The sequence below is a fragment of the Streptomyces sp. NPDC048361 genome (assembly GCF_040651795.1).
Classification (GTDB): domain Bacteria; phylum Actinomycetota; class Actinomycetes; order Streptomycetales; family Streptomycetaceae; genus Streptomyces.
In genome coordinates this window covers 1-112976 of the sequence record NZ_JBEZKW010000014.1, presented here as the reverse complement: position 1 = coordinate 112976, position 112976 = coordinate 1, and the positions used below count along the sequence as shown (strand labels likewise).

General features: G+C 70.7%; 108 protein-coding genes, 4 tRNA genes and 1 pseudogene (1 of these 113 running past the window's edge). 36 read left to right on the top strand and 77 right to left on the bottom strand.

From position 1 onward, the window contains the following. The 6 genes from AB0D31_RS10925 to AB0D31_RS10900 form a co-directional block, all read right to left on the bottom strand. Positions 1-152, bottom strand: the 5' portion of a protein-coding gene (locus AB0D31_RS10925; RefSeq protein WP_362720034.1) for a DUF1396 domain-containing protein. It extends 748 nt beyond the left edge of the window; the window shows 152 of its 900 coding nt (coding positions 1-152); it begins with the start codon at positions 150-152; its stop codon lies off the left edge, out of view. 192 nt (positions 153-344) lie between these two features. Continuing rightward, positions 345-1067 carry a 50S ribosomal protein L1 gene (gene rplA, locus AB0D31_RS10920; RefSeq protein WP_362720031.1) on the bottom strand — a complete coding sequence of 241 codons (723 nt, stop codon included), beginning with the start codon at positions 1065-1067 and terminating at the stop codon, positions 345-347. An 89-nt stretch (positions 1068-1156) separates the two neighbouring features. Next, positions 1157-1591, bottom strand: coding sequence for a 50S ribosomal protein L11 (gene rplK, locus AB0D31_RS10915; protein WP_267055802.1), 435 nt, complete (start codon positions 1589-1591; stop codon positions 1157-1159). A gap of 187 nt (positions 1592-1778) precedes the next feature. Further along, on the bottom strand, positions 1779-2792 hold the full coding sequence (nusG, locus tag AB0D31_RS10910; protein WP_362720028.1) for a transcription termination/antitermination protein NusG: 1014 nt from the start codon (positions 2790-2792) through the stop codon (positions 1779-1781). Positions 2793-2868: 76 nt separating this feature from the next. Beyond that, positions 2869-3165, bottom strand: coding sequence for a preprotein translocase subunit SecE (gene secE / locus AB0D31_RS10905; protein WP_053731183.1), 297 nt, complete (start codon positions 3163-3165; stop codon positions 2869-2871). Positions 3166-3271: 106 nt separating this feature from the next. After that, a tRNA-Trp gene (locus tag AB0D31_RS10900) sits at positions 3272-3344 on the bottom strand. Positions 3345-3604: 260 nt separating this feature from the next. Here AB0D31_RS10900 and AB0D31_RS10895 point away from each other — a divergent pair. Together AB0D31_RS10895 and AB0D31_RS10890 are read left to right on the top strand one after the other, a co-directional pair. Continuing rightward, positions 3605-4843, top strand: a complete 1239-nt coding sequence (locus AB0D31_RS10895) for a pyridoxal phosphate-dependent aminotransferase (RefSeq protein ID WP_362720024.1) — start codon at positions 3605-3607, stop codon at positions 4841-4843. A gap of 161 nt (positions 4844-5004) precedes the next feature. Beyond that, entirely contained in the window at positions 5005-6024 is a 1020-nt protein-coding gene (locus AB0D31_RS10890) for an adenosine deaminase (protein WP_362720021.1), read from the top strand. Positions 6025-6068: 44 nt separating this feature from the next. On the opposite strand, the gene AB0D31_RS10885 is transcribed toward AB0D31_RS10890, so the two are convergent. Next, entirely contained in the window at positions 6069-6713 is a 645-nt protein-coding gene (locus AB0D31_RS10885; RefSeq protein WP_362720018.1) for a TetR/AcrR family transcriptional regulator, read from the bottom strand. 89 nt (positions 6714-6802) lie between these two features. On the opposite strand from AB0D31_RS10885, the gene AB0D31_RS10880 reads away from it, so the two are divergent. Next, positions 6803-7435: an NAD(P)H-binding protein gene (locus AB0D31_RS10880; protein WP_362720016.1), complete on the top strand. Its 633-nt coding sequence runs from the start codon at positions 6803-6805 to the stop codon at positions 7433-7435. 126 nt (positions 7436-7561) lie between these two features. On the opposite strand, the gene AB0D31_RS10875 is transcribed toward AB0D31_RS10880, so the two are convergent. The 8 genes from AB0D31_RS10875 to AB0D31_RS10840 all read right to left on the bottom strand — a co-directional run bounded on the left by AB0D31_RS10875 (position 7562) and on the right by AB0D31_RS10840 (position 12807). Further along, entirely contained in the window at positions 7562-8626 is a 1065-nt protein-coding gene (locus AB0D31_RS10875) for a UDP-N-acetylmuramate dehydrogenase (RefSeq protein WP_362720100.1), read from the bottom strand. A gap of 481 nt (positions 8627-9107) precedes the next feature. After that, positions 9108-10493, bottom strand: a complete 1386-nt coding sequence (locus AB0D31_RS10870) for a DHA2 family efflux MFS transporter permease subunit (protein ID WP_362720013.1) — start codon at positions 10491-10493, stop codon at positions 9108-9110. A 202-nt stretch (positions 10494-10695) separates the two neighbouring features. After that, positions 10696-11256 carry a TetR/AcrR family transcriptional regulator gene (locus tag AB0D31_RS10865; protein WP_362720011.1) on the bottom strand — a complete coding sequence of 187 codons (561 nt, stop codon included), beginning with the start codon at positions 11254-11256 and terminating at the stop codon, positions 10696-10698. An 81-nt stretch (positions 11257-11337) separates the two neighbouring features. After that, the gene (locus tag AB0D31_RS10860; RefSeq protein WP_362720008.1) at positions 11338-11772 is read right to left on the bottom strand and encodes a MaoC family dehydratase; all 435 of its coding nucleotides are present in this window, start codon (positions 11770-11772) and stop codon (positions 11338-11340) included. Between the two features lies 1 nt (position 11773). Next, on the bottom strand, positions 11774-12226 hold the full coding sequence (locus AB0D31_RS10855) for a MaoC family dehydratase N-terminal domain-containing protein (RefSeq protein WP_362720006.1): 453 nt from the start codon (positions 12224-12226) through the stop codon (positions 11774-11776). Between the two features lie 138 nt (positions 12227-12364). Further along, positions 12365-12529: a 50S ribosomal protein L33 gene (gene rpmG, locus AB0D31_RS10850; protein ID WP_003956487.1), complete on the bottom strand. Its 165-nt coding sequence runs from the start codon at positions 12527-12529 to the stop codon at positions 12365-12367. Between the two features lie 88 nt (positions 12530-12617). After that, a tRNA-Met gene (locus tag AB0D31_RS10845) sits at positions 12618-12690 on the bottom strand. 44 nt (positions 12691-12734) lie between these two features. Further along, positions 12735-12807: transfer RNA gene (locus tag AB0D31_RS10840), tRNA-Thr, on the bottom strand. Positions 12808-13038: 231 nt separating this feature from the next. Here AB0D31_RS10840 and AB0D31_RS10835 point away from each other — a divergent pair. Both AB0D31_RS10835 and AB0D31_RS10830 read left to right on the top strand, forming a co-directional pair. Beyond that, the gene (locus AB0D31_RS10835; RefSeq protein WP_362720004.1) at positions 13039-14310 is read left to right on the top strand and encodes an amidohydrolase family protein; all 1272 of its coding nucleotides are present in this window, start codon (positions 13039-13041) and stop codon (positions 14308-14310) included. A gap of 45 nt (positions 14311-14355) precedes the next feature. Continuing rightward, complete coding sequence (locus AB0D31_RS10830) at positions 14356-15012, top strand: SDR family oxidoreductase (protein WP_362720001.1); 657 nt, start codon at positions 14356-14358, stop codon at positions 15010-15012. 82 nt (positions 15013-15094) lie between these two features. Here AB0D31_RS10830 and AB0D31_RS10825 read toward each other — a convergent pair. Continuing rightward, positions 15095-15176 (bottom strand) — tRNA-Tyr (locus AB0D31_RS10825). Between the two features lie 226 nt (positions 15177-15402). On the opposite strand from AB0D31_RS10825, the gene AB0D31_RS10820 reads away from it, so the two are divergent. The 3 genes from AB0D31_RS10820 (at position 15403) to AB0D31_RS10810 (ending at position 17178) form a co-directional block, all read left to right on the top strand. Next, positions 15403-15891: a YajQ family cyclic di-GMP-binding protein gene (locus AB0D31_RS10820; protein WP_267055789.1), complete on the top strand. Its 489-nt coding sequence runs from the start codon at positions 15403-15405 to the stop codon at positions 15889-15891. A 109-nt stretch (positions 15892-16000) separates the two neighbouring features. Beyond that, a complete protein-coding gene (locus tag AB0D31_RS10815; RefSeq protein ID WP_362719998.1) occupies positions 16001-16510 on the top strand; it encodes a methylated-DNA--[protein]-cysteine S-methyltransferase in 510 nt (169 codons plus the stop codon). After that, on the top strand, positions 16507-17178 hold the full coding sequence (locus AB0D31_RS10810) for an alpha-ketoglutarate-dependent dioxygenase AlkB (protein WP_362719995.1): 672 nt from the start codon (positions 16507-16509) through the stop codon (positions 17176-17178). Before AB0D31_RS10815 ends, AB0D31_RS10810 begins: the two co-directional genes overlap by 4 nt. A 29-nt stretch (positions 17179-17207) precedes the next feature. Here the strand turns inward: AB0D31_RS10810 and AB0D31_RS10805 are convergent, their stop codons facing one another. The 14 genes from AB0D31_RS10805 to ndhC form a co-directional block, all read right to left on the bottom strand. Then, positions 17208-17477: a GlsB/YeaQ/YmgE family stress response membrane protein gene (locus tag AB0D31_RS10805; protein WP_362719992.1), complete on the bottom strand. Its 270-nt coding sequence runs from the start codon at positions 17475-17477 to the stop codon at positions 17208-17210. 247 nt (positions 17478-17724) lie between these two features. Beyond that, on the bottom strand, positions 17725-18117 hold the full coding sequence (locus AB0D31_RS10800; protein WP_362719989.1) for a YccF domain-containing protein: 393 nt from the start codon (positions 18115-18117) through the stop codon (positions 17725-17727). Continuing rightward, positions 18114-18977 (bottom strand): zinc metalloprotease HtpX, encoded by an 864-nt coding sequence (htpX, locus tag AB0D31_RS10795; protein WP_362719987.1) that lies wholly within the window; start codon positions 18975-18977, stop codon positions 18114-18116. The genes AB0D31_RS10800 and htpX overlap by 4 nt, the downstream gene beginning before the upstream one ends. 146 nt (positions 18978-19123) lie before the next feature. Beyond that, positions 19124-19588: an MscL family protein gene (locus tag AB0D31_RS10790; protein ID WP_362719985.1), complete on the bottom strand. Its 465-nt coding sequence runs from the start codon at positions 19586-19588 to the stop codon at positions 19124-19126. Positions 19589-19722: 134 nt separating this feature from the next. Further along, positions 19723-21258 carry an NADH-quinone oxidoreductase subunit N gene (locus AB0D31_RS10785; protein WP_362719983.1) on the bottom strand — a complete coding sequence of 512 codons (1536 nt, stop codon included), beginning with the start codon at positions 21256-21258 and terminating at the stop codon, positions 19723-19725. Then, complete coding sequence (locus tag AB0D31_RS10780; RefSeq protein WP_362719982.1) at positions 21255-22853, bottom strand: NADH-quinone oxidoreductase subunit M; 1599 nt, start codon at positions 22851-22853, stop codon at positions 21255-21257. Before AB0D31_RS10780 ends, AB0D31_RS10785 begins: the two co-directional genes overlap by 4 nt. 3 nt (positions 22854-22856) lie before the next feature. Then, positions 22857-24857, bottom strand: a complete 2001-nt coding sequence (locus AB0D31_RS10775; protein ID WP_362719979.1) for an NADH-quinone oxidoreductase subunit L — start codon at positions 24855-24857, stop codon at positions 22857-22859. Beyond that, positions 24854-25246, bottom strand: coding sequence for an NADH-quinone oxidoreductase subunit NuoK (nuoK, locus tag AB0D31_RS10770; protein WP_362719976.1), 393 nt, complete (start codon positions 25244-25246; stop codon positions 24854-24856). The genes AB0D31_RS10775 and nuoK (AB0D31_RS10770) overlap by 4 nt, the downstream gene beginning before the upstream one ends. Continuing rightward, positions 25246-25854 carry an NADH-quinone oxidoreductase subunit J gene (locus tag AB0D31_RS10765; RefSeq protein ID WP_362719973.1) on the bottom strand — a complete coding sequence of 203 codons (609 nt, stop codon included), beginning with the start codon at positions 25852-25854 and terminating at the stop codon, positions 25246-25248. Before AB0D31_RS10765 ends, nuoK (AB0D31_RS10770) begins: the two co-directional genes overlap by 1 nt. Next, entirely contained in the window at positions 25851-26531 is a 681-nt protein-coding gene (locus tag AB0D31_RS10760; protein WP_362719970.1) for an NADH-quinone oxidoreductase subunit I, read from the bottom strand. Before AB0D31_RS10760 ends, AB0D31_RS10765 begins: the two co-directional genes overlap by 4 nt. Beyond that, the gene (locus AB0D31_RS10755) at positions 26531-27499 is read right to left on the bottom strand and encodes a complex I subunit 1 family protein (protein WP_362719967.1); all 969 of its coding nucleotides are present in this window, start codon (positions 27497-27499) and stop codon (positions 26531-26533) included. Before AB0D31_RS10755 ends, AB0D31_RS10760 begins: the two co-directional genes overlap by 1 nt. Then, on the bottom strand, positions 27492-28889 hold the full coding sequence (locus tag AB0D31_RS10750) for an NADH-quinone oxidoreductase subunit C (RefSeq protein ID WP_362719965.1): 1398 nt from the start codon (positions 28887-28889) through the stop codon (positions 27492-27494). Before AB0D31_RS10750 ends, AB0D31_RS10755 begins: the two co-directional genes overlap by 8 nt. Further along, complete coding sequence (locus AB0D31_RS10745; RefSeq protein WP_362719962.1) at positions 28886-29527, bottom strand: NADH-quinone oxidoreductase subunit B family protein; 642 nt, start codon at positions 29525-29527, stop codon at positions 28886-28888. The genes AB0D31_RS10750 and AB0D31_RS10745 overlap by 4 nt, the downstream gene beginning before the upstream one ends. Continuing rightward, positions 29518-29925: an NADH-quinone oxidoreductase subunit A gene (ndhC, locus tag AB0D31_RS10740; protein WP_362719959.1), complete on the bottom strand. Its 408-nt coding sequence runs from the start codon at positions 29923-29925 to the stop codon at positions 29518-29520. The genes AB0D31_RS10745 and ndhC overlap by 10 nt, the downstream gene beginning before the upstream one ends. A 200-nt stretch (positions 29926-30125) precedes the next feature. Here ndhC and AB0D31_RS10735 point away from each other — a divergent pair, with 200 nt between their 5' ends. The 5 genes from AB0D31_RS10735 (at position 30126) to AB0D31_RS10715 (ending at position 37290) form a co-directional block, all read left to right on the top strand. Further along, positions 30126-31349: a sensor domain-containing protein gene (locus tag AB0D31_RS10735; RefSeq protein WP_362719957.1), complete on the top strand. Its 1224-nt coding sequence runs from the start codon at positions 30126-30128 to the stop codon at positions 31347-31349. Between the two features lie 377 nt (positions 31350-31726). Continuing rightward, the gene (locus AB0D31_RS10730; protein ID WP_362720097.1) at positions 31727-33052 is read left to right on the top strand and encodes a sensor domain-containing protein; all 1326 of its coding nucleotides are present in this window, start codon (positions 31727-31729) and stop codon (positions 33050-33052) included. Positions 33053-33306: 254 nt separating this feature from the next. Continuing rightward, on the top strand, positions 33307-33966 hold the full coding sequence (locus AB0D31_RS10725; RefSeq protein WP_323177927.1) for a response regulator transcription factor: 660 nt from the start codon (positions 33307-33309) through the stop codon (positions 33964-33966). Between the two features lie 329 nt (positions 33967-34295). Next, the gene (locus tag AB0D31_RS10720) at positions 34296-36233 is read left to right on the top strand and encodes a 2-oxoacid:acceptor oxidoreductase subunit alpha (RefSeq protein ID WP_362719954.1); all 1938 of its coding nucleotides are present in this window, start codon (positions 34296-34298) and stop codon (positions 36231-36233) included. Further along, positions 36226-37290, top strand: a complete 1065-nt coding sequence (locus tag AB0D31_RS10715) for a 2-oxoacid:ferredoxin oxidoreductase subunit beta (protein WP_362719951.1) — start codon at positions 36226-36228, stop codon at positions 37288-37290. The genes AB0D31_RS10720 and AB0D31_RS10715 overlap by 8 nt, the downstream gene beginning before the upstream one ends. A 75-nt stretch (positions 37291-37365) precedes the next feature. Here AB0D31_RS10715 and AB0D31_RS10710 read toward each other — a convergent pair whose 3' ends face one another. Next, positions 37366-37767 carry a helix-turn-helix domain-containing protein gene (locus AB0D31_RS10710; protein ID WP_362720094.1) on the bottom strand — a complete coding sequence of 134 codons (402 nt, stop codon included), beginning with the start codon at positions 37765-37767 and terminating at the stop codon, positions 37366-37368. Positions 37768-37905: 138 nt separating this feature from the next. On the opposite strand from AB0D31_RS10710, the gene AB0D31_RS10705 reads away from it, so the two are divergent. The 4 genes from AB0D31_RS10705 to AB0D31_RS10690 all read left to right on the top strand — a co-directional run bounded on the left by AB0D31_RS10705 (position 37906) and on the right by AB0D31_RS10690 (position 42678). Continuing rightward, the gene (locus tag AB0D31_RS10705; RefSeq protein ID WP_362719948.1) at positions 37906-38763 is read left to right on the top strand and encodes an SDR family oxidoreductase; all 858 of its coding nucleotides are present in this window, start codon (positions 37906-37908) and stop codon (positions 38761-38763) included. 180 nt (positions 38764-38943) lie between these two features. Beyond that, entirely contained in the window at positions 38944-39963 is a 1020-nt protein-coding gene (gene rarD / locus AB0D31_RS10700) for an EamA family transporter RarD (protein WP_362719945.1), read from the top strand. Positions 39964-40253: 290 nt separating this feature from the next. Further along, positions 40254-41933 carry an ABC-F family ATP-binding cassette domain-containing protein gene (locus tag AB0D31_RS10695; RefSeq protein WP_362719942.1) on the top strand — a complete coding sequence of 560 codons (1680 nt, stop codon included), beginning with the start codon at positions 40254-40256 and terminating at the stop codon, positions 41931-41933. Positions 41934-42099: 166 nt separating this feature from the next. Continuing rightward, complete coding sequence (locus tag AB0D31_RS10690; protein WP_362719939.1) at positions 42100-42678, top strand: NAD(P)H-dependent oxidoreductase; 579 nt, start codon at positions 42100-42102, stop codon at positions 42676-42678. Here AB0D31_RS10690 and AB0D31_RS10685 read toward each other — a convergent pair. From AB0D31_RS10685 to AB0D31_RS10670, 4 genes are all read right to left on the bottom strand, one after another. Next, positions 42644-43249 (bottom strand): TetR/AcrR family transcriptional regulator, encoded by a 606-nt coding sequence (locus tag AB0D31_RS10685; RefSeq protein WP_362719936.1) that lies wholly within the window; start codon positions 43247-43249, stop codon positions 42644-42646. The two genes, AB0D31_RS10690 and AB0D31_RS10685, sit on opposite strands and share 35 nt — an antisense overlap. 144 nt (positions 43250-43393) lie before the next feature. Further along, positions 43394-44299 carry an ABC transporter permease gene (locus AB0D31_RS10680; RefSeq protein ID WP_362719934.1) on the bottom strand — a complete coding sequence of 302 codons (906 nt, stop codon included), beginning with the start codon at positions 44297-44299 and terminating at the stop codon, positions 43394-43396. Beyond that, positions 44286-45269, bottom strand: a complete 984-nt coding sequence (locus AB0D31_RS10675) for an ABC transporter ATP-binding protein (RefSeq protein ID WP_362719931.1) — start codon at positions 45267-45269, stop codon at positions 44286-44288. The genes AB0D31_RS10680 and AB0D31_RS10675 overlap by 14 nt, the downstream gene beginning before the upstream one ends. Before the next feature lie 96 nt (positions 45270-45365). Beyond that, positions 45366-46622 (bottom strand): DUF2092 domain-containing protein, encoded by a 1257-nt coding sequence (locus AB0D31_RS10670; protein ID WP_362719928.1) that lies wholly within the window; start codon positions 46620-46622, stop codon positions 45366-45368. Positions 46623-46939: 317 nt separating this feature from the next. On the opposite strand from AB0D31_RS10670, the gene AB0D31_RS10665 reads away from it, so the two are divergent. Then, positions 46940-47494 carry a hypothetical protein gene (locus AB0D31_RS10665; RefSeq protein ID WP_362719925.1) on the top strand — a complete coding sequence of 185 codons (555 nt, stop codon included), beginning with the start codon at positions 46940-46942 and terminating at the stop codon, positions 47492-47494. A gap of 8 nt (positions 47495-47502) precedes the next feature. Here AB0D31_RS10665 and AB0D31_RS10660 read toward each other — a convergent pair whose 3' ends face one another. Continuing rightward, positions 47503-48513 carry a polyprenyl synthetase family protein gene (locus tag AB0D31_RS10660; protein WP_362719922.1) on the bottom strand — a complete coding sequence of 337 codons (1011 nt, stop codon included), beginning with the start codon at positions 48511-48513 and terminating at the stop codon, positions 47503-47505. A 178-nt stretch (positions 48514-48691) separates the two neighbouring features. Here AB0D31_RS10660 and AB0D31_RS10655 point away from each other — a divergent pair, with 178 nt between their 5' ends. After that, positions 48692-50203 (top strand): peptide MFS transporter, encoded by a 1512-nt coding sequence (locus AB0D31_RS10655; protein WP_362719919.1) that lies wholly within the window; start codon positions 48692-48694, stop codon positions 50201-50203. 38 nt (positions 50204-50241) lie between these two features. Continuing rightward, positions 50242-52242 carry a CocE/NonD family hydrolase gene (locus tag AB0D31_RS10650; protein WP_362719916.1) on the top strand — a complete coding sequence of 667 codons (2001 nt, stop codon included), beginning with the start codon at positions 50242-50244 and terminating at the stop codon, positions 52240-52242. Between the two features lie 155 nt (positions 52243-52397). On the opposite strand, the gene AB0D31_RS10645 is transcribed toward AB0D31_RS10650, so the two are convergent. Together AB0D31_RS10645 and AB0D31_RS10640 are read right to left on the bottom strand one after the other, a co-directional pair. Further along, positions 52398-53612 (bottom strand): FAD-dependent oxidoreductase, encoded by a 1215-nt coding sequence (locus AB0D31_RS10645; protein ID WP_362719913.1) that lies wholly within the window; start codon positions 53610-53612, stop codon positions 52398-52400. Positions 53613-53697: 85 nt separating this feature from the next. Next, entirely contained in the window at positions 53698-54924 is a 1227-nt protein-coding gene (locus AB0D31_RS10640) for an ATP-grasp domain-containing protein (protein ID WP_362720092.1), read from the bottom strand. 219 nt (positions 54925-55143) lie between these two features. On the opposite strand from AB0D31_RS10640, the gene fahA reads away from it, so the two are divergent. Beyond that, positions 55144-56370: a fumarylacetoacetase gene (gene fahA / locus AB0D31_RS10635; protein WP_362719910.1), complete on the top strand. Its 1227-nt coding sequence runs from the start codon at positions 55144-55146 to the stop codon at positions 56368-56370. 138 nt (positions 56371-56508) lie between these two features. Here the strand turns inward: fahA and recQ are convergent, their stop codons facing one another. The 15 genes from recQ to AB0D31_RS10560 all read right to left on the bottom strand — a co-directional run bounded on the left by recQ (position 56509) and on the right by AB0D31_RS10560 (position 74912). Further along, positions 56509-58368: a DNA helicase RecQ gene (gene recQ / locus AB0D31_RS10630; RefSeq protein ID WP_362719907.1), complete on the bottom strand. Its 1860-nt coding sequence runs from the start codon at positions 58366-58368 to the stop codon at positions 56509-56511. Positions 58369-58666: 298 nt separating this feature from the next. Then, positions 58667-60319: an NADH-quinone oxidoreductase subunit NuoN gene (gene nuoN / locus AB0D31_RS10625; protein WP_362719905.1), complete on the bottom strand. Its 1653-nt coding sequence runs from the start codon at positions 60317-60319 to the stop codon at positions 58667-58669. After that, complete coding sequence (locus AB0D31_RS10620) at positions 60316-61887, bottom strand: NADH-quinone oxidoreductase subunit M (RefSeq protein WP_362719902.1); 1572 nt, start codon at positions 61885-61887, stop codon at positions 60316-60318. The genes nuoN and AB0D31_RS10620 overlap by 4 nt, the downstream gene beginning before the upstream one ends. A 4-nt stretch (positions 61888-61891) precedes the next feature. Next, positions 61892-63847, bottom strand: a complete 1956-nt coding sequence (gene nuoL / locus AB0D31_RS10615; protein ID WP_362719899.1) for an NADH-quinone oxidoreductase subunit L — start codon at positions 63845-63847, stop codon at positions 61892-61894. A 15-nt stretch (positions 63848-63862) separates the two neighbouring features. After that, complete coding sequence (gene nuoK, locus AB0D31_RS10610) at positions 63863-64162, bottom strand: NADH-quinone oxidoreductase subunit NuoK (protein WP_100578793.1); 300 nt, start codon at positions 64160-64162, stop codon at positions 63863-63865. Continuing rightward, positions 64159-65058 (bottom strand): NADH-quinone oxidoreductase subunit J, encoded by a 900-nt coding sequence (locus AB0D31_RS10605; protein WP_362719896.1) that lies wholly within the window; start codon positions 65056-65058, stop codon positions 64159-64161. The genes nuoK (AB0D31_RS10610) and AB0D31_RS10605 overlap by 4 nt, the downstream gene beginning before the upstream one ends. Beyond that, positions 65055-65741, bottom strand: coding sequence for an NADH-quinone oxidoreductase subunit NuoI (nuoI, locus tag AB0D31_RS10600; protein WP_362720089.1), 687 nt, complete (start codon positions 65739-65741; stop codon positions 65055-65057). Before nuoI ends, AB0D31_RS10605 begins: the two co-directional genes overlap by 4 nt. 43 nt (positions 65742-65784) lie before the next feature. After that, entirely contained in the window at positions 65785-67146 is a 1362-nt protein-coding gene (gene nuoH / locus AB0D31_RS10595; protein ID WP_362719894.1) for an NADH-quinone oxidoreductase subunit NuoH, read from the bottom strand. A 2-nt stretch (positions 67147-67148) separates the two neighbouring features. Beyond that, a complete protein-coding gene (locus AB0D31_RS10590) occupies positions 67149-69674 on the bottom strand; it encodes an NADH-quinone oxidoreductase subunit G (RefSeq protein ID WP_362719892.1) in 2526 nt (841 codons plus the stop codon). Further along, positions 69671-71032 carry an NADH-quinone oxidoreductase subunit NuoF gene (nuoF, locus tag AB0D31_RS10585; protein WP_362719889.1) on the bottom strand — a complete coding sequence of 454 codons (1362 nt, stop codon included), beginning with the start codon at positions 71030-71032 and terminating at the stop codon, positions 69671-69673. Before nuoF ends, AB0D31_RS10590 begins: the two co-directional genes overlap by 4 nt. Then, positions 71032-71859 carry an NADH-quinone oxidoreductase subunit NuoE gene (gene nuoE, locus AB0D31_RS10580; RefSeq protein WP_362720086.1) on the bottom strand — a complete coding sequence of 276 codons (828 nt, stop codon included), beginning with the start codon at positions 71857-71859 and terminating at the stop codon, positions 71032-71034. The genes nuoF and nuoE overlap by 1 nt, the downstream gene beginning before the upstream one ends. Positions 71860-71876: 17 nt before the next feature. Then, complete coding sequence (locus AB0D31_RS10575) at positions 71877-73262, bottom strand: NADH-quinone oxidoreductase subunit D (protein ID WP_362719886.1); 1386 nt, start codon at positions 73260-73262, stop codon at positions 71877-71879. Next, a complete protein-coding gene (locus AB0D31_RS10570; RefSeq protein WP_362719883.1) occupies positions 73262-73984 on the bottom strand; it encodes an NADH-quinone oxidoreductase subunit C in 723 nt (240 codons plus the stop codon). The genes AB0D31_RS10575 and AB0D31_RS10570 overlap by 1 nt, the downstream gene beginning before the upstream one ends. Then, a complete protein-coding gene (locus AB0D31_RS10565) occupies positions 73981-74535 on the bottom strand; it encodes an NADH-quinone oxidoreductase subunit B (protein WP_120721971.1) in 555 nt (184 codons plus the stop codon). The genes AB0D31_RS10570 and AB0D31_RS10565 overlap by 4 nt, the downstream gene beginning before the upstream one ends. A 17-nt stretch (positions 74536-74552) precedes the next feature. Continuing rightward, a complete protein-coding gene (locus AB0D31_RS10560; RefSeq protein ID WP_030494815.1) occupies positions 74553-74912 on the bottom strand; it encodes an NADH-quinone oxidoreductase subunit A in 360 nt (119 codons plus the stop codon). A 723-nt stretch (positions 74913-75635) separates the two neighbouring features. Here AB0D31_RS10560 and AB0D31_RS10555 point away from each other — a divergent pair. The 3 genes from AB0D31_RS10555 to AB0D31_RS10545 all read left to right on the top strand — a co-directional run bounded on the left by AB0D31_RS10555 (position 75636) and on the right by AB0D31_RS10545 (position 77912). After that, positions 75636-76463, top strand: coding sequence for a C40 family peptidase (locus AB0D31_RS10555; RefSeq protein ID WP_362719880.1), 828 nt, complete (start codon positions 75636-75638; stop codon positions 76461-76463). Between the two features lie 146 nt (positions 76464-76609). Continuing rightward, positions 76610-77152 (top strand): hypothetical protein, encoded by a 543-nt coding sequence (locus tag AB0D31_RS10550; RefSeq protein WP_362719877.1) that lies wholly within the window; start codon positions 76610-76612, stop codon positions 77150-77152. Between the two features lie 187 nt (positions 77153-77339). After that, the gene (locus AB0D31_RS10545) at positions 77340-77912 is read left to right on the top strand and encodes a dihydrofolate reductase family protein (protein ID WP_362719874.1); all 573 of its coding nucleotides are present in this window, start codon (positions 77340-77342) and stop codon (positions 77910-77912) included. An 18-nt stretch (positions 77913-77930) separates the two neighbouring features. Here the strand turns inward: AB0D31_RS10545 and AB0D31_RS10540 are convergent, their stop codons facing one another. Both AB0D31_RS10540 and AB0D31_RS10535 read right to left on the bottom strand, forming a co-directional pair. Continuing rightward, positions 77931-78194 carry a hypothetical protein gene (locus AB0D31_RS10540; protein ID WP_362719871.1) on the bottom strand — a complete coding sequence of 88 codons (264 nt, stop codon included), beginning with the start codon at positions 78192-78194 and terminating at the stop codon, positions 77931-77933. A gap of 43 nt (positions 78195-78237) precedes the next feature. Continuing rightward, a complete protein-coding gene (locus tag AB0D31_RS10535; protein WP_362719869.1) occupies positions 78238-78699 on the bottom strand; it encodes an ATP-binding protein in 462 nt (153 codons plus the stop codon). A 245-nt stretch (positions 78700-78944) separates the two neighbouring features. Here AB0D31_RS10535 and AB0D31_RS10530 point away from each other — a divergent pair, with 245 nt between their 5' ends. The 3 genes from AB0D31_RS10530 to AB0D31_RS10520 all read left to right on the top strand — a co-directional run bounded on the left by AB0D31_RS10530 (position 78945) and on the right by AB0D31_RS10520 (position 80759). Further along, a complete protein-coding gene (locus tag AB0D31_RS10530; protein WP_362719866.1) occupies positions 78945-79799 on the top strand; it encodes a helix-turn-helix transcriptional regulator in 855 nt (284 codons plus the stop codon). 11 nt (positions 79800-79810) lie between these two features. After that, on the top strand, positions 79811-80020 hold the full coding sequence (locus tag AB0D31_RS10525) for a DUF397 domain-containing protein (protein ID WP_362719863.1): 210 nt from the start codon (positions 79811-79813) through the stop codon (positions 80018-80020). 283 nt (positions 80021-80303) lie between these two features. Then, positions 80304-80759 (top strand): hypothetical protein, encoded by a 456-nt coding sequence (locus AB0D31_RS10520; RefSeq protein WP_362719860.1) that lies wholly within the window; start codon positions 80304-80306, stop codon positions 80757-80759. On the opposite strand, the gene AB0D31_RS10515 is transcribed toward AB0D31_RS10520, so the two are convergent. After that, positions 80725-82008: a geranylgeranyl reductase family protein gene (locus AB0D31_RS10515; RefSeq protein WP_362719857.1), complete on the bottom strand. Its 1284-nt coding sequence runs from the start codon at positions 82006-82008 to the stop codon at positions 80725-80727. The genes AB0D31_RS10520 and AB0D31_RS10515 overlap by 35 nt on opposite strands. Before the next feature lie 101 nt (positions 82009-82109). Here AB0D31_RS10515 and AB0D31_RS10510 point away from each other — a divergent pair, with 101 nt between their 5' ends. Beyond that, positions 82110-82655 (top strand): GNAT family N-acetyltransferase, encoded by a 546-nt coding sequence (locus AB0D31_RS10510; protein ID WP_362719854.1) that lies wholly within the window; start codon positions 82110-82112, stop codon positions 82653-82655. 21 nt (positions 82656-82676) lie between these two features. Here AB0D31_RS10510 and AB0D31_RS10505 read toward each other — a convergent pair whose 3' ends face one another. Further along, the gene (locus AB0D31_RS10505) at positions 82677-83369 is read right to left on the bottom strand and encodes a demethylmenaquinone methyltransferase (RefSeq protein ID WP_362719851.1); all 693 of its coding nucleotides are present in this window, start codon (positions 83367-83369) and stop codon (positions 82677-82679) included. Positions 83370-83536: 167 nt separating this feature from the next. Between AB0D31_RS10505 and AB0D31_RS10500 the strand changes: the two genes are divergently transcribed. Beyond that, positions 83537-84556: a chitinase gene (locus tag AB0D31_RS10500; protein WP_362719848.1), complete on the top strand. Its 1020-nt coding sequence runs from the start codon at positions 83537-83539 to the stop codon at positions 84554-84556. A 338-nt stretch (positions 84557-84894) separates the two neighbouring features. Here the strand turns inward: AB0D31_RS10500 and AB0D31_RS10495 are convergent, their stop codons facing one another. The 4 genes from AB0D31_RS10495 to AB0D31_RS10480 form a co-directional block, all read right to left on the bottom strand. Beyond that, positions 84895-85533 carry a hypothetical protein gene (locus tag AB0D31_RS10495; RefSeq protein WP_362719845.1) on the bottom strand — a complete coding sequence of 213 codons (639 nt, stop codon included), beginning with the start codon at positions 85531-85533 and terminating at the stop codon, positions 84895-84897. Between the two features lie 15 nt (positions 85534-85548). Then, positions 85549-86748, bottom strand: coding sequence for a cyclic dehypoxanthinyl futalosine synthase (gene mqnC / locus AB0D31_RS10490; protein WP_362719842.1), 1200 nt, complete (start codon positions 86746-86748; stop codon positions 85549-85551). Between the two features lie 186 nt (positions 86749-86934). After that, positions 86935-87672, bottom strand: a complete 738-nt coding sequence (locus AB0D31_RS10485) for an A24 family peptidase (RefSeq protein WP_362719839.1) — start codon at positions 87670-87672, stop codon at positions 86935-86937. Positions 87673-87937: 265 nt separating this feature from the next. Beyond that, a complete protein-coding gene (locus tag AB0D31_RS10480; RefSeq protein WP_362720084.1) occupies positions 87938-89779 on the bottom strand; it encodes a serine/threonine-protein kinase in 1842 nt (613 codons plus the stop codon). Between the two features lie 227 nt (positions 89780-90006). On the opposite strand from AB0D31_RS10480, the gene AB0D31_RS10475 reads away from it, so the two are divergent. Then, complete coding sequence (locus AB0D31_RS10475) at positions 90007-91065, top strand: alpha/beta hydrolase-fold protein (RefSeq protein WP_362719836.1); 1059 nt, start codon at positions 90007-90009, stop codon at positions 91063-91065. A 20-nt stretch (positions 91066-91085) separates the two neighbouring features. On the opposite strand, the gene AB0D31_RS10470 is transcribed toward AB0D31_RS10475, so the two are convergent. Continuing rightward, on the bottom strand, positions 91086-91952 hold the full coding sequence (locus tag AB0D31_RS10470) for a menaquinone biosynthesis protein (RefSeq protein ID WP_362719833.1): 867 nt from the start codon (positions 91950-91952) through the stop codon (positions 91086-91088). Between the two features lie 270 nt (positions 91953-92222). On the opposite strand from AB0D31_RS10470, the gene AB0D31_RS10465 reads away from it, so the two are divergent. Further along, the gene (locus AB0D31_RS10465; RefSeq protein ID WP_003967102.1) at positions 92223-92426 is read left to right on the top strand and encodes a cold-shock protein; all 204 of its coding nucleotides are present in this window, start codon (positions 92223-92225) and stop codon (positions 92424-92426) included. A 456-nt stretch (positions 92427-92882) separates the two neighbouring features. Here AB0D31_RS10465 and AB0D31_RS10460 read toward each other — a convergent pair whose 3' ends face one another. Continuing rightward, on the bottom strand, positions 92883-94637 hold the full coding sequence (locus tag AB0D31_RS10460) for an AMP-dependent synthetase/ligase (RefSeq protein WP_362719831.1): 1755 nt from the start codon (positions 94635-94637) through the stop codon (positions 92883-92885). A gap of 93 nt (positions 94638-94730) precedes the next feature. On the opposite strand from AB0D31_RS10460, the gene AB0D31_RS10455 reads away from it, so the two are divergent. From AB0D31_RS10455 to AB0D31_RS10445, 3 genes are all read left to right on the top strand, one after another. Further along, positions 94731-95738 (top strand): AraC family transcriptional regulator, encoded by a 1008-nt coding sequence (locus tag AB0D31_RS10455; RefSeq protein ID WP_362719828.1) that lies wholly within the window; start codon positions 94731-94733, stop codon positions 95736-95738. Between the two features lie 258 nt (positions 95739-95996). After that, positions 95997-97148, top strand: a complete 1152-nt coding sequence (locus AB0D31_RS10450) for a lipase family protein (protein ID WP_362719825.1) — start codon at positions 95997-95999, stop codon at positions 97146-97148. Between the two features lie 330 nt (positions 97149-97478). Next, the gene (locus AB0D31_RS10445; protein WP_362719822.1) at positions 97479-97709 is read left to right on the top strand and encodes a hypothetical protein; all 231 of its coding nucleotides are present in this window, start codon (positions 97479-97481) and stop codon (positions 97707-97709) included. Between the two features lie 31 nt (positions 97710-97740). Here the strand turns inward: AB0D31_RS10445 and AB0D31_RS10440 are convergent, their stop codons facing one another. The 11 genes and pseudogenes from AB0D31_RS10440 to AB0D31_RS10390 all read right to left on the bottom strand — a co-directional run bounded on the left by AB0D31_RS10440 (position 97741) and on the right by AB0D31_RS10390 (position 108987). Then, the gene (locus AB0D31_RS10440; RefSeq protein ID WP_362719819.1) at positions 97741-98829 is read right to left on the bottom strand and encodes an NDP-sugar synthase; all 1089 of its coding nucleotides are present in this window, start codon (positions 98827-98829) and stop codon (positions 97741-97743) included. A gap of 78 nt (positions 98830-98907) precedes the next feature. After that, complete coding sequence (locus AB0D31_RS10435) at positions 98908-100155, bottom strand: hypothetical protein (protein WP_362719816.1); 1248 nt, start codon at positions 100153-100155, stop codon at positions 98908-98910. Positions 100156-100186: 31 nt separating this feature from the next. Continuing rightward, positions 100187-101638 (bottom strand): glycosyltransferase family 2 protein, encoded by a 1452-nt coding sequence (locus tag AB0D31_RS10430; RefSeq protein WP_362719813.1) that lies wholly within the window; start codon positions 101636-101638, stop codon positions 100187-100189. Positions 101639-101680: 42 nt separating this feature from the next. After that, the gene (locus tag AB0D31_RS10425; RefSeq protein WP_362719810.1) at positions 101681-102484 is read right to left on the bottom strand and encodes a hypothetical protein; all 804 of its coding nucleotides are present in this window, start codon (positions 102482-102484) and stop codon (positions 101681-101683) included. A 164-nt stretch (positions 102485-102648) separates the two neighbouring features. After that, positions 102649-104025: a glycosyl hydrolase gene (locus AB0D31_RS10420; protein ID WP_362719807.1), complete on the bottom strand. Its 1377-nt coding sequence runs from the start codon at positions 104023-104025 to the stop codon at positions 102649-102651. A gap of 198 nt (positions 104026-104223) precedes the next feature. Then, a pseudogene (locus AB0D31_RS10415) lies at positions 104224-104414 on the bottom strand (helix-turn-helix transcriptional regulator); the annotation flags it as partial. Between the two features lie 155 nt (positions 104415-104569). Then, on the bottom strand, positions 104570-105928 hold the full coding sequence (locus AB0D31_RS10410; protein WP_362719804.1) for a dicarboxylate/amino acid:cation symporter: 1359 nt from the start codon (positions 105926-105928) through the stop codon (positions 104570-104572). A 440-nt stretch (positions 105929-106368) separates the two neighbouring features. Next, a complete protein-coding gene (locus AB0D31_RS10405; protein WP_362719801.1) occupies positions 106369-106665 on the bottom strand; it encodes a DUF4229 domain-containing protein in 297 nt (98 codons plus the stop codon). Positions 106666-106768: 103 nt separating this feature from the next. Next, positions 106769-107293: a GNAT family N-acetyltransferase gene (locus AB0D31_RS10400; protein WP_362719798.1), complete on the bottom strand. Its 525-nt coding sequence runs from the start codon at positions 107291-107293 to the stop codon at positions 106769-106771. A gap of 25 nt (positions 107294-107318) precedes the next feature. Next, the gene (mqnE, locus tag AB0D31_RS10395; protein ID WP_362719795.1) at positions 107319-108482 is read right to left on the bottom strand and encodes an aminofutalosine synthase MqnE; all 1164 of its coding nucleotides are present in this window, start codon (positions 108480-108482) and stop codon (positions 107319-107321) included. Between the two features lie 55 nt (positions 108483-108537). Next, positions 108538-108987, bottom strand: a complete 450-nt coding sequence (locus AB0D31_RS10390; RefSeq protein ID WP_100578735.1) for an Lrp/AsnC family transcriptional regulator — start codon at positions 108985-108987, stop codon at positions 108538-108540. Positions 108988-109129: 142 nt separating this feature from the next. On the opposite strand from AB0D31_RS10390, the gene AB0D31_RS10385 reads away from it, so the two are divergent. Further along, the gene (locus tag AB0D31_RS10385; protein WP_267057076.1) at positions 109130-109252 is read left to right on the top strand and encodes a hypothetical protein; all 123 of its coding nucleotides are present in this window, start codon (positions 109130-109132) and stop codon (positions 109250-109252) included. Here AB0D31_RS10385 and AB0D31_RS10380 read toward each other — a convergent pair. The 3 genes from AB0D31_RS10380 to AB0D31_RS10370 are packed head-to-tail and all read right to left on the bottom strand — an operon-like array spanning position 109249 to position 112380. Beyond that, complete coding sequence (locus AB0D31_RS10380) at positions 109249-109974, bottom strand: UbiX family flavin prenyltransferase (protein ID WP_362719792.1); 726 nt, start codon at positions 109972-109974, stop codon at positions 109249-109251. The two genes, AB0D31_RS10385 and AB0D31_RS10380, sit on opposite strands and share 4 nt — an antisense overlap. Positions 109975-110020: 46 nt before the next feature. Then, a complete protein-coding gene (mqnP, locus tag AB0D31_RS10375) occupies positions 110021-110923 on the bottom strand; it encodes a menaquinone biosynthesis prenyltransferase MqnP (RefSeq protein WP_362719789.1) in 903 nt (300 codons plus the stop codon). Beyond that, a complete protein-coding gene (locus AB0D31_RS10370; protein WP_362719786.1) occupies positions 110923-112380 on the bottom strand; it encodes a menaquinone biosynthesis decarboxylase in 1458 nt (485 codons plus the stop codon). The genes mqnP and AB0D31_RS10370 overlap by 1 nt, the downstream gene beginning before the upstream one ends. Positions 112381-112468: 88 nt before the next feature. Here AB0D31_RS10370 and AB0D31_RS10365 point away from each other — a divergent pair, with 88 nt between their 5' ends. Continuing rightward, entirely contained in the window at positions 112469-112747 is a 279-nt protein-coding gene (locus AB0D31_RS10365; RefSeq protein ID WP_362719783.1) for a PLD nuclease N-terminal domain-containing protein, read from the top strand. The last annotated feature ends 229 nt before the right edge of the window (positions 112748-112976 follow it).

Below are 112976 nucleotides of genomic sequence, written 5' to 3'. Positions count from 1 at the left end.
GTCGCCTCGGCGGGCTTCCCGGCCGCCTGGTCCTTGGCGCCCTCGACGGACTTGCTCGCGGCCGGCTTGTCGCCGCCGGAACAGGCCGCGAGCCCGGTGACCAGAACACCGGCCAGCACGGCGGCAGCGGCGTTGCGGTGGATGTGACGCATGTGGATCCCCCCAGGATCTGCTGGTGCCGCATATCGTAATGATTCGGCAAACTTCGCAGATCGTAACCGCTGCCGCTGGTAAGAGCACACGAAAAAACCGGCCCCCGCCCCTCCGAAGAGGTGCGGGGGCCGGCTTCAGTGCGCGGCGTACGTCTTGGTACGCGAACCCGCGACTACCGGTGATCCGAGGGATCAGACGGCGGCCGGGTCCTCCTCGACGAGGAGGTTGCGGGTGCGGTTCTGGTCCAGGGTGATACCGGGGCCCATCGTGGTGGTGAGGGTCGCCTTCTTGATGTACCGGCCCTTGGCGGCGGACGGCTTCAGACGGAGGATCTCCTCCAGAGCCGCACCGTAGTTCTCCACCAGCTTGGTGTCGTCGAAGGACACCTTGCCGATGATGAAGTGCAGGTTCGAGTGCTTGTCGACGCGGAACTCGATCTTGCCGCCCTTGATCTCCTCGACCGCCTTGGCGACGTCGGGGGTGACCGTGCCGGTCTTCGGGTTCGGCATCAGACCACGGGGACCGAGCACGCGGCCGAGGCGGCCGACCTTGCCCATGAGGTCCGGGGTGGCGACGACGGCGTCGAAGTCCAGACGGCCCTTCGAAACCTCGTCGATGAGCTCGTCGGAGCCGACGATGTCGGCGCCCGCGGCAAGCGCGGCCTCGGCACGGTCGCCGGTCGCGAAGACCAGGACCCGGGCGGTCTTACCGGTGCCGTGCGGGAGGTTCACGGTGCCACGGACCATCTGGTCGGCCTTGCGCGGGTCGACACCCAGGCGGAAGGCGACCTCGACGGTGCCGTCGAACTTGGTCGTGGAGGTCTCCTTGGCGAGACGGACCGCCTCGAGCGGCGCGTACAGCTTGTCCGCGTCGATCTTGGCGTCCGCAGCGCGGAGAGTCTTGCTGCGCTTCACTTCTGCTCCTGTTTTTGTTCAGGCATGGAGTCGTGGTGCGGGCCAGCGCTTGGCCCTACCACTGGAGGTCAAACGGGGGTGAGCTGAGATCAGCCCTCGACCGTGATGCCCATGGAACGGGCGGTGCCAGCGATGATCTTCGACGCGGCGTCGAGGTCGTTGGCGTTCAGGTCGGCGAGCTTCGTCGTGGCGATTTCGCGCACCTGAGCCTGCGTGATCTTCGCGACCTTGGTCTTGTGGGGCTCGCCGGAGCCCTTCTCGACACCAGCGGCCTTGAGGATCATCTTCGCGGCCGGCGGCGTCTTGGTGATGAAGGTGAAGGAGCGGTCTTCGTAGACCGTGATCTCCACCGGGATCACCCAGCCACGCTGCGACTCGGTCGCGGCGTTGTAGGCCTTGCAGAACTCCATGATGTTGACGCCGTGCTGGCCGAGCGCGGGGCCGACCGGCGGAGCCGGGTTCGCCGCACCGGCATTGATCTGGAGCTTGATAAGCCCCGTGACCTTCTTCTTCTTGGGAGGCATTGCTCTCTCCGGGTCCTAGTGAGAGTGAACCACCTTCATCCGATCAACCGGATGGAGGCATACCGCACAACGATAGCGGGTATAGCTGCGCGGCTAAAAACCGAGCAGGTCAGAGGGGCTGCGAGAGCCTCTCTGACCTGCTCGGAAGTGCTGGTTCCAGAAAGCGTTCCGGGGTGCCCGGAGGACGTCAGTTCTTCTGGATCTGGTCGAAGCTGAGCTCGACCGGGGTCTCGCGACCGAAGATCTCGACGAGGCCCTTGACCTTCTTCGAGTCGGCGTTGATCTCGTTGATGGTCGCCTGCAGCGTCGCGAACGGGCCGTCGGTGACGGTGACCGAGTCGCCCACCTCGAAGTCCAGCACCTGGACCTCGACCTTGCGCTGCGGAACCGGCTTGCCCTCGGCCTCGGCAGCCTCGCGGGCCGCCTTCTCCTCGGCCTCGGGGGCGAGCATCTTGACGATCTCGTCGAGCGTCAGCGGGTACGGGTCGTAGGCGTTGCCCACGAAGCCGGTGACACCGGGGGTGTTGCGGACGACGCCCCAGGACTCGTTCGTCAGATCCATGCGGACGAGAACGTAACCGGGCAGCTTGTTCTGCCGGACGTTCTTGCGCTCGCCGTTCTTGATCTGGACGATCTCCTCTTCGGGGACCTCAGCCTGGTAGATGAACTCCTCGACGTTCAGCGAGACGGCACGCTGTTCGAGGTTGGCCTTCACCCGCTTCTCGTAACCGGCGTACGTGTGGATGACGTACCACTCGCCGGGCAGGAAGCGGAGCTCCTGGCGCAGGGCCTCGACGGGGTCGACCGGGGCGGCGGGCTCCGCCGGCTCCTCGGTCTCGTCCTCGTCGGACGCGGCGGAGTCATCGGACGCGGCGGAGTCATCGGACTCGTCGGACGCGGCGGAGTCGTCGGACACTTCGGCGTCGGCGGACTCGGTGAGCTCCGCGGACTCCTCGTCCGACTGGGCGTCCTCGTCGGAAGCCTCGTCGTCGGTGGCGTCGCTCGCCTCGGCGGCCGCGACCTCGTCGGTCTCGGCCTGGGCGTCATCGGACTCGACGTGCAGAGCAGCCTCTTCGGCCGCCTCGCCCGCAGCGGCGTCGGCAGCCTCGGCCTCGTCCTCGTCGGCCGCCTCGATGATGTCGAGCTCGTCCTCGACGGACTCGACCGACTCGGAGGCGTCGTTCAGGTTCGGGTCAGACACGGTGGCTGCTTCTTCCTGGCTACAGATGGGGTGGAACATGCGAAAAAGGGGCGCCAAAAGGGGCGCCCTTCGCGGATCAGCCGAAGACGTACTTGACTACCTGCGAGAAGCCGGAGTCAATCAACGTCACGATGCCGATCATGATGACGACGAACACGATCACCACGGAGGTGTACGTCGTCAGCTGGCTGCGTGTCGGCCAGACAACTTTACGGAGTTCGGCGACGACCTGCCGGTAGAAGAGCGCGAGACGGCCCAGAGGGCCCTTCTTTCCGCGCTTACCGCCCTTGCGGGCCTTCTTCTTCGAATCCTTGGACTCCGCTGCCTCGTCCTGGGCATCAGGCATGTCGATGGAGCCCACGGCGTCCGTCACGCTTCTCACCTGATTCCGGGTCATGGCCGTGCCGCGCCCGGTGGAGCCGCACGGCGATGCATTGAAGTACGTACATGCGCACACATCCTGGCGAAGGTGTGTGTAGCAGGGCCGGAGGGACTTGAACCCCCAACCGCTGGTTTTGGAGACCAGTGCTCTACCAATTGAGCTACGACCCTTTGTGGTTCCCCCAACCTACCGCATGCGGTGGTGTGGTCGGTGAGGGCCAACAGGCAGTGAGTGTACGTGGTCGGCGGCCCGGCGTCGAACAGCTTCCCCCCGGACACCCCCTGGACCTGTCGGGGACACCCGGGGCGGGTGACGCGCCGTCGCCTCGCACCACGGCGCCGCCGCGTACGGCTCGGACGCCTGTCCACATGCTGACCGGTCCGTGAAACGCGGGTGCTGCCGCCGCGGGAGGTCTGGGACCATGGCCCGCATGAGCGCTGCAACTCCCTCGTCCTCCTCCCCCACCGAGCGCCGGGTCTCCGCGCGCATCGGCGCGATCTCCGAGTCCGCGACCCTCGCCGTCGACGCCAAGGCCAAGGCCCTCAAGGCCGCCGGGCGTCCGGTGATCGGCTTCGGCGCCGGCGAACCCGACTTCCCGACGCCCGACTACATCGTCGACGCCGCGGTCGAGGCCTGCCGCAACCCGAAGTACCACCGGTACACGCCGGCCGGGGGGCTGCCCGAGCTCAAGGCCGCGATCGCCGCGAAGACGCTGCGTGACTCCGGGTACGAGGTCGACGCCTCGCAGGTCCTCGTGACCAACGGCGGCAAGCAGGCGATCTACGAGGCCTTCGCGGCCATCCTCGACCCGGGCGACGAGGTCATCGTGCCGGCCCCGTACTGGACCACCTACCCCGAGTCGATCCGCCTCGCGGGCGGTGTCCCGGTGGACGTCGTGGCCGACGAGACGACCGGCTACCGGGTGTCGGTGGAGCAGTTGGAGGCGGCACGTACGGAGCGGACGAAGGTCGTCCTGTTCGTCTCCCCGTCCAACCCCACCGGCGCCGTCTACAGCGAGGCCGACGCCGAGGCGATCGGGCGCTGGGCCGTCGAGCACGGCCTGTGGGTCATGACCGACGAGATCTACGAGCACCTCGTGTACGGCAACGCCGCGTTCACCTCGCTGCCGGCGATCGTGCCCGAGCTGCGCGACAAGTGCATCGTCGTCAACGGTGTCGCCAAGACCTTCGCGATGACGGGCTGGCGGGTCGGGTGGATCATCGGCCCGAAGGACGTCGTCAAGGCCGCGACCAACCTCCAGTCGCACGCCACGTCCAACGTGTCCAACGTGGCCCAGGTCGCCGCGCTCGCCGCCGTCACCGGCAACCTGGACGCGGTCGCGAAGATGCGGGAGGCCTTCGACCGGCGCCGTACGACGATGGTGCGGATGCTGAGCGAGATCGACGGTGTCGTCTGCCCGACGCCGGAAGGCGCGTTCTACGCCTACCCGTCGGTGAAGGCCCTGCTCGGCAAGGAGATCCGCGGCAAGCGCCCGGCGACCTCGGCGGAGCTCGCCGCCCTCATCCTGGACGAGACCGAGGTCGCGGTCGTCCCCGGCGAGGCCTTCGGCACGCCGGGCTACCTGCGCCTGTCGTACGCGCTGGGCGACGAGGACCTCGTCGAGGGCGTCTCACGCATCCAGAAGCTGCTGGCGGAGGCCAGGGACTGAGTTCCGCTCCGCAGGCCAGGGACTGAGGTCCGCTCCACTCATAGCGGGGCTTCACCTACCGATTTCGGTAGCTGAAGCCCCGTTCCGTTTCTGTGTACGAGCAAGACCACGTTCAGGGAAAGCCCTACCGGTGCGGCGGGGGCGTGCGGCAGGATCTTGGGATGGAGCACGTACGTGATGTCTCTGCACTGCCGAAGGCCCATCTGCATCTGCACTTCACCGGGTCGATGCGGCCCGCCACCCTGCTCGAACTGGCCGACAAGTACGGCGTACGGCTGCCCGACGCGCTGACCGGCGCCGAGCCGCCGAAGCTGCGGGCCACCGACGAGCGCGGCTGGTTCCGCTTCCAGCGCCTCTACGACACGGCCCGGTCGTGTCTGCGGGCCCCCGAGGACATCCAGCGCCTGGTGCGCGAGGCCGCCGAGGAGGACGTCAAGGACGGCTCCGGCTGGCTGGAGATCCAGGTCGACCCGACCTCGTACGCCCCCCTGCTGGGCGGTCTGATCCCGGCCCTGGAGATCATCCTGGACGCGGTCGACTCGGCCTCGCGCGAGACCGGGCTCGGGATGCGCGTCGTGGTCGCCGCGAACCGCATGAAGCACCCCTTGGACGCGCGCACTTTGGCCCGTCTCGCGGTCCGGTACGCCGACCGGGGCGTGGTCGGGTTCGGTCTCTCCAACGACGAACGCCGGGGCATGGCACGGGACTTCGACCGCGCCTTCGCGATCGCCCGCGAGGGCGGGCTGCTCGCGGCCCCGCACGGCGGCGAACTGGCCGGCCCCTCGTCCGTACGGGACTGCCTCGACGACCTGCACGCGCGGCGGGTCGGGCACGGGGTGCGGGCCGCCGAGGACCCCCGCCTGCTGCGCCGCCTCGCCGAGAAGGGCATCACCTGCGAGGTCTGCCCGGCGTCCAACGTCGCACTCGGCGTCTACGAGAAGCCCGAGGACGTGCCGCTGCGGGTGCTGTACGACGCCGGGGTGCCGATGGCCCTGGGTGCGGACGACCCGCTGCTCTTCGGCTCGCGCCTGGCGGCCCAGTACGAGATCGCCCGCCGCGACCACGGCTTCACCGACACCGAACTCGCCGACCTGGCCCGCCAGTCGATCCGCGGCTCGGCCGCCCCCCAGTCCACCCAGGAGACCCTCCTGAGGGGGGTGGAGGACTGGCTCCGGCCTTGACGTGCCCAACCCGGGGCGCGGGGCTGTCACCTTGCGCGGCTCCGCTACCCGATCCCGCGCAGCACCGTCCGCGCGACGGCCCGCGCAAACTCCTCCAGCCCCCACGGCGGCACCCCGCCCGGCGTCATGTCGTACGCGAACGCCCGCTGCGCACACGCCCCCAGCAGCAGGCACGCCGCCGCATACGTATCCGCGTCCTTCCCGACCCGCCCCGCCCGCTGCTCCGCACGGAGATACGCGTCCACGCCCTCCATCGGCACATGGGGCCCCGCACCGAGCTCCCGCAGCGCGTCGTCGTGGCGGCGCTTGAGCTGCGGGTCCGCGTACAGCGACGCCGCGATCGGGAAGCTTTCCGCGTAGAACAGCGCCGCCTGACGCGCGATCTCGGTCAGGTTCTCCTCCACCGAGCCCTCCCCCGGCTCCGCCGCGAGCCGCTCGACCAGAGGACCGAGCTTGGGCAGCCGCTCCTTCAGGACCGTCACGAACAGGTCCTCCTTGCTCGCGAAATGCTTGTAGAGCGCCGCCTCCGAACACCCCGCCGCCTTCGCGATCTCCTTCGTCGTGACCCGCGCGAGCCCAATTGTCAGCATCAGCTCATGCGCGGCGTCGACGATGCGGACGCGAGCGGAAGGCGGCGGGGTCGCCGGCTCCGGCGGTGTCGACGGCGGGCGCGGCGGCGGCGACTGCATGTGTGCTCCAACGAGACTTGACGTGGGGGTGAGTACTTACTCACTCTAGGGGGTGAGTGAATACTTACCCACCCCAGGAGGGTGAAGCGATGAGGCTCACGGTCTTCGGTGCCACCGGCGGCATCGGCCAGGAAATCGTCAAGCAGGCGCTCGCCTCGGGCCACCAGGTCACGGCGGTGGTGCGCGACCCGGCCCGGTTCGCCGTGACCGGCCCGGGCCTCGACGTCGTACGGGCCGACCTCACCTCCCCCGAACCCCTGCGCGCGGCCGTCGCCGGGCGGGACGCGGTCCTGTCCGGGCTCGGCGCCCGCAAACGCTCGGACGCCGGGATCACGACCCCGCTCACCCGGGCGGTGCTCACCGCCATGGAGGCCGAGGGCACGCGTCGCATCGTCGTCGTGAGCGCGGCACCGGTCGGACCCGGGGCCCCCGGCGACGGGCTCCTCGACCGCGGCATGCGCGCCGCGATCAGCGCGCTCCTCAAGGACGTGTACACCGATCTGCGGGCCATGGAGGCCGCGCTGGCGGCCAGCGCCACGGACTGGACGTCCGTACGCCCGCCCAAACTCACCGACAAGCCGCTCACCGGCGTCTACCGCAGGGTCGTCGGCGGCAATCCCAAGGCCGGGCGGACCATCGCCCGCGCGGATGTGGCCCACGCGATGCTGGCGTGCGTCGGCGATCCGTCCACGGTCAAGCAGGGGGTGGGCGTGGCGTACTGAGGCCGAGGGGGGTGACGAAGGGGGAGAGTGAGGGCGGCCGGGTCGGAAGGGAGCGTCACGGGGCGCTTCCCTTCGGCCCGGCCGATGCTCGCTTCGTCTTTCGGCCCGTCCGGCGCCCGCTTCGTCCTAGAGCTCCACGCCTACGCCCACCGGCTCGTTCACCAGCGTCACCCCGAAGGCCCGTTCCACCCCGGCGACGACCTCACGGGCAAGCGCCAGCAGGTCCTCGGTCGTCGCGCCGCCGCGGTTGGTCAGCGCGAGGGTGTGCTTGGTGGAGATGCGGGCGGGGCCGGTCCCGTACCCCTTGGTGAACCCGGCCTTGTCGATCAGCCAGGCCGCCGACGTCTTGGTGCGGTCCGCGCCGACGGGCCACGCGGGGGGCGTCACGTCCGGGCCGAGCCGTTCCTGGGCGCGGGCGAGGAACGCCGCGTACGCCTCATTCGGGAGGATCGGGTTGGTGAAGAACGACCCTGCCGACCAGGTGTCGTGGTCCTCCGGGTCGAGCACCATGCCCTTGCCGGCGCGCAGCCTGAGGACGGTCTCGCGGGCGGTGGAGGCGGGGACGCGGTCGCCGGGCTGGACGCCCAGGGTGCGGGCGGTCTCGGCGTACTTGACCGGCGCGGACAGTCCGTCCGCGTCCTCCAGCTCGAAGACGACGCGGAGCACGACGTAGCGGTCGGGGTGCTGCTTGAAGCGGCTGTGACGGTACGAGAAGTCGCACGCGGCGTTGGGGATCGTGACGGTGGTGCGGTCGAGGCGGTCGTACGCGACGACGTGGGTGATGGTGCTGGACACTTCCTGGCCGTACGCCCCGACGTTCTGGATCGGGGTCGCGCCGGCGGAGCCGGGGATGCCGGCGAGGCATTCGATGCCGGCGAGCCCGGCCTCGACGCTGCGGGCCACCGCGTCGCTCCACACCTCGCCGGCGGCGAGTTCGAGGCGGGTGCCGTCGAGGTCGAAGCCACGGGTGGCGATGCGCAGGGCGGTGCCGGCGAAGCCCTTGTCGCCGATGAGCAGGTTGCTGCCGCCGCCGATGATCAGCAGCGGGGTGCCACTGTCGTCGGCCTCGCGGACGGCGGCGATGACCTCGTCGTCGGTGGTGGCGGTGACGAGCCGGTCCGCCGGGCCGCCGAGGCGGAGGGTGGTCAGGGGGGCGAGGGGGGCATCGTGGAGTTCCTGCACGGGGTCCAGCGTACGGGGCGGACGCCGGCCCGGTGGTGGGGCGCCGCCCTGCGGTCGGCAGTGCGGCCGGGTGCGGCGGCCGGGGTCGCGGCATCAGCGGGGTGTCGCGCCCTGTCGGAGGGTGGGGGTGTGAACGCGGCGGGGTACCTCCTCATACGTCGCGCCGTGCGGCCCCGCCCAAAGGAACCCGGCACCAGCGCTCCTCCTTGCGGGGGCACCCCGCCACGTCCCCACCCGACCGTGAAGCGTCCGCCCCGAGTCTGATGGCCATGTCCCGGGCCCATGTCCCGGACCCCGTGCCGTGGCTGCATCACTTCTACGAGTGCCAACCGGCGCTGAGTCCAATGCCCTTGGCCCGACTGACATGCCGCCCTGCACGGAGTGGTTCAGGGGCTCGGGGAACTGCGCGAGAAGCGAGCATGGCCCGCAGCCGAATCGATCTCCCCGGCTCAGTCGAACCAGCGGTCGCGCCCGGCAGGGCAGAGGCGCCTCAGCCCACCAGCTCCCGCTCCCCCACCCCCACCGGCTCCGGCTCCGGCTCCGGGGCGCGCCCTCTGCGAGGGAGCAGCGCCGCCGCCACCGCCGCCAGGGCGACCGCCCCCGCGCCCGCCCACAGCGCCGGGCCCAGGCCGTCGACGAAGGCCTGCGCCGAACCGTACCCGCCCTGCGCGGAGAACACCGAGGCCAGTACCGCGATGCCGAGTGCACCGCCGACCTCCCGCAGCGCGTTGTTCGCGCCGGAGGCAATGCCCTGTTCAAAGGGGCGCACGCTCGACATCACCAGGTTCGCCGCCGGCGCGAAGTACAGGCCCATGCCGACCCCGCTGATGATCAGCGCCGGCAGCTGCTCCGCGTACGACATCTCCGGCGCGATGATCAGCGCGAACCAGGCGAGGCCGGCGGCCTGGAGCGCGAGGCCCGCGGCGACGACCGGCCGTCCGCCGATCTTGTCGGACAGGAATCCCGCGATGGGCGCGGCGATCATCGGCATGCCGGTCCAGGGCAGCATGCGCAGGCCCGCCTCGGTGGGCGAGTAGCCGATGACGTTCTGCAGGAACTGGCTGAGCAGGAAGATCGAGCCGAACATTCCGACGAACATCAGCAGGCTCGCCGCGTTGATCGCGGCGAACGCCCGGCTGCGGAACAGCCGCATCGGCAGCATCGGGTTGGCGGCGCGCATCCCGTGCACCACGAAACCGGCGAGCAGGGCGCCACCGAGCATCAGTCCGGTGAGTACGGTCGCGCTGGTCCAGCCGTCCGGGTTGCCGCGGATCAGCGCGTACACGATCCCGAAGAGGCCCCCACTGGCGAGCAGCGTGCCCACGATGTCCAGCGGGGCGCCCGTGCCGTACGACTCGTTCAGGCGCAGCCGGGCCAGCGGCAGGACGAGCAGGCCGAGCGGAACGTTCAGCCAGAAGATCCACTGCCAGGACGCGTGTTCCGTCAGGCTGCCGCCGATCAGCGGGCCCGAGGCGACGGCCAAGCCGTTCACCGCGCCCCAGATCCCGTACATGAGGCCGCGCTTGGCGGCGGGCACGGCCGCGGTCAGCAGCGTGAGGGTGAGCGGCATCATGATCGCGGCACCGACCCCCTGTATCGCGCGGGCCGCGATCAGCCCGTCGATACCGGATGCGAGAGCCGCGCCCGCCGACGCTCCGGTGAAGATCGTCAGGCCGGTGATGAAGAGCCGCCGGCGCCCGAACCGGTCGCCGAGCGCGGCTCCGAACATCAGCAGCACCGCGAAGGTGAGGGTGTACGCGCTCACCGTCCATTCGAGGTCGTCCAGGGCTCCCCCGAGGTCCTCGCGGATCGACGGGAGCGCGGTGGTGACCACCAGGTTGTCGAGCGCCGCCATGAACCCCGCGACGCTGGTCACGGCCAACGCCCAACCCGCACCCCACCGTTTCCCACCCCCCGGCTTCAACGGCTGCTCCGGCCTCTCCGACTTCTCCGACTGCTCCGACTTCTCCGACTGCTTCGGCACTGTTCCCCCCTATGGATTGGACACCGTAGATTAGTTATTGATCACTAACTTCTATGGGCAGCCGCAGCTCACTGATGTGGCCGCCCCGGCGGAGCTACCCCCCGCACATCCCCTGCGCCCCATTGAGCCCCTCCCACACCCGGTCCTCGGGCGGGAACCCGAGCGCCACCAGGGTGTTGGTGAGCATCCCGCAGGCGAGGAACGACGTCGCGCCGGCCGCATCCGCTCCCAGGGCCAGGAGGATCGTGTCGTACAGCTCCGTCCACCCGGCCCGCGCCGCCTTGCCGAACTCGTGGTCGCCGGCCGCTTCCGCAGCCGCCGCGGTCACATAGATCTGCATCTGGAGGAGCAGCTTGTCCCGGTCTTCGGTGATCAGCTGCTGATAGGCGCTGCCCATCGCCTCCAGGGCCTCCTCGCCCCGCAGGCCCTCGGCCGCGTCCCGGAAGACCGCGATGATTTCCTCCACGCACCGGCCGGACGCCGCCAGGAAGATGGCCTGCTTGTTCGGGAAGAGGCGGAAGAGGTACGGCTGCGAGACACCCACGCGCTTGGCGATCACCTCGGTGGAGGTGCCGTGATAGCCGCTGCGGGCGAATTCGACCATCGCCGCACGGACGACGCTCTCTCGCCGCTCTTCTGCGCTCATCCTGACCATGCAGTGAAGTTAGTGGTTGATAACTAACTTGGTCAGAGGACCTGCGAGGCTCCGGGGCGCGACCCCGGAGCCCACCGGCCGTCAGGCCAGTCGCACGACCGCCCGGGACATCCCGAGCACCTTCTGGCCGGCGCTCATCGCGGTGAGGTCCACGCGGACCGTGCGCGCCTCGTCATCCAGCTTCGCCGCCACCTTGGCGGTGACCTCGATCAGCGCACCGGTGTCGTCGTTCGGGACCACGACCGGCTTGGTGAAGCGGACGCCGTACTCGGTGACCGCGCCCGGGTCGCCGACCCAGTCCGTGACCACGCGGACCGCCTCGGCCATGGTGAACATGCCGTGCGCGATGACGTCGGGCAGCCCGACCTCCTTCGCGAACTTCTCGTTCCAGTGGATCGGGTTGAAGTCGCCGGACGCGCCCGCGTACTGCACCAGCATGGCGCGGGTCACGGGGAAGGATGCCGCCGGCAGCTCGGTGCCGGGCTCGACGTCCTCGTAACGGATCTTCGCGGTCATCTCAGGCCCCCTCGGCCGCTCGGGACACCAGCTTGGTCCAGGCGGTCACGACGTGTTCGCCCGCCTCGTCGTGGACCTCGCCCCGGATGTCCAGGATGTCGTTGCCCGCAAGGGACTTGATCGCCTCGATGGTCGAGGTGACGGTGAGCCGGTCGCCCGCGCGGACGGGACGGCTGTACGCGAACTTCTGGTCGCCGTGCACCACCCGGCTGTAGTCGAGGCCCAGCTGCGGATCCTGGACGACCTGGCCGGCCGCGCCGAATGTGATGGCAAACACAAAGGTCGGCGGCGCGATCACATCGGTGTGCCCCAGGGCCTTGGCCGCCTCCGGGTCGGTGTAGGCCGGGTTCTCGTCCCCGACCGCCACGGCGAACTCGCGAATCTTCTCGCGGCCGACCTCGTACGGGGCAGTGGGCGGATAGGTCCGCCCCACGAAGGACTGGTCGAGCGCCATCGGCTGGCTACCTCCTGTTGATCAGGAATGAAGGGTGCTGATGCGGAGTGGTGGCGCGCTGGATGCGCCAACGCCGAGAGGCCGCTCCCCGGTGTGGGGAACGGCCTCTCGAACGAGCCTGAGTGCCAGACGCCGTGGTTAGCGGGTCTCGCGGTGCGCAGTGTGCGAGTTGCAGCGCGGGCAGTGCTTCTTCATCTCCAGTCGGTCCGGGTTGTTACGCCGGTTCTTCTTGGTGATGTAGTTCCGCTCCTTGCACTCCACGCAGGCCAGCGTGATCTTCGGGCGGACGTCGGTGGCAGCCACGTGAGTGCTCCTTGACGGACGGGTTGACGGATGAACGCATAAAAGAGTAGCCGATCGAAGGACCGACCCCACAATCGGCTACTGTGTGTAGCGGTGACCGGACTTGAACCGGTGACACAGCGATTATGAGCCGCTTGCTCTACCGACTGAGCTACACCGCTTTGACACGGATTCCCTCACCCGAAGGTGAGGGCTTCCGCACCAGAGCCCCAATACGGAATCGAACCGTAGACCTTCTCCTTACCATGGAGACGCTCTACCGACTGAGCTATTGGGGCGAGCGATGAAGACATTACACGGTCCCTCGCCGATCGCCCAAATCCGTTTCGTGCCGCCCTTCCAGGCGTCCTTCGAGGGGCTGTCCCACCGGTCCCGTAGGCCACTCAGGGCCACACCGGTACGACTATTTCGCACCTCCTCGATGCGCGCGTGGGGCCGCCCTAGGCTCGCCTCACGCTGCGTGATCTTGCCCGCCCGAGCCCGATCACCCGAGCCCGATCAGGAGCGCGATGTCCGACAGCCACCAGCAGCCGGCCCACTCCCCCGGCACCGGCGAAGGCCCCGACCCCGCCTCCGGCTCCTCGCTGCTGCTGAGCGGCGCCCTGCTCGCCGACGGCCGGAGCGTGGACGTGCGGCTCGGCGGCGGCCGCATCGAGGCGGTCGGCACGGCGGGGAGCCTGGCCGCGCACGGCTCCGCTCGGGTCGATCTGAACGGCTTCCTGCTCCTCCCCGCCCCCGCCGAGCCGCACGCCCACGGTGACACCGCGCTGACCGCCTTCAGCGCGGAGGGCCCGGTCTCGTACGCGGTCGAGGAGGTCCAGCGCCGGGCCACCGAGGCCGCCCTGCTCCAGCTCGGCCACGGCGCCACGGCGCTGCGCTCGCACGTCCGCATCGACGAGGTCAGCGGGCTCGACCCGCTGGAGGCGGTGCTCCAGACCCGGCGTTCCCTGCGCGGTCTCACCGAGCTCGCCGTGGTCGCGGTGCCGCGGCTGCTGACCGGCGTGGCCGGCGCCGACGGGCTCGCCATGCTGCGCGACGCGGTCAAGATGGGCGCCTCCGTGGTGGGCGGCTGCCCCGATCTCGACGCCGACCCGGCCGGTTACGCCGAGGCCGTCCTCGAACTCGCCGCCGAGCACGGCTGCGCGGTCGACCTGCACACCGACGGCGCCGACCCGGCGCGCCTGGCCCGCCTCGCCGCCATGTCCGGCGGGCTGCGCCCCGGTGTCGTCATCGGCCCGTGCGGCGCCCTGTCCCGGCTCCCCCGCGAGACCGCCGCGCGTACCGCCGACCAACTCGCCTCCGCCGGGGTCGCGGTGACCTGCCTGCCCCAGGGCGGCTGCGGCATGACGGACCGTCAAGGAGCGGCTCCCGTACGCCTGTTGAGGTCGGCCGGGGTGCGACTAGCGGCGGGAAGCGGTTCGTTGCGTGACGTGTCCAACCCGGTCGGCCGGGGCGACCCGCTGGAGGCCGCCTACCTGCTCGCCTCCCAGGCGGGGCTGCGTCCCGAGGACGCGTACGCGGCGGTGAGCACGGTGGCCCGCGAGACGATGGGCCTGCCCGAGGTGCGCGTGGAGGCGGGCTTTCCCGCCGAACTGCTCGCCGTACGGGGCGAACGCATCGCGGGCGTCCTCTCCCTCGCCTACAGCCGCATCGTCATCCACCGGGGCCGTGTGGTGGCCCGTACGAGCGCGGTGCGCGAGTACTGCGACTCGGCCGCCGCGGTCGCCCTCGACCTGCCGCGGCAGGGCCGGTCGGAGTCCGGGCGCGGCGAGCCCGGCTGATCACTTGTCCGGCGCGCGGCGGCAACTCCGCGTACCGTCGTGACCATGCGCATTGTCATCGCTGGAGGTCATGGTCAGATCGCGCTGCGGCTCGAACGGCTGCTCGCGGCGCGCGGCGACGAGGTCGCGGGCATCATCCGCAAGAAGGAACAGGCGGACGACCTGCGAAAGGCCGGGGCGGAGCCGGTCGTCCTCGACCTGGAGTCGGCATCGGTGGACGCGGTCGCCGAGGTGCTTGGCGGCGCGGACGCCGTGGTCTTCGCGGCGGGCGCGGGCCCGGGCAGCGACACCGCACGCAAGGAGTCGGTGGACCGCGCGGCCGCGATTCTCCTCGCCGACGCGGCGGAACGGGCGGGCGTGCGGCGCTACGTCATCGTGTCGTCCATGGGCGCGGACTCCTCGCACGCCGGCGACGGTGTCTTCGACGCCTATCTGCGCGCGAAGGGCGCCGCCGACGACGCCGTACGGTCCCGGACGGCCCTGGACTGGACGGTCCTGCGCCCCGGTTCGCTGACCAACGACGCGGGCAAGGGGCTGGTGACCCTCGCCGCCTCGACCGGGCGCGGCACGATCCCCCGCGACGACGTGGCCGCGGTCCTGGCCGAACTCCTGGAGAGCCCGGCCACGGCGGGCCTCACGCTGGAGCTGATCAGCGGGTCGGCGCCGGTGACGGTGGCGGTGAAGGGCGTGGCGGGGAACTGAGCGACCCCGGAAAACTGACAGACCCCGGAAAACTGAGAGACCCCGGGTGACCTTTTCAGGTCACCCGGGGTCTCACCCAGTGTGGCGGCGCCAGGATTCGAACCTGGGTAGGCAGAGCCGACGGATTTACAGTCCGTTCCCATTGGCCACTCGGGCACACCGCCATGGGATGTCGCTCGTGGTTTCCCGCCTTTTCGGCGGTGCTCCGTGGCAACGACGTAAACGATACCCGATGCCCAGGGGTGGTTCGCCACCCCATTGATCAGCGCTGCGCCGGGCGGGGGGTGACTAGGCTTTGGGGCGGTGGTTCGGCAGGGGCCGGGTCGCCGCGCGCCCGGCCGCCGGCTCGTGCGCACCCCCGACACACCCCGACCCAAGGAGCCACAGGACATGGCCGACTCCAGTTTCGACATCGTCTCGAAGGTCGAGCGGCAGGAGGTCGACAACGCCCTCAACCAGGCCGCCAAGGAGATCTCGCAGCGCTACGACTTCAAGGGCACGGACGCCTCGATCTCGTGGTCCGGCGAGAAGATTCTCATGCAGGCCAACGGCGAGGAGCGCGTGAAGGCGATCCTCGACATCTTCGAGACCAAGCTGATCAAGCGCGGTATCTCCCTGAAGTCGCTGGACGCGGGTGAACCCCAGCTGTCCGGCAAGGAGTACAAGATCTTCGCCTCCATCGAGGAGGGCATCTCCCAGGACAACGCCAAGAAGGTCGCCAAGACCATCCGCGACGAGGGCCCCAAGGGCGTCAAGGCGCAGGTCCAGGGCGAAGAGCTGCGCGTCTCGTCCAAGAGCCGCGACGACCTCCAGGCCGTCCAGGCCCTGCTCAAGGGCAAGGACTTCGACTTCGCCATCCAGTTCGTGAACTACCGCTGACCCCCTTCGCACCGCTCGCCGCGCACGCGGGCATGGTGTCCGATTTCCGCCAGCGTGCGGCGGTCGGGGGTCGCAGACTCGGTGTCGTACAGGAAGAAGGGAATGTGCGATGACTGTCTACGCGACCCTCGACAGCCCCCTGGGTGAGCTGTTGCTCGTGGGTGAGGAGTCGGCTACCGCGCCGGGCGGGACCGCGCTGGTCTCGCTCTCCGTGCCGGGGCAGAAGGGCGGTGCGGTCGTCCGGGACGGGTGGCGGCGGGCGCCCGAGGCCTTCGCGGGGATCGCCGCGCAGCTGCGGGCGTACTTCGCCGGCGAGCTGACCCGGTTCGACGTCGAGTACGCCGCCGGCGCGCCCGGCACCGAGTTCCAGCGCCAGGTCTGGGCCGAGCTGGACGCGATCGAGTACGGAACGACGATCTCGTACGGTGAGATCGCCCGGCGGATCGGCGCCTCCCCCGTGCTGGTGCGGGCGGTGGGCACCGCGATCGGGCGCAACCCGCTGCTCGTGGTGCGGCCCTGCCACCGGGTGATCGGTTCCGACGGGTCCTTGAAGGGGTACGCCGGCGGCCTCGGCCGCAAGCAGGCGCTGCTCGGGATCGAAGGCGCCCTGGCGTCATGAGCGAGGGGCTGTTCCGGCTGCCTCGGCCCGCGCGGGTCGAGGTCGCGCCCGGTGCGGTGCATCTGCCGGGATGGCTCCCGGTCGCGCGTCAGCGCGAGCTCGTCGCCGCCTGCCGGGAGTGGGCGCGCGGGCCCGTGCCGATCCGGCGGACCGTGTTGCCCGGCGGCGGTGTCATGTCGGTGCGGACGGTGTGTGTCGGGTGGCACTGGCAGCCCTACCGGTACACCCGCGCCGCCGATGACGTGAACGGGCTCGCTGTTGCCCCCTTCCCGGACTGGCTGGGCGAGTTGGGGCGCTCCGCCGTGGCCGCCGCGTACGGCGACGCCGACGCGGCCGCGCGGTACGCGCCCGACACCGCGCTCGTCAACTTCTACGACGACACCGCGAAGATGGGGCTCCACCAGGACAAGGACGAGAAGTCCGACGCGCCCGTCGTCTCGCTCAGCATCGGCGACAGCTGTGTCTTCCGGTTCGGCAACGCCGAGAACCGCGGGCGGCCCTACACCGATGTGGAGCTGGTCTCCGGGGACCTGTTCGTGTTCGGCGGGCCCTCCCGGTTCGCATACCACGGCGTGCCCAAGGTGCTGCCGGGGACGGGAGAGCCGGGCACGGGGCTCGCTCACGGCAGGCTCAACCTCACGTTGCGCGAGACCGGACTCGGTGGTTGAGCAACCACCGTGGTGCCGCGCGCCGTTGCTCAGCGGCTGCGTGAATTGCCGAACAGGATGCGGTAGATGATCAGCAGGACGAGTGAGCCGCCGATCGCCGCCGCCCAAGTGGCCCCGTCGTAGAAGTGGTTGGCGACCGGGCGGTCCAGCCAGCGCGCCGATATCCAGCCACCGACGAAGGCTCCCGCGACCCCGATGACGGTCGTCCCGACGAAGCCGCCCGGGTCGCGGCCGGGGAGCAGGACCTTGGCTATGGCTCCGGCGATCAGGCCGAGGATGATCCAGCTGAGGATGCCCATGCCGGGAACCCGCCTTTCGTACATACGCGCTCGCGGGGCCGTCTGCCGTATTGCGTAACCCCGCAACCATTCGGTTCGTGGGGGAAGACGCCCCGGCGGCGCGCACGGTTGCGGTCCTGACAAGGCGCACGGTTGCGGTCCTGATCAAGGCGCACGCGGTTACGGGCCTGATCAAGGCGCGGCCCAGGACACGGCACCGGGCCGTTCGCCTCGCTCGGCGTGCGACGAACGGCCCGGATCCCCGCTCTCAGCGCGCCGCGAACGGCTCGTCCGTGCGGACGATCTCCTTGCCCAGGGGCAGCAGCGACACCGGGATCAGTTTGAAGTTGGCGAGGCCCAGCGGGATGCCGATGATCGAGACGCACAGCGCGATGCCGGTGACGATGTGGCCGAGCGCCAGCCACCAGCCGGCCAGGACCAGCCACAGGACGTTGCCGACGCAGGAGGGCGCGCCCGCGCCCCGCCGGTCGACGACCGTGTAGCCGAACGGCCAGAGCGCGTACACACCGATGCGGAACGCCGCCACACCGAAGGGGATCCCGATGATCGTGATGCACAGCAGCACGCCCGCGAGCAGATAGCCGAGGAACATCCAGAAGCCGCAGAGAATCAGCCAGACGATGTTCAGGATTGTCTTCACGGGCGGCGACCTGCCATCTGTTCGAGTCGGGTGATGCGCTCCGCCATCGGCGGGTGGGTGGAGAACAGTTTGGACACTCCCTGACCAGGGCGGAAGGGGTTCGCGATCATCATGTGGCTCGCCGTCTCGATGCGGGGCTCCGGCGGCAGCGGCAGCTGCTTGGTGCCCGCGTCGAGCTTGCGCAGCGCGCTGGCCAGGGCCAGCGGATCGCCGGTGAGCTGGGCTCCGGACGCGTCGGCCTCGTACTCGCGGGAACGGCTGATCGCGAGCTGGATGATCGAGGCGGCCAACGGACCCAGAATCATGATCAGCAGCATGCCGAAGATACCGGGTCCCTCGTCGTCGCTGGAACGGCCGACCGGGATCAGCCACGCGAAGTTGACCAGGAACATGATCACCGCGGCGAGGGCGCCGGCGACCGACGAGATCAGGATGTCGCGGTTGTAGACATGGCTCAGCTCGTGGCCGATCACGCCCCGCAGCTCCCGCTCGTCGAGGATCTGCAGGATCCCGTCGGTGCAGCACACCGCCGCGTTGCGCGGGTTGCGGCCCGTCGCGAACGCGTTGGGCGCCTGCGTGGGCGAGATGTAGAGCCGGGGCATCGGCTGGCGCGCCTGGGTGGAGAGCTCGCGGACCATCCGGTAGAGCTCCGGCGCCTCGAACTCGCTCACCGGGCGCGCCCGCATGGCGCGCAGCGCCAGCTTGTCGCTGTTCCAGTAGGCGTAGGCATTGGTGCCGAGCGCCACCAGGACCGCGACGATCAGCCCTGGGCGCCCGAAGAAGCTCCCGATGACGATGATGAGCGCGGACAGTCCTCCGAGGAGGACAGCGGTCCTCAGCCCGTTGTGCCGGCGGTGCACGGTACGCCCTCCAAGTGGTGCGGTGGGGAGCCTTCGCTGGTGGCCCTTCCGATGTCCAGTGGACTCTCCCGTACTGGTCAACGCCAGGCGGGGGACGCTGGTTCCCTTGTGCGCGCTGGAGGGCGCGTTACGCCGTTCGGGTCGGGTCAGCGCGGGGCGGGCAGCCCGGCCATCTCCAGCGCCCTCGGGTCGGGCTCGATCTCGCTCGTGCAGAACGAGCAGCGGCTCGCGATGCCGGGGATCTGGGAGTAGCAGCGCGGGCAGTCGCGCAGTGCGGCCTTGATGTCCACGGGCTTGTTCTTGTCCCGCCGGTCGAAGCGGGTCTGCACCTTCATCATGGGCACGACGACGAGGAAGTAGAGCACCGCGGCGGTGATCACGAAGGCGATGGCCGCGCCGATGAACTTGCCGTAGGGGAACGTCACGCCCTCGGCGGAGAAGCTCGCCGTACTGAAGTCGCCGGTCGAGCGGGTGGCCATGCCGATCAGCGGGGTGATGAAGGCGGTACTGAATCCCGTGACCACCGCGGTGAAGGCCGATCCGACGGCCAGACCGACCGCCATCGTCACTATGTTCCCGCGCAGGATGAAGTCCTTGAACCCGCTCAGCACCGCTCTGCTCCCTGATGTCTCTCGTCCGGTTCCGGGCCGACACACGTGTGTGCGCTCCCGGATGTGCGCGTACGACAGTGCCTCCTCAAGGGCGTACGCACCAAACCGTGCCCTCGCGTCGGCCGCGCCAAAACTCAGAAGAGGGTCACCGTGGCGAAGTGCAGGGCAAGTTGGGGCAGTCCGGACAGAAGGACCCCGCCGACCGCGGTGAGACCGATGGCGGCCGCGAGCGGAACCGGGACGCGGAGGCGCTCGGGGCGCGGGGCGGTGCCGGCGGACGCGCCCGCCGGGCGGAACAGGAGCGCGGTCCACCGCAGGTAGTAGTAGAGGGCGACGACCACGTTGATCGCCATGACCACCGCGAGCCAGCCGAGACCCGCGTCCACGGCCGCCGAGAAGACGGTGACCTTGGCGAACAGGCCGATGATGCCCGGCGGGAGCCCGGCGAGGCACAGCAGGAAGAAGGCGAGCGCGAGGGCGGCCAGGGGGCGCTCGGCGTACAGGCCCCGGTAGTCGCTGAGGCGGTTGAGCGGCTTGCTCCGGGCGACCAGGGCCGCGACCGCGAACGCGCCCAGGTTCACCACCGCGTACATCAGGGCGTACGCCACGGTGGCGCCGACCTTGTCGTCACTGGAGTAGGCGGCGGCAGCGATCGGCACCAGGAGGTAGCCGGCCTGCCCGACCGACGACCAGGCGAGCAGCCGGACCGCGCTGTGGGCGCGGGTGGCGGACTGCCGCAGGGCGGCCGCGTTGCCGAGGGTCATGGTCAGCGCGGCGAGCACCGCGAGCGCCGGACCCCACACGTCGGCGTACGCGGGGAAGGCGACGACCGTCACCAGGATGAGCCCGGAGAAGCCGACCGCCTTGCCGACGACGGAGAGGTAGGCGGCCATGGGCAGCGGCGCGCCCACATAGGTGTCGGGCACCCAGAAGTGGAAGGGCGCCGCGGCCGTCTTGAACGCGAAGCCGACCAGGGTGAGGACGACGCCCGCCTCGGCGACGGTCTCCAACTGGCCGGGGACGGTGGCCAGTTTGGTGGCGAGCTCCGTGAGGTGCAGGGTGCCCGTCGCCGCGTATACGAAGCTGACGCCGAGCAGCATCACGGCCGTCGCGGTCACCGACGACAGGAAGAACTTCAGGGCCGCCTCGGAGGAGAGCCGGTCGCCGCGCCTGAGCCCGACGAGCGCGAAGGCGGGCAGGGACGCGACTTCCAGGGCGACGACAAGGGTGGCCAGGTCACGGGAGGCGGGCAGCAGGGCCGCGCCGGCCGCGGAGGAGAGCAGCAGGAACCAGAACTCGCCCGCGGGGAGCTTCTCCTCGGTGTCCTTCATCGACAGGAGCGCGGTGAGCAGGGCGCCGCCGAGGACGAGCGCCTGAATGACGAAGGCGAACTGGTCGACGGTGTAGCTGCACGCGTCCGGGTTGGCGGTCAGACAGAACGTGGAGCGGCTGCCGGTACGGAGCGGCAGCAGGGCGGCGAGCGCCGCGACCAGGCCCGCGAGGGTGACCCAGCCGAGCAGCGACTTGCGTTTCGGCGACAGGAACAGGTCGGCGAGGAGCACGATCAGCGCGGCGGCCGCGGTGATCAGCGGCGGCGCGATCGCGACCCAGTCGACGGACTGGACCAGGCTTGCGGTGCCGGCCGCCGCGGTGGTGACGTCGGGGGTCACGACTTGCCTCCTGCGAGGAGCTTCTGGACGGCCGGGTCGGTGAGGCCGAGGAGGACCGCGGGCCAGAGGCCGGCGAGGACGGTGAGCGCGACGAGCGGGCTCCAGGCGGCGAACTCGTAGCCCTGGATGTCGGCGAGCACGGGGCCTTCGGCCGGCTTGCCGCCCATGCAGACCCGGCGCACGACGACCAGCAGGTACGCGGCGGTGAGCAGGGTGCCGAGGGCGGCGATCGCCACGAAGGTGAGGAAGGCGGGACGGCTCAGGCCGGGCGCCGGGTCGAACGCGCCGAACATCGAGAGCATCTCGCCCCAGAACCCGGCGAGTCCGGGCAGTCCGAGCGAGGCGACGGCGGCGAAGGCGAGGAGGCCGCCCAGGCGGGGGGCCCGGCCGTAGAGAGCGGCTCCGGTGGCGCCGGCCAGGGTGTCGAGGTCGGCGGTGCCGTAGCGGTCCTTGAGGGCGCCGACCAGGAAGAAGAGCAGGCCGGTGATGAGGCCGTGGGCGACGTTGGCGAAGAGCGCGCCGTTGACGCCGGTCGGGGTCATCGAGGCGATGCCCAGCAGCACAAAGCCCATGTGGCCGACGGAGGAGTACGCGATGAGCCGCTTCAGGTCGCCCTTGTTGCCTTCCCTGGCGAGGGAGAGGCAGGCGAGCGATCCGTAGATGATCCCGGCGACGGCGAACGCGGCCAGGTAGGGCGCGAAGGTGTGCATGCCGTGCGGCGCGATCGGCAGCACGATCCGTACGAATCCGTAGGTGCCCATCTTCAGGAGCACGCCGGCCAGGAGCACCGAGCCGACGGTCGGTGCGGCGGTGTGGGCGTCCGGCAGCCAGCTGTGCAGGGGGAACATCGGGGTCTTGACCGCGAGCCCGATCCCGATCGCCAGAACGGCGATGACCTGCACGGATGTGGTCAGCCCCCGGCCGTTGTCAGTGGCGAGTGCCACCATGTCGAAGGTGCCCGCCTTGAGCCCGATCAGGAGCAGGCCGAGCAGCATGACGACGGAGCCGAGCAGGGTGTAGAGGATGAACTTCCAGGCGGCGGCCGTCCGTTGGGCACCACCCCAGCGGGCGATCAGGAAGTACATCGGGATGAGGACCATCTCGAACGCGAGGAAGAACAGCACGAGGTCCAGGACGGCGAAGGTGGCGAGGGTGCCGGATTCCAGGACGAGCAAGAGGGCGACGAACGCCTTCGGGTCGGGGCCCGGAGCCCGGGGCGTCAGCCCGTCGTGTCGCTGCTTGAAGTAGCTGTACAGCGCGCAGAGGAAGGTCAGCAGCGCGGTCAGGACGAGGAGGGGGAGGGAGATGCCGTCGATGCCGAGGTGGATGTGGACGTTGAGGGCCGGGATCCACTGGATGTCCGTCGTGGCCTGCATCCTCGACGGGTGGCCGTGGTCGAAGCCGAGCGCGAGGACGATCGCAGCCAGCAGGATCACGCCGGTCACGGTGACGCCGTGGCGCAGCACGGCCTGCTCGGGGCTCTTGCCCTTGAGGCCGGGCGGCGCGGGCAGCAGGGCGGCGACGGCGCCGATCAGGGGGACGACGACGATGAACGCCAGAAGGAACTGCATCACGGACTCGCTGATATCGATCACGGCTCAGGACCCCGCGGTGACGTTGGCAACGACGACCACGGCGGCCGCCAGGACGAGTGAGCCGGCCAGCAGCGCGCTGAGGTAGCTCTGCACATTGCCGTTCTGCGCGCGGCGCACGGCCCGGCCGAGCCAGTTCGGCGCGGCGCTCGCACCGCGTACGTACGTCTCGACGACCTCCCGGTCCAGGAAGCGGACCAGGCCGGCCGCGGCGAGGACGGGGCGGACGAACAGGGCGGAGTAGACGGCGTCCAGGTGGAAACCGGTGGCCGCGTGGCGGTGCAGCGGGCCGAGCAGGAGACGGCCGGGGTCGGCCGGGTCGGGGGCCGACGCGATGGAGCCGTACACCTCGGTGTGACTGGCGATGGCCTCCTCCTCGACCTGGCCGCCGTCGCCCTCGGGATGAGCGGCGACGGCGCCCATCGGGGTGCGGGGCGCAAGCGCCGAGGTGTGGCGCCAGGCGGCGTAGGTGACCAGGCCGCCGACGAGGGCGACACCCGTGGACAGCACCGCGGTGGTGACGGCCGGGGTGAGGGCGCGCCCGTCGAACCAGTCGCCGAGGTAGCCGGCGGTGAGACCGAAGCCGATGGAGGGGATGGCGAGCACCCACAGGACGGCGTTCATGACGACGGGCTGCTTCCCGTGCGCGGGGGCGTCCGCTCCCCTGCCGCGGAAGGCGAGCAGCCACAGGCGCATCGCGTACGCGGCGGTGAGGAGGGCGGTGACCAGGCCGGCGATCAGCACGGTCCAGCCGGCACCGGCCGGGGCGACCTGGCTTTCGCCGAGCGCGGTGTGCTCGGCGGCCGACAGGACGGCCTCCTTGGAGAAGAAGCCGGCGAAGGGAGGGATCGCGGCGAGCGCGAGCAGGGCGACGGTCATCGTCCAGTACGCGTCGGGGATGCGCTTGGCGAGGCCGCCCATGCGGGACATGGCGGTCAGCGAGTTGGTGCCCGCGGCGTGGATGACCACACCGGCAGCGAGGAAGAGCAGCGCCTTGAAGGCGCCGTGCGACAGGAGGTGGAAGACGGCGGCCCCGCGGTCGCCGACGGCCAGGGCGCCCGACAGATAACCGAGCTGGCCGATGGTCGAGTAGGCGAGAACACGCTTGATGTCGTCCTGGGCGAGGGCCGCGAGCCCCGAGCCGACCATGGTGATCGCGGCCATCACGGCGAGCACGGTCATCGCGGCGGCCGACGCGGCGAAGAGGGGGAGCAGCCGGGCCACGAAGTAGATGCCGGCGGCGACCATCGTCGCGGCGTGGATCAGCGCGGAGACCGGGGTGGGGCCGGCCATCGCGTCGGGCAGCCAGGTGTGCAGCGGGAACTGCGCGGACTTGCCGGCCACACCGGCGAGCAGCAGCAGCGCGATGAGAGTGGGGTGACCGATGCCGCCGGTGAGGGCGGCCTGGACGACGCCGGTGATCCGGAACGTACCGGCGTCGGTGGCGAGCGCGAACAGACCGATCAGGAAGGGGACGTCGCCGAGCTTGGTGACGAGGAAGGCCTTCAGGGAGGCGGCGCGCGCCTCGGGGGTCTCCCAGTAGTGGCCGACCAGGAAGTACGAGCAGATGCCCATGACCTCCCAGCCGACCAGGAGCACCATCAGGTCGCCGGAGTAGACGACGAGCAGCATCGCGGAGGTGAAAAGGGAGACGAGCGCGGCGTACGAGGTGTAGCGCGGGTCGTCGCGCAGATAGCCCGTCGAGTAGAGCTGGACGCAGGTCGCGACCAGGCCGACCAGGACGGCGACGAGGACCGCGAACCCGTCCAGGTGGAGGGCGAGTTCGATCGGTACGGAGCCGGTCGGGGTGAGCCGGGTGGCGGCGTCGATCGCCTTGCCGCCGCCCTGGTCGACGGCGACGACGACGGCGAGCACGAACGCGGCGAACGTCGGCAGCACCGCGAGCGGGCGGACCAAGCCGGGGACGCGGCGGCCGAGCAGCAGGCCGGCCGCGGCGCCCAGGAACGGCAGGAGCGGAACGAGGACGGCGAGGGTCGTGGTGGTCACGCGGCGGCCTCAGCCTTCTGTGCCGGGGCGGCGGGGTCTTCGGGGTCGTCAGGGTCCGCCGGGTCCGACGGGTCCGTACCTGGGCCCTCTGCGGTGTCGCGGAGCTTGTCGATGTCGGCGGTGCCGCGGTTGCGGTACACGGCCAGCACGATCGCCAGGCCGATGCCGATCTCGGCGGCGGCGATGGCGATGGTGAACAGGGTGAGCGCCTGCCCGGCGTGGAGGCTGTCGCGCAGCCACACGTCGAAGGCGACGAGGTTGAGGTTGACGGCGTTGAGCATCAGCTCGACGGACATCAGGACCAGGATCGCGTTGCGCCGCGCGAGCACACCGTAGAGACCGGTGCAGAACAGGAGGACGGCGAGCACGGCGGGATAGGCGAGGTGCATCAGCGCGACTCCGTCTCACGGGGGGCGGCGGGGGTCTCGCGGGGGGCGTCGTCCGCCGCGCTCTTGCGGGACAGCACGATCGCGCCGACCAGCGCGGCGAGGAGCAGCACGGACAGCGCCTCGAAGGGCAGCACCCAGTGGCGGAAGAGGATCTCGCCGGAGACCTTGGTGGAGCCCTGGGCCGGTCCGTCCAGGTCGATCCAGCTCGTGCGGAAGGCGTCCACGACGACCCAGACCAGGGTTCCGGCCGCGGCGACGGCCACTGTGAGCGCCGCCCAGCGGTTGTTGGAGTCGGCGTCCGGTGAGCGGCCGATGGGGGCCCGGGTGAGCATCAGTCCGAACAGGAGGAGCACCACGATCGAACCGACGTAGATGAGGACCTGCACCCAGGCGATGAACTCGGCGGTGAGCAGGAGGTACTCGACGGCGAGGCCGCCGAGCGCCACGACCAGCCACAGGGCGGCGTGCACCAGCTGCCGGGTCGTGACGGTCATGACGGCCGCGCCGAGGGTGGCGACGCCGACGAGGACGAAGGCGATCTCCACACCGGTCGGCGAGAGGAAGCCCTGCGGCGCGGTGAGGGCCGCCTGGGCAAGGATCGCGCTCATGCCTGACCTCCCTCGGGGGTGGCGTCGGGGCCGGAGTCGGTACCGGAGGCGGTGCCGGAGTCGGGCGTGGCGCCCGGGGTCGGCCCTGCGGTCGGCTCCTCGATGGCTGCGGCTGCCTCGGCCGGCTCCTCGATGGCTGCGGCTGCCTCGGCCGCCTGCGCGGCGGCCAGTTTGTCGGCGGCCTTGCGGGCGGCGGCGACCTCCTTGGGCTCCTCGGCGCCGGGGTCGAGTGCGGGCGGGGCCGGCACCGTCCACATCCAGTCGCGCAGCTTGTCGCGCTCATGGGTGAGCTCGTGGATGTCGGTCTCCGCGTACTCGAACTCCGGGGACCAGAAGAGCGCGTCGAAAGGACACACCTCGATGCAGATACCGCAGTACATGCAGAGCGAGAAGTCGATGGCGAAGCGGTCGAGGACGTTGCGGCTGCGTTCGCGGCCGCCCTCGACCGCGGCCGGGACGGTCTCCTTGTGGGAGTCGATGTAGATGCACCAGTCGGGGCACTCGCGGGCGCACAGCATGCACACCGTGCAGTTCTCCTCGAACAGGCCGATCACGCCCCGGCTGCGGGGCGGGAGTTCGGGCTGGACGTCGGGGTACTGCGCGGTGACGGTCTTCTTCGTCATCGTGCGGAGCGTGACGGCGAGGCCCTTGGCGAGGCCGGAACCGGGGAGAGCCATTAGCTGATCGCCACCTTCACGATGCCGGTGAGCGCGATCTGGGCGAGCGCGAGCGGAATGAGCGTGGTCCAGGCGAGCTTCTGCAGCTGGTCCTCGCGCAGGCGCGGGTAGCTGACCCGGAGCCAGATGACGACGAAGGCGAGGACGGCCGTCTTGAGCAGGGTCCAGACCCAGCCGAGACCGTCGTCGCCCCACGGGCCGTGCCAGCCGCCGAGGAACAGGACGGTGGTCAGGCCGCACAGGACGACGATGCCGGCGTACTCGGCGAGCAGGAACAGCGCGAAGCGCAGACCCGTGTACTCGGTGTACGCGCCGAAGATGATCTCGGAGTCGGCGACGGGCATGTCGAAGGGCGGGCGCTGGAGTTCGGCGAGACCGGCGACGAAGAAGACGAGCGCGCCGACGATCTGCCAGGGCAGCCACCACCAGTGGAAGGCGTTGAGGATGCCGGGCAGTGAGACCGTGCCGGCCGCCATGGCCACGGAGGCGGCGGCGAGCAGCATCGGCAGCTCGTACGCGAGCAGTTGGGCGGCCGTACGCAACCCGCCGAGCAGCGAGAACTTGTTGGCCGATGCCCAGCCCGCCATGAGCGAGCCGAGCACGCCCACACCCATCACGGCGAGCACGAAGAAGATGCCCGCGTCGACGACCTGGCCGACCGCCCCCTCGCTCGGGCCGATGGGCACGGCCACGAGGACGAGGAGGTAGGGCAGCAGGGCGACGGCGGGGGCCAGTTGGAAGATCCGCCGGTCGGCCGCGGCCGGGACGATGTCTTCCTTCTGCGCGAACTTCACGCCGTCCGCGACGAGTTGGGCCCAGCCGTGGAAGCCGCCCGCGTACATCGGGCCGAGCCGGCCCTGCATGTGCGCCATCACCTTGTGCTCGGTCTGCCCCACGACCAGCGGGAAGACGAGGAACACGACGAAGACGACGATGATCCGGAGGGCGACGTCGAGTGCGTCATTCACGCGGGTCGCCTCCGGCGGGGTCGGTGGGGTCGGGCTTGGCTGCCGGCTCGCGGTCGGGCTTGGCTGACGGCTCGCGGTCGGGCTTGGCTGCCGGCTCGCGGTCGGGCTTGGCTGCCGGCTCGCGGTCGGGCTTGGCTGCCGGCTCGCGGTCGGGTTCGGCGGGGTCGGACGGTTCGGGTACGTCGGTTCCCGGGGCCGGGGCGGGTTTCCCGTCCGGGTCGGCCGCGTCCGGAGCGGGGGTCGGCTCCTCGGCCGGGGCGGCTTCCGGGGCCGGGGTCGGCTCCGGTTCGTCGAAGGCCGGCTTCGCGTGGTGCCAGGGTGCGTCCGCACTGCGCGCGGAGCTGGGCCCGGCGGGCCGGCGCCGCGCGTCCGTGCCCTGCGACGAGGCCGGCCCGTCACCGGCGCCGGAGGCGGCCTGCGAAGCCGAGCCCTCGCTCGCGCTCCGGGCCCGCCGAGGACGTACGGCAGGAGCCGCGGGCGCCTCGGGCGTGGCCGGAATTTCGGGGCTCGCGGGGGCGGATGGAGCCCCCGGGGTCGCCGGAGCCGACGCACCCGGCGTCGTCTCCGTCCCCGGCGTCACCTGCGCACCCGAGGTCGAGGACGGGCTCTCCGCACTCGGGGTCGCGGACGCACCCGGCGTCGACTCCGCCCCCGGGGTCGCCGGGGCGCCCTCGGCCGTCTGGGATGCCGAGCCGTCCGACACGCTGCGGGCGCGCCGGACCGGGCGCTCCCCCGCAGCGCGGGCCGGGCGGTCGGCGCCGGCCGCGCGTGGGGTGCGGGCCGGGCGGGCCGCGGCGGGGGGAAGCTGGCCCTTCAGGGGGCCCCATTCGTTGGGGTCGGGGACGCCGGGCGGCAGCATCTGGCGGCGCTTGGGCCCGCCGTGCTCCGACTCGCCCGGCTCCTTCGCCCCCGGCCACGCCTTGGCGACCCGGGCCGCGAGCACGAAGTCCTTGCGCAGCGGGTGGCCCTCGAAGTTCTCCGGCAGGAGCAGCGGCACCAGGTGCGGATGGCCGGTGAACTCCACGCCGAACATCTCGTGGGTCTCGCGCTCGTGCCAGGCCGCGCCCGCGTACACGTCGATCGCGGAGGCCAGTACGGGCGCCGCGTGCGGGACGGTCGTACGCAGGAGCAGCCTGCGGACCCGGCCGGCGCCCGTGCCCTCGCCCAGCGCGACGACATGGGCGCAGATCTGGAAGCCCGTGCCGGGTTCGTCGACCGCGCTCAGCCAGTCGAAGTAGGTGCAGCCGAGCTCGGAGCGTGCGGTGCGCAGCGCCGCGATCCAGGTGTCGGCGGGCACGTCGACGGTGAGCAGGTCGTACGCCCGCGCCGCCGTGGCCTGCTCGCCGAAGACGTCGGTGACGCCGTCCGGCAAGGTGTCGTACGCGTTCACGCCCGGCCCTCCCCGGGGGTGGGCGGCGCGGCGACGAGCCCGCTGGTCAGCTGGGCCGGGGTGGCCGCGTTCGCGTACCGCTCGCCGAGCGATTCGCGGGCGATCTTCTCCTGGAGCTTGAGGATGCCCTGGAGCAGCGCCTCGGGCCGCGGCGGGCAGCCGGGCACGTACACGTCGACGGGGATGATCTGGTCGACGCCCTTGGTCACGGAGTACGAGTCCCAGTACGGGCCGCCGCAGTTGGAGCAGGCGCCGAAGGAGATGACGTACTTGGGCTCGGGCATCTGCTCGTAGAGCCGCTTGACCGCGGGCGCCATCTTGTCCGTCACCGTGCCGGAGACGATCATGAGGTCGGCCTGGCGCGGTCCGGGCGCGAAGGGGATCACGCCGAGCCGGATGAAGTCGTGGCGGGCCATGGAGGCCGCGATGAACTCGATGGCGCAGCAGGCGAGACCGAAGTTGAAGACCCACAGGCTGTAGCGGCGGCCCCAGTTGAGGACCACCTTCATCGGCGCGGGGGCCAGCCTCGACAGGACGCCGAGCCGTTGGGGCTCGGGCGCCGACTGGGACGCGGGCAGCACCTGCGGATCCGGCAGCGGCTGCGGCTCGGGCACCCGCCGGGGGTTGGTCACGTCCATTCCAGGACGCCCTTCTTCCATGCGTAGAGCAGTCCCAGGGCCAGGAAGCCCAGGAAGATGAACATCTCGACGAGGGTGGTCGCGCCGAAGCCCGCGGCCGCGAAGACCGTCGCCCAGGGGAAGAGGAAGATCGAGTCGACGGCGAAGATCACGTACAGGAACGCGTAGACGTAGTAGCGGACCTGGGTGTGGGCCCAGCCCTCGCCGACGGGGTCCACGCCGCACTCGTACGTGAGGAGTTTCTCCGGTGTCGGCACGGAGGGCCGCAGCAGCCGCCCGGCCCCGAAGGCCACGGCGACGAACAGCACGCCGATCACGGCGAGGAGGCCGACGACCGCATAGCTGTGGAAGTAGTCGGCAGCCAACGCCGGCGTCTGGCGCACGGTCGGTTCCGGCACGTCGCGCCCCTCGTTCCCTGGCCTCGATGGTCTCGTCGCGCCCTGTTCGACGCTGTGTACGGTCGGGAGTCTAGGCCCTGCTAAGGGCGCCCTTGGAAGGCGCGTCTCGCGGGCTGGGCCGCCGGGGTGGGGTTTTCCCCCGTACAAGAGGGTGCGGCACCCCATGGCGCCGCCCATCGCGGCCCGGCACTCTGGGGACCATGACCAGGACCCTCCGCGAACCGCAACGGTACGCAGCACACCCCGCAGGCGGCCCCGTCGGCGACAAGACGGCCGTTCCGCCCGTGGTGCGGTTCGCCTACGACCAGCACACCTGGAAGGAGGTCGTGCATCTCCTCGCCGACCTGCCTATGGCGATCTTCGGTTTCGTCTACGTCGTCGTGATGGTCGTGCTGGGGCTCGGTCTTTCGGTCACCGTGATCGGTCTTCCGCTGCTCGCGGCGGGGCTGCTCGGCGCACGTCAGCTGGGCAAGGCGGAACGGGCGAGGGCGAGGGGCCTGCTCGGGGTGCGGGTCGAGGAGCCGACGCCGATCCCGGCGGGCCCGAGCCGGCACGGCGGGTTCTTTCCCTGGCTGTGGACGAGCCTGCGCGACCCGGTGGCGTGGCGCAACGTGCTGTACGAGTTCGTGCGGCTGCCCTGGGGCATCCTCACCTTCACCGTGACGCTGGTCTCACTGATCGTGGCGTGGCCGGTGCTCGGCTTCATCACCCGCGGGCTCGCCAACGTCGACCGGATGATGGTGCGGGCCCTGCTCTCCCCCTCCGACAGCCTGGAGCGGCGGATCGCGGAGCTGGAGTCCGACCGGGGTGTCGTCGTCGACACGGCCGCGGCCGACCTGCGCCGCATCGAGCGGGATCTGCACGACGGCGCCCAGGCCCGCCTTGTGGCGCTCGCCATGGGTCTCGGGCTCGCGAAGGAGAAGCTGCTCGAAGACCCGGACGCGGCGGCCCTGATGGTCGGCGAGGCGCACGGCGAGGTGAAGCTGGCGCTCCAGGAGCTGCGCGATCTGGCCCGCGGTATTCACCCCGCGGTCCTCACCGACCGCGGTCTGGACGCGGCCCTCTCCTCCATCGCCTCCCGCTGCACGGTCCCGGTCAAGGTCACGGTCGACCTGCCGGCCAGGCCCGCCCCGGCCATCGAGGGCATCGCCTACTTCACGGTCTCCGAACTGCTCCAGAACGTCAGCAAGCACAGCGGGGCGCGGGCCGCCTCCGTCGAGGTGTGGCGCAGTGCCGAGCGGCTGCTCATCCAGGTCGAGGACGACGGGGTGGGCGGTGCGCGGCTCGACGGCGGCAGCGGGATGGCGGGGCTCTCGGAGCGGCTCGGGGCGGTGGACGGACTGCTCGTCCTCGACTCGCCGGCCGGCGGCCCGACCGTGGTCACGGCCGAACTGCCGTGGCGCGACCGGGGCCCGAAGGACTGACCCGGGTGCGTTGGCGAGGGGCGGAGCCGGAGCACCGGCCCCGCCCTTCTGCGCGTGGGGCTGCCCTTCAGCGCGTGGGCCCGGCCTTCAGCGCGTGGGCCCGGCCATTGGGGCGCGTGGGCCCGGCCTTCAGCGCGTGGGCCCGGCCTTTGGGGCGCGTGGGCCCGGCCTTCAGCGCGTGGGCCCGGCCTTTGGGGGCGCGCGGGCTCGCCATTTCGGGGCGCGGGTTCGGCCGGGGTAGGGAAAACCCCCGGCCGAAGAGGGTGACCGGCTCCATGGCCGCAGGCGGCGCGGGGCGAGAAGCTGGTGGTCAAGAGGGGCCGCGGTCACCACGGCGGCCGCATCACGGATGAGGGACGGGGACAGGACCGATGACCATGGAGACGGAGTACGGGTACGGCGGGGCACACTCCCGGGAGCCGCGTCGCCACTTCCTCCCGCCGGTGCTGCGCGCCCCGTTCGAGGGGCGGACGTTCCGCGAGTTCGGTTACCTCCTGCTCAGCCTGCCGATCAGCATCGTGCTGTTCTGCTGGGCCGTCACCATGGTGTCGATGAGCGCCGGGCTCCTGATCACCTTCGTCGGCATCCCCCTGATGGCGGTGAGCCTGCTGGGCTGCCGCGCGCTCGGGGTGGTGGAGCGGGCCCGGGCGCGGGCGCTGCTCGGGGTGGAGATCGCCGAGCCGCGGTCGGTGCGGGCGCGCGGCGGCGTCATGGCGTGGGTCGGCGGGGTCCTCAAGAGCGGGGTCTCCTGGCGCCACCTGCTCTACTCGGTCGTGCACTTCCCGTGGGCGCTGTTCGCCTTCGTCACGTCGGTCACGACGTGGACGGTCGGCTGGACGCTGCTGTCGTACCCGCTGTGGCAGTGGGTGTTCCCGACGTACACCAACCAGAACGGCATCCAGATCTACGGCGGCGAACCGCACAACGTGTACCTGGACACCCCCGCCACGGTCGCCCTGACCGCGCTGGTCGGCTTGGTGATCACGCTCATCGTGCCGTGGCTGATCCGGGCCCTGGCGGCGATGGACAAGGTCCTCGTGGTCGGTCTGCTGGGCCCGTCCCGCCTGGAGGAGCGGGTGAGCGAGCTGGAATCGGACCGCGGTGTCGTGGTGGACGCCACGGCCGCCGACCTGCGACGCATCGAGCGGGATCTGCACGACGGCGCCCAGGCCCGCCTTGTGGCGCTCGCCATGGATCTGGGTCTGGCAAAGGAGAAGCTGACGGAGGACCCGCAGGCGGCGGCCGTCATGGTCGACGAAGCGCACGGCGAGGTGAAGGTCGCCCTCCAGGAGCTGCGCGACCTGGCCCGCGGTATTCACCCCGCGGTCCTCACCGACCGCGGTCTGGACGCGGCCCTCTCCTCCGTCGCCTCCCGCTGCACGGTCCCCGTGCAGGTCGAGGTGGACCTGCCGGCCCGGCCGGTCCCGGCGATCGAGGGCATCGCCTACTACACCGTCTCCGAGCTGCTCCAGAACATCAGCAAGCACAGCGGCGCGAGCCGGGCCACCGTCGACGTGTGGCGCGCCGGTGACCGGCTGATGCTCCAGGTCGGTGACAACGGGCGCGGCGGCGCCGACGCCTCGGCGGGTTCGGGCCTCGCGGGGCTCGCCGAGCGGCTCGACGCGGTGGACGGCATCCTGGCCGTCGACTCGCCGCGCGGCGGCCCGACCACGATCACCGCGGAGCTGCCCTGGCGGGCCTAGGGTCCCTCGTCCGGATCGAGCCCGGCCCGATCCGGACGCAAGGCTCCGGCACCACCCCTCCCTCTGACGGCGACCTCCGGCCCCAAACACGGGGCCGGGGGTTTTTGCCTGGCGGGGGCGGATTCTTGGCCGGATGCTGGGATGCTGGGTGGGCACAACGCCATGGCTCGCACAGAGCCGCGGGGCGGGCCCCGAGGGAGCCCGCCCGGACGAGGCAACGGAGCACGGGGGGCTGCAAAGTCGTGGAGGACAGGGTGCGGGTGGTCATCGCCGAGGATTCGGTGCTGCTCAGGGAGGGCCTGACCCGGCTGCTGACCGACCGGGGGCATGACGTCGTCGCGGGAGTGGGCGACGGGGACGCGCTGGTCAAAACAGTGGGCGAGCTGGCGGACGCGGGCACACCGCCCGACGTGGTGGTGGCGGACGTACGGATGCCGCCGACCCACACCGACGAAGGCGTACGCGCCGCGGTGCTGCTGCGCGCGCGGTACCCGGGGATCGGGGTGCTGGTGCTCAGCCAGTACGTGGAGGAGCAGTACGCGACCGAGCTGCTCGCCGGGTCGAGCCGGGGCGTCGGCTATCTCCTGAAGGACCGCGTCGCCGACGTGCGGGAGTTCGTCGAGGCCGTGGTGCGGGTCGCCCGGGGCGGCACCGCACTCGACCCCGAGGTGGTGGCGCAGCTCCTGGGGCGCAGCCGCAAGCAGGACGTGCTGGCCCATCTGACGCCGCGTGAGCGGGAGGTGCTCGGCCTGATGGCGGAGGGCCGCACCAACTCCGCGATCGCCAAACAGCTGGTCGTCAGCGACGGCGCCGTCGAGAAGCACGTCAGCAACATCTTCCTGAAGCTGGGGCTCTCGCCGAGCGTCGGGGACCACCGGCGGGTCCTGGCGGTCCTGACGTACATCAACTCATGACGGCCCGCCGCCCTGTCGGGGATCGAGCGGGACCCTGCCGCCGGGGGCGAAAGTCGGTCACCGGGCCGGATCGGGTCACCCTTCGCGGGGGCCCCCGGCGCGGCGCGGCCCGGCAGGCTCCTTGAGCAACCCAGGGGGGTTCCCGGGCGTCCGAGCAGAGGGGTCCGGGGGCGAGCAGAGCGTGGCAGTTCAGGGCAGTGAGGCGTCTCAAAAGAGCGTCCAAGATGTGAGCGGTCCAGGGAAGGCCACCCTTACCGACGTAGGGTGGGCCTTGGCGCTACCGGTCGGCCGGAAGCGCCCGAGCAGCCGCCCGAGGGAGGTCCAGTTCAGTGACCAGCCAGGTCAGTAGCCCAGCCGAGCAGGCCGACGGAGCCGAAGAGCCCCTCGTCGGGGAGCAGCGCAGGCCAGCCGGTGACAAGGAAGTCCGGCGTCTCGACCGCGTCATCATCCGCTTCGCGGGTGACTCGGGCGACGGCATGCAGCTCACCGGCGACCGGTTCACTTCGGAGACGGCGTCGTTCGGCAACGACTTGTCGACGCTGCCCAACTTCCCGGCCGAGATCCGGGCACCTGCCGGAACGCTGCCGGGCGTCTCCAGCTTCCAGCTCCACTTCGCCGACCACGACATCCTCACGCCGGGCGACGCGCCGAACGTGCTGGTGGCGATGAACCCGGCGGCGCTGAAGGCGAACCTGGCGGATGTGCCGCGCGGCGCCGACATCATCGTGAACACGGACGAGTTCGCCAAGCGCGCGATGGCCAAGGTCGGCTACGACACCTCGCCCCTTGAGGACGGCTCGCTCGCGGCGTACAACGTGCACCCGGTGCCGTTGACGACGCTGACGGTCGAGGCGCTCAAGGAGTTCGGGCTCTCCCGCAAGGAGGCCGAGCGCTCGAAGAACATGTTCGCCCTCGGTCTGCTGTCGTGGATGTACCACCGGCCCACGGAGGGCACGGAGAAGTTCCTGCGGGCCAAGTTCGCGAAGAAGCCGGCGATCGCCGAGGCCAACGTGGCCGCGTTCCGCGCCGGCTGGAACTTCGGCGAGACCACCGAGGACTTCGCGGTCTCCTACGAGGTCGCGCCCGCCACCACCGCCTTCCCGGCCGGCACCTACCGCAACATCTCGGGCAACCTGGCCCTCTCGTACGGTCTGATCGCGGCGGGGCAGCAGGCGGACCTGCCGCTCTACCTGGGCTCGTACCCGATCACGCCGGCCTCCGACATCCTGCACGAGCTCTCCCGCCACAAGAACTTCGGTGTGCGCACCTTCCAGGCGGAGGACGAGATCGCCGGCATCGGCGCCGCCCTGGGTGCCGCGTTCGGCGGTTCGCTCGCCGTCACCACCACCTCGGGCCCGGGTGTGGCCCTGAAGTCCGAGGCGATCGGCCTGGCCGTCTCGCTCGAACTGCCGCTGCTCGTCGTCGACATCCAGCGCGGCGGCCCCTCCACGGGCCTGCCGACCAAGACCGAGCAGGCCGACCTGTTGCAGGCCATGTACGGCCGCAACGGCGAGGCTCCTGTGCCGATCGTGGCGCCGAAGACGCCCGCCGACTGTTTCGACGCGGCGATGGACGCGGCGCGCATCGCGCTGACCTACCGCACCCCGGTCTTCCTGCTCTCGGACGGTTACCTGGCCAACGGCTCCGAGCCGTGGCGGATCCCGGAGACCGATGAACTCCCGGACCTGCGCGTGCAGTTCGCGGCCGGCCCGAACCACACCCTGGCCGACGGCACCGAGGTGTTCTGGCCCTACAAGCGCGACCCGCAGACGCTGGCCCGCCCCTGGGCGGTCCCGGGCACGCCGGGGCTCGAACACCGCATCGGCGGCATCGAGAAGCAGGACGGCACGGGCAACATCTCCTACGACCCGGCCAACCACGACTTCATGGTCCGGGTCCGCCAGGCCAAGATCGACGGCATTGAGGTGCCCGCCCTGACGGTCGACGACCCGGACGGCGCCCGCACCCTCGTGCTCGGCTGGGGCTCCACCTACGGCCCGATCACCGCCGCCGTGCGCCGGCTGCGCGCCCAGGGCGAGCCCATCGCCCAGGCCCATCTGCGGCACATCAACCCGTTCCCGAAGAACCTCGGCGAGATCCTGGCCCGCTACGACAAGGTCGTCGTGCCGGAGATGAACCTCGGTCAGCTCGCCACCCTGATCCGCGCCAAGTACCTGGTTGACGCGCAGCCCTACAACCAGGTCAACGGCATGCCGTTCAAGGCGGAGCAGCTCGCCACCGTGCTCAAGGAGGCCATCCATGCCTGACGCTCACCGCAACGAGCTCCTGCACCTGGTCCCCCGGGCCGAGGGCAAGCAGTCCATGAAGGACTTCAAGTCCGACCAGGAAGTGCGCTGGTGCCCCGGCTGCGGCGACTACGCGGTCCTGGCCGCCGTGCAGGGCTTCATGCCCGAGCTCGGCCTGGCCAAGGAGAACATCGTCTTCGTCTCCGGCATCGGCTGCTCGTCCCGCTTCCCGTACTACATGAACACGTACGGCATGCACTCCATCCACGGCCGCGCCCCGGCGATCGCGACCGGCCTCGCCTCCTCGCGGCGGGACCTGAGCGTGTGGGTGGTCACCGGTGACGGCGACGCGCTCTCCATCGGCGGCAACCACCTCATCCACGCGCTGCGCCGCAACGTCAACCTGAAGATCCTGCTCTTCAACAACCGGATCTACGGTCTGACCAAGGGCCAGTACTCCCCGACCTCCGAGGTCGGCAAGATCACCAAGTCGACGCCGATGGGGTCGCTGGACTCCCCGTTCAACCCGGTGTCGCTGGCGATCGGCGCGGAGGCGTCGTTCGTCGCGCGCACCGTCGACTCCGACCGCAAGCACCTCACCGAGGTGCTGCGCCAGGCCGCCGAGCACCCGGGCACCGCACTGGTGGAGATCTACCAGAACTGCAACATCTTCAACGACGGCGCCTTCGAGGTCCTCAAGGACAAGGACCAGGCGGAGGAGGCCGTGATCCGCCTGGAGCACGGTCAGCCGATCCGCTTCGGCGCCGACGCCGCCAAGGGCGTGGTCCGCGACCCGGCCACCGGAGACCTCAAGGTCGTCCCGGTCACGCCGGAGAACGAGGCCGACATCCTGGTCCACGACGCGCACAACGCGTCGCCGACCACGGCGTTCGCGCTGTCCCGCCTCGCCGACCCGGACACCCTGCACCACACGCCGATCGGTGTCTTCCGCTCCGTGGAGCGGCCGGTCTACGACACCCTCATGGCCGACCAGCTCGACACGGCCATCGAGCAGAACGGCAAGGGCGACCTGGGCGCGCTGCTCGCGGGCAAGGACACCTGGACCGTCGTCGGCTGATCCAGTGGCATGAGCGCCGGGTGCCCGGCCGGGGAGTCCGCACGGACCCCGGGCCGGGCATCCGTGCGTCTGCGTCTACTCGGATGCGCGCGGTGACACGGCTGCGCGGATCTCCAGCGGCGCCGTCTCCCGGGCCGCGTCATAGTCGGCCCTCGCCCGCTGCACGTCCTTCATCCGCACCCCGGTCCAGCGCGCCAGCGCCCGCACCTGCTCGGCGGCCTCACGGCCGAGCGGGGTGAGCGAGTAGTCGACGCGGGGCGGGATGACCGGCTTGGCGTCCCGGTGTACGAAGCCGTCGCGCTCCAGCGTCTGCAAGGTCTGGGCAAGCATCTTCTCGCTGACCTTGGTGGGCGCGCTCACCGTGCTGATCTCGCGGCGCAGTTCGCTGAAGCGGTAGGAGCGCTCCAGGAGCGCGTCGAGGACCAGGACGCCCCACCGGCTGGTCACATGCTCCAGGACGAGCCGGTGCGGACACATCTCCTCGCGCCGGTCCCTGTCACCGCTCGTCCGCTTACTAACTCCCACAGCAGTACCTTACTTCAAGGTGGGTACTTACTAGAAGTTAGCACTAACCGTACGGTGGAGAGAAAGCGGTAACCCCTCAAGGAGATCACCATGAGCATCGTCATCACCGGAGCCACCGGAGCCCTGGGCACCCTCGTCGTCGAGGAGCTGCTCGCCCGGGTGCCGGCGAGCGAAATCGTCGCCGTCGTACGCGACAAGGCGAAGGCGGCCGGGCTCGCCGAGCGGGGTGTGGAGCTGCGGGTGGCCGACTACAGCGAGCCCGCCACCCTGGCCGACGCCTTCCGGTCCGGCGACCGGGTCCTGCTGATCTCGGGCAGCGAGGTCGGCCGGCGGGTGCCGCAGCACACCGCGGCGATCGAGGCGGCGAAGACCGCGGGCGTGGCGCAGCTCGCCTACACAGGGATCCTGGGCGGCCCGGAGGCGGACTTCGCGCTGGCCGACGAGCACAAGGCGACCGAGCGGCTGATCCTCGCATCGGGCCTGCCCTACACCTTCCTGCGCAACGGCTGGTACACCGAGAACTACACGGCCAACCTCGCCCCGGTCCTCGCCCATGGAGCGGTCGTCTCCAACGCGGGTGAGGGCCGAGTCGCCTCGGCGGCCCGCGCGGACTACGCGGCCGCGGCGGCGACGGTGCTGACCGGGGACGGCCACCTGGGCCGGGCCTACGAGCTGAGTGGCGACGTGGCCTGGTCCTTCGCCGAGTACGCGGCCGAGGCCGCCGCCGCGTCGGGCAAGGAGGTCGTCCACACCTCGGTCACCCCCGAGGCCCACGTCGCCGTACTCACCGGCGCGGGCGTGCCGACCGCCGTCGCGGAGCTCCTGGCAGACGTCGACCTCGCCATAGAGCGCGGCCGGCTGTCCGCGACCCCGGGCGACCTCGCCCGCCTGATCGGCCGTCCCACCACCCCGATGGCCACGTCGGTCCGCACGGCACTCGCGTCGTAGGCGCTCCTGCCGCCTCCTCCGGCCATCCCGGCCCGGACACGTCAGAGCGGTATCGCGGTACGCACATGACGCGGCACCGGCCATCCCGGGCGGGTCAGGACCGTATCGCGGTACGGACATGACACCGCTCCCTGTTCGGCGCTACCTTCAGCGGGTCGAGCGCGCGCACAGGGAGGGCCCATGGCCGAGGAACCAGCGGGACAACAGCGGGCCGGTCTGCTGTACGGGATCGGCGCGTACGGGATGTGGGGCCTGGTCCCCCTGTTCTGGCCGCTCCTGAAGCCGGCCGACGCGCTGGAGATCCTGGCCCACCGCATGGTGTGGTCGCTCGCCCTCGTGGCCGTCGTCCTGATCGCGCTGCGCCGCTGGGCGTGGATCGGCGAGCTGGTGCGCACACCGCGCAAGCTGGCGCTGATAGCCGTCGCCGCCGTCGTGATCACCGTCAACTGGGGCGTCTACATCTGGTCGGTCAACTCCGGCCATGTGGTGGAGGCGTCGCTCGGCTACTTCATCAATCCGCTCGTCACCATCGCGATGGGGGTGCTGATCCTCAAGGAGCGGCTGCGGCGGGCCCAGTGGGCGGCGGTCGGGATCGGTGTGGCGGCCGTCGTGGTCCTGACGGTGGGCTATGGGCAGCCGCCGTGGATCTCGCTCACGCTGGCGTTCTCCTTCGCGACGTACGGCCTGGTGAAGAAGCAGGTGAATCTCGGCGGGCTGGAATCGCTGGCCGCCGAGACCGCCGTGCAGTTCCTGCCCGCCCTCGGCTTTCTGCTGTGGCTGAGCGGCCAGGGCCGCTCCACCTTCGCGGGCGAGGGCGCCGGTCACGCGGTGCTGCTCGCGGCGACGGGTGTGGTGACCGCGATCCCGCTGATCTGCTTCGGCGGCGCGGCGATCCGGGTGCCGCTCTCGACGCTCGGCCTGCTCCAGTACCTGGCGCCCGTCTTCCAACTCCTGCTCGGCATCGTCTACTTCCACGAGGAGATGCCGCCGGAACGCTGGGCGGGCTTCGCCCTGGTGTGGCTGGCCCTGACCCTTCTGACCTGGGACGCCCTGCACACCGCCCGTCTCTCGCGCAGGGCCCTCGCGGCAGCGGTCGCCAACGCGCCGGGCACGGCGGGGTCGCGCTCCCTGCTCACCCCGTCGACCCTCGCGGCGGAGCCGCCCTCCATCCCGCGGAACCCCCCGGCACCGGCACCCTGACGGCGACGCCGGGCCGGCTTTCGGGCGCGGGCCGTGCGGGGTTGCTCGCGCCCATCGAAGGGTCGGCTTTCGGGTGCGGCCCGTGCGTGGAGGGTGGGAGAACGTGCCCCCACGCCCGGGCGGCCCGGGAAAACCCCGCGACACCCGCACCCCGCCCCACTACGCTCTCCCCATGCCCACGTACTCGTACTACTTCTTCCGCTGACACCCCCGCGCCGCAGCGAACCCCGCTGCCCGACGCCCGGAGCCCGCAAGAAGAAGCCCGTATCGAGTACCCCAGGGGACCCCCCATGCGCTCACGCGCCCATCACCCGTCCCAGCTGACCCTCAGCAACGTCAGCAAGAGCTACGGCGACCGCACCGTCCTCGACGACGTGTCGTTCACGGTCCGCCCCGGCGAGAAGGCCGCCGTCATCGGCGAGAACGGGTCCGGCAAGTCGACCGTGCTGCGCCTGCTCGCCCGCGCCGAGCAGCCCGACAGCGGCGAGGTCACCGCCGTCTTCCCGGGCGGCACCGGCCACCTCACCCAGACCCTCGCCCTCGCCCCCGACCGCACCGTCCAGGACGCCGTGGACCTCGCCCTTGCCGAGCTCCGCACCCTCGAAGCGGACATCCGCGCGGCGGAAGCCCACCTCGCGGACGCGACCGAAGCTCAACTCATCGCGTACGGCAACCTGTTGAGCGCGTACGAGGAACGCGACGGCTACCGCGCCGACACCCGCACCGAGGCCGCGATGCACGCGCTCGGCCTCGCCCACGTGACCCGCGACCGCACACTCGGCTCGCTCTCCGGCGGCGAGCAGTCCCGCCTGGCGCTGGCCTGCGTACTGGCGGCCGCCCCCGAGCTGCTGCTGCTCGACGAGCCGACCAACCACCTCGACCGCGCGGCCGTCGACTGGCTGGCCGGGCAACTGCGCGCCCACCGCGGCACGTTGGTCGTGGTCACGCACGACCGCGTTTTCCTCGAACGCGTCTCCACGACGATCCTGGAGGTGGACCGGGACCTGCGGACCGTCGTCCGGTACGGCGACGGCTGGGCCGGGTACCGCACCGCGCGGGCCGCGGCTCGCCGCGCCCGCGAGCTGGCGCACCAGGAGTGGGCCGAGGAACTGGCCCGCACCCGCGGCCTGGTCGAGGCCGCGGGCCGGCGGCTCGCAGCCAGCGGCAAGGACCCCGGCCAGGGCTTCGGCAAGCACCGCCGTTCCTCGGAGGCGAAGCTGTCCGGGCAGGTCAGGGCGGCCAGGACGCGCCTGGAGCAGCTGGAGCGCGCGCCGGTGGCGGCCCCACCGCAGCCGCTGCGTTTCCAGGCCCGCCTCGCCACGGCGGCGCCCGTCCCCGAGGGCCCGCTCGTCGAGCTGACGGGCGTGAAGGTGGGCGCCCGGCTCGATGTGCCGGGCCTGGCCGTCAAGCCGGGTCAGCGCCTGCTGGTCTCCGGCCCCAACGGAGCCGGCAAGACCACCTTGCTCCGGGTCCTGGCCGGCGACCTCACCCCCGACACGGGTACGGTCCACCGAACGAGCCGTCACATCGCCTATTTGGCACAGGAGTTGGGACACACGCCAACCGGCGCTTCCCCAACCCTCAACCCGCCCCCTCCCCAAATCCGCCACCCAGACCGCACCCCCGCGCTCACCGCCTACGCCGCGGGACGCCCCGGCCTCCCCGAGGAGTACGCCGAGGAGCTGCTCGCCCTCGGCCTGTTCCGGGAGGAGGACCTGACGGTGCCGGTCGCGCAACTCTCCGTCGGCCAGCGGCGGCGGCTCGAACTGGCCCGCCTGGTGGCCCGCCCCGCCGACCTCCTCGTACTGGACGAGCCGACCAACCACGTATCCCTCGCGCTGATCGAGGAGTTGGAAGAGGCCCTGGCCCACTACGCGGGGGCGATCGTCGTGGTCTCGCACGACGACCGCTTCCAGTCATCGTTCGCCGGCGACCGCCTGGAGCTCCGCGCGGGAGCCCCGGTGAGCTGACCCCACTCGAAGACACCCGAGACCCGCCACCCGAAACCCGCCACCCGAGACCTGCAACGAGACCCGAGACCCGGCACCCGGCACCCGAGACGCATGCGTGTGCATATACTGCATGCGCATGCTTCTCCCGGGCCCCGACCGGCCCGGGCCACGGATGGAGGGGACCATGACTCGCGACTTCCTTTTCCTATTGGGCAGCACCCGAGGTGGCGGCAATACCGAGGCGCTCGCCCGGCAGGCAGCCGAGCAGCTGGCGACCGGTGACACCGCCCGCTGGCTGAACCTCGCCGACCTCGAACTCCCGCCGTTCCGCGACCCACGCCACACCGAGGGCCGCGTACCGCCGCCCGCGCCCACCGGTGACGCGGCGGCGCTCCTGGACGCCACACTGGCCGCGACCGATTTGGTGATCGCCTCGCCGCTGTACTGGTACAGCGTCTCGACCCCGGTCAAGCACTACCTCGACCACTGGGTGAACTGGCTCAGCCGCCCCGAGCTCGACTTCAAGCAGCGCATGGCGGGGCGCACCCTGTGGGGAGTGACCACGCTCGCCGGGGACGACCACTCCGCGGCCGACCCCCTGGTGGGCGCGCTGCGGCGCTCGGCCGCGTACATGAACATGTGCTGGGGCGGCGTACTCCTCGGCACCGGCACCGAACCCGGCGACATCGAGGGCGACTTGGGCGCCGCCGCCCGCGCCAAGACGTTCTTCAGCTCGACGCCGGGGCCCGCAACGCCCGCATGACATGGGCCACCATCGCCTCCACCCGCTCCTCCGTAGGGAGCGGGCGGCGCAGCGCATGGCGGTAGTAGAGCGGGCCGTAGAGCAATTCGACGGCCATCGGCAGATCCGCGTCCGGGGGCAGCTGGCCCTGCTCCTGGGCGCGGCGCATCCGTGCGTAGACCAGCGCGACGCGGGGGATGACGAACTGCTCGTTGACCGTCCTGGCCAGCCGCTCGTCGTGCAGCACCTCGGAGAGGATCCCGGTGTACGCGGGGCCCGCGACCGGCGCGCTGAACAGGTGCACCAGGCTGGCTATATGGGTGCAGAGATCGACGTCGATGTCGCCGGTGTCGGGGAACGGCGTGTCACTGACCACGAGTTCGGTCACCGCGTCCAGCAGGACCGCGCCCTTCGTCGGCCACCACCGGTAGATCGTCTTCTTGCTCACCCCTGCGCGCCCAGCGATGGCCTCGATGGTGACCTTGCCGTAGCCGTTCTCCGTGCACAGGTCGAGCGCGGCCGCCAGCGTCGCGCGACGCGACCTCTCACTGCGCCGCCGTGAGTTCGGGGCGGACTCGGACGGGGTGATCATGCCCTCACTCTACGAGCAGCCCGGGAACCGGATTGACACGAGAACGCGCGGATCGAACAATGACACGGGAAACGGAACGTGTCGTGTCGAGCCGTCACGGGGGTGGGCTCGACGCGACCGTGCCGCTTCCCGCCTTCGCCGCCCTCACGCCGTGATGTCCTTCGTGGTGAAGCGTGCCCACGCCGCAGAACCGAAAACCGCGATGTACAGCGCCTGGAGTTCGAAGTTCTTCACCAGCTGGTCCCAGTAGACGGGCTCGCGCAGTACATCCGCGAAGGACAGCCAGTAGTGCGGGAACAGATACGGCCCTATCGCGTGCAACTGGGGTATCTGACCCAGGATCTGAACCGTGATCAACAGCCCGACGGTCGTGGCCATCGCCGCGATCCCGCTGTTGGTCAGCGTCGAGACGAACAGGCCTAGCGCGGCCATCCCGGAGAGCGAGACCGCGACCACCCCGGCGACCGCCGCCGCCCGCAGCAGCCCGTCCGCGAAGGAGATCTGCGTCCCGGAGATCGTCGTGACGTCGCCGAGCGGGAAGAGCAGCGCGCCGACCGCGAGCGCGGACGCCGCCACCACCAGCGTCGCCGTCAGACAGAACACGAGCACCGAGGCGTACTTGGCGAGCAGCAGCCGGGTGCGGCCCGCGGGCGCGACGAGCAGATAGCGCAGGGTGCCCGCGCCGGCCTCGCCGGCCACCGCGTCCCCCGCCACCACGCCCACCGCCATCGGCAGGAAGACCGGCAGGGTGGCCGCGAGCGCCGCGAAGACCAGGAAGAGCCCGTTGTTGGTGATCTGCGTGATGAACGCAGGACCGTCGCCACCCCTGCCGCCGCCTCCCGAGCCGTCGCCCGTCTCGATCCGCACCGCGATGCCGATGAGCACGGGTACCGCGGCGAGCACCGCGAGCAGCGCGAGCGTGCGCCGGCGCCGCAGCACGGTGACGATCTCGGAGCGGAAGAGACCGAGCGACCACAGGACGCTGGGCTTTCGCGCGGGCGCCGTGCCCGGCCCCCGGTCCGCCACGCCCATGGCCTCAGCCCGCGACATCGAAGCCCTCCCCGGTCAGTGCGACGAACGCGTCCTCCAGCGAGGCCCGCTCGGCCGTGAACCCGCGCACCCGCACCCCGGCCCGGACGAGCTCGGCGTTGAGATCCGCCAACTCCACGTCGTCGCCCGGTAGTTCAGCCATCACGCGATCCTCGCCGGCCACCATCACATCGGCGATCCCGTGCTCCTTGAGGAGGCGGGCCGCCGCGCCGGTGTCCGGGGTGGTCACCGCGAGCCGCCCCCGCGCGTTCGCCGCGAGCTCGGCCACCTCGCCCTGGACGACGAGCCGGCCCTGGTTCATCACCGCGGCGTGCGAACAGACCTGCTCGATCTCGTCGAGGAGGTGCGAGGAGAGGAAGACGGTCGTCCCGTCGCCCGCCAACTCCCTGATGAGGGAACGGATTTCCCGCATCCCCTGCGGGTCGAGTCCGTTGGTCGGCTCGTCCAGGACGAGCAGCTCCCTGCGCTGGAGCAGCGCGGCCGCCAGGCCGAGGCGCTGCTTCATGCCCAGGGAGTACGCCCGCGCCTTCTTGCCCGCCGCCACCGTGAGACCCACCCGGTCGAGGGCGTCTCCCACCCGGGCGGCGCGGGTGCGCGGGTCGGCGGTGGGGTCGGCCGCGTCGTAGCGCAGCAGGTTGTCGCGGCCCGACAGGAAGGGGTAGAGAGCCGGCCCCTCGATGAGAGCGCCGACCCGCGGCAGTACGGTGCGGGCCGCGCCCGGCATGGGGCTCTCCAGGACCCGCGCGGTGCCGGAGGTCGGCTCGATGAGGCCCATGAGCATGCGGATGGTGGTGGTCTTGCCGGAGCCGTTGGGGCCGAGGAAGCCGAAGACGCTGCCGCGGGGCACGGTGAGGTCGAGGCCGTCCACGGCCGGCTGACCGCCGCGGAACCGCTTGCTCAGGCCCCGCGTCTCGATGGCCGCCGAACTGTTGCCCACCCGCGTCTCGATGGCCGCCGGGTTGTTCCCCACCCGCACCCCTTTCCGAACCGGAGGCCGAGCCCCCGAGCCCCCGAAGGGGCGGCGTCAGGTCGGGGGAGGGAACCGGCCGCCCCCTCCCCCGTCGGTCTACTTGTTGGAGTTGGCCGCCGCGATCAACGCGTCCTTGGTCACCGCACCCACGTACACCTTGCCGTTGTCCGTGATCAGGGCGTTGACCAGGCGGGTCTTGAAGACCGTGCCCGTGCCGAACGAGCCGGACGCCTTCTCGCCGAGCGAGTCGAGGAACTTCTGGGTGTCCTGGCCGCCCTTGCCCTGCTCCGCCTTGGGCATGCCCTTGCCGCCGGTGTCGAACGTGGCGATGGCGGTCCAGCCCTCGCCGATCACCTTGGAGTTCTTGCCGTCGCCCAGGCCGCCGAACCCGCCGGGCAGGCTCTGCTCGGGCTTGAAGGTCTGCTTCTGCTTGCCGTCGTCCTCGGTGACCTTCGCGCCCTTGGGCGGGGTGAAACTGAAGGTGCTCGCGGACGGCTTCGAGAAGTCGACCTTGGTGAAGCCCGCATCGACCACGGCCTTGCCGCCCGCGCTCGACGAGAGCGTGAACTTCAGCGGCACGCCCGTCTTGGCGTCGACGGCTATGCGCACCGACCCGATCGTCGAACCGGACTGCTTCGGCTTGATCACGAGCTGGTACGCGTCGTGCCCGGCCACCTGAACCGTGCCGTCGACCGAGACCGCCGTGGTCGGGTCGACGTTCTTCAGGAACTGGTCGGCGAGCGCCTTCGGCGTCGTCGGAACGCCCGCGTCCGGCGTCTTGCCGCCGTCCGTCTTGCCGTCCTTGCCCTCCGTCTTGCCGCCGTGCGCCTTGGCCTCGTCGGCCGCGGAGTGCTGCGCGTGGTAGGCCTGGTTGGAGCCGCTGTCGTACGCCCAGACGTCGTCGCCGTTGTGGATCAGGCTGTACTCGGCCGCGTCCTCCAGGACCGACACCTTCTGGCGGTCGGGGCCGTCGGCCGCGACGCGCAGGGTGTGGGTGCCGGAGGCGAGTTCGGTGAGCTTGTCCTGGGGTGCGGCCGACGTGGCCGAGCCGCCGCCCTTCGGGGCGAACGAGCCGAGGCTGTCCAGACCGCCGGGCAGGCCCAGGTCGGTGCTGATCTTCACCGTGCCGGAGAGCTGCTGGGTGTCCGACGCGGCCATCTTCTCGATGAGCTGCTGCGCGCTGATCTTCGGCAGACCGGGGTCACCGGCCGCGGCGAGTGCCGGGACCAGTCCGATGGTCGCGGCCGCCACGCCCGCTACCGCGACCGGGACGATGTAGCGCGCCGCCTTCCGGCGCCCCACACCGGGCTCCTGGCCCTCGTCGGTGGCCTGTGCGCTGTCGTTCGGTGCCATGTGTGCCCTACCTCCGTGGTCGGCGGCGTCCGTCCGTCGTGCTCAGTTCCACCCCGCGCCGCCATTCTCACCCGAATTGGTCAGGAGTGGTGATATCCATTCGACCAAAATGCGGGGCCCGACGCGTCAGCCCCCAGGAGCAAGCGTCGTACCTCTCTGGGATGACGGAATGCGGTGCCTCGGGGCCCTCCCCCGTAGGGGTACCCCGTCACCCATCCGTGCAACATGCCCGGAATTCCCCGGTTCGGCATGAGTACCGGGCCGCTCGGATCCGTACCCGGGGGTGAGAGCCAGCGACACTTCGAAGGAGGATCGCCATGCTCAGGACCCAACGCTACGCCGTGGGCGCCGCCGCGGGGACGTTCGTTCTCGCCCTCACCCTCGGCGCCTGCGGCAGCAGCGGCACCAGTTCCACCCCCACCCCCTCGGGGACCGGACCGAGCACGTCCGCCCCGGCCCGGCCGACCGCCGGGAGCCTGTCCACCGCGAAGGTCGACAAGGTCGGCACGGTCGTCGTCGACGGCAAGGGGTTCGTGCTCTACCGCTTCGACAAGGACACCGCGAAGCCCGTGCCCAAGTCGAACTGCTACGGCACCTGCGCCACCCAGTGGCCGCCCGCCCTCGCGACGGGCAGCGTCAACGTGAAGAACATCGACAAGTCCCTGGTCTCCACGGTCACCCGCGCCGACGGCAGCAAGCAGCTGACCCTCGCCGGATGGCCGCTCTACCGGTACGCCAAGGACGATGCCCCGCACGAGGCGTACGGCCAGGGCGTGGGCGGCATCTGGTTCGCGGCCACGCCGACCGGCGCGAAGGCCGCGACCAGCGCCGGTACTGGTACCGACACTCCGGGAGGCGGCTCCGGATACTGATCCACTGATCAGCCGGCGCGGTGCACGACCGCGTCGCAGAGCTCTTCGAGCGCGGACTTCGCGTACCCCGAGGGCAGCGGCGCGAGGGTGGCCCTCGCCTCCTGCGCGTACCGCACGGTGTCCCTGCGCGCCTGCTCAAGGGCCGGGTGGACGCGCAACCGGCGCAGCGCCTCGGCGTGCCGGGCGTCGTCGCTGAGGTCGCCGTCGAGCAGCGCCACGAGCTCCAGGTCCTCGGGGAGGCCGTCCTTGGCGGCGCGCGCCCGCAGGTGCAGGACCGGCAGCGTGGGGATGCCCTCGCGCAGGTCGGTGCCCGGGGTCTTGCCGGACTCGTGGGAGTCGCTCGCGATGTCCAGGACGTCGTCGGCGAGCTGGAAGGCGGTGCCCAGGCGCTCGCCGTACTGCGTGAGGATGTCGACGACCGACTCGTCGGCGCCGGACATCATCGCGCCGAACCGCCCGGAGACGGCGACGAGCGAGCCGGTCTTGCCGGCCAGCACGTCGAGGTAGTGGTCGACCGGATCGCGCCCGTCGCGGGGGCCCGCGGTCTCCAGGATCTGTCCCGTGACGAGCCGTTCGAAAGCCTCGGCCTGAATGCGTACGGCCTCCGGGCCGAGGTCCGCCAGGATGTGCGACGCGCGTGCGAAGAGAAAATCACCCGTGAGGACCGCGACGGAGTTCCCCCAGCGCGTGTTGGCGCTGTCCACGCCGCGCCGCACATCGGCCTCGTCCATCACGTCGTCGTGGTACAGCGTCGCGAGATGGGTGAGCTCGACGACGACGGCCGACGGCACGACGCCCGGCGCGTACGGATCGCCGAACTGGGCGGCCAGCATCACGATCAACGGACGGAACCTCTTGCCACCTGCGCGGACGAGGTGTTGCGCGGCCTCCGTGATGAACGGGACCTCGCTCTTGGTGGCATCGAGCAGCCCCGCCTCGACAGCTGCCAATCCGGTCTGGACATCGGCTTCAAGTGCCTGGTCCCGCACGCTCAGCCCGAACGGCCCGACGACGGTCACGAGGGGTACTCCTGTCTGCTGACGATCACACGGATTGTCGATGTGTCGCTGCCTTCACTCAAGTCAGCGTATCGGGTCGCTGTTCGATCACCATGGGCGCCTTCCCGTCACCGCCCGCGCACAGTCCCCTGCACCCCGGTATGTTCTTGATCAGCTCATACGACCAGGAGGGGTGCTTTTGTCCGAGACCATGGCTGAGACCCCCGAGGAACCGGCCGCGGAGCAGCCGCCGCCCCAGGACGACCACGCCCTTTTCGGTCAGCCCCGCGGCCTGGTCGTCCTCTCCGGCCTGGAGGTGTGGGAGCGGTTCTCGTTCCTCGGCATGCAGGCCATCCTGGTCCTGTACTTCGCCGACTCCGTCGCGAACGACGGCATGGGCATGGCCGCCGGCACCGCGGCCTCCGTCTCGGCCGCGTACGGCACGCTCGTCTATCTGGTCTCGGTGGGCGGCGGCTGGCTCGCCGACCGCATCCTCGGCTCCTACCGCGCGGTCCTGTACGGCGGCATCCTCATCGCGTGCGGCCACTACGCGATGGCCGTGCCCGCACCGGTGATGACGTGGGTGGGGCTCGGTCTGATCAGCGCGGGCACCGGCCTGCTCAAGCCCAATGTCGCCACCATGGTCGGCAAGCTGTACCGCACCGACGACGAGCGGCGCGACGCCGGGTTCGCGCTCTACTACATGGGCATCAACATCGGCGCCTTCCTCGGCCCGCTGATCACCGGCTGGCTCGGCGACCACAAGGGCTGGCACTGGGGCTTCTCGGCGGCCGCGGTCGGCATGACGTTCGGCCTGATCCAGTACGTGCTCGGCCGCCGCCACCTGGCCGGACGCAAGCACACGGCCGAATTCGCCCTGCCGCCCGAGGGCATGCGGCGCGCGGTCCGCCTGATGGTCCTCGGCGCCGTGATCGTGGCCGCGCTCGCGGTACTGCTCGCCCTCGGCGGCTGGCTGACGATGGGCCGCTTCGTCGACCTGCTCACCCTGATCTCGGTGATCGCGCCCATCGTCTACTTCGCGGTGATGTTCGCGAGCCCGCGGGTGAGTGCCGGGGAGCGCGGCCGCCTGCGACCGTACGTGGTGCTCTTCCTGGCCTCCGTGGCCTTCAACTTCATCCTGTTCCAGGCGTACTCGACGATGATGCTGCTCGCCTCCACCAACGCCGAGACGACCATCCTCGGCTTCCACTTCCCGGCCAGCTGGTACGCCTCCGCGCTGGGCGCGTTCGAGGTGGCGCTCGCGCCGGTGGTGGCCGCCGTGTGGGCCCGGATGGGCCCGCGCCAACCTCACGCCTCCAACAAGATCGCCTTCGGGGTGATCCTGGGCGGCCTGTCGTTCCTGCTGATGGTCCTGCCGACCTCGGGACACCCCACCGACACGTACAAAATGGCGGCCTGGTGGATCGTCGGCTCGTACCTGCTGCTCGGACTCGGCGACATCCTGCTGGAAACCTCCGGCATGTCGGCCACCACCAAGCTCGCCCCGCGGGCCTTCGCCAGCCAGACGATGTCGCTCTGGTTCCTCTCCCTCGCCCTCGCCAACGGCATCCAGGCACAGACCGTGAAGGTGTACGGAAAGGTCTCCAACCCGGCGTACTTCGGCGTCAACGGCGCCATCGCGGTGCTCGTCGGCATCGCCGTGATCGTCGCCGCCCCCTGGCTCAAGCGCACCATGCACCCCGTCCACTGAGTCCCGAGCACGCACCCCGTTCCCCCGAGGTCGCCGCCATGCACATCCGCACCGAATTCCCGTACGAGACGCAGCGCGAGGATGTCCGGATCCCGCTGCCCGACGGCACGCTCCTGTACGCGCGGGTCTGGCGCCCGGTCGGCGAGGAGCCCGTTCCCGCGCTGCTCGAATACCTCCCGTACCGCCTCACCGACTGGACGGCGCCGCGCGACTGGCAGCGCCACCCCTGGTACGCGGGGCACGGCTACGCCTCGGTCCGTGTCGATGTGCGCGGCCACGGCTGCTCCGAGGGGCTGCCGGGCGACGAGTACGACGCAACCGAGCTGGCCGACGGGGTCGCGGTGGTCAACTGGCTGGCGGCGCAGGACTGGTGCACCGGCAAGGTCGGCATGTTCGGCATCTCCTGGGGCGGCTTCAACAGCCTCCAGATCGCCGCGCTCGCGCCCGAACCGCTCAAGGCGATCGTGACGGTCTGCTCGGCCGACGACCGCTACGACAACGATGTGCACTACATGGGCGGTTCGGTGCTCGCCGTCGACATGCACGCCTGGGCGGCGACGATGCTCGCCTTCGTCTCGCGTCCGCCGGACCCGGCGTTCGTCGGAGAAAAATGGCGTGAAATGTGGCTGGAACGGCTCGAAGCGGTGAAGCCGTTCATCCACACCTGGCTCGCCCACCAGACGCGGGACGCCTACTGGAAGCACGGCAGCGTCTGCGAGGACTACGGGGCGATCGGCGCGGCGGTCCTCGCGGTGGGCGGCTGGCACGACCCGTACCGCGACACGGTCCTGCGCCTGGTGGAACACCTCCGCGCGGACCGCGTACGGGGCCTCATCGGGCCCTGGTCGCACCAGTACCCCGACCGCGGCCTTCCGCCCGGGCCCGCGATCGGCTTCCTCCAGGAGACCCTGCGCTGGTGGGACCACCACCTCAAGGGTGAGGAGACGGGCGTGATGAAGGAGCCCCTGCTGCGCTCCTGGATCAGCGAGTCGCACCCGCCGGCCACGGTCTACGCGGAGCTCCCGGGCCGCTGGGTGGGCGACCCGGCGTGGCCCTCGCCGCACGTCACGCCCGTGTCGTACGCGCTGGGCGGCGAACCCGTGCGGGTGCGCTCGCCGCAGCACACCGGGCTCGACGCCGGGCGCTTCTTCCCGTTCGGCAACGATGCCGACCTGCCCCCCGACCAGCGCGCCGAGGACGCCCACTCGGCCGCCTTCGACTTCCCGGTACCGGCGGACTCGGGCCCCCTGGAAATCCTGGGCCGCCCGCGCGTGACCCTGCGTCTGCGCATGGACGTACCGTTCGGGCAGGCGATCGCGCGCCTCTGCGACGTGGCCCCGGACGGCTCGTCGACGCTGGTGACGCGGGGCGTCCTGAACCTCTCCGCCCGGCACGGCCGGGACCGCGCCGACGCGTGGCCGCTGGGCGCGACGGAGGACGTGGTGTTCTCCCTCAACGGCATCGGCCACGCCTTCCCTCCGGGCCACCGCATCCGGCTCGCGGTGTCCTCCGCGTACTGGCCGTGGATCTGGCCGCAGGCCGACTCGGTGGGCTTCACCCTCGACCCGGCAGGCTCCTCCCTCCAACTCCCGGTCAGGGAGGGCACGTCCGACGACACGATCGCCTTCGCCGACCCCGAACAGTCCGAACCGCTCGGCGTCTCCTACCCGGCCCCGCTGGACGAGCCCCGCCCGGAACGCCTCGTCGTACGCGACGTGGCGAAGGGCGAGTGGCGGCTGGAGGTCGACCCCCGATATGGCGGGACCCGGGTCTACCCGGACGGCCTCGAATTCACGGAGGACGCGAAGGAGACGTACGTGATCCAGTCGGACGACCCGCTGTCCGCCCGGACGCGCTCGGAGTGGCACATCCGGTTGCACCGGCCGGAGCTGGGGTGGGACGTGAGCGTGGACACGCGCTCGGAGATCACGTGCGACGCGGCGGATTTCGTGACGTCGGACGAGGTGGTGTGCCGGGAGGGCGGTGAGGTGGTGTTCCACCGCACGTGGGAACGCCGCGTACCCCGCGCGGCGGGCTGACCCCCTAGTCAGGGGCGCGGGGAACTGCGCGAGACGCGGGCACGGTCCGCACCCGAAAACGGGGTTAGGGGCGCGGGGAACTGCGCGAGACGCGGGCACGGTCCGCACCCGAAAGCCGACCCTTCGAGGCCCGCGGGGAACTGCGCGAAAGGGGGTCAGCGGGCCGCCAGCGACGTCGCCAGCCGCGGCGACGCGTATCGCGTGCCGCAGACGAAGCGCATCAGCGGCCCGAAGGAAGACGCCGCCCCCAGCCCCGTGAAGTACAGCCCCGGCACCGCGGACTGAAAGCCCGCATCCAGCACCGGCGCCCCCCGCGACGTGACGAGCCCCGTCCGCACGCCGTCTCCCAGGAAGTCCAGCGCCGCCACGTCCATGCGGTATCCCGTCGCCGCCATGACGTGGTCCGCCGAGAGTTCCCGCTCCACCCCCGCCCCGCCGCTCAGCGTGAGCACCGGCCGGCCCCGCTCCACCCGGGCCCGTACGATCCGCCGGCCGTCGGTCACCGCGACCCGCCCCGTGAAGCGTTCGCGCAGCCACCACGCGCCCAGCGGGCCCAGCACACGGCGTACCAGGTAGTGGCGGGCCGGCGCCGGAAGGTGGCGTACATGTGTCGCGTGGTAGGAGAGGGCGTACAGCGACCACGCCTTGCCGAAGGGGGAGTTGGGGCTGAACCGGGGTTGCCGGTCGGGTGCGTCGCCGAAGCCGACAGCGCCCGCCCGCCGCGCCACGACCCGTACGTTCGCCCCCGCCTCCGCCATCAACACGGCGTTCTCCAGGGCGGATTGACCCGCGCCGATCACGAGCACCTCACGACCGGCGAAACCGGACAGGTCGCGGTGTTGGGCGGCGTGCGAGACGGGGCCCGTCGCCGAGGGGCCGTCGGGTATCGCCGCGGCCAGTTCGCGCGGCAGCCGGGCGAGCCCGGAGAGCCCGGTGGCCACGACGACCGCCCGCGCCTCGCAGCTCTCCCCGGAGTCCAGCTTCAGGGCGAAGCCGCCGCCCGGCGCCCGGTCGACCGAGACGACCCTGACCTGCTCCAGATCGGGGAAGAGTTTCGCGGCGAACCACTGCCCGTACGCGGCGAAGTCCTCCACCGGAATCAGGTCCCACTCCGATTCGAGGCGCCGCGTGCCGGTCTCCGCGCAGAAGTCGAGCAGCCCGTACCCCGGCTGCGGCGCGTCGATGGTGGAGGCGACCGGCGTCGACTTGAGGAGCATGCCCGCCGGCATGTGCTCGCGCCAGCTCACCATGGGCGAGCCGAAGACACGCACCGGGATGCCCCGGGCGCGCAGATGTGCGGCGGCGGACAGGCCGAACGGCCCCGCCCCGATGACCACCACCGGACGCACCGGCGTACTCGCTGTACCCACTCGCAATCCCTTCTCGCTTACCGGAGTTCGGCCCCCGCCTCCGCCGGCTCCCGCTTCCCGGAGTCCGGCCTCCGCGCCCGCCGGCCTAGGTGCGCCGCGAGCTCTGCCAGAGGCGGTACAGATGCCGGGCCCCCGGCCGTACGAAGCGGGCCAGCATCGTGACGAAGGGACGGAGGTCGTCCCGCGCGATCCAGGCGAGCTCGGTGCCGGCCGGGCGCTCGGGCGCGTGCGGCGTGGTGTAGCCGCTGCGCCGGTAGGCGAGCAGCGCGGGCAGGTCGATGTTCTCGACCACATAGCGTCGTCCGGCGCGCTGTTCGCCCTCCGGCACCCGGCGCCCGGTGAGGTGGAGGTGCTGGGCGCGGACGACATCCACCCCGGCCCCGTTCTCGAAGAGGCGGAACTGGGCGCCCATGCGCGGATTGAAGTCCAGGAGCTTGTACCGGCCGTCACGGCGGTCGAAGCGCAGATCGAGGTCGGCGACACCGCTGAAGCCGATGTGTTTCACGAACTGTGCGGCCAGCGAGGCGAGTTCGGGGTTGTCGACGACGTACGCGCTGGCCGTCATCCCGGCGTGCGGCGGCCAGGACCGCACCTTGACGCCGGTGAACAGTGCGAGCGGGGTGGAGTGCTCGTCGAAGTAGGCGTGCACGATCCAGTCCTCGGCCTGTTCGCGCGGCAGGTACTCCTGGAGGATCACGCCCGGCCGCTCGCCCCAGCGGCGGGCCAATGCGAGCAGATGCCGGCGGTCCTCGATCCGGGTCGTGCCGGCCACCGCGGGGCTGCGGCGCCGCACGAACGCCTCCCGGTTCTTGGCCACCACCGGGAAGAGCGCGTGCTCGGCGAAGCCCTCGACATCGGCGTACGTCTCGGGAAAGGCGGCCGCCGGGGACGGCACGCCGTGCTCCACGCACAGCTCGTGCAGCCCCTGCTTGCTGGCCAGGCGCCGGGGTAACTCCGGTGCCACCGGCGGGAAGAGGAAGCGCCCGGCGAGCTCCCTCTGGTGCTCGGCGATCAGCACCGCGGCCTCTTCATCGGTGGGGATCAGGACGGATGGGCGCCCGATGCGCCTGCCGACGGCGAGCAGCCCCTCGACGAGCACGGCCGGCTCCTCGGCGCCGGTCGTCGGCCAGGCGAAGGCACGGGTGAGGTAACGGGAGTGGGCCGCGGGTGTCCAGCGGTCCTCGGTGATCGCGTACATCGGCACGCCCAGCCTGCCGAGACTGCGGATGGCGCCGACCCCGCCGTGGTGCAGCGGATAGTTCCCGAACTTCACTATGAGTCCGGGTACGTCCCGGTCCGCCCTGAACAGCACGCCACTGCCCGCCACCAGCCCCCCTCGGGACAGAAAGCCCGACACCCCGACAGAGCGCGCGGCCCCCTCGCCGGTCCCGCCCCGGACAGAGACGCTAAGGGGAAACGACCACCTCCGGAGGGGGAATTTCCGGACATTGCGAACTCTTTAGGCACTGCCGCGCCGAGCATCCCCGACGTAACGTGTAGCCCACACCCGTGGAAAGCGAGGCAGGCACCGATGTCCGAGCAGAGCCCGCTCGAACTGGCCGAGGGCGATCCCTTCGGCCCGCACAATCTCCCGTACGGCGTCTTCTCCACGCCGGACCGCCCGGCCGACCGCAGGGTCGGCGTCCGCATCGGCGACCACGTCCTCGACGCGGGGGCGGCGGCGCACGCGCTGGGCTCCCCGTACGCGGCGCTCCTCGCCAAGCCGAGCCTCAACCCGCTCCTCGCGGCGGGGCGCACGGCCTGGCGCGACGTGCGCCGGGCGCTCACCGCCTGGGTGACGGTGCCCGCGCACCGCCCGGTGATAGAGCCCCTGCTGCACCCGCTCTCCGAGGTCGAGCTGCACTTGCCGTACGAGGTCGCCGACTACGTCGACTTCTACGCCAGCGAGCACCACGCCACCAACGTGGGCCAGATCTTCCGCCCCGACAGCGACGCGCTCACCCCCAACTGGAAGCATCTGCCCATCGGTTACCACGGCAGGTCGGGCACGATCGTGGTCTCGGGCACGGAGGTACGCCGCCCCCAGGGTCAGCGCAAGACGCCCGCCGACGCCGCCCCGCTCTTCGGCCCCTCCGTCAAGCTGGACATCGAGGCCGAGGTGGGCTTCGTGGTGGGTACGCCCTCCACCCTGGGCGAGCCGGTGGACCTGGCCTCCTTTGACGACCACGTCTTCGGCCTCTTCCTGCTCAACGACTGGTCCGCGCGGGACATCCAGGCCTGGGAGTACGTGCCGCTCGGCCCCTTCCTCGGCAAGTCCTTCGCGACGTCGGTCTCGGCGTGGGTCACCCCCCTGGAAGCCCTGACGGCGGCCCGCGTCGCCCCGCCCGCCCGGGACTTCCCCCTCCTCCCCTACCTGGACGACTCCGCCGAGGAGGTCCCGGGCGGGTTCGACCTGCGCATCACGGTCTCCATCAACGGCACGCCGGTCGCCGAGCCGCCGTTCTCGTCGATGTACTGGACGGCCGCGCAGCAGTTGGCCCACATGACGGTGAACGGCGCGTCGCTGCGTACGGGTGACGTGTTCGGCTCGGGCACGGTCAGCGGCCCCGAGCGCGACCAGCGCGGGTCGCTCCTCGAACTCACCTGGAACGGCACGGAGCCGCTGGAACTCACCTCCGGCAAGCGGACGTTCCTGGAGGACGGCGACGAGGTCACCCTCACGGCCTGGGCGGCCGGGCCGCACGGGGTTCCGGTGGGCCTGGGCGAGGTCCGGGGCCGCATCACCCCGTCCCTCTGACCCACGCCGCGGGCTGTTGCGGAACGGGCCGCCCCCTCCGGGACTTTCCCCCACCCCGCCCCCTTCCCTAGCCCCTCCGGGGGAAAGGGGGCGGGTGGGTGGGTGAGCGCGTTGGGGTCTGGGGCGGAGCCCCAGGAGTCAGCTCAGGTCGGACAACACGGCCAGGACGGCCTCGCCGTACTTGGCGCGCTTGGCCTCCCCCACCCCACTGACCGTGGCCAACTCGTCCAACGACCCCGGCCGAACCGTAGCGATCTCCCGCAACGTCGCATCGTGGAAGATGACGTACGCCGGAACCCCCGCCTCCTTCGCCTGCGCCCCCCGCCACGCCCGCAGCGCCTCGAAGACCGGGACCACCTCGGGCGGCAGGTCGGCCGCGACGGCGGACTTCTTCGACGCGCTGCGCGCCGCCGCCCGCGCCGGCTTCTCCGGCTCCGTCCGCATCCGGACCTCGCGCCGCCCCCCGAGCACCTCCCCGCTCGCCTCGGTCAGCACCAGCGTCCCGTACTCCCCCTCCACCGCGAGCAGCCCCTGCGCGAGCAACTGCCGTGCCACACCGCGCCATTGAGCCTCGGAGAGATCCTCCCCGATACCGAAGACCGACAGCGCGTCATGGTCGAACTGGATGATCTTCGCGGTCCTGCGGCCGAGCAGGATGTCGATGATCTGGCCGGCGCCGAACTTCTGGCCCCGCTCGCGCTGAAGGCGTACGACCGTGGAGAGCACCTTCTGCGCCGCGACCGTGCCGTCCCACGTCTGGGGCGGGGTGAGGCAGGTGTCGCAGTTGCCGCAGGTCTCGGCGGTTGCCTCCTGGCCGAAGTAGCCGAGGAGCTGGGCCCGCCGGCAGGAGGCGGTCTCGCAGAGCGCGAGCATCGCGTCGAGGTGCGCGGCGGCCCGGCGCCGGAACGCCTCGTCGCCCTCGCCGCCCTGGATCATCTTGCGCTGCTGGACGACGTCTTGCAGCCCGTACGCCATCCAGGCCGTGGAGGGCAGCCCGTCGCGCCCGGCGCGGCCGGTCTCCTGGTAGTAGCCCTCGACCGACTTGGGCAGGTCGAGGTGGGCGACGAACCGGACGTCGGGCTTGTCGATGCCCATACCGAAGGCGATGGTCGCGACCACCACCAGGCCGTCCTCCCGCAGGAAGCGGGACTGGTTGAGGGCGCGCGTGCCGCCGTCGAGCCCCGCGTGGTACGGGACGGCCTGGATGCCGTTGTCGCTGAGGTACTGGGCGGTCTTGTCGACGGAGGCGCGCGAGAGGCAGTAGACGATGCCCGCGTCCCCGTCGTGCTCCTCCTTGAGGAAGGTGAGGAGCTGCTTCTTCGGGTCGCTCTTGGGCACGATCCGGTACTGGATGTTGGGCCGGTCGAAGCTGGCCACGAAGTGCCGCGCGTCCGGCATGACGAGGCGCTGGGTGATCTCGCGGTGGGTGGCGTCGGTGGCGGTGGCGGTGAGGGCGATGCGGGGCACGTCGGGCCAGCGCTCGCCGAGCAGGGACAGGGCGAGGTAGTCGGGGCGGAAGTCGTGGCCCCACTGGGCGACGCAGTGCGCCTCGTCGATGGCGAAGACGGAGATCTTGGCGCGGGAGAGCAGGTCGAGGGTGGCCTCGACGCGGAGCCGCTCGGGGGCGAGGTAGAGCAGGTCGAGCTCGCCGGCGAGGAGCTCGGCCTCAACCGTGCGGCGCTCGTCGAAGTCCTGCGTGGAGTTGATGAACCCGGCGCGCACGCCGAGCGCCCGCAGGGCGTCCACCTGGTCCTGCATCAGGGCGATGAGCGGGGAGACGACGACGCCGGTGCCGGGCCGGACGAGCGCGGGGATCTGGTAGCAGAGGGATTTGCCGCCGCCGGTGGGCATGAGCACGAGGGCGTCGCCACCGGCCACGACGTGCTCGATGATGTCGCCCTGCGCGCCGCGGAAGGTGTCGTATCCGAAGACGCGGTGGAGTGTCCGCAGGGCCTCGCTCTCCGTGTCCACGATCTGCGTTCCGCCGGTTGCGCTCATCGCTCTGTCCCCCGCGCTTGTTCGTCACCGTTCACCCCAGCAACGATAGGCGCCCCCGCCGACACCCCCCGAGTTATCCACAACCCCGGCCTTCCCACGCGGTGCCCCGCGCCCCTGGCGGCGCTGGTGCCTGGCGGTACCGACAGCCCTGGGGCTGCCCCGGCAACCCCGCCTTCGACTGCGCACCGTGCCCGCGTCCCGCGCAGTTCCCCGCGCATCTCGGGGCGGGGTGGGGAAAAGGCGGAGGCCCCGGCGCCACCCACCCGCACCAGGGCCCCACCCACTCCCACAGAAACACCTACCGCGCAAACACCCCCGCGCTATGCGCAAGATCGAGGAAGTACTGGGGCGCCACACCCAGCACCAGCGTCACCGCGACCCCGACCGCGATCGCCGTCATCGTCAGCGGCGACGGCACCGCCACCGTCGGGCCATCCGCCTTCGGCTCGCTGAAGAACATGAGCACGATCACCCGGATGTAGAAGAACGCCGCGACAGCGGAGGAGATCACACCGACCACGACCAGCGCCCCCGCACCCCCCTCCGCCGCCGCCTTGAACACGGCGAACTTTCCGGAGAACCCGGAGGTCAGCGGGATGCCCGCGAAGGCGAGCAGGAAGACCGCGAAGACCGCCGCGACCAGCGGCGAGCGACGGCCGAGCCCCGCCCACTTGGACAGGTGGGTCGCCTCGCCGCCCGCGTCCCGCACCAGCGTGACCACCGCGAACGCGCCGATCGTGACGAACGAGTACGCCCCCAGGTAGAAGAGGACCGAGGAGATGCCGTCCGCGTTGGTGGCGATGACACCGGCCAGGATGAACCCGGCGTGCGCGATCGAGGAGTACGCGAGCAGCCGCTTGATGTCGGTCTGGGTGATCGCGACGACCGCGCCGCCCAGCATCGTGATGATCGCGACGCCCCACATGACCGGCCGCCAGTCCCAGCTCATGCCGGGCAGCACCACGTACAGCAGACGCAGCAGCGCGCCAAACGCGGCGACCTTGGTGGCGGCCGCCATGAAGCCCGTCACCGGGGTGGGGGCGCCCTGGTAGACGTCCGGGGTCCACATGTGGAACGGCACCGCGCCGACCTTGAAGAGCAGGCCCATCAGGAGCATCGCCCCGCCGATCAGCAGCAGCGCGTCGTTGCCCATGGTGCCGGCGAGCGCCGGGTCGACGTTCTGGACGGAGCCGCTGACGACGTCGGCGATCGTGGCGTACGAGACGGAGCCCGCGTAGCCGTACAGGAGCGCGATGCCGAAGAGCAGGAAGGCCGAGGAGAACGCGCCGAGCAGGAAGTACTTGACGGCCGCTTCCTGCGACATGAGCCGCTTGCGGCGGGCCAGGGCGCACAGCAGGTAGAGCGGGAGGGAGAAGACCTCAAGGGCCACGAACAGGGTCAGGAGGTCGTTCGCCGCCGGGAAGACCAGCATTCCGGAGACGGCGAACAGGGCCAGCGGGAAGACCTCGGTCGTGGTGAAGCCGGCCTTGACGGCGGCCTTCTCGCTGTCGCTGCCGGGCACCGAGGCCGCCTGGGCGGCGAAGGAGTCCACCCTGCTGCCGTGCGCCTCCGGGTCGAGGCGGCGCTCGGCGAAGGTGAAGACCGCGACGATGGAGGCCAGCAGAATGGTGCCCTGAAGGAAGAGCGCGGGGCCGTCGACGGCGACCGCGCCCATGGCCGCGATGTGCGCCTTGGTGGTGCCGTAGCCGCCGGCCGCGAGGCCGACGACCGCGGCGAAGGCGGCGGCGAGTGCGACCACCGAGAGGAACACCTGCGTGTAGTAGCGGGCGCGGCGCGGGACGAAGGCCTCCACGAGGACGCCGATGACCGCCGCGCCCACCACGATCAGCGTGGGTGCGAGCTGCGCGTACTCGATGTGCGGCGTGGGGATCTTGTCCAGCTTTCCCTCGGCCGCCGTGGTCCACAGGCTGTGGACAGCTGATGGGCTCACTTGGCCGCCTCCAGCGCGGGGTTGGGGTCCTTCTTGTGTACGTCCGACATGGTGTGCCGCACCGCCGGGTTGACGATGTCCGTCAGCGGCTTCGGGTAGACGCCGAGGAAGATCAGCAACGCGATCAGCGGGGCGACCACCAGCAGTTCACGGACCTTGAGGTCGGGCATTCCCTGGATCTCCGCCTTGACCGGGCCGGTCATCGTCCGCTGGTAGAGGACGAGGACGTAGAGCGCGGCCAGGACGATGCCGAGGGTCGCGACCACACCGGCCACCGGGTAGCGGCTGAACGTGCCGACCAGGACCAGGAATTCACTGATGAAGGGAGCAAGGCCCGGCAGGGACAGGGTGGCGAGACCGCCGATCAGGAACGTGCCGGCGAGCACCGGCGCGACCTTCTGGACGCCGCCGTAGTCCGAGATGAGCCGGGAGCCGCGGCGCGAGATCAGGAAGCCGGCCACCAGCATCAGGGCGGCCGTCGAGATCCCGTGGTTGACCATGTAGAGCGTGGCGCCGGACTGGCCCTGGCTGGTCATCGCGAAGATGCCCATGATGATGAAGCCGAAGTGCGAGATCGACGCGTACGCGACCAGGCGCTTGATGTCGCGCTGGCCGACCGCGAGCAGCGCCCCGTAGATGATGCTGATCACGGCGAGCACCACGATCACCGGCGTCGCCCACTTGCTGGCCTCCGGGAAGAGCTGGAGGCAGAAGCGCAGCATCGCGAAGGTGCCGACCTTGTCGACGACCGCGGTGATCAGGACGGCGACCGGCGCGGTCGCCTCGCCCATCGCGTTGGGCAGCCAGGTGTGCAGCGGCCACAGGGGGGCCTTCACCGCGAAGGCGAAGAAGAAACCGAGGAAGAGGAGCCGCTCGGTGTTGGTCGCCATGTGGAGCGAGCCGCTCGCGCGGGCCGCGGCGATCTCGTTCAGCGAGAACGATCCGGCCACCACGTACAGGCCGATGACCGCGGCCAGCATGATGAGGCCGCCGACCAGGTTGTAGAGCAGGAACTTGACGGCCGCGTACGAGCGTTGGGTCGCCGCCGCCTCGTCGCCCTGACTGTGTGCCCGGTCGCCGAAGCCGCCGATGAGGAAGTACATCGGGATGAGCATGGCTTCGAACAGGATGTAGAAGAGGAAGACGTCGGTGGCCTCGAAGGAGAGCACCACCATTGCCTCGACGGCGAGGATCAGGGCGAAGAAGCCCTGGGTGGGCCGCCAGCGGCTGCTGTGCGTTTCCAGGGGGTCGGCGTCGTGCCAGCCGGCCGCGATGATGAACGGGATGAGCAGTGCGGTGAGCCCGATGAGGGCGACGCCGATGCCGTCGACGCCCAGTTCGTAGCGGACGCCGAAGTCCTTGATCCAGGCATGCGATTCGGTCAACTGGTAACGCGCGCCGCCCGGTTCGAACCGTACGAGCTGGATCGCGGCCAGCACCAGGGTGGCGACCGAGACCAGCAGGGCCAGCCACTTGGCGGCGGTGCGCCGGGCGGCCGGGACCGCAGCGGTCGCGACCGCGCCGAGCGCCGGCAGGGCGGCCGTCGCGGTGAGCAGAGGGAAGGACATCGCGTTACACCGCCCTCATCAGCAGAGTCGCGGCGATGATCACCACAGCACCTCCGAACATCGAGACCGCGTAGCTGCGGGCGAAGCCGTTCTGCAGCTTGCGCAGGCGGCCGGAGAGCCCGCCGACCGAGGCGGCGGTTCCATTGACGACTCCGTCGACCAGGCTGTGGTCGAGGTAGACGAGCGAGCGGGTGAGGTGTTCGCCGCCGCGGACCAGGACCACGTGGTTGAAGTCGTCCTGGAGCAGGTCGCGGCGGGCGGCCCGGGTGAGCAGCGAGCCGCGCGGGGCGACGGCGGGCACGGGCCCCCGTCCGTACTGGGCGATCGCGAGACCCACGCCGATGAGCAGGCAGACCATGGTGGCGGCGGTGACCGTCCACGCCCCGACCGGCGAGTCGCCGTGGTCGAAGGAGGTGACCGGCTCCAACCACTTCACGAAGCGGTCGCCGATGCCGAAAATGCCGCCGGCGAAGACCGATCCGAAGGCGAGCACGATCATGGGGATCGTCATGGTCTTCGGGGACTCGTGCGGGTGCGGCTCGTCGTGGGCGCCGCGCGTCTCGGCGGCGGGCTCCACGTCCGGTTCGGCGGGCGACGCGGTCTTCGTGTTCTTCCAGCGCTCCTCGCCGAAGAAGGTCAGCACCATCACGCGCGTCATGTAGTACGCGGTGATCGCGGCGCCGAGCAGGGTGACCGCGCCGAGGATCCAGCCCTCGGTGCCGCCCTTGGCGAACGCCGCCTCGATGATCTTGTCCTTGGAGAAGAACCCGGACAGGCCGGGGAAGCCGATGATCGCGAGGTAGCCGAGGCCGAAGGTGGCGAAGGTGACCGGCATGTACGTCCGCAGGCCGCCGTACTTGCGCATGTCGACCTCGTCGTTCATGCCGTGCATGACCGAGCCGGCGCCGAGGAAGAGCCCGGCCTTGAAGAAGCCGTGCGTCACCAGGTGCATGATCGCGAAGACGTAGCCGATCGGACCGAGCCCGGTGGCGAGCACCATGTAGCCGATCTGCGACATCGTCGACCCGGCGAGGGCCTTCTTGATGTCGTCCTTGGCGCAACCGACGATCGCACCAAACAAGAGCGTCACCGCGCCGATGACCACGACGACCGTCTGGACGTTCGGCACCGCGTTGAAGACCGCGCCGGAGCGGGTGATCAGGTAGACGCCGGCGGTCACCATGGTCGCCGCGTGGATGAGGGCGGAGACCGGGGTCGGGCCCTCCATCGCGTCACCGAGCCAGGACTGGAGCGGGACCTGCGCCGACTTGCCGCAGGCGGCGAGCAGCAGCATCAGACCGATCGCGGTGTCGCGGCCCGAGCTCGCCTGGCCGGCCCCGCCGAGGACGGCGGTGAAGGCGAAGGAGCCGAACGTCGTGAACATCACCATGATCGCGATGGACAGGCCCATGTCGCCGACCCGGTTGACCAGGAAGGCCTTCTTGGCGGCGGTCGCCGCGCTCGGCTTGTGCTGCCAGAAGCCGATGAGCAGGTAGGACGCGAGGCCCACGCCTTCCCAACCGACGTACAGGAGCAGGTAGTTGTCGGCGAGGACCAGCAGGAGCATCGCCGCGAGGAACAGGTTGAGGTAGCCGAAGAAACGACGGCGGTTCTCGTCGTGCTCCATGTAGCCGATCGAGTAGATGTGGATCAGGGTGCCCACACCGGTGATCAGCAGTACGAAGGTCATCGACAGCTGGTCGAGCTGGAAGCCGACGTTGGCCTGGAAGCCTTCGACGGGGATCCAGCTGAACAGGTGCTGGGTCACGGTCCGTTTGTCGGCGGCGCGGCCCAGCATGTCGAAGAAGAGCACCGCGCCGATGACGAAGGACGCGGCGGCGAGCAGGGTGCCCAGCCAGTGGCCGACCCGGTCGAGGCGCCGGCCGCCGCACAGCAGGACGGCGGCTCCGAGCAGGGGCGCCGCGATGAGCAGCGCGATGAGGTTCTGTGTGTTTCCCACGGTTGCAGCGACCCCTTACAGCTTCATCAGGCTGGCGTCGTCGACCGAGGCCGAGTGGCGGGAACGGAAGAGCGACACGATGATCGCGAGCCCGACCACGACCTCCGCGGCGGCGACGACCATCGTGAAGAACGCGATGATCTGGCCGTCGAGGTTGCCGTGCAGCCGGGAGAAGCAGACGAAGGCGAGGTTGCAGGCGTTGAGCATCAGCTCGACGCACATGAAGACCACGATCGCGTTGCGCCTGATGAGCACCCCGGCGGCGCCGATGGTGAACAACAGGGCTGCCAGATAGAGGTAATTGACCGGATTCACTTGGCGGCCTCCTCTTGGTCTCGCCCGAGGTCGTGGTCGCGCCCGCGGTCCTGGTCGCGCCCGGCATCCCTGCCGTGCCCGGAGTCGTTGCCCCGGCCGAGCCGGCCCTCCGAGCGCTGCTCAAGGGCCTTCAGGTCGGCGAGCGCCTCGCTGGAGACGTCGCGGATCTGGCCGCGGCCGCGCAGGGTCTGGTTGACGGTGAGTTCGGAGGGGGTGCCGTCGGGCAGCAGGCCCGCGATGTCCACCGCGTTGTGCCGGGCGTAGACGCCGGGGGCGGGCAGCGGGGGCAGGTGCCTGCCGCGTACGCGCTCCTCGGACATCTCGCGCTGGGTCTTGGCGCGCTCGGTGCGCTCCCGGTGGGTGAGCACCATCGCGCCGACCGCCGAGGTGATCAGCAGGGCGCCGGTGATCTCGAAGGCGAAGACGTACTTGGTGAAGATGAGGGTGGCGAGACCCTCCACATTGCCGTTGGCGTTGGCCTGGCCGAGCCCGTTGAAGCTCTTCAGGGAGGCGTTGGCGATGCCCGCGATGAGGAGGACCCCGAAGCCGAGCCCGCAGGCCGCGGCCCACCAGCGCTGGCCCTTGATGGTCTCCTTCAGCGAGTCGGCCGCGGTGACACCGACCAGCATGACGACGAAGAGGAACAGCATCATGATCGCGCCGGTGTAGACGACGATCTGGACGACGCCCAGGAAGTACGCCCCGTTGGCGAGGTAGAACACCGCGAGGATGATCATGGTTGCGGCGAGGCACAGTGCGCTGTGCACGGCCTTCTTCATGAGGATCGTGCACAGGGCGCCGATCACGGCGACCGTGCCGAGCACCCAGAACTGGAAGGCCTCGCCGGTGGAGGTGTGCGAGGCCGCGGCGGCCAGCAGCTCGGTGGGCGCGCTCATGCCCCCACCGCCTTGCCGGACGCGGGCTCGTCGTCACCGAAGGTGGAGGCGCCCTCCTGGGGCCGCTCCCCCTTGCTGAGCGCGACCTGGCGGACGGTGCCGGGCGCGGCCTCGGTGACCAGACCGCGGTAGTAGTCCTGCTCGTCCATGCCGGGGTAGATCGCGTGCGGACTGTCGACCATGGTGTCGTCGAGCCCGGCGAGCAGCTGTTCCTTGGTGTAGATCAGGCTCTCGCGCGAGGAGTCGGCCAGCTCGAACTCGTTGGTCATCGTCAGCGCCCGCGTGGGGCACGCCTCGATGCACAGGCCGCACAGGATGCAGCGGGCGTAGTTGATCTGGTAGACGCGGCCATAGCGCTCGCCCGGCGAGTAGCGCTCCTCGTCCGTGTTGTCGGCGCCCTCCACATAGATGGCGTCGGCGGGACAGGCCCAGGCGCACAGCTCGCAGCCGATGCACTTCTCCAGGCCGTCCGGGTGCCGGTTGAGCTGGTGGCGGCCGTGGAAGCGGGGCGCGGTGACCTTCTGCTGTTCCGGGTACTGCTCGGTCAGCCGCTTCTTGAACATGGCCTTGAAGGTCACACCGAAGCCGGCCACGGGGTTGAGGAACTTGTCCTGCGGTTCCTGCGACCCCTGCGACCCGGCCGGCTCCCCGGCCTTCGCCGGCTGCGCCGACTTCTTGCTCAGCGACTTGCCGAGCGACTTGCTCGATGACTTGTCAGATGGCGTGTCAGACACCGTCGCCCTCCCTTCCTTCTCCGTCACTCTGGGTATCCGCCCCGCCACTGACAATCAACTCGCGCTCTCGGCGCGGCCGTCGGCGGGGTACCGGCGGAAGGGTCTGTCCGGGCAGCGGCGGCACCGGGAATCCCCCGGCCATCGGGTCGAAGGCGGCGGGCGGCGTCGCCGACCCCGCGTCCGCCCCGTCCGCCCCGTCCTTCTTGCTCCGGAACACGTCCGCGACGAAGGAGAGCAGCAGCAGCGCGACGACGGCGCCGCCGACGTACAGCACGATCTTCGAGAAGCCGTAGCCCTCGTTGTGCAGGGCCCGTACGGTCGCGACCATCATCAGCCAGACCACGGAGACCGGGATGAGGACCTTCCACCCCAGCTTCATCAGCTGGTCGTAGCGGACCCGGGGCAGCGTGCCGCGCAGCCAGATGAAGAAGAAGAGCAGCAGCTGGACCTTGATGACGAACCAGAGCATCGGCCACCAGCCGTGGTTCGCGCCCTCCCAGAAGGTGCTGATGGGCCAGGGGGCGCGCCAGCCGCCGAGGAAGAGGGTGGTCGCGACGGCCGAGACGGTGACCATGTTGACGTACTCGGCGAGCATGAACATCGCGAACTTGATGGACGAGTACTCGGTGTTGAACCCGCCGACCAGGTCGCCCTCGGACTCCGGCATGTCGAACGGGGCCCGGTTGGTCTCGCCGACCATCGTGACGATGTAGATGATGAACGAGACCGGCAGCAGCACGATGTACCAGCGGTCGCCCTGCGCCTCGACGATCTTCGAGGTGGACATCGACCCGGAGTACAGGAAGACCGAGGCGAAGGCCGCGCCCATCGCGATCTCGTAGGAGATCATCTGCGCGCAGGAGCGCAGCCCGCCGAGGAGCGGATACGTGGAGCCGGACGACCAGCCGGCGAGCACGATGCCGTAGATGCCGACCGAGGCGACGGCCAGGATGTACAGCATGGCGATCGGCAGGTCGGTGAGCTGCATCGTGGTGCGGTGACCGAAGATCGACACTTCGTTGCCCGCGGGCCCGAACGGGATGACGGCGATCGCCATGAACGCGGGGATCGCGGCGATGATCGGGGCCAGGACGTAGACGACCTTGTCGGCCCTCTTGACGATGACGTCTTCCTTCAGCATCAGCTTGATGCCGTCGGCGAGCGACTGGAGCATGCCCCAGGGGCCGTGCCGGTTGGGGCCGATGCGCAGCTGCATCCAGGCGACGACCTTGCGCTCCCACACGATGGAGAACAACACGGTCACCATGAGGAACGCGAAGCAGAAGACGGCCTTGACGACGACGAGCCACCAGGGGTCGCGGCCGAACAGGGAGAGGTCCTCCGCAGCGAGCATGATCACGCCTCCACCACCTCCGAGGGGGCTTCCGTAACGGCCGGTCCGATGCGGACGACCTGTCCGGGGACCGCGCCGGTGTCGGCGGCGACCCCGCCGCCGACGGAGTTCAGCGGCAGCCACACCACCCGGTCGGGCATCTCGCTCACCTGGAGCGGGAGTTGGGTGGATCCAGCCGGGCCCGTGACCTGAAGGAGGTCGCCGTCCTTGACGCCGGACTCGGCGGCGGTGGCCGCGGAGAGCCGGGCCAGGGCCGCGTGCCGGGTGCCGGCCAGCGCCTCGTCGCCCACCTGGAGCGAGCCCTGGTCGAGCAGCATCCGGTGGCCGGCGAGGACCGCTTCGCCCTCGGCGGGCCGCGGCAGCGCGAGCGCCGTCTCCAGGGGCTCGCTCGCGCGTGGCCCCTCCCAGGTGCCGAGCCGCGTCATCTCGCGCCGTACGGCGTGGACGTCGGGCAGGGCGAAGCGGCCGCTCCCCTCGGCGCCGCCGATACCGGCGACCGCGTCGGCCAGCATGTGCAGGACCCGCGCGTCGGTGGGCGCCAGGGTGCGGGTCATCTGCTCCGGCTTGAGCGCGGCCTCGAACAGGCGGGCCCGGCCCTCCCAGTTGAGGAAGGTGCCGGACTTCTCGGTGACGGAGGCGACCGGGAAGACCACGTCGGCGTGGGCGGTGACCGCGCTCGGCCGCAGTTCGAGGCTGACCACGAAGGCCCCTTCGAGGGCCTTGCGGGCCCGCGCCGGGTCCGGCAGGTCGGCCGGGTCGACGCCCGCGACGAGCAGTGCGCCCAGTTCGCCGGTGAGCGCGGCCTCGACGATCTGGCCGGTGTCGCGCCCGTAGCGGTGCGGGAGTTCGCGTACGCCCCAGGCGGAGGCGACCTCGTCGCGGGCGCGCGGGTCGGTGGCCGGGCGGCCGCCGGGCAGCAGCGACGGGACGGCGCCCGCCTCCACCGCGCCGCGCTCGCCGGCCCGGCGCGGGATCCACACCAGTTCGGCGCCGGTCGCGGAGGCGGCGCACACGGCGGCGGTCAGCGCGCCGGGCACGCCCGCGAGCCGTTCGCCGACGAGCAGGACGGCGCCCGGGGAGCGCAGCGCCTCGGCCGCCTTGGCGCCCTCCTCGTCGAGGCCGACGCCGCCGGCGAGCGCGTCGAGCCACTCGGTCTCGGTGCCGGGCGCGGCGGGCAGCAGCGTGCCCCCGGCCTTCGCGAGACCCCGGGTCATGTGGGTGGCGAGCGAGAAGGTGCGCTGGCCGTGCTTTCGCCAGGCCTTGCGCAGCCGCAGGAAGACGCCGGGCGCCTCCTCCTCGGACTCGAAGCCCACCAGGAGGACGGCCGGGGCCTGCTCGACCAACGCGTAGGTCGCGCCCCGCCCGTCGAGGTCACGGCCGTGCCCCGCGACGCGGGCCGCGAGGAAGTCGGCTTCCTCCGCGGAGTGCACGCGGGCGCGGAAGTCGATGTCGTTGGTGTCGAGGACGGTCCGCGAGAACTTGGCGTAGGCGTACGCGTCCTCGACGGTGAGCCGCCCGCCGGTGAGCACCCCGGCCCGGCCGCGCGCCGCGGCGAGCCCGATGGCCGCCGTCTCCAGCGCTTCGGGCCAGCTCGCCGGTTCGAGTACGCCCTCGGCGTTGCGCACCAGGGGGGTGGTCAGCCGGTCGTGCTGCTGCCCGTAGCGGAAGCCGAACCTGCCCTTGTCGCAGATCCACTCCTCGTTGACCTCGGGGTCCTCGGCCGCGAGGCGCCGCATGACCTTGCCGCGCCGGTGGTCGGTGCGGGTCGCGCAGCCGCCCGCGCAGTGCTCGCACACCGAGGGCGACGACACGAGGTCGAAGGGGCGGGAGCGGAACCGGTAGGCCGCCGAGGTGAGCGCGCCGACCGGGCAGATCTGGATGGTGTTCCCGGAGAAGTACGACTCGAACGGGTCGCCCTCGCCGGTGCCGACCTGCTGGAGCGCGCCCCGCTCGATCAGCTCGATCATCGGGTCGCCGGCGATCTGGTTGGAGAAGCGGGTGCAGCGCGCGCACAGCACACAGCGCTCGCGGTCCAGGAGCACCTGGGTGGAGATCGGGACCGGCTTCTCATAGGTGCGCTTGTGGCCTTCGAAACGCGAATCCGTGGAGCCGACCTGCATCGCCTGGTTCTGGAGCGGACACTCGCCGCCCTTGTCGCAGACCGGGCAGTCCAACGGGTGGTTGATCAGGAGGAGTTCCATCACTCCGCGCTGCGCCTTCTCGGCGACCGGCGAGGAGAGCTGGGATTTGACCACCATGCCGTCGGTGCAGGTGATGGTGCAGGACGCCATCGGCTTGCGCTGGCCCTCGACCTCGACGATGCACTGGCGGCAGGCGCCGGCCGGGTCGAGCAGGGGGTGGTCGCAGAACCGCGGGATCTCGATGCCGAGCTGTTCGGCGGCGCGGATCACCAGGGTGCCCTTGGGGACGCTGATCCCGATGCCGTCGATGGTCAGCGAGACGAGATCCTCCGGCGGCACGGCCGCCTCGCCGCCCCCGGAGGAAGCGCTACTCGTCGTCACAGTCATGCGTTCACCTCCGTGCTGTCGTCCGCCCAGGCCGTGGACCTGGCGGGATCGAAGGGGCAGCCCTTGCCCGTGATGTGCTGCTCGTACTCGTCGCGGAAGTACTTGAGCGAGGAGAAGATCGGCGAGGCCGCGCCGTCACCGAGCGCGCAGAACGACTTGCCGTTGATGTTGTCGGCGATGTCGTTGAGCTTGTCGAGGTCGTCCATCGAGCCCTTGCCGGCCTCGATGTCGCGGAGCAACTGGACCAGCCAGTACGTCCCTTCACGGCAGGGCGTGCACTTGCCGCAGGACTCATGGGCGTAGAACTCGGTCCAGCGGGTGACGGCCCGCACCACGCAGGTCGTCTCGTCGAAGCACTGGAGCGCCTTGGTGCCGAGCATCGAACCGGCCGCGCCCACGCCCTCGTAGTCGAGCGCCACATCGAGGTGCTCGTCGGTGAACATCGGCGTCGAGGAGCCGCCCGGGGTCCAGAACTTGAGCCGGTGGCCCTTGCGCATGCCGCCGCTCATGTCGAGCAGCTGGCGCAGGGTGATGCCGAGCGGCGCCTCGTACTGGCCGGGGCTCGTGACGTGCCCGCTGAGCGAGTACAGCGTGAAGCCCGGGGACTTCTCGCTCCCCATCGACTTGAACCAGTCCTTGCCGCGGCTGAGGATCGCGGGAACCGAGGCGATGGATTCGACGTTGTTCACCACAGTGGGGCACGCGTACAGACCGGCGACCGCGGGGAAGGGGGGTCGCAGCCGGGGCTGGCCGCGACGGCCTTCGAGGGAGTCCAGGAGCGCGGTCTCCTCACCGCAGATGTACGCCCCGGCGCCCGCGTGCACGGTGAGTTCGAGGTCGAGGCCGCTGCCCAGGATGTCCTTGCCGAGGAAGCCCGCCTCGTACGCCTCGCGCACGGCTTCGTGCAGCCGCCGCAGTACGGGGACGACTTCGCCGCGCAGGTAGATGAAGGCGTGCGAGGAGCGGATCGCGTAGCAGGCGATCACGATGCCTTCGATGAGGGAGTGCGGGTTGGCGAAGAGGAGCGGGATGTCCTTGCAGGTCCCGGGCTCCGATTCGTCGGCGTTGACGACGAGGTAGTGCGGCTTGCCGTCGCCCTGCGGGATGAACTGCCACTTCATCCCGGTGGGGAAGCCGGCGCCGCCGCGGCCGCGCAGACCGGAGTCCTTGACGTACGCGATGAGGTCGTCCGGCGTCATGGCGAGCGCTTTGCGCAGGCCCTCGTAGCCGTCGTGCCGCCGGTAGGTCTCCAGGGTCCAGGATTCCGGCTGGTCCCAGAAGGCGGAGAGGACCGGCGCGAGCAGCTTCTCCGGGCTGCTCCCGTTGCCGTTGCCTTCGATCTCGGTGGCCAAGGTCATCACTCCCCCTCCTCGGCGGCGGGACCGGCCGGGTGGGCCGGGTCGGACGCTGAGGTCTGCTGCGGTGCGTCGTGCGAGCTCAAGTGGTGTGAGCCCGGCTGGGGTTCGTCGTTCCGGACCTGGCCGCCGCGCGGGTGCACCACGCGCTTGGCGCCGGGTGTCTCGCCCTTGGCGAGCCGGAGCCCGGCGAGCGAGGCGGGGCCCGCGCCGCCGGTCGCGGCGACCGCGCCGGGCCGCTCGTCGGGGAAGCCGGCCAGGATCCGCGCGGTCTCCTTGTACGTGCACAGCGGCGCGCCCCGGGTCGGCTCGACGGGGCGGCCGGCGCGCAGGTCGTCGACGAGGCGCTTGGCGCTCTCGGGGTCCTGGTTGTCGAAGAACTCCCAGTTGACCATCACGACGGGCGCGAAGTCGCAGGCCGCGTTGCACTCGATGTGTTCGAGCGTGACCTTGCCGTCGGCTGTCGTCATATCGGGCCCGTTGTTGCCGACGCCCAGGTGGCTCTTCAGCTCGTCGAAGATGGCATCGCCGCCCATCACCGCGCAGAGCGTGTTGGTGCAGACACCGACCTGGTACTCGCCCGACGGCTTGCGCCGGTACATGGAGTAGAAGGTGGCCACGGCGGTGACCTCGGCGGTGGTCAGCTCCAGGAGTTCCGCGCAGAAGGCCATGCCGGTGCGCGAGACGTATCCTTCCTCCGCCTGGCAGAGGTGGAGCAGCGGCAGCAGTGCGGAGCGGCTGTCGGGGTAGCGGGCGATGATCTCCCTGCCGTCCGCTACGAGCCGGGCGCGTACATCGGCCGGGTAGTCGGGCGCGGGCAGTTGGGGCATGCCCAAGTGGATGTCGGTCACCGGTCGACGCCTCCCATCACGGGGTCGATGGACGCGACGGCGACGATGACGTCGGCGACCTGGCCGCCCTCGCACATCGCCGCCATTGCCTGGAGGTTGGTGAAGGACGGGTCGCGGAAGTGGACCCGGTAGGGGCGGGTGCCGCCGTCGGAGACGAGGTGCACGCCGAGTTCACCCTTGGGCGATTCGACGGCGACGTACGCCTGTCCGGCGGGGACCCGGAAGCCCTCGGTCACCAGCTTGAAGTGGTGGATGAGGGACTCCATCGAGGTTCCCATGATCTTCTTGATGTGGTCGAGGGAGTTGCCGAGTCCGTCCGGGCCGAGCGCGAGCTGCGCGGGCCAGGCGATCTTCTTGTCCTCGACCATGACGGGACCCGGCTCCAGGCGGTCCAGGCACTGCTCGACGATCCTGAGCGACTGGCGCATCTCTTCGAGGCGGACCAGGAAGCGGCCGTAGGAGTCGCAGGTGTCGGTGGTGGGGACGTCGAACTCGTAGTTCTCGTAGCCGCAGTACGGGTCGGTCTTGCGCAGGTCGTGCGGCAGGCCGGCCGAGCGCAGGATCGGTCCGGTGGCGCCGAGCGCCATGCAGCCGGTGAGGTCGAGGTAGCCGACGTCCTGCATGCGGGCCTTGAAGATGGGGTTGCCGGTGGCGAGCTTGTCGTACTCCGGCAGGTTCTTCTTCATGGTCTTCACGAACTCGCGGAGCTGGTCCACGGCGCCCGCGGGCAGGTCCTGGGCGAGGCCGCCGGGGCGGATGAACGCGTGGTTCATGCGCAGGCCGGTGATCAACTCGTAGAGGTCGAGAATGAGTTCACGATCACGGAAGCCGTAGATCATGATCGTGGTGGCGCCGAGCTCCATGCCGCCGGTGGCGATGCACACCAGGTGCGAGGAGAGCCGGTTGAGCTCCATGAGCAGCACGCGGATGACCGAGGCCCGGTCGGGGATCTGGTCGGTGATGCCGAGGAGCTTCTCGACGCCGAGGCAGTACGCCGTCTCGTTGAAGAACGGCGTCAGGTAGTCCATGCGCGTGACGAAGGTGGTGCCCTGCGTCCAGGTGCGGAATTCGAGGTTCTTCTCGATGCCGGTGTGGAGATAACCGATTCCGCAGCGGGCCTCGGTGACGGTCTCGCCCTCGATCTCCAGGATCAGCCGGAGCACGCCGTGTGTGGAGGGGTGCTGGGGGCCCATGTTGACGACGATGCGCTCGTCGTCGGCCTTGGCCGCGGACTGGACGACGTCGTCCCAGTCGCCGCCGGTGACTGTATATACAGTCCCCTCGGTCGTCTCGCGGGAGCTGCCCAGCGTCCCGGAGGGACTCGATGAGGGGTGGTGGCCGGGTGACGGGTGGGCTTGCGATGTTCCGTTGGAAGTGGACATCAGGTGTACGACCTCCGCTGGTCCGGAGCCGGGATCTGGGCGCCCTTGTACTCGATGGCGATGCCGCCGAGGGGGTAGTCCTTGCGCTGTGGGAAGCCCTGCCAGTCGTCCGGCATCATGATCCGGGTCAGCGCCGGGTGGCCGTCGAAGACGAGACCGAAGAAGTCGTAGGTCTCGCGCTCGTGCCAGTCGTTGGTCGGATAGACCTCGACGAGCGAGGGGACGTGCGGGTCGCTGTCCGGGGCGCTCACTTCGAGCCGGATGAGCCGGCCGTGGGTGAGCGAGCGCAGGTGGTAGACGGCGTGCAGCTCGCGGCCCTTGTCGCCCAGGAAGTGGACGCCGCTGACGCCCGTACAGAGCTCGAAGCGCAGGGCGGGGTCGTCGCGCAGGGTGCGGGCGACGCGCAGGAGGTGCTCGCGCGCGATGTGGAAGGTGAGCTCGCCGCGGTCGACGACCGTCTTCTCGATGGCGTTCTCGGGAAGCAGGTCCTGCTCCTCCAGGGCGCCTTCGAGTTCGTCGGCGACCTCGTCGAACCAGCCGCCGTAGGGGCGCGAGGTGGCGCCGGGCAGGGTGACGGTCTTGATGACGCCGCCGTAGCCGCTGGTGTCACCGCCGTCGGCGGCGCCGAACATGCCCTTGCGTACGCCGATGACGTCGCCGGTGTTCTCGCGCGGTGCGGGGACGCCCTGTTCGGGGGTGTCCGGAGTGTCGGGAGAGCTCACCGCAGCAGCCCCTTCATCTCAATGGTGGGGAGCGCCTTGAGGGCCGCCTCCTCCGCCTCGCGGGCCGCTTCCTCCTGGTTGACCCCGAGCTTGGTGCCCTGGATCTTCTGGTGGAGCTTGAGGATGGCGTCGATCAGCATCTCGGGGCGGGGTGGGCAACCGGGCAGATAGATATCAACCGGAACAATGTGGTCAACGCCCTGAACAATTGCGTAATTGTTGAACATTCCGCCCGATGAGGCGCAAACCCCCATGGAAATGACCCACTTGGGGTTGGGCATCTGGTCGTAGACCTGCCGCAGGACCGGCGCCATCTTCTGGCTGACCCGGCCGGCCACGATCATCAGGTCGGCCTGGCGCGGGGAGCCGCGGAAGACCTCCATGCCGAACCTGGCCAGGTCGTAGCGGCCGGCGCCCGTCGTCATCATCTCGATGGCGCAGCAGGCGAGGCCGAAGGTGGCGGGGAAGACGGACGCCTTGCGCACCCAGCCCGCGGCCTGCTCAACAGTGGTCAGTACGAAGCCGCTAGGCAGTTTCTCTTCGAGTCCCATAGGTGCCCCTCAGCCCCTCAGTCCCATTCCAGACCGCCGCGCCGCCATACATACGCGTAGGCGACGAAGACGGTGAGCACGAAGAGCAGCATCTCCACGAGCCCGAAAAGCCCCAGGGCGTCGAAAGTGACCGCCCAGGGGTAGAGGAAGACGATCTCGATGTCGAAGACGATGAAGAGCATCGCCGTCAGGTAGTACTTGATCGGGAAGCGACCGCCGCCGGCCGGCGTGGGAGTGGGTTCGATGCCGCACTCGTACGCCTCAAGTTTGGCCCGGTTGTACCTTTTTGGGCCGATAAGCGTGGCCATGACCACGGAAAAGATCGCAAACCCTGCCCCGAGGGCGCCGAGCACGAGGATGGGCGCGTAGGCATTCACGCTCCTCGCTCCTTCCAGTCGTCCTTGACCGTTGGACCGCACAGCGGGCTCTGCGAAACGCCTCGTCGTTCACCCATGAAGCGCGAAGATCGCGTACATGTGAGGCAGTTCACAAGCCCGACTGCCCCGCATCCTATGCCCGGCGGTCTGTGATCTGCGACACGGGGTACGACAACGCCTTTGTGATCTCCACCACCTGACGAAGGATCATGAAGTCGGATGAGCGGTGATCTTCATACGCGAAGCGCCTGAGTGATCACGAGACGTGACATTCGGCGGTGTTACCGCTGGTCGGCGGGGGCCTGGCATTATCAAGGCATGTGCGCTACAGGCAAATTGGCGGTGGAGGCGCGTCAGTGATAGACGTCCGCCGCTCACCCGGGAGAGGGACTTCACCGCCCGGAGGTGGACGCGTGCGTACGTTCACGAGACCCGCACGCCCGACACGGTCGACCGGATCCCTTCACACTGTGACCTGCGTCACGCGACAATGGTCGTGGAATCAACGGGGCTTGGCCATCGACGTGAGGGGATGGTAAGTGCCGGGCAATTCGGGCGTTTCATGGAAAACACATGATCACAGCCCTGTTCGCACCTGCCGGGTTTGTCCGTTACGGCGTCAATAAGCGCCGCCATGAAGCGGATTCACAGCTTCCATGGCCAACTGTGGCGCAGCACACGTTTCTTGAAGGGAACCCCGAACCCCTGATAGCGGTTATTCCCATGTCCCACACCGCTCACATACCCAGCCACCGGAAGCCCCGCCGCAGCGCCTCGAAGGTCTCGCTCCGGGCCGGAGTTGCCGGTGGCGTACTCAGCACCATCGCGCTGGCAGGTGCGGCCGCCCCGGCCATCGCCGCTCAGCCGGTCACCGAGACCATCGAGATGCCCACGCTGACGGGCGACCTCGCGACCACCGCGGCCGCTTCCGCCCAGGCCACCAAGGCAGTTGCCGCCGACCTCCAGCTCCAGGCCGCTCAGGACGCCGCCGCGTCCACCGCCGCCAAGGACGCCAAGAAGGCCAAGGACGACGCCGAGGCCAAGGCCGCCGCGGCCAAGGCGAAGGCCGAAGCCGAGGCCAAGGCGAAGGCCGACGCCGCCGAGCGCGCCTCCCGCTCCGCCGAGCGCACCACGCTCAAGTCGACCTCGACGGCCGCGTCCACCGGCACGACCTCGTTCAAGTCGTCCAACGCCACGGGTTCCGCCGCCGCCATCGTGAACTTCGCCCTGGCCCAGGTCGGCAAGGCGTACGTCTCCGGCGCCACCGGTTCCAGCGCGTACGACTGCTCGGGTCTCGTGCAGGCCGCCTACCGCCAGGTCGGCGTCGACCTGCCGCGCGTCTCGCAGGACCAGTCGACGACCGGCACCGAGGTGTCGCTGTCCAACCTCCAGCCGGGCGACATCCTTTACTGGGGTGGCAAGGGCTCCGCGTACCACGTGGCGATCTACGTGGGCGGCGGCAACTTCGTCGGCGCGCAGAACCCGTCCACCGGCGTTGTCGAGCGCAGCCTGGACTGGGACTCCCCCTCGGGCGCCGTCCGCGTTCTCTGAGGCACACAGCGGCCTTCTGAGCCGTACCCGCACCGCCTGCAAGGGCCGTTGCTTCCCCGCTCGGGAGCGACGGCCCTTCGGCATGCCCGGAATGTGTTGAACTCTGCCCGTATCCGGGCAACATCCACCTGTCAGGGGGTGGGCGCATGGGCGACCAGGTACGGGAAACGGAACCTCGGCCATACGAGGTCTACGCCGACGGGCTCGGCATGTTCGCCGCGATCGGGATCGTGTTCATGGTGCTCGGATTGTGGATGCTCACCGGCATCCGCCCCTGGCAGGGCCCCGTCGACTGGTCCAAACTCGCCTTCGGCTGGGGCTTCGCGCTGTTCGTCATCGGCGCCGGCGCGTTCCTGGTCATCGCCTGTGTGTACGGGGCGCTGCGCCCGGTCATCCGCGCGGACCAGGACGGCATACATCTCGCCACCCGCTTCGACGCGCCGTGGTCGCAGGTGCGTGAGATCGAGGTCGGCACGGTGGCCATCTGGGAACTCGGCGACGAAGGCACCGCGGGCGGCTACGAGCACCACCGCGCGGTGTGGGTGACGCTGCACGACGGCCGACGCCACGAGTACGTAGCGCGCCGCCAGGGCAGCGGCCTCTCCCCGGACGAACTCCGCACCGGTCTGTCCCGGTTCGCCGGGGACGTTCCGGTGCGGTGGACGGAGGTGGTGGAGCGGCGGAGCTGACCGCGGGCGCGCGGCGGTCGATGAGTTTCCCGGTGACCCGGGGTCAGAATGCGGTGAGCGCGGTGCGGCGGGCAGAGCGGTCGGTTCGAGCTGGACCGAAAGCCACCCGGAACCGGGCACGACCGACACCCGAGAAGCCCGAGAACCCGACACCCGAGACCCGAGACCCGAGACCCGAGGACTTTAGATGCGCACCCTGATCAGCACCGCGTTCATCTCGCTCGACGGCGTGATGGAGGCCCCCGGCGGTGAGCCGGGCTACCGCAACTCCGGCTGGACCTTCAAGCACGCCGAGTTCCTGCCCGAGGCGTTCGAGATCAAGGGCCGCGAACAGGACGAGGCTACCGCGATGCTCCTCGGCCGCACCAGCTACGAGGCGTTCAGCCCGGTGTGGCCCGGTATGGAGGAGTTCGCCGGCTACAGGGCGATGCCGAAGTACGTCGTCTCGACCACCCTCGCCGAGGACGACCTGGTCTCGGACTGGGGCGACACCACGATCCTGCGCTCCCTCGACGACGTAGCCGCCCTGAAGCAGACCGAGGGCGGCCCGATCGTCATGCACGGCAGCGCCACCCTGAACCACGCCCTCTCGGACGCCGGCCTGATCGACCGTTACCACCTCCTGGTCTTCCCCCTCCTGCTGGGCGCGGGCAAGCGGCTGTTCAGCACGGCGGACAAGGACGCGCAGCGGTTGAAGCTGGTGGAGAGCGAGGCGTACGCGAACGGGGTGCAGAAGAACGTCTTCGACGTGGTGCGCTGACGCGGCGCCGGGGCCGGCTCACTCCCGGGGACGGTGGGGTGGCCGGTCCGCCTTCGTGGGCCGGCGAGGCTTGCGTTCCGGCTCGGCGGCGCCGAAGGTGACGCGCACCGGGTCCCGCCAGCAGTAGCAGATGTAGGAGTAGCCGTCCTGGTCGGTGGGCGGCGCGGCGTGCGCCCGGTGCGGCTGGGGCATCGCCCAGTAGACGGCCAGCAGCGTCAGGAGCCCGAAGCCGACAAGGAGGATCACCCCGCCCCAGAACATCCGCTCCGCTCCGGCGCTCATGCGGCCGTCTCAGCGATCGCGTCGCACGCGCCGCCGGGTTGGCTCATGACGCCCCCCGCCCGCCCCTGACCATGCGGAACCACACGGCTTTCGAGGTCGGCCGGGGCGCGCCGTAGTGCGTCGTGCCCCACGCGTCGGCCAGCTCATCGACCAGCAGCAGCCCGCGCCCGCACTCCCGGAGCGCGGAACCCGTTCCGCTCGGCACCGGCGGCGGCAGCGGGCGGGCCTGGTCGTCGTACACGCGCACCGTCACCTCGCCCTCGCCGAGCACCACCTCGACGTGCACGAGGCGGGCCCCGGTGTGCCGGTGGACGTTCGTCACGAGCTCGCTCGTGCAGAGCCTGGCGGACTCGGCCAGCGGCGCGTGTCCGGCGACCCGGAGCAGCGCGGCCACTATTGCGCGGAGCTCGGCGGCGGCGGTTGGACGGTTCGGGGTGGTCAGCCGGTGTGTTCTGGTGGGGGTGGAATCGGGTGGGGCGGGCGGTGTCAATGCCGTGACTGTCATGGCGTCTCTCCCAACGCGGTCGTAGCTCGCGCCACCCGCCACACGTGGCGATGGCCGCACGGTGCGTACGCCTCAACTGGCATACGGGCGGCTGCACTTCGGACTTGACGGCGTGCGGCGCGGTGCTGCCAGAACCGTAGGGTGCATGCATGCACCGGTGCAAGTGGGCCGCGCACCTGGTGCCATCCGGTGGACCCGTGGCACGGTTACCCGGCACACTCAAGGCAGAGAAGGGGAAGGGACTCATGCCGCCGAGAGACACACCGACCGCACGCCAGGCACGACTGGGCGCCGAGCTGCGGAAGTTGCGGGAGCGAGCCGGCAAGCTGGCTCGGGAAGCGGCCGGTCTGCTGTCGATCGACCAGGCGAAGATCTCCCACATCGAGGCAGGCCGTCTCGGGGTCAGCGAGGAGCGCATTCGGCGCCTGGCCTCCTTCTACCAGTGCGATGACGAGCAGCTGCTCACCGAGCTGTGCAGGATCGCCAACGAGCACCGCGGGCAGTACTGGTGGGACGACTACCGGGGCATGCTTGCACCTGGCTTCCTGGACATTGCGGAGCTCGAACACCACGCGGTGAGCCTGCGTTCTTTGCAGAGCGTCACGCTGCCCGGCATCGGCCAGACCCGGGAGTACGCGTCCGCCCTGTTCTCCGGGGTGACTCCCAAGCTGCCGACGGATGAAGTGGAGGCTCGCGTCGAGCACCGGATCAAACGAGCCGCGATCTTCAACCGGCCCCATCCGCCGCGCTTCGAGGCGATCATCCACGAGGCAGCTCTGCGCATGCGCTTCGGAGGGCGAAAAGTCGCCCGTGACCAGCTTGAACACCTCGTCGAGTTCTCGCACCGGCCGAGTGTGGTGGTCCGTGTCATCCCCTTCACCAGCGAGGACTTCATCGAGGTCACGCAGCCCGTCCTGTATGCCAGCGGCCCTGTCCCACAGCTGGACACCGTGCAGATCGACAGCGCGTTCGGCGGCCGCTTCCTCGACGCGGAGGCCGACCTGAAGAAGTACCGAGCCCTGCTCGACATCGCCGAGCACGCCTCACTCGACCCCGACGAGTCGCGGCACCTCATCCACCACATCGCACGAGAACTGTGAGAACCCAGGGCATGAGCGCAGCACCCAGCAACTGGCAGAAGGCGACCGCATCCGGCGGCGGTGGCGAGAACTGCATCGAACTCCAGGCCGGCAAGGCAGAAGGCACGATCCGCGTCCGCGAAAGCCTGCTGCCGGACACCGAGATCATCACCACCAAGGCCAACCTGGCGGCGTTCATCGAGGGGGTCAAGAATGGCGAGTTCGACCACTTCGTGAAGTAGGAGGGAAGCGTCGCACAACCGTGCCCCCCGCCTGACCTGGGCCGGGGGCACACGCATATGCCAATTTGCATGCATGCACCGGTGCAGCCTTGCCCCGCCCCATCGCCCACGGCTACCTTCACGGCGTACCGCTCCAGGGAACCGTCCTCTCATCGAGGCCGCACCCTAAGCGGCCCAACTCGCCTGCGCTGCTTACTGGTTCGGGCCCCCCTCATCGGGTTGACCCTGCTTCCACCCTCGTCGAAGCGGGGCAAACATGCCGCCAGAACGGGAGGCACCCTCCATGCCAGCACTGAGCCCGCGCCCCGCCAGCACAGCGACAGCCGGGCTGCCCTCCCCTGCCAAGGCGGACGCAACCCCCCACCTCGGGTACTGGTACGAATCCCTGCACTACCCGACCGCTCACGCCCCCGTGCCCACCGCAGCCCAACTCATCATGCTGCCCACCGCGTTCCGCGCCATCCGCACGCTGCGGTGCGAGCTGCGCGCCGCCCACGTCTTCGCGGTCGGCGCGCGCGAATCGCGCCGGGCGGTCGACTGGGCCGACAGCGGTTACGTCGCCGCGATGGCCGTGCTCTGCCAGGGGCGGGGGATCGGATTCACCCTCCCCCTCCACACCGGAGGGATCGCCGAGTGGCACATCCACCCCACGCCGTACTTGCAGCTCACCGCAGCGGGGTGGTGCGACGGGCCCGGCGGCGCGGTCAGGCCTTGGGCGCCACCTTCGACAGCCCGTTGATGATGCGGTCCATCGCGTCCCCGCCCGTCGGGTCCGTCAGGTTGGCCAGCATCTTCAGGGTGAACTTCATCAGGAGCGGGTGGGTGAGGCCACGCTGGGTGGCGATCTTCATGACCTTCGGGTTGCCGATCAGCTTCACGAAGGCGCGGCCCAGCGTGTAGTAGCCGCCGTACGTCTCCTTGAGGATCTTCGGGTAGGCGTGCAGCGCCAGTTCGCGCTGGGCGGGGGTCGCGCGGGCGTGGGCCTGGACGATGACGTCCGCGGCGATCTGCCCCGACTCCATGGCGTACGCGATGCCCTCGCCGTTGAACGGGTTGACCAGGCCGCCCGCGTCACCGACGAGCAGCAGGCCCTTGGTGTAGTGCGGCTGGCGGTTGAAGGCCATGGGAAGCGCGGCACCGCGGATCGGGCCCGTCATGTTCTCCGGGGTGTAGCCCCAGTCCTCCGGCATGGACGCGCACCACGCCTTGAGGATCTCGCGCCAGTCCAACTCGCGGAAGGCGGAAGAGGAGTTGAGGATGCCGAGGCCGACGTTGGACGTGCCGTCGCCCATGCCGAAGATCCAGCCGTAGCCGGGAAGCAGCCGCTCCTGCGGGCCGCGCCTGTCCCACAGTTCGAGCCAGGACTCCAGGTAGTCGTCGTCGTGGCGCGGCGAGGTGAAGTACGTCCGTACGGCCACGCCCATCGGGCGGTCCTCACGGCGGTGCAGGCCCATCGCGAGGGAGAGCCGCGTCGAGTTGCCGTCGGCCGCGACCACGAGCGGGGCGTGGAAGGTGACCGGGGTCTTCTCCTCGCCCAGCTTGGCGTGGACGCCGGTGATGCGGCCGGTGCGCTCGTCGGTGATCGGGGCGCCCACGTTGCAGCGCTCGTACAGGCGCGCTCCGGCCTTCTGCGCCTGGCGGGCGAGCTGCTCGTCGAAGTCGTCGCGCTTGCGGACGAGTCCGTAGTCCGGGTACGAGGCGAGGTCGGGCCAGTCGAGCTGGAGGCGGACACCGCCGCCGATGATCCGCAGGCCCTTGTTGCGCAGCCAGCCGGCCTCTTCGGAGATGTCGATCCCCATCGAGACGAGCTGCTTGGTGGCGCGCGGGGTCAGACCGTCGCCGCACACCTTCTCGCGCGGGAAGGCGGTCTTCTCCAGGAGCAGCACGTCGAGTCCGGCCTTGGCCAGGTAGTACGCGGTCGTCGAACCGGCCGGGCCGGCGCCGACGACGATCACGTCCGCGGTGTGTTCGGAGAGCGGCTCGGTCACAGCGGGATCTCCCGAAGACTCGAATTTGCGTGCCGAGAAGCACAGGACATGTGCAGTCTATGGGTGGCCGTTGATCGACATCGCGAAGGGTTGCCCCCGCCATGAGCTCTGTGTCCCCCGAGTCCCCGGTACCGGAGAAGTCCTTGCCCGGAGTACGGCTGCGCGTGCCCACCGAGGAGGACGCGTACACCTGGCACCGGGTGTTCGACGACCCGGACGTGATGGAGTTCCACGGCGGCCGGGCGGCCGAGGTCTCGGTGTACGAGGAGCTGACCGCCCGCCAGCGCAAGCACGACGCCGAACACGGCTTCTGCCTCTGGACGATGCTCGACGAGGACGCCGAGGTCATCGGGTTCACCGGCGCGCAGCCGTGGCCGCTGGACGACTGGGGCCCGGTCGGCGAGATCGAGATCGGCTGGCGCCTGGCCCGCACCCACTGGGGCCGCGGCTACGCGACGGCCGCGGCCCACGCGACCCTGGCCCGCGTCCGCGCGGCGGGCGTCCCGCGGGTGGTGGCGATGGTCCACCCCGGGAACGCCCGTTCGGTGGCGGTGACGGAACGGCTCGGGATGACCCTGTCCACGACGTACCCGTCGAAGAGGCTCGGGGTGGATGCGCTGTGCTTCGGCTTGGAGCTGAGTTCCTGACGGCGGCCCCGCCCGGCAGGGCTACGCCTTGAAGCCGCGGTGCAGGGCCACGACCCCGCCCGTCAGGTTGCGCCACGCCACCTTCGACCAGCCCGCACCCTGGAGGCGGGCCGCCAGGGCGGCCTGGGCGGGCCACGCGCGGATGGATTCCGCGAGGTAGACGTACGCCTCCGGGTTGGAGGAGACCGCCGTCGCGACGGGCGGCAGCGCGCGCATCAGGTACTCCGTGTACACCGTCCGGAACGGCTTCCACGTCGGCTGCGAGAACTCACAGATCACGACCCGCCCTCCCGGTTTGGTCACCCGGTACATCTCGCGCAGCGCCGCATCCGTGTCCTGCACGTTGCGCAGCCCGAAGGAGATCGTCACCGCGTCGAACGTGTCGTCGCGGAACGGCAGCTTCGTCGCGTCGCCCGCCGTGAACGGCATGTGCGGCTGGCGCGCCTTGCCGACCTTCAGCATCCCGAGCGAGAAGTCGCACGGCACGGTGTACGCCCCGGCCGCCGCGAAGGGCTGCGACGAGGTGGCCGTGCCGGCCGCGAGGTCGAGCACCTTCTGCGCGGGCCGCGCGTCGACCGCCTTCGCGACCTCCTTGCGCCACAGGCGGGCCTGGCCGAGGGAGAGCACGTCGTTGGTGAGGTCGTAGTGTGCCGCGACGTCGTCGAACATCGAGGCGACTTCGTGCGGCTGCTTGTCCAGGGATGCGCGGGTCACGCTTCCCATTCAAGCAGTACGCGCGCCGCCGCCGGGTGGCTGGGCCCCGCGGCGCAGGGTGGCCACGTACCGCCGGGTGCCCGGGCCCTGCCGGCACAGGGCTGCCACGTACATTCGCCTTGCTGTGCCACGGGGGCGCGGACATCACGAGAGCGGGTGCACACGGCATGCGGAGATTCCTGAGAGGACCGGTCGCGGGGGCCGGGGTCCTGGCGGCGCTGGTGTGCGCGGGGTGCTCCTCGACACCGAGTGCGCCGGACTCCCCGGACAAGCCCGCCGGGTCGGCGGCGGACGCAACCCCGGGGCCGCTGACGGACACGTACTCCCCGTACGTCAGCGCCACCACCGCCTCCCCGACCGACGCCGTCGGCTCCCCCGCCGTCTACAACCTGGCCTTCGTGGTCGCCCACGGCTCGACCTGCCGTGCGGTGTGGGACGACGACACCGCGATCGTGGACCAGGACGTCAAGGACCGGGCGGCCGCGCTGAAGAAGTCGGGCGCGGCGGTACGGGTCTCCTTCGGCGGGCAGGCCGGCAAGGAGCTCGCGCTCACCTGCCGCACCCCGGCCCAGCTGGCCGCCGCCTACCGCTCGGCGCTCGACGCGGCCGGCACCGCCGAGGCGGACTTCGACATCGAGGGTCCGGCCCTGACCGACCCCGCCGCCCTCACCCGCCGCACCGAGGCGATAGCCCTGCTCCAGAAGGAACGCGGCCTGAAGGTGACGTTCACGCTCGCAGCGATGCCGACGGGGCTGACGCCCGACGCCGTCGCGCTGCTCAAGTCGGCCAAGCAGCACGGTGTGGCGGTCTCGACCGTCAACGTCATGGCGATGAACTACGGCACGTCATTCGGCGGGGACATGGGCGACTACGCGGTGCGTGCGGCCACCGCCGCGCAGGGCCAGCTCAAGCAGCTCCTCGGCCTCTCGGACAAGGCGGCCTGGCAGGGGCTCGGGATCACGCCGATGATCGGCGTCAACGATGTCAAGGGCGAGACGTTCACGCTGGCCGATGCGGCGAAGGTGCGGACGTTCGCTCGCGACAAGGGGGTCGGGCGGGTGTCGATGTGGGTGTCGTACCGCGATCAGAAGTGTGAGGGCGGGGTCAACTCGTCCGTGGCGCAAGCCAGTTGCAGTGGGGTGAACCAGCCACCGGGCGCCTTCGCGAAGACCCTGTCGCAGAGCTGAGAAGACCCTGGCGCAGAGCTGAACCCCGGCACGCCTCAGAAGGGGCGCGGGGCCGTGCCATTACATGCCGCCGGGCACCAACACCGCCAGGGGCGCGGGGAACTGCGCGGGTGCCCCAGCACGGTCCGCAGACGAAAGCCGGGGTTGCTGGGGCTCCGGAGGGGGCCCCGGAGGGCGCCCCACCCCACCCCTTCCCGAAACCCTCCGGGGGTTATGAAGACGGGCTGAGGTCCAAACCCCTGGGGCTCCGCCCCAGACCCCGTTCGCGCCTTGAAGGCGCTCGTCCTCAAACGTCGGACAGGCTGGGCATGGGCCCGCAGGGGAAGTCGCTCACAGAGCTAAGCCCGCCGGTGCAGCAGCCGTCCGCCGATGACCGTGGCGATGCACGTGCCCGCACCCCGCGCGAGCAGACCCGCCTCGTCCGGCACGGCGAAGACCGCGAACCGGGCCGGGTCACCGCAGGCGAGCGGGGCCCGGAAGGCGTCGGCGGGGCGCTCGGCCCCGGACAGCGGGTCCAGGGTCGCCGGGCCCTCGCCCGCGCCGCCGGGCAGCACCTCAAGTCCCGCCCGGTGCACGGCCGTTCGTACCGCAGGGGTGGAGAGCCGCGCCGCCACCGCCACCACCCCGCGCGCGAGCAGCTTCTGTGTGCAGCGGCGCGCGCTGTTGCCCTTGCGGGGCTCGCTCGGCGCGAGGCGGGCGAGCGCGGCCCCGGTGAGCGGCTCGCCGCCCAGCTCGTCGAGTTCGAAGGGGTCGTCGGGGAAGTAGGTCTGCTCCAGGAGCGCCGTGCCGTGCCGGTTGACGAGCCCCGGCGTCAGCACCCCGGGCCAGCGGCGGACCCGGGCCGCCGGGTGCGCGGCCGCCACCTCCTCGTACGGCCCGAGCATCGCGATCCGGTCGCCGTCGACGAGGACCGCGCCACCCGGGACCGGCGCGCGGTCCCCGGGCAGCAGCAGTTCGGCGGCGTGGATCGTCAACACCTCAGGAACGCCGCATCAGTTGGAGGCGAGGAGCTTGAGCTCCGGGTGGGCGGTGCCGCCCTCGATCGCGGTGGAGGAGATGTGCGACTGGACGCGCGCGTCGACCGGGTCGTTGGCCGGGTCGTCGTGCACGACGAGGTGCTCGTAGGTGGTGGAGCGCTGGGCCGGCACCCGGTCGGCCGTGCGGATCATGTCGATCATCTCGCGGAGGTTGGAGCGGTGCTTGGCTCCGGCCGACGAGACGACGTTCTCCTCCAGCATGATCGAGCCGAGGTCGTCCGCGCCGTAGTGCAGGGTGAGCTGCCCGGCCTCCTTGCCGGTGGTCAGCCAGGAACCCTGGATGTGGGCGACGTTGTCGAGGAAGATCCGCGCGATGGCGATCATGCGCAGGTACTCGAAGACGGTCGCCTGGGTGCGGCCCTTGAGGTGGTTGTTCTCGGGCTGGTAGGTGTACGGGATGAACGCGCGGAAGCCGCCCGTGCGGTCCTGTACGTCGCGGATCATGCGCAGGTGCTCGATGCGCTCGGCGTTGGTCTCGCCGGTGCCCATGAGCATGGTGGACGTCGACTCGACGCCCAGGCCGTGCGCGGTCTCCATGATTTCGAGCCACCGCTCGCCGGACTCCTTGAGCGGGGCGATCGCCTTGCGCGGCCGCTCGGGGAGGATCTCGGCGCCGGCGCCGGCGAAGGAGTCGAGCCCGGCGGCGTGGATGCGGCTGATGGCCTCCTCCACGCTCACCTTGGAGATGCGGGCCATGTGCTCGACCTCGGAGGCGCCGAGGGAGTGGATGACCAGCTGCGGATAGGCCTTCTTGATCGCCGAGAAGTGCTCTTCGTAGTACTCGACGCCGTAGTCCGGGTGGTGCCCGCCCTGGAACATGATCTGGGTGCCGCCGAGTTCGACGGTCTCCGCGCAGCGGCGCAGGATGTCGTCGAGGTCGCGGGTCCAGCCCTTGGCGGTGTCCTTGGGAGCGGCGTAGAACGCGCAGAACTTGCACGCCGTCACGCAGACGTTCGTGTAGTTGATGTTCCGCTCGATGATGTACGTCGCGATGTGCTCGGTGCCGGCGTAGCGGCGCCGGCGCACCGCGTCGGCGGCGGAGCCGAGCGCGTGCAGCGGCGCGGAGCGGTACAGGTCGAGCGCTTCCTCGGGGGTGATCCGCCCACCCTCAGCGGCGCGGTCGAGAACGGACTGGAGATCGGCCTTCTCAGTCACCGGTGGGTGTCCCTTTCTAGGGGGTTACGGGCAGACCGATCCAGCGTACGCCAGCGGGCCTGCCGCCCTGATCGGGGGCGGTGCCCGGCTGTCCGGCGGGACGGCCCGGCTGCTCGGGGGAGGACGCCCCCGTTGTCCGGCGGGCCTGCCCCGGCTGCTCGGGCGGTGACCGACCACCCTGCGCTGCTATCCAGCGGCCGCGCCGAGCAGCAGAGCGCCGAAGGCTCCGGCGATCAGGAACGGGCCGAGCGGGAACGCGGCCTTGCGGCTCGCCCGGCGCAGCACGAGCAGCCCGAGTCCGTACAGCGCGCCCAGGACGAGGCCGAGGAGCGCACCGGCGAACAGGTACGGCCAGCCGTACCAGCCGAGCGTCACGCCGAGCCCGAGCGCGAGCTTCACATCGCCGAAGCCGAGACCGGCCGGGTTGATGAGGAACAGCACGCCGTATCCCGCGCCGAGCGCGAGCCCGCCGAGGAGCGCGGTGGTCCACGACCCCGCGTGCCCGGGGACGAGCGCGGCGAGCCCGAGCAGCACGGCGGCGGCCCCGGCCAGCGGAAGAGTGAGGACGTCGGGCAGCCGCCGCACGGCGAGATCGACGAGAGCGAGCAGCACTGCGAGCGGGGCGAGCAGCAGCCAGACCGCCAGTTCGGGGCGGGGGCCGGTGGTTACGGCCAGTGCGGCGCAGACAAGCGCGGTGACCGGGGCGGCGGCCACCGAGCGCCCGTACTGGCCCTTCCCGTCACACTCCCGGCACCGGGCAGGACCCAGCCACCCTCCCCGCGCCCCCGCGAGGGGATGCCCGGCCGGACAACTGCCGCGCCAGGGCCGGCCGGGCTCGACGCAGAGCCGGTACCGGGGGCGCGACAGCAGCAGCCCCGCCCCCGCGCCCCACCCCGCCGCCACGACGATCAGCATTGCGTTCACGGAACCAGGGTGCCCGCCGGACCGCCCGCGCCGCTGCGAAACGGGTGTTACGGAGGCGTGCGGCGCCCCGGGCCGGTGGGTGAACCGGTCGACTGCTCCAGCCGACCGGCACCGCTGCTGCGTGCGACCTCAGCCGTCCCCGAGGAACGCGTACGCGAAGGCCAACCGGCGGTCCAGCCGGTCCCGTGGGCGGCGCGCCCGTCACGTCTGTCGGTTCTTCCGAACGCCACGTTTCCCCCTCGTTCGCTCCCGTTGCCCATGATGCCTACTGCTTCGCGAGCGTTCCCGTCGGCCGGCCCGCTGCCGCCTCCTGAGACACGAAGCGGAGTGTGCCGTCCGGCTGGAGGGTGTACGTCATCGTCGCGGTGGCGCCCGTGCAGCCGAAGGTCGACTGCTGTGACGGGTCGGTGCGTTCGGTGATGCGCAGGACCTGCGCGGTGGCCGAGTCCAGGACGCCGATGCCGTGGCACTGCAGCGGGCCGACCGTCGTGGTGGTGCGCACCACGTCCGTGCCCTTCGCACCCTTGGTGATCACCGCGGTGTACTCGTACCCCGAGGTGCCGTTGTCCTGCGTGAGGACGCCCCTCCATGTTCCGATGAACTCGCTTGATACCTGCGTCAGTTGGCCGCCCGGGGTCGGAGACGCCGGGAACGATCCCGCCGGGTTCGGGGCGGGCGAGCCGGTCGTCACGGGGGCGGAACTGGCCGGTTTCGCACCGGAGTTGTCCGTCCTGCCGCCTCCCGGCAGCAGGTCGTAGAGGAACGCGGCGCCGATGGTGACGGTGGCCAGGGCGCCGGCCACGGCGAGGGCGACCGTGCAGCTCACCCTGCGGCCGCGGCCGCGTTCGCCCGGCTCGGCGACGGTCGCGACGGACAGGGCCACGCGCGGACCCCGCTCGGCGGGGCGCGAGGGGTCGAAGGACAGCGGAGGATCAGAGGGCTGCGGAGGATCGGAGGGCTGCGGGGGCTCGGAGGGCTGCGGGGGCTCGGAGGGCTGCGAGGGTGTGCGAGGGCCGGGGAACACGCCCGGTCCGGCGTGACCGTACGAGACTGGTTCGGCCCGATCCTCGCAGCGCTCCGGCTCCCTGTCGCCGACAGGGCCCGGCCCCACATGGCCATACGAGGCGTCCGGCGGGCCGAAGATGCCGGCTCCGCCGCCGATCGCCGGGTTGCTGAACGGGATCGGGCCCGAGCCCGCGACCGCGTCCTTCGGCTCCAGGTCGAGCAGTCGCACCGCCGACCGGCTGACCTCCTCGACGAGCGGGCCCGGCAGCCAGCCCCCGCGCACCAGCTCCGCCGCACCGGCCGGGGCGAGCCGGGCCGCGAGGGCGGTCGGGGCCGGGCGGTCGGCGGGGTTCTTGGCCAGGCAGGCCGCGACCGCCTCGCGCACCTCACCCGTGAGGGCCGCGCCCAGCTCGGGCGGCTCGTGCACGACCTTGTAGAGGAGCGCGGCCGAGGAGTCACCAGGGAAGGGCGGCTCGCCGGTCGCCGCGTAGGCGAGGACCGCGCCGAGCGAGAAGAGGTCGGCGGCGCCGGTCACACCCCGGCCGAGGATCTGCTCGGGCGCCATGTAGCCGGGCGAGCCGATGGAGACGCCGGTCGCGGTGAGCGAGGCGGTGCCGTCGGTGGCCCGTGCGATGCCGAAGTCGATGAGGCGGGGGCCGTCGAGGGTGAGCAGCACGTTGGACGGCTTCACATCGCGGTGGACGAGGCCGAGCGCGTGGACGGCGGCCAGCGCTTCGGCGAGCCCGGCGCCGAGCGCGCGTACCGAACGCTCGGGCAGCGGGCCCCGGTCCATGACGGCCTGGGTCAGCGAGGGCCCGGCGACATACCCCGTCGCCACCCACGGCACCGGCGCCTCCGGGTCGGCGTCGAGCACCGGGGCGGTCCACTGGCCGCCCACCCGGCGGGCCGCCTCGACCTCGTGCCGGAACCTCGCCCTGAACTGTTCGTCGAGCGCGAAGTGGGGGTGCACCACCTTGACCGCGACGGTGCGGCCGCCCACGCTGCGGCCCAGATACACGCGGCCCATGCCGCCCGCGCCGAGCCTGCCGAGCAGCCGGTAGGAGCCGATCGTGTGCGGTTCGCCCGCTTCCAGCGGCTGCAACGACTGCATCGCGGCGCTCCCCCACTGCTCACCCGTTCAAGCCGGTCGCACAGCAGCGTAGAGGGGTACGTGCGCGGGATCACCCCCGGCCGAGAGGGATCCGGGGGGCCATGGAAGAACCGAAGGGCGCGTCCCGCACTCTTGACTGGCGTAGTTCATGCCCAATCACCCACAATGCCCAGTCGCCCACCCCGCACCCCTTGATCTCGAATGCACGGAGCCCCCGAATGAACCGTCGTCGTCCCGCCGCTCTGATAGGGACCGCCGTCATCGGCTCGATCGTGCTGGTCACCGGCTGTTCGGACGAGGGCAAGCCGGTCAGTTTCGACTCGGGTCCGAGCGGCCCCTCCGCCCAGGCCTCGGTGCAGGGCTCCGGCCAGGGCGGACAGAAGAACGGTGACGCTCCCGCGAAGAACGGCGCCGCGGCGCAGACGCTGCTGCCGACCGGACCCAAGGCCGAGTTCACCACGCAGAGCTCGCTCGGCGACGGCACCAAGATCGGCGTGACGACGCTCAAGGGCGCGAAGTCCGGGTTCACGGGCAAGGTGTGGGTGTGGGCGCCCAAGCAGTACTTCGACCCCAAGTACCGCGACAGCGGCTTCCCGGTACTCATCGCGCTGCCGGGCGGAAACGGTTACCCCAAGAACTACTGGATGGGCACCGACCTGAAGTTGCAGAGCAGCATCAGCGCGTGGTCCAAGACCGGCAAGAGCCTGCCGTTCATCGTGGTCATGCCCGTCCTCAACCCGGACGCCAAGCACTACTACGACGGCAGTGACATCCCGGGGCAGCCGAAGATGGGCACCTGGATGACCGAGGACGTGCCGAACCTGGTGCGCGCCAACTTCCGCACCTTCAGGTCCCGCGACGGCTGGGCCTTCATGGGCTCGTCATCGGGCGGTTTCGTCGGCCTGAAGTCGGTGCTCAAGCGGCCCGACCTGTTCAAGGCCGCCATCGCCTCCGGCCCGGACATCGTGCCGGACTCACCACTGTGGGCCGGTCACGACGCGGAGAAGCAGGCGAACAACCCGGAGAAGCTCGCGCAGGACCTCATCGACCGGAAGGGCCCCGAGGTCGCCCTCGCCTTCCAGGTGGGCACCAAGGAGTCCACGGTGGTGCCGAAGGTCAAGCGGTTCATCGAGACGTACGGCAAGGGGCCGGTGAAGACTCGCCTCCAGATGATCGAGGGCGGCACCCACAACGCCCACACCTACGTGAAGGGGATGGGCGAGGGGACCATGGAGTGGATCAGCAAGCAGATGCTCGCCCCGGTCCCGTCGTCCTGACCGCGTGGCCGGCCGCGCTGTTACGGAGCGAGTAGTTCCACGGCCACGTCCGCGGCGAAGCCCGTCGTCGGGCCGGTGCGCCGCGCGAACTCCCGTACGCCTTCGAGCTGTTCGGCGCCGAAGCGGAAGTCGAGCGTCGTGAAGTAGCGCTCCAGGAGATCGGCGTCGAAAACCTCCCAGCGGGCCGCCTGCTCGGCCACCTTGGTGACCTCCTCCAGGGAGAGGTCACGCGAGGCGAGGAACGCCTCGTGCACCTGCTGGACGAGGGCGGGCTCGCGGGCCAGGTAGTCCTTGCGCGCCGCCCACACCGCGAAGACGAACGGCAGCCCCGTCCACTCCTTCCACATCGCGCCCAGGTCGTGGACCTGGAGCCCGAGCCGGGGTGCGTCGTGCAGCGAGGCCCGCAGGGCCGCGTCCCCGATGAGCACGGCGGCGTCCGCCTCGCGCATCATCAGACCGAGGTCGGGCGGGCACGTGTAGTAGTCGGGGGTGACCTTGTACCGCTCGGCGAGCAGGAGCTGCGCCAGGCGTACGGAGGTCCGGGAGGTGGAGCCGAGCGCTACGCGCGCCCGGTCCAGGTCTTCCAGCGGACGCTGCGAGACGATCACGCAGGACATGACCGGCCCGTCGCAGCCGACCGCGATGTCCGGGAAGGCGACCAGGTCGTCGGCGTTGCGCAGGAACTCGACGAGGGTGATCGGGGCGATGTCGAGATCGCCGTTGACCAGCTGCTCGCTGAGCTTCTCGGGGCTGTCCTTGGTCAGCTCCAGGTCGAGCAGGGTTCCGGTCCGCGCCAGGCCCCAGTACAGGGGCAGGCAGTTGAGGAACTGGATGTGGCCGACGCGCGGCCGGCCGCCGTGGTGCTGGGGGCTGGTTGAATTGTCCACATGCCGAGGCTAGACCCGTCCCACTCCGTGGACGGCGCCGGGCCTCCCGGGCGTGGCCCGGGCCCAGCTCAGAGGGGGCACAAACGTACGATCCAAGTGATCTTTCCCTCTACCGCGGCACGGGAGCTGCGTGCTACGCTCAGCGCAAGTTGCAGTTTGGTTTCCCTTGCAGTACAGAGCCTGCGGAGCATGTAACCCGCAGGCTTTTGTAGTTTTCAGACTTGTTTGCAGGTTCTGGAGCAGGGCAACCCTTTGGCCCAAGGAGGGCTTATGGCTACCGGAACCGTGAAGTGGTTCAACGCTGAAAAGGGCTTCGGCTTCATCGCCCAGGACGGCGGCGGCCCGGATGTCTTCGTCCACTACTCCGCGATCAACGCGTCTGGTTTCCGCTCCCTGGAGGAGAACCAGGTCGTGAACTTCGACGTCACTCAGGGCCCGAAGGGCCCGCAGGCGGAGAACGTCACCCCGGCCTAACTTCTCCGGGTTGGCGGATCGCTGACTTAGCAGTACCCAAGGAGCCCCGTCCGTCTGGACCGGGGCTCCTGCCTTTTACGCGGTGGCGGGGGTGGGGTGCCTTCGGGTGCGGGTGCCTTCGGGTGCGGGGTGCCTTCGGGTGCGGGGTGCCTTCGGGTGCGGGGTGCCTTCGGGTGCGGGGTGCCCGCGCAGTTCCCCGCGCCCCTAACCCCGCTCACGTCTGCGGACCGCGCCCCTAACCCCGCTCACGTCTGCGGACCGTGCCCCTCACCCCGCTCACGTCTGCGGACCGTGCCCCTCACCCCGCTCACGTCTGCGGACCGTGCCCCTCACCCCGCTTACGTCTGCGGACCGTGCCCGCTTCCCGCGCAGTTCCCCGCGCCCCTGAAAGACTCGGTGCGGGGCGCCCTGCCGAGGCGCGCGGAACTGCGCGAGGGGGCCGGGGTGTGTCCCGGGTTACTCGTACAGTGCGGCTATCTCCGACGCGTAGCGCTCCAGCACCACCGCCCGCCGGACCTTGAGCGTTGGCGTCAGCTCGCCCCCCTCGACCGTGAAGTCCCGTGGCAGCACCGCGAAGGCCCGGATGCGGGCGGGCCGGGACACCTGCTCGTTGGCCTCGGCCACCGCAAGCCCCACCAGCTCGTGCACCTCCGCCGCATCGCGCCCCGCCGCGGCCTCCGACTCCACCGTGATCAGCGCGACCGGGTACGGGCGCCGGTCGCCCGCCATCACCGCGTGCGAGACGAACCGGGACCGTTCGATGGCGAGCTCGACGTGCGAGGGGGTCAGGTTCTTGCCGGCGGACGTGATGATCAGGTCCTTCTTGCGGCCGGTGATCGTCAGATAGCCGTCCGCGTCGACCGCGCCGAGGTCGCCCGTGTGCAGCCACCCTTCCGCGTCGAGCGCGTCCGCCGTGCCCTCGGCGTTCGCGTGGTAGCCCGGGAAGACCATCGGGCCCCGGGCGAGCACCTCCTCGTCGTCCGCGATCCTCACCTCGCAGCCAAGGACCGGCCGCCCCACCGTGCCGTAGCGCACCGCCCCGGGGTGGTTGAGCGAGATCACCCCGGCCGACTCGGTCATCCCGTACCCCTCGAAGACCTGGATCCCGCAGGCCCGCAGGAAGTCCAGGACCGCCGGGTCGATCGGGGCGCCGCCCGTCAAGGCCCACCGCAGGCGCCCGCCGAAAGCGGCTCTGACCAGGCTGAACAGCGAGGCGTCCGCGGCCTCGTACGCGGCGCGGCGCTCGGGCGGAAGCGACCCGTCCGCCGCGAGGACGCCGACCGCGACCGCCGCGTCGAACCGCTCGGCCCCGCCCTCCTCCGCCTCGGCGAGCGAGCGCACCACCGAGTAGACCTTCTCGAACAGGCGCGGTACGGACGGCAGGTGGGTCGGCTGCGCCTCGGCCAGCTCGCCGACGACGTCCTCGATCCGGCCGCCGAAGTAGCAGAGCTCACCGCCGTACAGCAGCGTCGAGAACTGGATCAGCTGGGCGAGGAGGTGTGCGAGGGGGAGGTAGAGGTAGGTGCGGTCGCCCGGGCCGCCCTGGACGAGGTGCAGCGTGGCGTCCTGGACGGCGCCGAGGTTCGCGTGGGTGAGCCGGCAGCCCTTGGGCAGCCCGGTGGTGCCGGAGGTGTAGACGAGCTCGGCGTCGTCCTCGGGGCGTACGGCGCCGGCCCGGGCGAGCAGGGCGTCGAGTGCGCCGCCGCCCCCGCCCGCGCCCGCCGCCCCGGCCGGTCCGCCGGGGCCCGTCATTAGCAGGACGTGGGCCAGCGCGGGCAGTTTGGCGCGCAGCGCCTCCACGCGGGCCGCCTCCGCGGGCCCCTCGCAGAAGACCGCCTTGGCGGCGGAGTCGGACAGCACCCACGTCGTCTCCTCGTCGCCCGCCGTCGGATACACCGGCACCACGACGGCGCCCACCGCGAGGCAGGCGAAGTGCGCGTACGTCCACTCGGGCCGGGTCTCGGCGAGGATCGCCACCCGGTCGCCGGCCCGGATGCCGAGCGCGAGCAGCCCGCACGCGGTGCGGCGTACGGTGTCGCGCAGCCCGGCGTAGCCGACGACGGTCCAGGCCCCGTCCGCGGCGCGAAAGCGGAGCGCGGGCCGGTCCGGGTGGCGCTCCGCCGCCCACTCGGTGAACACGGCGAGCGTGGGGGGACGGCTGGACGGCTCCTGGTGCCCGGTGCGCTCACGGTGCTCACTCTGTGGGGTCATGACCCGACGGTAAGTACGTCACCGGCCGAGCGGGATGACGGGAAACGTCACCCCGGCTGACCTCAACGCTCAACCCGGCTACCGTCGTTGACCATGGCGACGCCGACGATCACCGTGCACCACGTACGGGCCGTCCTGCGCGGCGCCGAACGGCACGGCATCGACACCGTGCCGCTGCTCCAGGCGGCCGGTATTCCTCCGCTGCTGCTCGGGGACGACCGGGCGCGGGTCACCCCGGCGCAGTTCGCCCACCTCTTCCGCGCGCTGTACCGGGCGACGGGCGACGAGTTCCTCGGGCTGGGCGGAGCGCCGAGCCGTCCCGGCACCTTCGCGATGATGTGTTACGCCGTGCTCGGCTGCCGCGACCTCGGCGGGGCCGTGCACCGGGGCACCGCCTTCTACGGCCTGTTCGCGCACGGCCCGGACCTCGCCCTCGAAGTGGTGGGCGGGGAGGCCGTGTTCACGGTGCGGGGCGATCTCGCGGGCCAGGACGAGGACCGGTTCCTGACCGAGTGCCTCGTGATCATCTGGCACCGGCTGTGCAGTTGGCTGGTGGGCCGCCGCATCCCGCTGGCCCGGGCCGCCTTCGGCTATCCGCCGCCCCGGCACCGGGACGAGTACGAGTCGCTCTTCGGCTGCCCGGTCCGGTTCGGCGGCGCCCGCACCGAGGCGGTGTTCGACGCGCGCTGGCTGACCGCGCCACTCGTACGGGACGAGGCGGCCCTGGGCGGGATGCTGCGCCGCTCGCCCTTCGAACTCCTCAGCCGGCACACGTACGGCACGACGGTGGGCGAGCAGGTGGGGCGGGCGCTCGCGGGCGCCCTGCGCGCCTCGCCCCGGCTGCCCACGCTGGAGGAGACGGCGGCCCGGCTCGCCATGTCACCGGCGACCCTGCGCCGCCGCCTGGCGCGCGAGGGCACGTCGTTCCAGCAGCTCAAGGACGCGGTGCGGCGGGACACCGCGATCGCGGGGCTCGCCGAGGGCCGCGAGCCGATCGCGGAGATCGCGGCGCGCCTCGGCTTCTCGGAGGACACCAGCTTCCACCGCGCCTTCCGCCGCTGGACGGGGACGACACCGGGTGCGTACCGCCTGGAGCACTGAGCCGCACCGGCCGCGGGCGCAGGCCCGCCATGGGGCCGACCCGGCGCCCGCGAGGTCGGCCCGGCGCCCGCGAGGGTCCGCCCCGGTCGATGCGGTCATCCAGCTCGATGAGGTCACCCCCGCTCGGGGAGGTCACCCCCGCTCGGGGAGGTAAACCCCGGTCAGTGAAGGTGAGCGGTACGGTCAGCTCCGTACCTACCGGTCAGTCACTACCTTCTCCTCAACTGCCCAGCCCCACCGGACCGTTGGGAGAGCCGCATGCACGTCCGTACCCGAGTCGCCGGCGCCGTCGCCGCCGCACTCCTCCTCTCGGCAGCCACCCCCACCGCATTCGCCGACGATGTCGCGTCCCCCGCACCGGGTGACATCGTCACCCAGTCCCCCACCGCCTTCCACCCGCTCCCCGGCCAGTGGACCAACACCCTCGCCTGGCACGTCACCTACCGTTCCACCAACGCCAAGGGCGGCCCGAACGTCGTCTCCGGGACCGTCATCGTGCCCAATGACGGGCGCACCGGCCCGCGCCCCCTCGTGACGTACGCCGTCGGCACGGTCGGGCTCGCCGACTCGTGCGCGCCGAGCGCCAACTTCCCGTACGGGACGGCCGTCGAGGCCACCCTCATCAACCAGGTGGTGCAGAAGGGCTGGGCCGTCGCGGTCACCGACTACGAGGGGCTCGGCACGCCCGGCGACCACACCTACACGGTCGGCCGCGCCGAGGGCACCGCCGTCCTGGACGCGGCCCGCGCCGCCGAGCGCCTCGGCATCCCCGGCGTCGACGCCGGCTCCCCCGTCGGGATCATGGGGTACTCGCAGGGCGGCCAGGCGAGCAGCTGGGCGGCCGAGCTGCACGACTCCTACGCGCCCGACCTCAAGGTGAAGGGGACCGCCACGGGCGGCGTGCCCGCCGACCTGCTGAAGGTGGCCGCCTCCAACGACGGCGGCCTCGGGTCCGGCCTCATCTTCATGGCGGCGGCCGGCCAGGACGCGGCCTTCCCCGAGCTGAAGCTCGACGCGTATCTGAACCCGGCGGGCAAGTCGCTGGTCGACTACTTCAAGAACAACTGCGTGGCCGTCGACACCACGGTGGGTTCGTTCAAGCACGTGACGGATCTGACCGTGCGGAACCCGCTCCAACAGCCCGACTGGCAGGCCAGGTTGGCGGAGTCGAAGCTCGGCACGCACCGCCCGGACGCCCCGGTGTACCTCTACCACGGCACGATCGACGAGCTGATCCCGTACGCGGTCGGACAGCAGCTCCGCACCGACTGGTGCGCCCGGGGTACGGACGTGGAGTGGCACGCGCTGCCACTGCTCGGCCACATCGGCGGCGTGACGGCGGGCGGCGTCCCCGCCGCGAACTGGCTCGCGGACCGCTTCGCAAGCAAGCCCACACACTCCAACTGCTAGCAGCCCCAAGGCAATTGACGTCTCGCCCGCCCCGGCGACCCCGGCGCGGGCGCGGCGCGCATGCCTCAGCCCCGTGTGCGCTGCGCCTGACCCGGCGACTCCGGCGCGGGCGCGGCGCGCATGCCGTGCGCCCTCCCTTGGACCACGCCATCATCCAAGGCCGCACGCCGCGGGACTTCTTCATCTCCCGTGTGGTGCGCCTGTATCCGGCGTTCTGGGTCTGCGTCATCACGACCTCCGTCGTGCTGTGGTCCGCAGGCGACCGGACGATCACGCTCTCCCGCGTACTGACCAACCTCACGATGGTCCACGAGCCGCTGGGCGTGGGCCATGTGGATCCCGCGTACTGGTCGCTTCGCCCCGTTCTTCGTCGGCGGCATCGTGCTCTACCTCCCGATGGCGGGGCTCGTCGCGACCCTCCTCGCGGCCGCCTGGGCGGTGCACCGCTTCGTGGAACTCCCCCTCGGCCGCCGCCTCAAGAACTGGCTCAGCGGCGACCTGGGCGCCCTGCGCCGCGCCCCGGTCGCGGCGCGCGAGGACGTCATACCGCCACCGCGCTGAGCGACCCGCGCCGGCTCACATCCGGGCGGGCTCAGGCCGCGACGGGCGCGGAGACGCGGACCGCCTGGGCCGGCAGCTGGACGCCGCAGGCGATCCGTACGCCGGGCGGCAGTTCGTTGTACGGGCCCACCTGCGCGGTGTCGCCGACGACGGCCTCCCGCACGACGCATCCGCCGCCGACCGACGCCTGCCGGCCCACCACCGAGCGGTGGACCAGGGCGTCCGGCCCGATCCGGGCCCCCGGCAGCACGACGCTCGCCTCGACGACCGCGCCGCGCTCGACGACGGCCCCCTCGCAGACCACCGTGCCCCCGCTCAACCGCGCCTGCTCATCCACCTGGGCGCCGGGCAGCACGATGGCCTCGCCCACGGCACCGGGCAGCGCCGGCGAGTCGATGAGGCCCCGTACGAGATCCGCCGAGCCCTTCACGAAGGCGGCGGGCGTGCCCAGGTCGAGCCAGTAGCTCTCGTCCACGACGCCGCGCAGGAAACCGCCCGAGCGCAGCAGCCCGGGGAAGGTCTCGCGTTCGACGGAGACCTCGCGGCCCGCGGGGATCGCGTCGATGACCGAGCGCGTGAAGACGTAGCAGCCCGCGTTGATCTGGTCGGTGATGATCTCCTCGGGCGTCTCGGGCTTCTCCAGGAACGCCTCGACCCGGCCGTGCGCGTCGGTGGGCACCAGGCCGAAGGCCCGCGGGTCGGGCACCCGCGTCAGATGCAGGCTCACCTCGGCGCCGGACGCCCGGTGGCCCTCGCGCAGGGCGGCGATGTCGAGGCCGGACAGGATGTCGCCGTTGAAGACGAGGACCGGCTCACCGGGGCCCGACCGCAGATGGCGGGCGGCGTTGCGGATGGCGCCGCCGGTACCGAGCGGCTCGGCCTCGGTGACGTAGACGAGTTCGAGGCCGAGCTGCGCGCCGTCGCCGTACTCCTGCTCGAAGAGCTCGGCGAGGTACGACGTGGCGAGCACGACCCGGGTGACACCGGCGGCCGCGGCGCGGGCCAGCTGGTGCGTGAGGAAGGGCACACCGGCCACCCGCAGCAGGGGCTTGGGGGTGAACGTGGTCAGCGGGCGGAGCCTGGTGCCCTTGCCGCCGACGAGAAGGATGGCCTCGCTCATCGCGTTTCTGCCTTTGATCGGGAGGTGTCGACCCGCGGCCCCCCGGGCCCGGTGACGGTGGAGCTGTGTGCGGGGGCGCTAACGCGTGGCATCGCCGGGTCCCGCGTAGCCGGAGCCGAAGCACTTCTTGATCGCCTGCTCGGTCTTGGGCCGGCCGGCGAAGTGCAGTCGTGACGTGGCGTCAGTGGGCTGGGCGTACGGGTTGTCGTCGAAGTAGATCGACCACCAGTAGACGCCCTTCATCTTGCGCTGCTGCACGACCTGACAGACCGCGGTGTACCAGTTCGCCTGCACCTCGTTGTTGAGGGGCCGCGTCACGTAGAAGTCGCCCGGGGCGTGATACGCGCCGGTCATGGCGGCGATACCGGCCTCGGACAGCACGATCTTGGGCAGCGCGCCCTTCGTCTTCTTGTCGAGCCATCCGTCCCAGCCCTTCACGAGGTCCTTCACCGGCGCGTTGTCGGGCACCTTCACCGGGAAGTACGCGTCCACGCCGAGCTGCTCCACAGGCATGGTGATGCGGCCCGCCACGTAGTTGTCGTAGTTCGCGTCATAGCTGATCTCCCCCGAGTACCGCTTCTCCGCCGCGGCGGCCACCTGCTTCCAATGCGGGTCGCCCTCAAGGGTGTTGAGCTCGGTGGCGAGGGTGAACGTGGCCACCTTGTTCTTCTGCGCCACGTCGAGGAAGGGGGCGAGGAACTTGGTGTACGAGGCGAACCAGGCGTCGCGGCTCGACGGCTTGATGGTGCCGCGCCAGTTGGGCATGCCGCCGAGCGAGGTCTCGTCCATCAGCGGGCGCAGCGTGACCCGCAGTCCGGCGTCCTGGAAGGCGCGGACCACGGTGGTGAGCCGCGCGGGGCTCGGGGTGTGCTGCCCCGCGAACGTCTTCGTCGAGGTGGGGGTGCCGGTGTAGAAGGGGAAGGTCACCGACACCGAGTTCGCCCCGAGGCCCACCAGGTACTTGGCCTGAAGCTTGGCCTTGTCGGTGAGGTAGGAGGCGGACTGCTTGGTGTTGTCCTCCCAGTAGATCTGCACGCCCCACTGCGGCATTCCCGGCTTCCACGCCTTGGCCACATGGTCGGGTGCGTCGGCGGCCGGCCCTTGGACGGCGGCCGGCGGCGCGGGGGCGGTCGCGGTGTCCGCCTTCGCCGCCTTCACGGTCGTCTTCGCGGTCGTCTCGTCGCCGATGACCACATGCGGCACGACGGATCCGGCGTTCCAGCGCAGGGGCTGGTTGCCAAGGAGGAGCGGCACCGCGATCACGCCGGTGAGGACGGTGACGGGGAAGACCGCGAGGAGGGGGACGCGGGAGCGGGATCGTTTCATGGGAGCAGTTCCTGGCAGTTCCTGGGAGACGTTAGGCGGGCTTGGCGATCACGACGAACTTGTTCTCCTCGCGCCGCACGAACTTGATGAATCCGCGGAATCCGCCCAGGCCTTCCAGGACCGAGAACACGGGTATGAGCCCGACCACGACGATGGGTTCCCACCACTTGCGCCGGCCGCTCAGGGACACCAGGGCGTTGAGCCGCAGCCCTTCCCAGTACGTCCAGATGACGTACGCGAAGTTCAGCGACCACAGCACCACCACCGACTGCGTCACCGGCGAGGTGTTCATGTTGCCGGTGAACCAGGCGATCAGGAGGACGGCGCCGATGTGCTGGAGCGGCCCGAGGATCCAGGTGGTGACACAGACCGCGAGGAACCAGCGGTAGCGCAGCGGGATGGTGCGGTTGAAGCAGAGCGCGACCAGGCCCCAGGCCCAGCGTTCGCGCTGCTTGATGAAGTCACGGGCGGTGGCCGGGGACGCGCCGTAGCAGCGGCCGTTGAACCAGTCGCTGCGGCCGGGGTAGCGGCGGCAGAAATTCAGGGCGAGCTGGGCGTCCTCCACGATGGCCTTGGGTCCGAAGTCCCAGCCGATCGTGGCCTCGATGGAGGCCCGCAGCAGAAGCAGCTCGCCGTGCACACCGGCGACCGGGGTGCCCGTGCCGGTGAGCGCGCGGAACCGTGCGATGTCGTCGGCGGGGCGCACCGCGTCGGCGAGCCAGGTGAAGAGGTTGACGGCGTTCTCACGCGGATAGGTGAGGATGCCTTGCGCCATGTGCTTGGCGTCGTCGGGGTGGGCCCGGCGCTGGCGGTTGATGAACTGGGCGACGGCGGCGGCGGTGTCGGGCCCCACCGCGGTGTCGTCGTCCATGTGCAGCACCCACACGTCGTCGAGGGCTTCGCCCTCGGAGATCCGCAGTTCGTGCGAGTAGTGGTTGGCGCGGGCCTTGAACCGGGTGCCGTTGGCGGTGACGTACGCCTTCGGCACGGTCACCACCCGGATCAGCTCGCTGCGTTCCTCCAGGTCCTGGATGCGGTCGCCCGCCTCGCAGCCCTCCTCGGTGAGCACGTCCACCCTCATCTGCGGGAAGTAGCGCGGCAGATGGTCGACGTAGGACAGGACGGAACGTTCCAGCGCGGGGTAGGTGTCGTGCCGTCCGATGGTGGGCACGAGGACGATCAGGACGTCGTCCTCCGCCGGGGCAGGCGGCACCATCTCGTCGGACCGCCTGACCCGGCGGCGGATCAGCAGCCCGCCCTGGAGGCCCACCATCACGCCGACCACCGGCAGCGACCAGACGATGGTGAGGACCCAGCCCATGGGGGTGTCGTTCGGCAGGTAGGACCACAGGCCGAACGCGAGCAGCACCACGAAGGGAAGCAGGAAGGGCATGAGGCCCGGCTTCCAGGCGGCGTGCCGCTCCGCCATGTCGGCGGTCGGGGGCGGGGCTATGTGCTCCACGTCATGGGCGGGGGCAGTCATGAACGTTTCTCCGGGTCGGTCGGCAAGGGACGGTGGCGCGGGTCAGTTGCCGGGCGTCGGCGGCTGCTGGCCGGGCTGGCCGGGATGGGGCGTGCCCGGCTGCTGCGGATAGCCGTAGGAGTACGGCGACGGCTGGCCCTGCGGCGCCTGATAGGGCTGCTGGGCCTGGGCCGGCGGCGCCTGGTACGGCTGCTGAACCTGCGCGGGCGGCGCCTGATACGGCTGCTGGGCCTGGGCGGGTGGAGCCTGATAGGGCTGCTGTCCATACCCGGGCTGGCCCTGCTGCGGGAAGCCCTGCTGCTGGTGTGGGGCCGGAGCGCCCTGCTGGGCCCAGGGGTTGGCGGGCGGCGTCCACGGCTCGTACACGACGGCGTCCCGGACGAGCAGCAGGACCAGGGCGACGGCGACGAGGAAGCCGAGCGCGAAGGTCACCAGCTTCAACTGGCCCTCGGTGGTGTGCGTGAACCACTCGTGCTGACGGTCGTCGAAGAGCGCCCCGGTGAGGCTGCGCAGCCGGTTGTACCCCTCGATGAGGGCGGCGCCGCACGCAAGGCCGCGGGCCCAGATGCTGCCGCGCAGGATGAACAGGCCGGCCGCCGCGTACACCACGGCCAGGTTCAGGTTGGCGGTGTCGGCCTGGCCCGAGCCGTCGCCTATGCCGAAGTAGACGATGCCCTTGGCGAAGTCGGCGAAGCCCACCTGCCAGAAGCAGTTGTAGAGGCTCCAGGCGAGCAGGACGACCGCCCAGGCGAGGGCGGTGAACGCGGCCGCGCGGTGGATGCGCGGTACCGCGGAGAGTGCTGCTCGGCCGGATGCCGATGCGATGGAGCCAGAGATTGCTCTCACCTCGTCTGAATCGAGTGGAACGTCAGGATGGGGTCGCCCTGTCGGGGACACCGTGTTGCGGTGTCGGGGCCCGGTGTGGCGCCGGCCCCGGGTCGTGCGGGAAGGGGCGCCGGCGCACCCGGGCCCGGAACCTCGGCCTCAGCGGGCCGCGGGCTGACCCGCGGTCACCGTTGCCGGAGCGCGAGCCAGCGCTGCCCGTCGCCTGCGGGGCCGGCGGTGAGCGTGCGCGGGGAGTCGTAGGTGGCCTTCACGTCGGCCGGGGTGTTGAGCCCCTGGGGGGCCGTCACGTTGTGCTGGGTCAGGCCCTGCCCCCAGACCGTCCACAGCACCCAGGGGGTCGTGTCCAGGGTGTGCGGCTGGGCGCTGTTGACCGGCACGTGGAACGACTCGGCCATCACGCGCGGCTTGCCGTAGTCGGCGAGCCCGTCGTACCAGCGCTTGGTCCACACCCCGCCCTGGAACGGCTGTTGCGGGCTGCCGCTGTAGTCGTCGACGCCGACCACGTCCACATATCTTTCCCCCGGGTAGTAGTCCCACGGTTCGCTGCCGTGGAGGTGGTCCCAGGCGTTCGGGGACCACACGAAGATGAGGTTGTGGAGGTTGCGGGTCTCCACCAGGTAGTCGTAGAGCGTCCGCCACAACCGGGTGTACTGGTCCGGTGCGAGCGCCGACCACCAGAAGCCCTCCTGGGCCCCGGCGTTCATCTCGTGGTACGGACGGAAGAGTACGGGTACGTCGTGCGCGGCCAGATAGGCGAGGTGGTCCGCGACGAACGACAGGTCGTGCAGGAGCGCTTCGTGGTCCGCGGTGCCCGGCGTCAGGAGCCGGGTGATCCAGTCGCCGTCGCGGACGGCGGGCGAGTTGCGCCGCTTCGTCTCGTCATATCCCTTGACGGGGCTGCCGGGCCACGGCTGATGGAACGACATGCCCACGAGCCCGGCGGGCCGGCCGCCGTTGGACGGCAACGCCGAGGCGGAGCCGTCGCTGCGGGGCTCGCGGCCGTCGGTGTTGTACGTGCCGTCCGCCGCGCGCGGCAGACCGCTCCACACGCCGACGGCCAGGTCCACGGCGTCGTCGGTGTAGGCCCATGGCGCACGGTGGTTGGGCCAGGCGGCCGAGTAGGGACGCGGGCGGTCCACGCCCCAGCCCTGCTGCCCGTATCCCGGGCCAAGATCAATTTCTACGAAGCCGGGAAACTTCCCCGTGATGTCCCAGGCTTTTCGGTAGTAGTAGCCCGGCGGCTTCACGCCTCGGTAATCGCCGTAGTCGGCGTTGTACAACTCATTGTGGAGTTCCACATGTTGACCGATGACCGTCTTGGTCGTCCGTCCGGCGCGGGCGTCGTTCTCCAGATCGGCGAGCATCGCGAACACCGCGCGGGCGGCGGGAGAGGCCGACGGATCACGTCGCGCCAGGTCACGCCCGACCGGCGCGAGCCGCGCCACGGCACCGGGCGCCGCCCCGGAGGCCTCGATTCCGGCGTAGCCGAGCGCTGCCGCCACGGCGGCGCCGCCGCTGAAAATCGCCGTACGGCGCCTCACGCCCGCTCCCCCTATGTGTCTTATGTGCCACGTCTGCCCGCGCGTCCCATTCAATCCCCAGCAGGCAGACGCACGATGAACGCGAAAAGTTGCACGGCCTTCACACCAGGATGCGAAGCCAGGTCCCGCGCCGGAAAAGAATAACTCGGACCAACTCCCTTGAAGTGCCCTAAAAAGGGGACCGGGCTGTGCCGAGAATCACTGAACGGGTGGCGATACCAGGCCGGCCGCGTGATGACGAGCTGCACCCGGTCACGGGCGTCGAGTTTGGCCGGCAGCCGCGCCATGTGCGCCTTGACGGTGGCGACGCTGATCGTGAGCCGGCCGGCGATCTCACCCTTGGTCAGACCCCGCCCCACAAGGGTCAGCACCTCGCGCTCCCGCCCGGTGAACGACCTGCACCAGGGAGGGGCTGGCCTGCACGCGCCAACGCCCGCGCCCCCGGCAGGCGGGGCGCGGGCGTCTCGGGGTGGGCAGGCTCAGGCGGCGGGCCCGTAAGGATCCGGGCCGGAAGGGCCGCGACCGCAAGGGCCGCGACCGAGGGTCAGACGGTGGCCGGGACTCGGGGCTGCTCCGGCTCGGCGGCCGGGGCGGGGGCCTCCGCCGGGGAGAAGGACGCCTTGTTGAACGCGTCCAGGTCCAGGATCTTCTCCCGGGACGAGACGATGACGGGGACCAGCGCTTGGCCCGCCACGTTCGTCGCGGTGCGCATCATGTCCAGGACCGGGTCGATCGCCATGAGCAGGCCGACGCCTTCGAGGGGCAGGCCCAGGGTGGAGAGGGTCAGGGTCAGCATGACCGTGGCGCCGGTCAGGCCGGCCGTCGCGGCGGAGCCGATGACCGACACGAAGGCGATCAGGACGTAGTCGCCGACACCGAGGTGCACGTCGAAGATCTGGGCGATGAAGATCGCGGCGAGCGCCGGGTAGATCGCGGCGCAGCCGTCCATCTTCGTGGTCGAGCCGAACGGCACCGCGAAGGACGCGTACTCCTTGGGGACGCCGAGGCGTTCGGTGACCTTCTGTGTCAGCGGCATCGTGCCCACCGAGGAGCGGGAGACGAAGGCCAGCTGGATCGCGGGCCAGGCGCCCTTGAAGAACTGGAGCGGGTTGACCTTGGCGACGGTGGCGAGCAGCAGCGGGTAGACGCCGAACATCACCAGGGCGCAGCCGACGTAGACGTCGGCGGTGAAGGTGGCGTACTTGCCGATGAGGTCCCAGCCGTAGTCGGCGATGGCGAAGCCGATGAGGCCGAGGGTGCCGAGCGGGGCGAGCCGGATGACCCACCACAGGGCCTTCTGGAGGAGTTCGAGGACGGCTTCGCTGAGCGTGAGGATCGGCTTGGCCTTCTCGCCGAGCTGGAGCAGCGCGATACCGGCGACGGCGGCCATGAACACGATCTGCAGGACGTTCAGTTCGGTGAACGGGGTCACCACGTCCGTCGGGATGATGCCGGTGAGGAAGTCCAGCCAGGAGCCCGTGTGCTTGGGGAGCTTGCCGTCCTTCGGGGTCAGGCCGGTGCCCGAACCCGGGTTGGTGAGCAGGCCGATGGCGAGGCCGATGGCCACCGCGATCAGCGACGTGATCATGAACCAGAGCAGGGTGCGGGTGGCGAGCCTGGCCGCGTTGTTGACCTTGCGCAGGTTGGTGATCGACACCAGGATCGCGAAGAAGACGAGCGGGGCGACGGCCAGCTTCAGGAGCTGGACGAAGATGTCGCCGATCTGGCCGAGGGTGTCCTTCAGCCAGCCGATGTCCTGGCTGCGGGCGAGCCAGCCGAGCAGGCCGCCGAGGACGAGACCGGCGATGATCTGGGCCCAGAACGGGAACTTCGAGGATATGGAGAAGCCGGACTTGGGCTTCTCCGGTTCGGTCGCGGAGGACGCAGAGGACGCGGAGGACACGGAAACACTCCCGGGTGAGCGGAGACGGGGACGGATCGACGTTCAGAGATGAGCGCGGCGCCCGTTCACGAGGGACTGGTCGCGTGGACCGGTCACGTAAGGCTGGGGACACCGCCGCATGATGCCGGGGTCAGACGTCGCGGCAACAGACCGCGGACATGCAGCGGCAGAGGTCGACATGCAGACGCGCCACGAGCGGAACGTCTCCGCTGGTGGGGTGCTGGTGCACAGCTGCTGTCATCACGTCGAACACGTTAACACTTGAACTTTGAGAACCTCAAAGCAGTTCTTTTACCTGCGATGACCCGCCCACCCCGCGCACCGGACACGACGACGGCCCGGTCCGAAGCGGAGTGCTTCGGACCGGGCCGTCGACGTGAGGGAGGGGGTTACGTGAGCGAGAGCATCACGTGAGGGAGGCGGCTACGTGAGCGAGGGAGCTACTGGACGACGCCGTCCTCCTGCGAACGGTTCGCCTCCAGCTTCGCCTTGGCGCTCTCGACCTTGCCGACGATCTGCGCGGACATCGCGTCACGCTGCTTGCGCAGGAGTACGTAGCTGAGCGGCGCGGAGATGACCAGCGCGAGCAGGATGATCCAGATGAAGTTCGAGTTGCCGTTGCCCTTGGGCACGATGCCGAACTGGACCAGCAGGCCGACGAAGACCAGGCTGCCGATGAAGATCCCCACGCGCAGCATGGTGTACCAGATGGTGGCGCTCGGCTTTGCGGCGTTCACGATCGACCTTCTCTCTACGGTGGCACCTGCCCGACTAGTGAAGCACGCCCACAAATGGATCAGTTCAGCGGGCGGGGCTCCACGGACCGCGGCTCCGGCGGGCTCAGGTCAGCGGGAGCAGCATGATGATGTCGTCGCGGTCGTCGCCGGCGGCGACCCGGATCGCGCCGGGCACCCTCCCGACCTCCTTGTAGCCGCACGAGGCGTAGAACCGGTCGACGCCGGTGCCGCCCCGGCAGGTGAGCCGGATCCCCTCGATGCCGTCGAGTCCGCGTACGGCATCCGCGGTCGCCGCCAGCAGGTCGCGGCCGTACCCCTTGCCCTGGTGACCGGGGTGCACCATGACCGTGTACAGCCACACCCAGTGCGTCATGAGGCGGTGGGTGTTGTACGCGATGAACGCGGTGGCCGCGACCCGCCCGTCCGCGTCGAACCCGACGAGGAGCCGCATCCGCCCCTCGGCCATCGCCGTGAGGTGCTTGAGCAGTTCGGGGCGTACGTCCTCGACGGTGACGGGCGGCACGAAGCCGACGGCCCCGCCCGCGTTGGACACCTCGGCCCACAGGGCGAGGAGTCCGTCACGCAGGGCGGGGGTGACCGGCGGGTCGAGCCGGAACATCAGCGCCACGGGAGCCTCGTTCGCAACGCGCCGCTCAGAAACGCATGAGCTGCGGCGTCTCGCGCAGCTCCGTGTCCGGGCCCGGGTACTCGCGGATGATCTCGTACCGCGTGTTGCGCTCCACGGGACGGAAGCCGGCCTCGCGGATGAGGTCGAGCAGGTCGTCGCGGGTCAGCTTGTTGGGGGTGCCGTAGTTGTCGGCGTCGTGCGTGATCTTGTACTCGACGACCGAGCCGTCCATGTCGTCGGCGCCGTGCTGGAGCGCGAGCTGGGTGGTCTGGAGGCCGTGCATGACCCAGAAGCACTTCACGTGCGGCACGTTGTCGAAGAGCAGCCGCGAGACCGCGAAGGTCTTGAGCGCCTCGGCGCCGGTCGCCATCGTGGTGCGCGCCTGGAGCTTGTTGCGGACCTTGCCGTCCTGCATGTCCACGAAGTCGTGCTGGTAGCGCAGTGGGATGAAGACCTGGAAGCCGCCGGTCTCGTCCTGGAGCTCGCGCAGCCGCAGCACGTGGTCGACGCGGTGGCGCGGTTCCTCGATGTGCCCGTACAGCATGGTCGCCGGGGTCTTGAGCCCCTTCTCGTGGGCGAGGCGGTGGATGCGCGACCAGTCTTCCCAGTGGGTGCGGTGGTCGACGATGTGCTGACGCACTTCCCAGTCGAAGATCTCGGCGCCGCCGCCGGTCAGCGATTCGAGGCCGGCCTCGATCAGCTCGTCGAGGATCTCGCTCGCGCTGAGCCCGGAGATCGTCTCGAAGTGGTGGATCTCGGTCGCCGTGAACGCCTTGAGCCCGACGTTCGGCAGCGCCTCCTTGAGGGCCTTGAGCGAACGCGGGTAGTAGCGCCAGGGCAGCGTCGGGTGCAGCCCGTTGACGATGTGCAGCTCGGTGAGGTTGTCGTTCTCCATCGCCTTGGCGAGGCGGACGGCCTCCTCGATGCGCATCGTGTACGCGTCCTTCTCGCCCGGCTTGCGCTGGAACGAGCAGTACGCGCACGACGCCGTGCACACGTTGGTCATGTTGAGGTGACGGTTGACGTTGAAGTGGACGACGTCGCCGTTCTTGCGGGTGCGGACCTCGTGGGCGAGGCCGCCGAGCCAGGCCAGGTCGTCCGACGCGTACAGCGCGACGCCGTCCTCACGGCTGAGCCGCTCACCGGCCCGGACCTTCTGCTCCAGCTCGCGCTTGAGTCCCGCGTCCATCAAGGCCGCCTCCCATATGTGTGTCTTTCAGGCTCCACCCAAGGTACGCCCCGCCCTACTCGGGAAGTTCCCCGACCCGGTTCTCCCACTTCGTGGAGAGCACGATCGTGGTACGGGTGCGCGAGACGCCCTTGGTCGAGCCGAGGCGGCGGATCGTCTTCTCCAGGCCGTCGACGTCACCGGCGCGGATCTTGAGCATGTACGAGTCGTCGCCGGCGATGAACCAGCAGTCCTCGATCTCGGCGAGGTCGCGCAGGCGCCGGGCCACGTCCTCGTGGTCGGCGGCGTCGGAGAGCGAGATGCCGATCAGCGCGGTGACGCCGAGGCCGAGCGATGCGGAGTCCACCGTGGCGCGGTATCCGGTGATGACACCGGCCGCTTCCAGACGGTTGATGCGGTCGGTGACGCTGGGGCCCGAGAGCCCGACGAGCCGGCCCAGTTCCGCGTACGAGGCCCTGCCGTTCTCCCGCAGTGCCTGGATGAGCTGCCTATCGACGGCGTCCATATGCCTGAAGCCTTCCATTGTTCAGCGATACCGCGAGTTTACGTGTAGAATCTAAGGCATGCAGGGACGACACCCTGCGAATCATTCAGCTGTGTGGATAAATTTCCAGCAGATCAAAGACGATCTATCAGGAGTTGTCACCGTGTACACGATCGAGATGGCCTACGCCCGCATGCGCGAGCTTCAGGACCTGGCCAACCGGTCCCGTGCCCACCAGACCGCGACGAAGCCCCGCGCCCCCAAGCGCGCCGCCAAGAAGCGCTAATCCCGGCGAGAGCCTCCTTTGAGGTCGCGGCCCCGCTCGGCGGGGGCCTGCCCCGATCCGAGCTCGCCCTCCCAGCGGCGGTACAGACCGTGCGGCACCCCTGCCGCATCGAGCACCCGCCCCGCGACGAAGTCCACCAGATCCTGGATATGCGTCGCGCCCGCATAAAACGCCGGAGAGGCGGGCAGCACCACGGCTCCCGCCTCGTCCAGTGTCACCAGGTGCTTGAGCGTCTGACCGTTCAACGGCGTCTCGCGCACCGCGACCACCAGCCTCCGCCGCTCCTTGAGCGTCACGCTCGCGGCCCGCTGCAACAGGTCCTTCGAAAGCCCGAGCGCGACCCCGGCCACACAGGCCGTCGACGCCGGCACGATCAGCATCCCCTTCACCGCGTACGACCCCGACGAGGGCCCGGCCGCGAGATCCCCGGCCGCCCAGTGCCGTACGTCCGACACGTCCACGGCGCCGAAGGCGTCCGGCTTGCCGTCCGCGCCCCGCGCCAGCCACGCCCGCAGATCGTCCCGCCAGTGCGCGTCGCGGAACGCGATACCCGTCTCGTCGAGCAGCGTGAGGCGCGAGGCACGCGAGACCACCAGGTCCACGCTCTCGCCGGCCGCGAGCAGCGCGCGCAGCACCGCCGCCGCGTACGGCGTGCCCGACGCGCCCGACACCCCCACGACCCAGGGCGTGCGCTGCTGACTGTGTACGTTCACGTGCTCCACGTGTCCGAGCCTATCCGGCACCCCGCGCACAGGGCGGCGCCAGGTACTAGACCGTCAGGCCCCGCACCACCAGGTCGAGCAGCGCGCATACGAACAGCGCGATCCCGATGAAGCCGTTGACCTGGAAGAACGCCCGGTTGAGCTTGGAGAGGTCGTGCGGCTTCACCAGGGTGTGCTCGTAGAGGAAGGCGGCGAGCACGATGATCAGGCCCAGCCAGAAAAAGACCCCGGCGCCGGTGGCGAGCGCGTACCAGACGAGCAGCGCCATCGTCACGGTGTGGCAGCCGCGGGCTCCGTAGATCGCGGCCGGGATACCGAAGCGGGCCGGCACCGACTTCACGCCGTGGCCGCGGTCGGCCTCCACGTCCTGGCAGGCGTAGATCAGGTCGAAGCCGCCGATCCAGATGCCGATGGCGAGGCCCATGATCACCGCGTCCCACGACCAGGAGCCGGTGATCGCGATCCACGCGCCGACCGGGCCCATCGCCTGCGCGATACCGAGGATGGCCTGCGGGAAGTTGGTGAACCGCTTCCCGTACGGATAGACCACCATCGGGATGACCGCGACCGGCGCGAGCGCCAGGCACAGCGGGTTGAGGGCGGCGGCCGCGCCGAGGAAGACGACCAGCGCGATGAGCGCACCCGTCCACGCCGAGCGCACCGAGACCGCGCCGGTGACCAGCTCGCGGCCGGCGGTGCGCGGGTTACGGGCGTCGATCTCGCGGTCGATGATCCGGTTGCAGGCCATCGCGAAGGTACGCAGGCCGACCATGGCGACGGTGACCAGGAGCAGCCGCCCCCAGTGGATGTTCCTGTCGAACTGGAACATCGCGGTCAGCGCGGCGGTGTAGGCGAAGGGCAGCGCGAAGACCGAGTGCTCGATCATGACCAGGCGCAGAAAGGCCTTGGTGCGGCCCGGCTGCGGGACGGCTGCGGCGGAGGCGCTCACTAGAGTCCGTACTCCTTCCAGCGGCGGTCGACCTTCGCCGCCGTATCCCGGTCCGACTCGACCATGGCGGGCCAGCCGCCGTCGCGCGTGTAGCCCTCCTCGGGCCACTTCGCGGTCGCGTCGATGCCCGCCTTGCCGCCCCAGAACTGCTGGTAGGAGGCGTGGTCGAGGTGGTCGACCGGGCCTTCGACGACGGTCAGGTCACGGGCGTAGTCGGTGTTGCCGAAGGCCCGCCAGGACACTTCGTGCAGGTTGTGGACATCGCAGTCGGCGTCCACGATCACGATCAGTTTGGTGAGCGACATCATGTGCGCGCCCCAGATGGCGTGCATCACCTTCTGCGCGTGCTTGGGGTACTTCTTGTCGATCGAGACGATCGCGCAGTTGTGGAATCCGCCCGACTCCGGCAGGTGGTAGTCCACGATGTCCGGCACGATGATCTTGAGGAGCGGCAGGAAGAACCGCTCGGTGGCCCGGCCAAGGGGCCCGTCCTCGGTGGGCGGACGGCCGACCACGATGGACTGGAGCAGCGGCCGCTTGCGCATCGTGACGCAGTCGATGGTGAGTGCGGGGAACGGTTCCTGCGGGGTGTAGAACCCGGTGTGGTCGCCGAACGGCCCCTCGGGCAGCATCTCGCCCGGCTCCAGCCAGCCCTCGATGACGACCTCGGCGTTGGCCGGGACCTGGAGCGGCACCGTCTTGCAGTCGACCATCTCGATCCGCTTGCCCTGGACGAACCCGGCGAAGAGGTACTCGTCGATGTCGCCCGGCAGCGGCGCGGTGGAGGCGTACGTGACGGCCGGCGGGCAGCCGAAGGCGATCGCGACCGGCAGCCGCTCGCCGCGCTTGGCGGCGACCGCGTAGTGGTTGCGGCTGTCCTTGTGGATCTGCCAGTGCATGCCGATGGTGCGCTTGTCGTGGCGCTGGAGGCGGTAGAGACCGAGATTGCGTACGCCGGTCTCGGGGTGCTTGGTGTGGGTGAGACCCAGGTTGAAGAACGAGCCGCCGTCCTCGGGCCAGGTGAACAGCGCGGGCAGCCGGTCGAGGTCGACCTCGTCGCCCTTGAGCACGACCTCCTGCACGGGGGCCGCCTCCTGCTTCACCTTCTTCGGCGGTACGTGCACCATCGTGCCGAGCTTGCCGAACGCCTCGCGGATGCCGACGAAGCCTTGCGGCAGCTCGGGCTTGAGCAGCCCGCCGATCTTGTCGCTGATCTCGTCGTACGACGTGAGCCCGAGCGCCTTGAGCAGGCGGCGATCGGTCCCGTACACATTCATGGCCAGGGGCATGGAGGCGCCCTTGACGTTCTCGAAGAGGAGGGCGGGGCCGCCGGCCTTGTTGACCCGGTCGACGATCTCGCCGACTTCCAGATGCGGGTCGACCTCGGCCTTGATGCGCTTGAGGTCGCCCTCGCGCTCCAGCGCCCTGAGCAGCGATCGGAGATCGTCATAAGCCATGGGGTCCAGTATCGGGCACCCGATACCCTGGCCGGGTCACCGGGGCCGAGGCACGGCCCGCAACCGTTCCCGGGGGGACCGTTAGAACATGCTCAGGTATCTGCCGTTCCTGCTGGTCCTGGCCGTGTGGATCTACGCGTTCATCGACTGCCTCAACACCCCCGAGTCGGAGGTCAAGGGCCTGCCCAAGGTGGTGTGGATCATCGTGGTACTGCTCTTCGGCGAGGTCCTGGTCGGACCGGTCGCGTGGCTCGTGGCGGGCAAGGTCCGCCGCGCCCCGGCCCGCTGGACGGCCCCGGACGACAACCCGGAGTTCCTGGCGTCCCTGGAGGACCGCAAGCGGCGCGACCTCGACGAGGAGGCATAGCCCTGGGGGGCTTGGCTGCTCGGCGCCGCACCGCATGCGCATACCCAGCCCGTCCGGCCGCTCAGTGCCGCCCACCCCGGCACACCCCGGCATACCCAGCCCGTCCGCCCACTCGTCGCCGCCCACACCGGCACACCCCGGCATACCCAGCCCGTCCGGCGTTTGAGGACGAGCGCCCTTCAGGCGCGAACGGGGTCTGGGGCGGAGCCCCAGGGGCTTGGACCTCAGC

Bases quoted from the DNA above. Each gene is read 5' to 3' on its own strand.
- rplK (WP_267055802.1), bottom strand. From the start codon at position 1,591: ATGCCTCCCAAGAAGAAGAAGGTCACGGGGCTTATCAAGCTCCAGATC.
- AB0D31_RS10895 (WP_362720024.1), top strand. From the start codon at position 3,605: ATGAGCGCTGCAACTCCCTCGTCCTCCTCCCCCACCGAGCGCCGGGTC.
- AB0D31_RS10890 (WP_362720021.1), top strand. From the start codon at position 5,005: ATGGAGCACGTACGTGATGTCTCTGCACTGCCGAAGGCCCATCTGCAT.
- AB0D31_RS10885 (WP_362720018.1), bottom strand. From the start codon at position 6,713: ATGCAGTCGCCGCCGCCGCGCCCGCCGTCGACACCGCCGGAGCCGGCG.
- AB0D31_RS10880 (WP_362720016.1), top strand. From the start codon at position 6,803: ATGAGGCTCACGGTCTTCGGTGCCACCGGCGGCATCGGCCAGGAAATC.
- AB0D31_RS10865 (WP_362720011.1), bottom strand. From the start codon at position 11,256: ATGGTCAGGATGAGCGCAGAAGAGCGGCGAGAGAGCGTCGTCCGTGCG.
- AB0D31_RS10860 (WP_362720008.1), bottom strand. From the start codon at position 11,772: ATGACCGCGAAGATCCGTTACGAGGACGTCGAGCCCGGCACCGAGCTG.
- AB0D31_RS10855 (WP_362720006.1), bottom strand. From the start codon at position 12,226: ATGGCGCTCGACCAGTCCTTCGTGGGGCGGACCTATCCGCCCACTGCC.
- AB0D31_RS10835 (WP_362720004.1), top strand. From the start codon at position 13,039: ATGTCCGACAGCCACCAGCAGCCGGCCCACTCCCCCGGCACCGGCGAA.
- AB0D31_RS10830 (WP_362720001.1), top strand. From the start codon at position 14,356: ATGCGCATTGTCATCGCTGGAGGTCATGGTCAGATCGCGCTGCGGCTC.
- AB0D31_RS10820 (WP_267055789.1), top strand. From the start codon at position 15,403: ATGGCCGACTCCAGTTTCGACATCGTCTCGAAGGTCGAGCGGCAGGAG.
- AB0D31_RS10815 (WP_362719998.1), top strand. From the start codon at position 16,001: ATGACTGTCTACGCGACCCTCGACAGCCCCCTGGGTGAGCTGTTGCTC.
- AB0D31_RS10810 (WP_362719995.1), top strand. From the start codon at position 16,507: ATGAGCGAGGGGCTGTTCCGGCTGCCTCGGCCCGCGCGGGTCGAGGTC.
- AB0D31_RS10805 (WP_362719992.1), bottom strand. From the start codon at position 17,477: ATGGGCATCCTCAGCTGGATCATCCTCGGCCTGATCGCCGGAGCCATA.
- nuoK (WP_362719976.1), bottom strand. From the start codon at position 25,246: ATGCACCTCGCCTATCCCGCCGTGCTCGCCGTCCTCCTGTTCTGCACC.
- AB0D31_RS10765 (WP_362719973.1), bottom strand. From the start codon at position 25,854: ATGAGCGCGATCCTTGCCCAGGCGGCCCTCACCGCGCCGCAGGGCTTC.
- AB0D31_RS10760 (WP_362719970.1), bottom strand. From the start codon at position 26,531: ATGGCTCTCCCCGGTTCCGGCCTCGCCAAGGGCCTCGCCGTCACGCTC.
- AB0D31_RS10745 (WP_362719962.1), bottom strand. From the start codon at position 29,527: ATGGACGTGACCAACCCCCGGCGGGTGCCCGAGCCGCAGCCGCTGCCG.
- AB0D31_RS10735 (WP_362719957.1), top strand. From the start codon at position 30,126: ATGACCAGGACCCTCCGCGAACCGCAACGGTACGCAGCACACCCCGCA.
- AB0D31_RS10730 (WP_362720097.1), top strand. From the start codon at position 31,727: ATGGAGACGGAGTACGGGTACGGCGGGGCACACTCCCGGGAGCCGCGT.
- AB0D31_RS10715 (WP_362719951.1), top strand. From the start codon at position 36,226: ATGCCTGACGCTCACCGCAACGAGCTCCTGCACCTGGTCCCCCGGGCC.
- AB0D31_RS10710 (WP_362720094.1), bottom strand. From the start codon at position 37,767: ATGTGTCCGCACCGGCTCGTCCTGGAGCATGTGACCAGCCGGTGGGGC.
- AB0D31_RS10705 (WP_362719948.1), top strand. From the start codon at position 37,906: ATGAGCATCGTCATCACCGGAGCCACCGGAGCCCTGGGCACCCTCGTC.
- rarD (WP_362719945.1), top strand. From the start codon at position 38,944: ATGGCCGAGGAACCAGCGGGACAACAGCGGGCCGGTCTGCTGTACGGG.
- AB0D31_RS10695 (WP_362719942.1), top strand. From the start codon at position 40,254: ATGCGCTCACGCGCCCATCACCCGTCCCAGCTGACCCTCAGCAACGTC.
- AB0D31_RS10690 (WP_362719939.1), top strand. From the start codon at position 42,100: ATGACTCGCGACTTCCTTTTCCTATTGGGCAGCACCCGAGGTGGCGGC.
- AB0D31_RS10685 (WP_362719936.1), bottom strand. From the start codon at position 43,249: ATGATCACCCCGTCCGAGTCCGCCCCGAACTCACGGCGGCGCAGTGAG.
- AB0D31_RS10680 (WP_362719934.1), bottom strand. From the start codon at position 44,299: ATGTCGCGGGCTGAGGCCATGGGCGTGGCGGACCGGGGGCCGGGCACG.
- AB0D31_RS10670 (WP_362719928.1), bottom strand. From the start codon at position 46,622: ATGGCACCGAACGACAGCGCACAGGCCACCGACGAGGGCCAGGAGCCC.
- AB0D31_RS10665 (WP_362719925.1), top strand. From the start codon at position 46,940: ATGCTCAGGACCCAACGCTACGCCGTGGGCGCCGCCGCGGGGACGTTC.
- AB0D31_RS10650 (WP_362719916.1), top strand. From the start codon at position 50,242: ATGCACATCCGCACCGAATTCCCGTACGAGACGCAGCGCGAGGATGTC.
- fahA (WP_362719910.1), top strand. From the start codon at position 55,144: ATGTCCGAGCAGAGCCCGCTCGAACTGGCCGAGGGCGATCCCTTCGGC.
- recQ (WP_362719907.1), bottom strand. From the start codon at position 58,368: ATGAGCGCAACCGGCGGAACGCAGATCGTGGACACGGAGAGCGAGGCC.
- AB0D31_RS10620 (WP_362719902.1), bottom strand. From the start codon at position 61,887: ATGTCCTTCCCTCTGCTCACCGCGACGGCCGCCCTGCCGGCGCTCGGC.
- AB0D31_RS10605 (WP_362719896.1), bottom strand. From the start codon at position 65,058: ATGAGCGCGCCCACCGAGCTGCTGGCCGCCGCGGCCTCGCACACCTCC.
- nuoH (WP_362719894.1), bottom strand. From the start codon at position 67,146: ATGCTCGCTGCGGAGGACCTCTCCCTGTTCGGCCGCGACCCCTGGTGG.
- AB0D31_RS10590 (WP_362719892.1), bottom strand. From the start codon at position 69,674: ATGACTGTGACGACGAGTAGCGCTTCCTCCGGGGGCGGCGAGGCGGCC.
- nuoF (WP_362719889.1), bottom strand. From the start codon at position 71,032: ATGACCTTGGCCACCGAGATCGAAGGCAACGGCAACGGGAGCAGCCCG.
- nuoE (WP_362720086.1), bottom strand. From the start codon at position 71,859: ATGCCCCAACTGCCCGCGCCCGACTACCCGGCCGATGTACGCGCCCGG.
- AB0D31_RS10575 (WP_362719886.1), bottom strand. From the start codon at position 73,262: ATGTCCACTTCCAACGGAACATCGCAAGCCCACCCGTCACCCGGCCAC.
- AB0D31_RS10565 (WP_120721971.1), bottom strand. From the start codon at position 74,535: ATGGGACTCGAAGAGAAACTGCCTAGCGGCTTCGTACTGACCACTGTT.
- AB0D31_RS10555 (WP_362719880.1), top strand. From the start codon at position 75,636: ATGTCCCACACCGCTCACATACCCAGCCACCGGAAGCCCCGCCGCAGC.
- AB0D31_RS10550 (WP_362719877.1), top strand. From the start codon at position 76,610: ATGGGCGACCAGGTACGGGAAACGGAACCTCGGCCATACGAGGTCTAC.
- AB0D31_RS10545 (WP_362719874.1), top strand. From the start codon at position 77,340: ATGCGCACCCTGATCAGCACCGCGTTCATCTCGCTCGACGGCGTGATG.
- AB0D31_RS10540 (WP_362719871.1), bottom strand. From the start codon at position 78,194: ATGAGCGCCGGAGCGGAGCGGATGTTCTGGGGCGGGGTGATCCTCCTT.
- AB0D31_RS10535 (WP_362719869.1), bottom strand. From the start codon at position 78,699: ATGACAGTCACGGCATTGACACCGCCCGCCCCACCCGATTCCACCCCC.
- AB0D31_RS10530 (WP_362719866.1), top strand. From the start codon at position 78,945: ATGCCGCCGAGAGACACACCGACCGCACGCCAGGCACGACTGGGCGCC.
- AB0D31_RS10525 (WP_362719863.1), top strand. From the start codon at position 79,811: ATGAGCGCAGCACCCAGCAACTGGCAGAAGGCGACCGCATCCGGCGGC.
- AB0D31_RS10520 (WP_362719860.1), top strand. From the start codon at position 80,304: ATGCCAGCACTGAGCCCGCGCCCCGCCAGCACAGCGACAGCCGGGCTG.
- AB0D31_RS10510 (WP_362719854.1), top strand. From the start codon at position 82,110: ATGAGCTCTGTGTCCCCCGAGTCCCCGGTACCGGAGAAGTCCTTGCCC.
- AB0D31_RS10500 (WP_362719848.1), top strand. From the start codon at position 83,537: ATGCGGAGATTCCTGAGAGGACCGGTCGCGGGGGCCGGGGTCCTGGCG.
- AB0D31_RS10475 (WP_362719836.1), top strand. From the start codon at position 90,007: ATGAACCGTCGTCGTCCCGCCGCTCTGATAGGGACCGCCGTCATCGGC.
- AB0D31_RS10465 (WP_003967102.1), top strand. From the start codon at position 92,223: ATGGCTACCGGAACCGTGAAGTGGTTCAACGCTGAAAAGGGCTTCGGC.
- AB0D31_RS10460 (WP_362719831.1), bottom strand. From the start codon at position 94,637: ATGACCCCACAGAGTGAGCACCGTGAGCGCACCGGGCACCAGGAGCCG.
- AB0D31_RS10455 (WP_362719828.1), top strand. From the start codon at position 94,731: ATGGCGACGCCGACGATCACCGTGCACCACGTACGGGCCGTCCTGCGC.
- AB0D31_RS10450 (WP_362719825.1), top strand. From the start codon at position 95,997: ATGCACGTCCGTACCCGAGTCGCCGGCGCCGTCGCCGCCGCACTCCTC.
- AB0D31_RS10445 (WP_362719822.1), top strand. From the start codon at position 97,479: ATGTGGATCCCGCGTACTGGTCGCTTCGCCCCGTTCTTCGTCGGCGGC.
- AB0D31_RS10440 (WP_362719819.1), bottom strand. From the start codon at position 98,829: ATGAGCGAGGCCATCCTTCTCGTCGGCGGCAAGGGCACCAGGCTCCGC.
- AB0D31_RS10435 (WP_362719816.1), bottom strand. From the start codon at position 100,155: ATGAAACGATCCCGCTCCCGCGTCCCCCTCCTCGCGGTCTTCCCCGTC.
- AB0D31_RS10430 (WP_362719813.1), bottom strand. From the start codon at position 101,638: ATGACTGCCCCCGCCCATGACGTGGAGCACATAGCCCCGCCCCCGACC.
- mqnE (WP_362719795.1), bottom strand. From the start codon at position 108,482: ATGGACGCGGGACTCAAGCGCGAGCTGGAGCAGAAGGTCCGGGCCGGT.
- AB0D31_RS10390 (WP_100578735.1), bottom strand. From the start codon at position 108,987: ATGGACGCCGTCGATAGGCAGCTCATCCAGGCACTGCGGGAGAACGGC.
- AB0D31_RS10370 (WP_362719786.1), bottom strand. From the start codon at position 112,380: ATGGCTTATGACGATCTCCGATCGCTGCTCAGGGCGCTGGAGCGCGAG.
- AB0D31_RS10365 (WP_362719783.1), top strand. From the start codon at position 112,469: ATGCTCAGGTATCTGCCGTTCCTGCTGGTCCTGGCCGTGTGGATCTAC.